Raw genomic sequence first — 114418 nt, forward strand, 5'->3', positions numbered from 1 at the left:
GAAGTATTCCTTTAGGAATCGGTTCTTATGAGGAAGAGCTGGATGAGCCTTATCACGAAAGTAAGCCAACATAACGTAAAAATTCATGTAGATTATTTGCTGTCTTAATTATGCCGGTGACGCCCGTTCAACTCTAGGACCGCCATCATGGCGAGGAAAAACGTCACGTAGAACTTTTCCTGCGTAACGTGCGATATCGCCGCCGTAATCTTGTGCCCGTAGTCCGTATAATCTGTGTCCGTTTCCCCGCGCATAGCCTGTAGCGAACGATGGCGCTTGAGACTTTCCGAAACATGGCGCTGCGCACCGCCCATTCCGCCGCGGTCGCGCTATGGCAATGCCCGCTACTCCTTCTGATCCGCCTCGAACACCGCCATCAGTTCATCTGTCGCCTGCTGCACGTTCTGGATCAATTGTTTCTCGTCGCGGTAGATCGCATGCGTCTCCCGCAGGTTACGCTCGTCATGTTCGCGGAACAGTGTTATGGAACGGGCGGCTTCCGCCGGCGCCACCCCCAGGGCCGTCAGCGACTCCTCGGCCATCTTCAGGCTGGAATAGAACGTGTCGCGCACCAAGAAATCCACCGCCCGGTCCATCAGCAGGTAGGCCGCGCGCCGGTTGCGCGCCCGCGCCATGATCTTTAATCCGGGAAAACTGCGCCTGGCCACTTCGACGACGCGCAGCACGTCCTGCATGTTGTCCAGCGCGACGATCAGCAGCTTTGCCTGGGCCGCCCCGGCGGCACGCAGCAGGTCGGCGCGGGTGGGGTCGCCAAAATACACCTTGCTGCCGAAGCGCCGCAGGACATCGACCTGGCCCGGATCACGCTCCAGCGCGGTGAAGCCTATCCCGTGCATGCGCAGCACGCGGGCGACGATCTGGCCGACACGCCCGAAGCCGCAGATGATCACCGGCTCGGACGGCAGGTCGATCAGGTCGTAATCCGGCTCCGGTTCGACCTCCAGCCGGGGGATGACGAACCGCTCGGACAGCGCGAACAGCACCGGCGTTGCCGCCATCGAGACCGCGGCGGACAGCGTCGCCATCGCCGCGCTATCGGTCGCCAGCGCCCCCGCCGCGACGGCCGAACCGAACAGCACGAAGCTGAACTCGCTGGCCTGCGGCAAGGCCAGGCTGAAACGGATCGCGTCGGTCAGGCGCTGCCGGGACACCACCGCCAGGGCGAAACAGATCCCCGTCTTCACCAGCAGCAGCCCCAGCGTCGTCACCGCCAGCAGACCGGGATGAGCCACCGCCAGACGCAGATCCGCCGACATGCCGACCGAGATGAAGAAGAAACCCAGCAGCAACCCCTCGAACGGCGCGATGTCCGCCTCCAGCTCGTGCCGGTATTCCGACTGCGACAGCAACACACCCGCCATGAACGCGCCCAGCGACATCGAAAGTCCGGCGAGACTGGCGATGTATGCCGAACCCGCGACGATCAGCAGCGCGACGGTGGTGAACACCTCGGTGGTGCGGGCGCCGCCGACGATGCGGATCAGCGGCGGGATGGCGAAGCGGCCGCCGACCAGGATCACCGCAACCGCCACCGCGGCCCGCGCCACGTCATGCCATGGCACGTGATCCGGCAGCACCCGTTGCGCCAGCAGCGGAACCAGCGCCACCAGCGGGATGAACGCCATATCCTGAAACAGCAGCACCGCGAACCCATCGCGTCCCGCTCGGCTTTGCAGCAGTTCCGCTTCGGCGAACAGCGGCAGCACGATGGCGGTGGAGGACATCGCCAGCCCGGTACCCAGTACGGCGGCCCCGGCCCAGGGGATGCCCGTCGCATAAGCCAGCACCGCCAGCGCCGCCGCGGACAGGATCAACTGGCCGGTCCCCAGGCCGAACACCGCGTGCCGCATCACCCATAGCCGCCGTGGCCGCAGCTCCAGCCCGATCAGGAACAGCAGCATGACGACACCAAGCGAGGCCACGCCGGCGATCTGATCCACGCCGGTGACCAGTCGCAGACCGGATGGCCCGATGATCCCGCCGGCCAGCAGATAACCCAGCACGCTGCCCAACCCGGCGCGCCGGGTAAGCGGCACCGCGATTGTGGCGGCGGCCAGCAGCGCGACCAGGGTGGGAAGCATCGGCGGTCAGACCATCATCGGTGGAGGTTGTATCACGTCAGGTGTCCGATCATGGTCTAATTTCCTGGGTCAGAAGTTCGCCATAGTGGGCGAACCCCCGACCCCGGCCACTAGCTCTTTGTTTTGAGTGGCCTGCTTATCCCCTCCGTCCGTCATAAGGTATGACGAACTTCGGGGGCAGGACACTCGCTTTCTGTCTAATCGCATGATTCAGGCCTTCTGATTGGCGTCAGGCGACCGTGCTCTAATACCCGCGCGCGATGTCGAAGCGATTGGGCAGTGGCCGGCCGTCGCGCCAGGCCCGCAGGTTATCCAGGAAGATGTCCAGACTACGCGGGTTGTACGTCGCTGGGTCATCGGCCGAGGTATGTGGGCTGATGATCAGGTTCGGCGTCGTCCATAGCCGATGGCCTGATGGAATCGGCTCCGGCGTAAAGACGTCCAGCACGGCGCCGGACAGCCGGCCGGTCTCCAGCAGGTCGCACAGCGCGTCCTGGTCTAGCAGTCCGCCGCGGCCGACGTTCAGCAGGCCCGCACCCTCCGGTAGCAGCCCCAGCCGCCGCCGGTCCATCAGGTTCCGCGTAGCGTCGGTCAGCGGTGTCGCGAGCACCAGGAATTCGGTCTCCGCCAGCACGTCATCCAGCGCGTCGACGCCGAGCACCTGGCGGCAATCCGGCCGCGGGGCGGGATTGGCGCGGATGCCGGTCACGACCATACCGAACCGGGCGGCCTGCGCCGCAACCGCGCCACCGAGCGTGCCGAGCCCGACGACGGTAACCGCGCGGCCGGCCAGCACGCCGCCCCAAATTTCGCGCCAGACGCCGGCGCGCTGGTTGCTGACCATGCGCGGGATGCGGTTGGCCAGCATCAGCAGTGCCATGATACCAAACTCGCCGGACTTAACCGCGTGGGCGCCGCGATTGTTCATCAGCACGGCGCCCGGCGGCAGCCAGGTGAACGGCGCCAGCCTGTCAAGCCCGGCGCTGGTGACGAACACCAGCCTCAGGTGCGATGCGGCGCACGGGAAGCGGGCCAGGACGGTGCCGGTGTCGGTGACCAATGCCTCGGCGTCTTTCATCGCTTCAGTAAATTCGGCCGCCGTTGTGCCAATGGTGACGGCATGGCCCGAGCCGATATCGGGTGCGCGCGCCGCCGCGGCCTTCCACATGGCGTGGGAGAAGGCGAACAGGGTTTCGCTGTCGGGGTTCTGCAGATGGATGCGCATGGTCGGCAGCGTGCCATGCGGCGCTGACGATGGACAGACCGGTTGAACCTTTCGATAGGGCAATCGGGTGAAGTAGATCGAAGACACGGGATGGCGCATCTGCCGCTGTGTCATCACCGGGCTGGGCCCGGTGACCCACGACCTTGGCCTGGTTTGGCACCGCAAGTCGTGGGTGGCGAACCTCTCGATCAAAGATGCTGTCTGTGCGACGGCTATCGGATCTCTCCGTCCCTGATCAATCCGACACCCAATGCTTCTAGCGCTAGGTGTTTGCCGGCTGCGCACCCTCGCTCCGCTGTTCCGTGGCGCTTCCATCGTGCAGGTTCAGCGCGGTGTTGACCAACGACAGGTGGGAAAACGCCTGAGGAAAGTTGCCGACCTGACGGCGGGCCCTTGGATCATACTCCTCGGCCAGAAGCCCGACATCGTTTCGCAGCGCCAGCAGCCGTTCGAACAACGCCTCGGCCTCGTTATCGCGACCCTGCTGCGCATAGTTGTCGGCGAGCCAGAACGAGCACGGCAGAAACGCTCCTTCGCCCGGCGGCAGTCCGTCGGCGCCAGCCTGCGTGCGGTATCGCAGCATGAAACCCCCTGCGTCGAGTTCACGCTCGATTGCCGCAATCGTGCCGCGCACCCGCGCATCGTCGTGCGGCAGAAAGCCGACGATCGGGATCAGCAACAGACTGGCATCCAATTCGTCGCTGCCGTAGCTCTGAGAGAAACTGTTCTTGCCGGCGTTGAAGCCCTTGGCGCAGACGTCATCGTGGATCGCGCCACGGACCTCGCGCCAACGTTCGACCGGTCCTGGCAGCCCATACTGCTCGATGTCCTGCACCGCGCGGTCCAAGGCGACCCACGCCATGACCTTCGAATGCACAAAATGCCGCCTGCCGCCCCGTACCTCCCATATGCCGTCGTCCGGCTGCTGCCAGATGGCTTCCAGGTGCTCGATCAGATTCACCTGCAGCGCCCAGGCGGAGGGCGGGACGTCCAATCCGCCGGCACGTGCCTGGTGCAACGCGTCCATTACCTCGCCATAGATGTCGAGCTGCAGTTGCTCGGAGGCGGCGTTGCCGATCCGTACCGGCTTGGCGCCCTGGTAGCCGGGCAGCCAACCTGCCTCCCATTCCATCAGGTGCCGCTCGCCGCCGACGCCATACATGATCTGTAGTTCGTCGGCGCTGCCGGCCACGCTGCGATGCAGCCAGTCCCGCCAGGCCTGAGCTTCGGTGTAGTAGCCGCCGCCCATCAAGGCGATCAAGGTCAAGGTCGCGTCGCGAAGCCAGCAGAAGCGGTAGTCCCAGTTGCGCGGACCGCCAAGTTGCTCCGGCAGCGATGTCGTCGGTGCGGCGACGATTCCGCCAGTCGGTTCATACGAAAGTGCCTTGAGCACGATCAGCGAACGAAGCACGGCGGCCTTCCAGCGCCCGCTGTATTGGCAGCGTGCCGCCCAGGCGAGCCACTGCTCCTCGGTCGCGGCCAGCGCCGCATCGCCGTCGAAACGAGTCGGTGGCGGCAAATGTGATGGTCCATGGCTCAGCACGAATGTGACACTTTGTCCGACGTCCAGTTCGAACTTCGCCACGGTCGCCATCTCGTGCCCCTGCATTAAGACCGGCCCGCGAACCGTCACCAGGTCCGGACCCACGACCGCGAGAATCCCCTGGCGATTCTCCTCACGCGTCACCCAGGGCGTGGAGGCGCCGAAATCGAAGCGGAGTTTCAGGTGCATGCGCATAGCCACCCGGCCGCTGCGGCCCTCGACGCGGCGGATCACGTGAGAACCCTCCATCCCCAGCGGCATGGCGTCGATCAATGCCACCTCGCCGTCAGGTGTGGTGAACACCGTTTCCAGGATCAGGGTCGAGCCTCGGTAGGACCGCCGTACCTGCGGTTCGGGATGTTGCGGCGTGATCAGCCAGCTTCCGTGCCGGGAATCACCGAGCAGGGCGGCGAAACAGGCCGGGCCGTCGAAGCGCGGCAGGCAGAGCCAGTCGATCGCGCCATCCTTTCCGACCAAGGCGGCGGTCCGGCAGTCGCCGATCAGCGCGTAATCCTCGATCGGCAGCGGCGTGTCGCGGATCACGAAATCTAGCTCAGGCATGCAGGTCAGTTCCTTTTCGGTATGGCCGGGTGGTTGGCGTGCGCTTCTACAGGGTTCAGCGATCAGTCGCCCGGGGCGAAACCACGATACAGCGTCATTCCGCCATCAACAAACGGTGTTGCACCCGTAACGTCGATGGCAGAGTCAGACGCAAGCGAAACCGCAGCCTGCGCGCTATCGTTAGGTCTGCCAATACGCTCGTATGCCAGCCGGCTCATGGGGCTGCCACCGGACTAAATGGCGATGGCCGTTCAACCCCTAGCCAGGTCCAGCGCGACCACGCTGCCGATGGCGGAGTTTTATCCGGGGACGAGCGGAGGCTAGTCGGCAAGACATGATAATAGGGGCGCGTGCGGGAGGCGGTTGCTGTTAAGCTGTGCCACGGCGGTTGAATTGTTGGATCCGGAACGATCGCTCATCGCAAGTTGCATGCTTGCGGTCAGCAATGACCGCAACTTTTGCAAGACACCAGACACTTGGATTGCTCAATGTGGTTTGGCGTCATGCACAGCCGACGTCTTCGCGCCCCTTTTTTCGGCGCCTCCGCACAGCCGGCAGGCTTTTTGAGCATCTGTCCCACATGGTCAAAACATCCGCCGCGACTAGATAATTTGACTAGTCCGCCAGGTGCGGGCAGGGTGATGAAAGGACGCGCGGCCAGACCTGCGGATTCACGCGACCATCATCCTTGGAAATCTGGTCGAGGCAGCTTGGCTGTCAGCAGATCGATACCTCAGACCTGCACGAGATCCTGACGATTAGCGAACGTCAGAAGTAAAGCGCTGAGGTCTAATGGCAGTATTCAATGGAGTCCTTCAATGCACGTCGTCATGATTGCCGCAACTGCAGCACTTGGCGGGCTGTTGTTCGGCTACGATACCGGCGTCATCTCCGGAGCACTGCTGTTCCTGCGTGAGGCGTTCCACCTTTCCAGCCTGATGTTGGGCGTGGTGACCAGTATCGCGCTGGCCGGCGCCGCCGGCGGCGCGGCCATCGCGGGACGGCTGGCGGATCGCTTCGGGCGGCGCCCAACCTTGCTGGCGACCGCCGGCGTATTCGTCGTCGGCGCGATCGTGTCGGCTTTGGCGGCCAGCCTCATGCAGCTTCTCGCCGGCCGCCTGCTGGTCGGCCTTGGCATCGGTGGCGCCTCCATGCTGACCCCGCTCTACCTCGCGGAGATCGCTCCCGCGCGTGAACGCGGCGCGTTGGTGTCCTTCAATCAGCTTGCCGTCACCTTGGGCATCCTGGTTTCCTACCTGATCGGCTATGGTTTTGCCGCCAGCGGCGCATGGCGATGGATGCTGGGTCTGGGCGCTGTGCCCGGCGTGATCCTCATTGCGGGGATGCTGATCCTGCCGGAGACACCACGGTGGCTCGCGGGTCACGGGCATGCCGATCGGGCGCGTGCCGCGCTGCGTCGGCTGCGTGGCCGCAGCGCCGACATTGAAGCCGAGGTGAAGCAACTGCGGGCCGACCTCCGAAGCGATGTGCAAACCTTGCCGCAAAGCCGGCTTGGCCATGCGGCGGCACGGCTGCCGCTGATCGTCGGGATTGGCCTAGCAGTCTTTCAGCAGGTGACCGGCATCAATACAGTCATCTACTTCGCACCGGTGATTTTCCAGGCCTCCGGTCTATCCTCCGCTTCCGCGGCGATCCTTGCGACCGCCGGCATAGGCGTGGTGAACGTGGTCATGACGCTGGTGGCGATCTGGCTGGTCGACCGCCTCGGCCGGCGGGCTCTGCTTCTGACCGGCCTCGCCGGCATGGGCTTGAGCCTCTGCCTACTGGCGCTGGGCTTCCTGCTTGGCAGCGGCTCCGTACTCGGATGGCTGACAGCGGCAAGCCTGGCAGCCTATGTCGGATTTTTCGCGATCGGGTTAGGGCCGGTTTTCTGGCTGTTGATCTCGGAGATTTTTCCGTTGGCGATCCGGGCTCGCGGCATGTCGGCGGCGACCATCGCGAACTGGCTCGCCAACCTTGTCGTGGCGTTGACCTTTCTTGATCTCGTGGACCTGCTGGGGCGTCCAGGTGTGTTCTTCCTTTATGCCGCTCTGACCTTCGGCGCCCTGCTGTTCGCGCGCGCCCTGGTGCCGGAAACCAAGGGTCTCAGCCTGGAGGCTGTCGAGGCGCTTTGGCTTGAACGTGCGAGCCAAAAAGGACGGCCGCTCGGTCCTGCCAAACTCCTCGAACAGAGGTAGCACCTGTCGGCGTATCGGCGGCTGATGCTACGGGGTCTTTCGGCGCATTGGGGGCTCCACCGTTTTCCTGTTCTCGCACCGTCCTCAGCCGCGCGGCGCATTGCGCCCGACCAGCGCCCTGACAGACGCCTCGACCGCGCCTAGGTCGTTCGGCATCACGGTGAAACGTTCTTCCCGCTGAAACAGGTCGGCCATGCGCGGCGGCAGGGCAGGGCGGTGGCCAATCGCGCGCTCCATCGCGTCGGGGAACTTGGCCGGATGCGCGGTCGCCATGGCGACGGTCGGCACGCCGCCGCCGATCGGCGATGCGCGCGCGGCGGCAATGCCGATCGCGCTGTGCGGGTCGGCCAGGTAACCGCCCGCGGCATGCAGGCGGCGGATTTCCGCCTCGGTGCCCGCATCGTCCAACCGGAAACCGTGGAACCGGGCGCGCGCCCGGTGCCAGACCGCATCGGCGATGCGCATCCGTCCGGTTGCGCGGAACCCCAGCATCGTCTGGTGCGTCGCCTCGGGATCACGGTCCAGCAGCTCGAACAGAATCCGTTCGAAGTTGGAGCTCACCTGGATGTCCATGCTCGGCGACAGGGACGGCTCGACCGGCAGGATCGACATGTCGTTGGACTGAAGGAAACGGGTCAGGATGTCATTGCGGTTCGACCCGATCGTCAGCCGAGGCACCGGCAGGCCCATGCGGCAGGCCGCCCAGGCGGCGAAGACATTGCCGAAATTGCCGGTGGGTACGCTGAACGCAACCTCCCGGTCCGGCGCGCCCAGCGCCAGCGCGGCGGCGGCGTAATACGGGATCTGGGCCGCGATGCGTGCCCAGTTGATGGAATTGACCGCCGAGAGCCGAACCTGTTGCCGAAACCCGGTATCGGCGAACATCGCCTTCACCAGGTCCTGGCAGTCGTCGAAGTTGCCCTCGACCGCGATGTTGCCGACGTTGGCGGCAGGCACCGTGGTCATCTGCCGCCGCTGCACCAGGCTGGTGCGGCCATGCGGATGCAGGATCATGATATCGACGCGATCGCGGCCGGCACAGGCCTCAATCGCGGCGGACCCGGTATCGCCGGAGGTCGCGCCGACGATGGTCACCCGCGTATCGCGCTGCGTCAGCACATGATCGAACAGGCGGGACAGGACCTGCATCGCCAAGTCCTTGAACGCCAGCGTCGGGCCGTGGAACAGTTCCTGCGCGAACAGGTTGGTTTCAAGCTGCACCAGCGGCACGATCGTCGGATGATTGAAGCCTGCATAGGCGTCGCGACAGATCGTCTCCAGCACCGCGAACGGGATGGCGGCGCCGATGAACGGCTGCATGATGCGCGCCGCCAGCGCGTGGTACGGCAGGCCGCGCATCGCCCGCCACTCGGACGGGCTGAAATGCGGCCAGGTCTCCGGCATGAACAAGCCGCCATCCTCGGCCAGGCCGGCGAGCAGCACATCAGCGAAATCGCGGGCGGGCGCCCGCCCGCGGGTGGATATGTAGCGCATGCGGGTCTTCTACGCGGTTGGATGCGGTTCGGGGAGAGGAGAATGTTGGGTGGATTTCCAGCGATTTCCCGACGAAGGAAAGCAGGAGCACGCGGCGACAAATCCTGCCGATCGGGGATTGGGCTTTGACACCGAGATCAAGGCCGTTGCCGCTGGACCCTGACACGCGACATTTCATGCACCGCGTTTTGCCGGCGCGCCAGACACAATAGTCGCTTTGGTCCGGGAAGACCTGTTTGTTGGTAGTCGTTTGGCTTACAGGTCGACTTCCCGCTCAACTCGGAATTCCACTTGGCGCAAAATCGAGGAATGTGCAGCGCTGCGGTTGCTTTTCGAACTGCTACTCCCCGGCAGGTGCCCTTTTGCGAAGGCCTCGGTGTGCGCCATTTCATTCCGTTCGCGTTTCTCGTTTTGGCTAGGGGGTCCGGGGAGCAGCGGAGCCGAAAATGCAGTTCAGACCGATTTGCTCCATAAGGGTCTAGACTTCGAGAACGATGCCGTTCCGGAAGCCCGAATCGACCCTAATGGCATGGAGAAAACATCCCGTGCCAGTGTGCCGATGAGGTATACCTCAATAGAGCTATGACCGCTTGGGGTGGACAGCGGACATACGCCCCGTAGGGAGCGGGCGCGGATTTACGCGGACGATCTACGACATGGACGAGCCGTGCAGGCTATGGCGGACATCCCGGTCCTTAAGGCCACCAGCCACCCAATCTTTGGCCTTTTTCAGCAGCCTGCTACAGCGTAACGGCCGTCAGACGGTCCCGCAGACGCGGAACGAGGAAATCGACGAACGCGCGCAGCTTGAGCGGCAAACGTTTTTGCTCGTCGTAGACCAGATGCACCGGACGGGGGGTGGGCTCGTAGGCTTCGAGCAGTAGCTGCAGCAGGTCGTCGCGCACATAGTCGGCAACCTGGTAGGACATGGTCCTGACCACCCCCACGCCTGCCAGGCCCGCATCGATCGCCGCGTCGATGGTGCTGACGCTGAGACGTGATCTGAGAGGTACGGCGAGCTCGTTCCCGTCCGACCAGTAGCGCCAGGTGGTGGGGGACGACACGCTCTCGAACGAGATTACATCGTGGCCGGCAAGATCCTGCGGAACGGCTGGCGCCGCGTGCGAAGCGAGATACACCGGGCTTGCGCACGTCACCCGGCGGACGGCGCCCAGCCGGGTCGCGATCAGGCTGCTGTCGGGCAGATCGCCGATCCGCAGGGCGACGTCGACCTGATCGTCGAGGAAGTGGGTCACTCGGTCGGTCAGCATCAGCTCGACGGACACCTCGGGGAACACCGTGAGGAAGGCGGTGACGACGGGCAGGACGTGCAGCCGGCCGAACATCGTTGGGGCGGTGACGACAAGGTCGCCCTTGGGCTCGGCGTACTCGCCGGCCGCGGAGCGCTCGGCCTCGTTCAGCTGCTCCAGGATAGTCTTGACCGACGTGACGTAGGTCCGGCCGGCGGGCGTCAGCTCCAGGCCTTTGGACGAGCGGATCAGGAGGTCCGCCTTCAAGTGGCTTTCGAGTTCGGACACCTTGCGGCTCACGGTGGCGAGTGGCTGGCCAAGTTTGCGGCTGGCCTTGGAGAGGCTGCCGCACTCCACCGCCGTGAGCATCACCTGCATCGCGTCCAGACGATCCATGGGCCTACCAGAATGTGGAACGACACCTTCCTACCTTAGCTACTTCCCGCAAAAATTGGAAACCACAAGACAGAGCGCTCGCGAGCCGCCGCAGATCGCAGCGCTCATCTTCAGTTCAAGACGTGTCCAAATCTGCCGTCATCCGCCTCGTCCGACGACCGCGTTGCGGCGTCTTAACTCTACGGGGCCTGAGCCTTTCCACTGAATGGGAGGCTGCTTCCCGAACTCGACTGCTGCCCGGTCTGTCCGGAAGGGCCGACAACATCCTCGTCAAACAAGGCGGCCTGGGCCGCAAGATCAAGGAGATCAGGTGATGACCGTCCACTTCGAGACCGTCGACGTCAACGGCCTGAAGGTGTTCTACCGTTCCGCCGGCGACCCGAGCGCGCCGGTCGTGCTGCTGTTGCACGGCTTCCCCAGCGCCAGCCATATGTTCCGCGACCTGATTCCGGAGCTGGCCGGTAAGTACCACGTCGTCGCCCCGGACTTGCCAGGCTTCGGCATGACTGAGCAACCCGCCCGCGACGTCTTCGCCTACACCTTCGACAATATCACCAAAGTGGTCAGCCGCTTCACCGAAGTGCTGGGCCTGAAACAGTTCACCATCTACGTATTCGACTACGGCGCCCCGATCGGCTTCCGTCTGGCGCTGGCTCATCCTGACCGCATCAGCGCGATCGTCTCTCAGAACGGCAACACCTACCTGGAAGGCGTGTCCGAGGCCTTCGCTCCTGTCCAGGCCTACTGGAATGAGCCGACCCAGGCCAACCGTGACGCCCTGCGCGGCTTCCTGGCCCCGCAGACAACGCTGTTTCAATACACTCATGGCGTAAGCGACCCGGCGCTAGTGTCGCCCGACGGCCGCAACCTCGACGACTTCTACCTGGCTCGCCCAGGCAACGACGAGATCCAGCTAGACCTGCTCGGCGACTACAAGACCAACGTCGCCCTCTACGGCGACATACAGGCCTATCTGCGCGACAAGCGACCGCCGGTGCTAGCCATCTGGGGCAAGAACGACCCGTTCTTCCTCCCGCCGGGCGCCGAAGCCTTCAAGCGGGACGTCCCGGATGCCGAGATCCGCTTCGTCGATACTGGCCACTTCGCCCTGGAAACCCACGCCCACGAGATCGGTGCAGGCATGCGCGACTTTCTCGCCAAGCATCTGGGCTGACTCCCGGCTCTAGCCGCCCGCCCCACCATCAGGAGACTGCCTTGTCCAGAACTGAGAACGTCGACGTATTGATCCTGGGCAGCGGTCAGGGTGGCAAGCTGCTCGCCTGGCACCTTGCCAGAAAGGGCAGGAAGGTCGCGGTGATCGAGCGTCGCTGGGTAGGCGGTGCTTGCCCGGCCGTCGCGTGCATGCCGTCCAAGAACGAGGTTTGGAGCGCGCGGATCGCCCATGTCGTCCAGACCGCAGCCCCGTTCGGCACGACCGTCGAGGGGGTGCGGACGGACATGCGGAAAGTGCTCGTTCGCAAACAGGCGATGGTCGAGCGCGAAATCGCGGTGCACCTTGCGGCCTACGAGGAGAGCGGGGCGGAGCTGATTATGGGCACCGGTCGCTTCACCGGGTCCAGGACGATCGAGGTCGCCCTGAACGACGGCGGCACGCGAACGCTGTCCGGGGCGGAGGTCGTCATCGACGTCGGTACGCATGCTGCGATGCCGGACATACCGGGACTGATCGACGCCCGCCCACTCACTCACATCGAGGCGCTGGAGCTTGACCGTTTGCCGGCGCACCTCCTCGTGCTCGGTGGCGGGTATGTCGGGATCGAGATGGCCCAAGCGTTTCGTCGTTTCGGCAGCCGGGTGACGATTGTCGAGCCGGGCCCGCACCTGATGAGCCGTGAGGACGCCGATGTCGCGGAGGAGATCCTCGGCTTGCTGACCGACGAGGGTGTGGAGATCCTGACCGGCGCCAAGCCGGTCAAAGTGGCAGGACTGTCCGGCGACACGGTGTTCCTCACGGTGCGAACCGCAAACGGCGAGGAGACGATCAGGGGAAGCGACCTGCTCGTCGCGACCGGCCGGGTGGCCAACACCGCCGGGATCGGGATGGAGCTGACCGGGGTCGCGCTCGACCCACGCGGCTTCATACGAGTGAACAAACGTCTTGAAACGGACGCACCCGGCATCTGGGCCATCGGCGAGTGCGCGGGCAGCCCCCAATTCACCCATGTTTCGGTCGACGACTTCCGGATCGTCCGGGACAACATGGCCGGCGGGGACCGCAGGACCTGCGACCGGCTAATTCCTTACGTTATGTTCACCGAGCCGCCTCTCGCCCGCATCGGCTTGTCCGAAGGCGAGGCGAGGCGAAAGGATATCCCGGTCCATGTCGCCAACCTGCCGATGAAACGCGTCCTGCGCACGGAAGCGACGGACGAAACGCAGGGTTGGATGAAGGCCGTGGTCGGGGCGGACGACGACCGGGTGCTGGGCTTTACGATGATCGGGGCGGAGGCCGGCGATGTCATGGCGGCCGTCCAGGTCGCGATGATCGCTGGCCTCCCCTACACGAAGCTGCGTGACGCGGTCATTTCCCACCTCACCTATGCGGAAGGGCTCGGGCTGCTGTTTGCCGGCATGCCCGAGCGGTCGGCCTAGGCATGTCATGCTCTCTGACGCGCCAGCGGTCGCACGACGGCCCGGCACGGCGACGGCAGGCAACCCATCGAGCGTGGGTGCACCCGAATGGAGCCGCATCCCGACGCCGGTCGATCTCTCCCGGAATTCTGGAAGCATCATCGTGAACTTCATCGTCGACATTCTAAGCAGGTTCGGCCTGCTCAGGCGGGACCTCGACTATCACCTGCTTCGCGTCGCGATGGTGATCATCTTCGCATGGTTCGGCTGGGACAAATGGCACGTGGAGGAAATCCAGCAACTCGTCCCGCTGATCAACCACGGCCCGCTGATCTTCTGGACGATACCGGTCCTGGGCGTCCGGGGCACCTCGATCCTGCTCGGCGCGTCCGAGTGGACGTTCGGGCTGCTGATGTTCCTGGGGTTCTGGGACAAGAGGCTTGGTATCCTGGGAGCTCTCGGCTCCATCGCCACCTTCACCGCGACGGTCACGATCTTCCCGTTCGCTCCTGGTGGCTGGGACGAGGCGGCAGGGGGGTTCCCATCCATGTCGATCACGAGCGCCTTCCTGCTAAAGGATCTCGTCCTGCTGGCGGTCTCCTTCTACCTGCTCAAGCAGGATGCCTCGCGATTGGTCGCGGCTCGTACACTCCGATGAACCAAGTCGCGAAAAGCTTTCAGGCGAAACGCCCCGCACGCCGCGATCCGCACACGCGACGTCCTCGCCAAGCATCTGCGCTGACCCCTGCCGCAGCAGCACGCCCTTTTCGGCGCCGGGCTATACCTGCGTTTCGAGGCTGCTAAGCGCAACCTTTCATGAACGAGGCCGACCATGACCGCCAACCCAACAGACGTCATCCGCGACTTCTACGACAAGCTTGCCGCCGGCGACGCCCCTGGCGCCCTGGGCCTGATGGCTCCCGACATCCAGTGGACCACCATGTGGCACTACAAGGTCGAAGGCCGCAGTCCCGGTGCTGTCGCGGAAGGGCTGTTCAAGCCCTTGGTGGCGGAGTGGACCAGCTTTTCGCTCGTGCCCACCGAGTTCATCACCGAAGGCGAGACCGTGGTGTCGCTTGGTGATTTCAAAGGCGTCCACCGCGTTACCGGCAAGACCTCAGAAGCACCCTACGCCCACGTCTGGACCGTCAGCTACGGCAAAATCAACACTTTCCGCCAGTATATCGACACGCTGGCGGTCGCCCAGGCCCGCGTCTGATGAACCGTGTGGCCATCGTCACCGGCGCGAGCCGCGGCATCGGACGTGCGACCGCCATCCGCCTGGCCCGCGACTTCAGCGCCGTGGCGCTGGTGGCGCGGACACAGGAAATCCTGATCGAGACAGCTGATGCGGTTAGGGCGGCAGGAATGCCGACCCGAGCATGCGGAGAATATGCATGAGCCGTCCCCCGCTTCCCCCCTTCACCGAAGAGACCGCAATCCAGAAGGTGCGGGCCGCGGAGGACGCCTGGAATACGCGTGATCCGGCGCGGGTGGTCCTGGCCTACACGCCCGACAGCTACTGGCGAAACCGAGTCGAGTTCCCGAACGGCCGCGAGAAGATCCAGGCTTTCCTCACCCGCAAGTGGGCCCGGGAACTGGACTACCGGCTGATCAAGGAGCTCTGGACTTCTGCCGGGGATCGCATCGCGGTGCGGTTCGCCTACGAATACCGCGACGACAGCGGACACTGGTTCCGCGCCTACGGCAACGAGAACTGGCGCTTCGACGCCGACGGCCTCATGGCCGCGCGCTTTGCCAGCATCAACGAACATCCCATCGCCGAGGCCGAACGGCATTTCCGCTGGCCCCTGGGTCGCCGCCCCGACGACCACCCAGGCCTCAGCGACCTCGGCCTCTGACGCCTCGCTCGCTCATGCACCGGCGATTTCCATCGGGGTCGAAAGGTAAGCTGCCATGACTAAGCTGGTCTTCATCCAAGCCACCCTTCGCGGCGAGCAGTCCAAATCGATCCAGGCCGCCCAAACGTATCAGGGCGTGCTTGAGCAGGCCAAGCGGGCTGCGGTGGACCTCGCCCAGACGCACGCATGCGTCTGACGTTACCGGAAGGAGCAAGACAATGAACCCTCGTACGGTCGGGGCCGCGATCCTTGGCGCGGCGCTTGCGGGCTCCGCGGCGGCGGCAACCCCCATCTCCTCGACCACGGCGACGACCACGTATCACCGCACCCAGGTCGCCGGCGTCGGGATCTTTTATCGGGAGGCGGGCCCCAAGGACGCGCCCACCATCGTGCTGCTGCACGGGTTCCCCTCGTCTTCGCGGGGATACAACATGCTGATCCCTCTGCTAGCAACGCGCTATCACATCGTCGCACCGGATTTCCCAGGTTTCGGCCAGAGCGATGCGCCGTCGCCGGCAGTGTACAGTTACACCTTCGATCATCTCGCCGGTACAATCAACGCGCTGCTCGAGCAACTCAAGATCACCCGCTACACGCTCTACCTGTTCGATTACGGGGCGCCGATCGGTTACCGCATCATCTTGGCTCATCCTGAGCGATTGCACGCGCTGATCGTCCAGAACGGTAACGCCTACAAAGAGGGGCTTGGACCGAAATGGGCGAAGATTGCGCAGTTCTGGGCCGATCCGAAGGGGCATCCAGAGGTCGTCGACGGCTTTCTTTCCTATGAGGCGACAAAGCAACGACACTTAGCCGGCACCTCTCATCCGGAGGCTTACGACCCGGATAGCTGGACCGACGAATTCGCCCATCTCTCGCAACCCGGTCAGCGCGAAATCCAAGCGGCTTTACTCTACGACTACCGCACGAACGTCGCATCCTATCCGGCCTGGCAGGCGTGGCTTCGCGAACACAAGCCGCCGACGCTGGTCGCGTGGGGCGCGAACGATCCGTCCTTCATCGCGGCGGGTGCGATGGCCTTCCGCGCCGACCTGCCGGACGCGGAGATTCATCTGCTGGACGCCGGCCACTTCGCGCTGGAGGAGAAGAACGACGAGATTGCCCACCTCATCCTCGATTTCATGGCGCGCCATCCGGGCTAGGCGTCGAGGTCACACTGACTATTCCGAAAGCGCGGCACGGCGAAGTCGAGGAAGAGTTGCACTTTCATAGGCACCCGACGATCTGCCCGCCCTTTCAGGAGGCGAACGCAATGTTCCATACCCACCGAGCTGACCCCAATCGCAAGACGGAAATACGACGGTGAGCGGCGCGGTCGCGCAGCGGCGGACGGCCCACCCCAACGGCCGGCGGCTGCACCCCTGGTCGGTCAGGGTCATGCACTGGACCAACGCCGTGGCGATGCTCGTCATGATCACCTCTGGCTGGGGCATCTACGACGACGCCGTGATCATACGCGGGCTGCATTTCTCCAAAGGCTTGCGCCTCGGCGACTGGGCCGCGTGGAGCCTGAACTGGCACTTCGCCGGCATGTGGCTCCTGGCGATCAACGGCCTGTGCTACCTGATCTACGGCGTGCTGACCGGCCGGCTGCGCGAGCGGCTCCTGCCGATCCGCTTGCACGACGTAATCCAAACCGTGCGTGACACGCTTCGGCTCAAGATCGAGCACAACGACCTCACGACCTACAATGCGGTCCAGAAGATACTCTACATCGTCGTGATCCTGGCCGGCGTCTCCCAAGTCGTGACCGGCCTGGCGATCTGGAAACCAATCCAGTTCTCGCGCCTGGTCTCGTTGCTGGGCGGCTTTCAGTGGGCACGGTTCATCCACTTTGCCGGCATGTCGGTGATCGTCGGCTTCCTGGTCGTCCACGTACTACTGGCGTTGCTGGTGCCGCAAACGTTGTGGGCCATGCTGACCGGTGGCCCACGCGTGGGGCCATCCGGTCATGGCGCGCCGGAGGGGATGCGATGAACTCCCGTTTCCGGCCCCGCAAGCGGCCCGATCCCGCGGTCCTGGATAATCACCGTCCGTTGCTGCGATCGCTGGAGCGGCGCGGACTGATCCGCGGCGGCCTCTCGCTCGGCGCCCTCACCATGCTGACCGGGTGCGACGTGACGCGGCCCGCATCCGTTGAAGCCGCCTTGCTGGCGATCTCCAGGTTGAACGACGGCGCGCAGGCGTGGCTGTTCGATCCGAACAAGCTTGCGCCCACCTACCCGGCGTCGATGGTGCTGAAGCCGCCCAAGTTTAATGCCTACTACGACGTGACGGACGTGAAGCCGGTCAACGGAACGGACTGGCGTCTCGATCTGTCCGGCCTGATCGCCGACAAGCGGCCCTGGACGTTGCCACAGATCAACGCCTTGCCGCAGCGCACGGAGATCATCAAGCATATCTGTGTGGAGGGGTGGGACTACATCGGCCAATGGACGGGCGTACCGCTGCGCACCTTCCTCGAACGGGTGGGGGCGGACCTGCACGCCAAGTATGTCGCGTTCAAGACGGCCGACGACTACCCGAGCAGCATCGACATGGCTACCGCCCTCCATCCGCAGACGCTGCTAGCGACCCGGTATGCGGACGACACGCTAGCGGACCCGTTCGGCTACCCGCTGCGACTGCGGATGTCGACCAAGCTTGGCTACAAGAACCCGAAATGGATCACTGCGATCGAGGTGACCAACACCTATCCGGGCGGCTACTGGGAAAAGCTCGGCTTTCCCTGGTTCGCCGGCGTATGAAACCGCCCATTGGCGCCGGGAACGGTGCCCCGCTACGGCGGCGGAGGGCGGGCGGGCACCGCTTGGTCGCCGCGTCCGCGCTTCTCCTGCTTGCGGCACGCACGGCGTCCGCGCAGAGCCCGACCCCGGGCGGAATGCCCCCACCCCCCGGCATGAGCATGGCCGCGTCGGCGGCGATGCGCTTTCCCCAGCCCGTTCGTGTCGGCGACCTGCTGCGGCGCGACGTGATCCAGCCGGTCGAAAGCCAGAACTTCCTGGGCACGCTGCAACAGATTGTCCGCGATCCCGACGGCACCCTCGCCGCGGTCATCAACCTGGGCGGCTTCCTGGGCTTCGGGTCGCGGCCGGTGTCCGTGCCTGTGGACGCCCTGGTACTGCTGGGCCAGGTGGTCGAAGTCGACGCCTTCACCCCGGCTCAGCTAAGGCAGCTGCCGACCTTCTCGCCCGGGATCGCCGCGCCGCTGTCCCCCGACGCGGTCATCAAAGTCGGCCTTGCCAAACCCTCCCACTGAGCATCGCTGACGGCCTGTACGGCCTTGAAGGGGGCGAGCCGGATGGTGATGATGTGTCCCCCAGGCGGTCGCGGAACTGCACTCTGGCGGTCCGGCCTGTTGCTGACGGGAGGTGCCGTGATCGGCGCCATGATCGGCGAGTGGACGGCCCGCAACCTGATCCCGCACGAGGCTCGGGTGCTGCACAACGCGGTCGCTTCCGCGGTGTTCACGGTCGTGGGAACGACCTACGCCGTTCTCCTTGCCCCCGTCGCCATGCTGGCGCTCGAGGGCTACAACAAGCCGGAAGCCGTCACCGGTCACGAAGCGTCGCTGGGGGAGGAGGTGTTCCAGCTGCTGTTCGGGTTGAGCGGTTGAGCGGACCCAGGCCGGCGGAGATGCAGCAGGATGTCCGGTGTGTTGGTGCTGCTGGTGGTCGTGGCCCTGAGCAACCCCTTCGAAGGGAACTCGCCATTTCCGACCACCATTCCAGCGCGTGCTCATACCAACCGACAAATGAGCTGACTCGTACGTGATTTCCGCCGGCTCGGGGCGTCGTGGTGGTTTGGTCCAGCTTGATGACGGGTGGAACAGCCATGACGATACAGATCACGCGACGGGAGCACGATGCCGGCGCACTGCGCTGGCAGGCTGGCCGCACAACCGAGGCGCCGGTGGCGCGGCGACTTCTGGCGCTGGCGCTGGTGCTGGAAGGTCATAACCGGACGGATGCCGCGAACACCTGCGGGATGGACCGGCAGACGCTGCGCGACTGGGTAATCCGCTATAACGAGCACGGCATTGCGGGTCTATCAGACCGTCCGCATGGCGGCGGGGCGGCGGCGAAACTGTCTGTCGAGGAGACGGCGCAACTGGCGATCTGGGTTGGCAAAAAGCCGACTGTTGCTGAAGATGGCGTCGTGCGTTGGCGGTTGTGCGACCTGCGGGAGCGGATCCTGGCGCGCTTCTTTGTCCTGATGGATGAGCGCAGCGTCGGGCGGATTCTGTCGGCATTGGGGTTCAGCCACATCTCGGTTCGGCCGCGTCATCCCAAGGCGGATGCCGAAGCGCAGCAGGCGCATAAAAAAACTTTGCCGAACTGGTCGCGGCTGCCATTCCGCCGGCCGCGCACGGCAAGCCGATCGAGCTTTGGTGGCAGGACGAAGCCCGCGTTGGTCAACAAGGCAGCCTGACCCGCATCTGGGCGGAACGCGGCAGCCGCCCCACAGCACCGCGGGATCAGCGTTACCACTGGGCCTACCTGTTCGGCGCGGTCTGCCCGGCGCGGGGCGTCGGGGCTGGGCTCGTGCTGCCGCACGCCAACGTCCACGCGATGAACCTGCACCTGCAGGAAATCAGCACCCAGGTCGCCGAAGGTGCGTTCGCCGTGCTGACGCTGGACGGCGCCGGATGGCACCAGACGGGCGACCGCTTGGAGGTGCCCGAGAATATCGGGCTGTTGCACCTGCCGCCCTACTCGCCGGAGTTGAACCCCGTCGAGAACGTCTGGGAATTCCTGCGACAGAACGACCTCAGCAACCGCGTCTACGCAACCTCTGAAGCGATCATCGACGCATGCTGCGTGGCTTGGAACAAACTCATCGCCGCACCAGAGCGTATCCGATCAATCGCCACACGGGACTGGGCAAAAACGGTCACCTCATGAGTCGTTTGGTATCATGGAGATGACGGGCTAGCAGAGCCGCTCTCCACCCTCGCCAGGACACACCTGTTCGAACAGCCGCGACGCTGCCGGTTCCGTGCTTTGCCAATGGATTGCCACTTCCTCCCAAGCGGCGCTCGACAGGCCGGGCACGAAGGTCCGGAAAAGGTCGGAAGCGGCGGCCGCGCTCGGCTGAAATGCATTTTTGGTTCCGCTGCTACCGAACCCCCGGCTACCACTCTTGAGGCAAGCGGCGATGCAATCATTCGCGCTGGTCTGCGATCTCATTCCATTTCGGCACGCGTCGCGCTGATGCTTGCGGGCGCTGTCATCCTTTACGGCTACGGCCTTAGCCTCAACCTTGCGCCGCTAGACTGGGGACGCCTGATCGGTGCGTACGTGGCGACCTTTTTTGTCGTCGGGCAGATCATCAACCTCGTGGCTTTCGGAACTGCGCCGACATTGCGAATTATTGTCGGCGGCCTGTTTATTCTGACGGGTGGCGCGATCATTACCTTATGGCAGCACTAGCGCCCCTTGTCGGATGCCGAGCGGGTAATGCTGCGAGGCAAGGCGTGACACGATTGGCTGACTGATATTGCAGAGTCTGACCATCTCGGCGCCAGACTTGCGGCCGGACACGACGCCTGGGGCGAAGCAGTCGACGAAGCTGGAATCCGGTGAAGACGGGACACCCTAGCCGAGCAGCGCCCGCGCTCCGTCCCACAGGCGCCGGACGGCTTCGGCCGCCGGCTCCGCCCGCGCCATGGCGGCAGACTGTCCAGCCCAGACCTGCATCCGCTGCAAATCCCCGGCTGTCTGGCCGGCGGCGCGCATGACGCCGGTCAGGCCGCGCTGCACGGGGTAGGGGGCGGGTGCCGGCGCGTCCGGCGCGCTGGCCGCATGCCCATAGTCTGTCGCAATGGCGCGGGCAGCGCGGCCGCTGAAGGCTCGGCTGACCAGCGTGTCCTCCGGTGCCGTCCGACCGATTGCCTCGGCCCAGACGGGATGGATCGCCGCCTCCGGGCAGCGCAGGAAGCCGGTGCCGATCTGCGCCGCGCTGGCGCCCAGCAACAGGGCCGCCGCCACGCCACGGGCATCGCCGATGCCGCCGGTGGCGACCACAGGGACCCGCACGGCATCCGTCACCGCCGGCAGCAGGGCGAACAACCCCACTTGGCGGCGTTCGGCTTCGGCAGGGTCAAAACTGCCGCGATGACCGCCGGCCTCCGCGCCTTGCGCCACCACCACGTCGGCGCCCGCGGCTTCCGCCGCACGGGCTTCGGCAAGCGTGGTGACGGTGGCGAACCAGGCGATGCCCTGGACTTTCATGCGGACGACGAAATCAGGCGGGAACAGGCCCATGATGGACGACACGATGGGCGGCCCCGCCGCCAGAATGGCATCGCACTGGGCGGCGAAGTCCAGTGGGGCCAGGTCGGCGGCATCGGCCGGAACCGGCGGTCCCCAGCGGCCGAGGAAGTCGCGCAGGCGCGCCTCGTGCGCCGCGTCGCGCGACGGTGCCGGGTCGGGGATCCAGAGGTTCATCTGAAAGGCGCCATTGCTGCCGTCGCGGACTGTTTCGGCCCAGGCGCGGATTTCGTCCGGTTGCATCAGCAGCGCACCGCAGGCACCCAGCCCGCCAGCGTTCGCGACAGCGATGGAGAGGGATGGCGGGCAGGCGCCTGCCATCGGTGCCAGCAGAATCGGCAGGCGCAGTCCAAATCGCTGACAGAAGGCGTTGGCGCGGTTCATTGGCATGGCTCACTCCCGGTAGTGGTATCTTGACGATCAACAGGCCAAGGCCGCGTTCGGCGGCTTTTATCCGCTGCCACAAGCTCTCGAAGGTCTCCGGCCCGCGGCGAGAGGCTACCACCGCGTTGGCTTTGCCGACATGGCCGCAACCCTGCGTTGCCTTGCCTGAGGCCGTCGTTCAGCCTGACCGACTTGGCCGCATCCTAACCCCGTTCCGTCGCCTTCACCTGCTGCCAGCCGGCTTCCATTTGCCCCAGCGATAGTTCCGCCAAGGCTTGGCCTTGCGCCTCGAGGATCTGCTCCATCGCAGTAAATCTTCGGCTGAACTTGTCATTCGCGTGGCGCAGGCAAGCCTCCGGGTCGAGCTTCAGTTTGCGGGCCAGATTGGCCAGCACGAACAGCATGTCGCCAACCTCATCGGTCAGCCTTGCCGGATCGGCGTCCGGCAGTTCGGCGCGAAGTTCCTGAACCTCCTCGTCCAGCTTGAGCAGCACCTGGCCGGCATCGTTCCAGTCAAAGCCGACAGCGGCGGCGCGGCTGGTCAGCTTCACGGCACGGGTCAAGGCGGGCAGGACGGCCGGCACCCCGGCCAGCGTGGCAGACTGCCGCCGAGCGGCCCGTTCGGCCGACTTTTGGGCCTCCCACGCCGCCGGCCGGCCGGCGGCGTCCCGATCCGCTGCCTCACTGAATACATGAGGATGACGGCGTATCATCTTGTCACTGATGCACCTAGCCACGGTGGCGAAGTCGAACAGGTCGGCTTCTTCCGCCATGCGGGCGTGGTAGACAACCTGGAACAGCAGGTCGCCGAGTTCATCGGATAGTGTCGCGAAGTCGCGTTCGGCGATGGCGTCCGCGACCTCATAGGCTTCCTCGATCGTGTAGGGCGCGATGGTGGCAAACGTCTGGGTCTTGTCCCATGGGCAGCCGGTGTCGGGGTCGCGCAATGCGGCCATGATGTCGAGCAGACGGCGGAGTTCGGCTTCGGCCGAGGCGGCGGGATTGGACATGACTGGCGGATAGTGAAGCAATCCGTTCGGCGCAAGTCCCCGTGGCAGCCATGTGTTCGGCGCTCTGTCCCGAAATATAGTACTTTAAAGTAACAATTATGCATAACAGCCGACCTCGGCTTTATAGGTTGTGATATAGTATATGTGACCATTATTTAGGGCGACTTATAATTGTAAATTAACAAAAACATTATTGCAAATTAATGTTATTTGTGCTCACGCCAACGTGAGCTATTTGATAATGACCTCAAGGTCACGCAGCTGAAAGAATGCCCACAAGGCTGGACGAAACCCGCTCTCGCGTGGAGAATGCCGCTATGGGCGGCGGTGATGCCAATGCTTGATCTACGACGTATCCAAGACACTTGAGCAGATCGATCAACATGGTGTTGAGGCAGGCCCAAATACTGATCCCAGCCGCAAAAGGCTTGGTTGCCGGGCGATACGCGTTCGTCATGCAGCCAGAGGTCGGCATCCACGCATTTCCAGGCATAGACTCAAACTTGGATTTCGGGCCGATCGCCGACATGATGGGCAGACACCCTTGGCCGTCATTCGGCGCGATGCAAAGCATCCCAAGCCACCATAATGCCGCATAATGCATATTATGTTAACTCCTATATCGGCCCTTGCGGGTTTCCTCAAGTTCATGGCAACCGCATGGCTGCTTCCATTCGCGGGCTCCGCATGATCGACCGCTTTCTGATCGCCGCCATTGTCGACCGACTGATCTACGCCGATGACGCCACCTTCAGCGTCGACGACGCGCGCCAGTTGCTGGACGCGCTGCCGCGCCAGCGCTCGCCCTGGATCCAGCTTGGCATCGCCGGCAAGATGTCTGGCGGATCCTCCCGCGGCTTCGCCGCCGGCGTCGGCGATGTCGAGATCAAGTCCGACAAGGACCGCCAGTTCCAGTACAACAGCGCGGATGGCGCCTATACGCGCGCCGGACAATGGAAACTAATGCTGGTCAGCAAGCGCAGCCGCCAATTCGTTGAAATCGAGCAGGTCATGGCCGATGCCACCGACGAAGGCCGTGGCGCCCTGATCTGCTACGAGGCGGATGGCACGCCGATCCGTATGGACATCCGCTTTAACCGGTCATACCGCCTGTTCTGGTCGCCGGTCGTCTTCGTAATACCAGGCTGGAAGCCGTGGAAGACGCCGAGCTAGTGGTCCGATCCTGACGCTTGGTTTCCAAGCGTTAGGTGAATCGGCCTACGAAATCAGAGCCTAGTGGATAAATTCAACGGACCTATCCGTTGGATTTATCCACGAGAGCGTGTCTTGCTCAGGCTGACGCGGCCTCACCTAAAGCCGCTCCGCGTCCTTTATCGATATCCGGAAGCGGTTCCGGGGATTCCAGTCAACCTGGAAGTGTGCTCTGACGTCATACCAAATTCACTCCGACCCGCTGTATCGCAGTCTGCCAGCGCGTGCATGATCCATCCCGGAGGTTCAGCCGATGGTCAGCACCATTCCGTCATAGCCCGGATCGACGCCCGGCGGCAGGTTCGCCTGCATCCAGGCCCAGTCCATCTCGGTGCCCATATGCGTCAGTACGGTGCGGCGCGGTTTCAATCGTGCGACCCAGCTCAACACCGTGGTCAGGTCAGCATGCGTCGAATGCGGTCCCTGACGCAGGAAACAGCCCACCACCCAGGTTTCGACGCCGTTCAACGCGGCGAAAGCAGCGTCATCCAACTGCACGACATCAGTTGAGTAGCCGAAGCCGCCGATCCGCAGGCCCAGGGTCTCGACCCGGCCATGTTGCTGCTTGAACAGGCGGATCGTCAGGCCGGCGGTCTCGATCGTGTCGGTCGGCTCGACCGGATTTGCAACAAGAACAGGACGATAGAACCACGGCGGATCCCAGGGTCTGAAGGCATAGCCAAAGCGGCGGATGATCTCGTCCAGCGTCGGCTGTGTCGCAAAGGCCGCGAGAGGGCGGTTGGCGATCCGATTGAGGATGCGCACATCGTCGATGCCGGTTATGTGGTCCGCATGCGCGTGAGTAAACAGGATCGCATCGGCACCCGGCACCTGGCGGTCGAGTAGCTGAAGCCTCATGTCGGGCGAAGTATCGACCAAAAGCCGTTGATGATCATCGCTCTCGACCACGATTGATGAACGGGTGCGCCGGTTGCGCGGTTCGGCCGGGTCGCAGGCGCCCCAGTCGCCGCTACCGTCGGCACCGCCGATCATCGGCACGCCGGCGGACCCGCCGGTCCCCAGCAAGGTCACCTTCATGGCAGCGTCTGGCGTACTGACGTCTGGCGTGCTGACGTTTGGGCGGAAGACGCCTTTCGGAACAGGCGGCGGAAATTACCGGTCGTCAGGCTGGCCAACGCCTCTGGCGTCAGGCCACGCAGCTCGGCCAGTACGCGCGCGGTATGCGCGACCCAGGCCGGCTCGTTGCGCTTGCCGCGGAACGGGACGGGGGCGAGGTAGGGCGCATCCGTCTCCACCAGCAGCCGGTCGGCCGGCACGTCGCGGGCGATCTCACGTAGTTCCGCCGAACGGGGAAAGGTCAGAATGCCGGAGAAACTGACGTATCCGCCCATCTCCACCGCGGCTTCGGCCAACTGGCGGGAGGAACTGAAACAATGCAGCAGGAAATCGAACCCTCCTTCCCTGTCCCGCTCCTGCCGCAGGATCAAGGCAATGTCGTCGTCGGCATCGCGCGCGTGAATCGTCAAGGGCACGCCGGCCAGGCGGGCGCCGCGGATGTGGGCGCGGAAGTTCTCCGCCTGAATGTCGCGCGGGGCCTTGTCGTAGAAGTAGTCCAGGCCAGACTCGCCGATGCCGATGACCCGCGGATGCCGAACCATGTCGGCCAAGGTTTGCGGGGTCGGGATCGGCGCTTCGGCGGCATGGTGCGGATGAACGCCGATGGTGCACCAAAGGTTCGGGTGCGTCTCGGTCATCGGCGGCAGGCACCGAGACTGGTCAAGCGTGGTGCCGATCGTCACCATCTCCTGCACGCCGGCGGCGGCGGCGCGGGCGAACACCTCGGGCAGTTCGGCGGGCGTGTAGTAATCCAGGTGGCAATGCGAATCGATCAGCATCAGGCAGCCGGCTCCACATACCGAGGAAACACGCCTTGCGGCGGCGGCAAGGTAATTTCGTCCGCCAGCGGGGTCGTCAGCGCGGCGAAATCGCGGGCGTCCGGTGGCACGCCGAGCTGGTCCAGCATTCGCGCCATGCTGCCGGGCATGACCGGCTGAAGCAATGTCGCCACCACCCGCAGCGTGTCCGCCAGCACCCGCAGCACGGCACCCATGCGGGTCTTGTCGGTCTTGTTAAGCGCCCACGGCGCCTGACGGTCGATATAGCCGTTGGCGGCGCGGATCACCTTCCAGATTTCCTCCAGCCCCTCATGGAAAGTCTGGCGGTCCATGTTGGCGCGCACCAGGTCCGGCAGCGCATCAGCCGCCGTCAGCAGGCCAGTATCGTCCTCGGTCCACGGGCCACGCGCGGGCAATACGCCGCCGCGGTTGCGGGCGATCAGGGACAGCAAGCGCTGCGACAGGTTGCCGAGGTCGTTCGCCAGATCGACATTGATCCGGCTGATGATCGCGGCATGGCTGAGCGAGCCATCAGCGCCGAACGGCTTCTCCCGCAACAGGAAATAACGCAACTGATCCAGACCGAAGATCTCCGCCAGCTTGCGCGGCTCGACGACGTTTCCCAGCGACTTCGACATCTTTTCGCCGTCCATCAGCCACCAGCCATTGGAGGATACGCGTCGCGGCAAGGACAAACCGGCGGCCATCAGGAACGCCGGCCAATACACGGCGTGAAAACGGATGATGTCCTTGCCGACGAAGTGCACGTCCGCCGGCCAGTACCGCCACAGCGGCCCGGTTTCGTCCGGAAATCCGCAGGCGGTGAGGTAGTTGTTCAGCGCGTCCAGCCAGACATACATCACGTGACCCGGCGCATCCGGCACCGGGATGCCCCAGTTGAACGTCGTCCGGCTGATCGACAAGTCGCGCAAGCCGCCCTTGACGAAGCTGATGACTTCGCTGCGGCGCGACGACGGTGCGATGAACTCCGGCTGGTTGTTGTAAAGTTTCAGCAGCCGATCCTGAAATGCGGACAGGCGAAAGAAGTAGGATGGTTCCCGGACCCACTCCACCGGCGCGCCGCTAGGCGCGACGAACGATCCGTCCGGTCGCCTCGTCAGTTCCGACTCATCGTGAAAGGCTTCATCGCGAACCGCATACCAGCCTTCGTAGTGACCAAGGTAGATGTCGCCCGAGGCTTCGATCCGCTTCCATAGTTCAGCGGTGGAAGCCTTGTGCCGCGGCTCCGTGGTGCGGATGTAGTCATCGTACGACACACCCATGGCGTCGGCCATCGCCTTGAAGTCGGCGGAAATCTGATCGGTAAAGGTCTGCGGATCAACGCCGGCATCATGCGCTGCCTTCTCTACTTTTTGGCCATGCTCGTCCGTGCCGGTCAGAAAGCGAACATCATACCCATCCAGCCGCTTGAAGCGTGCCATCACGTCAGCGGCAATGGAGGTGTAGGCGTGCCCGATATGCGGCGCGCCATTGACATAATAGATCGGGGTCGTGGCATAAAACTTCGTTTTCATGCTAATTCTCGGGTGGGTTCGCTGAGCATGCCGATTCCGGCCACGATCGCCTGGCGCTTGTCCAGGGCGAAGCGCTCGGTTTCGTCCTGCAGCCGCGTCAGCCCGTGCCACAGGTCGCCCCAGGCATCAAGCGGGCGCAACGCCACCAGCCGCTGTTGTTCGGGATCTGCCCTGCCCCGCACGCTTTCCCGCACCGCCGCGGCCAATCCGGCGCGCATCAGATCCATGAACGTCGAGAACCCGGTTTCGCTGCGTCCCAGCGCATCGGCGATTTCGTAGCCGCGGGCGACCGGGATGGCGGGAACCTCGGCCAGCAGCTTGTCCACCATGCCCGCGATCGCCAGCCCCTCCTCCTCGGCCAGCATGATCGCTCGGCCTGGCGAGCCTTCGGCGAGGCTGACCAGCCGGCCGCGCTCGTCCGCGTTGAGGTCAGGCAGGTATTGGGTCATCAGTTGGCCCATCGGCTGATCCGCCAGGGCCGAAAGCCGCAGGCGGCGGCAGCGGCTGCGGATGGTTGGCAGCAGACGGCCGGCGGCGGCACAGACCAGCAGCAGGATGGCGCGCGGCGGCGGTTCCTCCAGCACTTTCAGCAGGGCGTTGGCGGAAGCCTGGTTCAGGTCCTCCGCACCATCGATAATGACCACCCGCCAGCCGCCCTCGGCTGGTGTCAGCGACATGAAGCCGTTGATCCGGCGAACATCGTCCACCGCGATCTGGGTTTTCATGCGACGCGTCTTCTCGTTCACGACGCGCTCGACCGTCAGCAGATCGGCATGGGAACCGGCCGCCACACGACGGAACACCGGGTTGGCGGGATCGAGGGCCAGCGAGTCCGCAGTGGGCGTGCCGGCGAGTAGGCGGCGGCCAAAGCGGTAGGCCAGGGTGGCCTTGCCGACGCCCTCGGGTCCAGTGATCAGCCAGGCGTGATGCATCCGGCCGGCGCGGACTGCGTCCAGCAGGGTCGCCTCGGCGGCTTCGTGGCCAAGCAAGATGGAATTGGCGCGCGGTTCGGGAGCGGGCATCGAAAGGTTATAGCGAAGGTTTTCCACGCGCGTCATGCTGGCCATCGCTCGTCGGGATCTTGTTGCATCCGCCAATCTATCTAAGCACGATTCCAGAGGTTGCTGGGTGTCTCTTGCCTCAGATCGTCTGGAGCCGATCAGCTAATCCCGGCATTTACGTAAACGGGCCGCTCGGGATAGAGCAGGTGGCAGGCGTAGACCGGTGGATGGCTGCAAGGTCGCGCGATAGTGTGCGACATGAGGAGAGAACAATGCCGCAATCGTCGGTCTGTCGAACCGACCACTCACGGTCGGGGCTTTGCGCGTGTCCATGCTGTCACCCACTTGGGCGGCGCGACGTCTCGCGACGTGGCTTCATGGCGGGATCGGTGGCATCCGTGATCGCCTTCGATGCCTTCAGTCATCCGGTGCGGGCGCAGACCGCCTTGACGCCAGATGCGGCACTGGCGGAGCTGATGAACGGGAACGCCCGCTTCGTCGCCGGAAAGCTTGTTTCGTTTCAGGAAGACCTGGCCATCCTGAAGCAGAACACCATCGCCAAGCAGGAACCGTTCGCGGCGGTTCTGTCCTGCGCGGATTCCCGCGTGCCGGTTGAACTGCTGTTCGACCAGAGCATTGGCCACGTCTTTGTCGCCCGCGTCGCCGGCAACTTCTGCACGCCCGAGATTGTCGCCAGCCTGGAATATGGTGTCGTTTCTCTGGGGGTCGCGGTGATCGTTGTGCTCGGCCACTCGGGTTGTGGTGCGGTGAAGGCAACGATCGCGGCCAAGCCCGCTCCCGGCCAGATCAGTGCCCTGTATGCGCCGATCCGCCCCGCGGTGGAGCGCGCCGGATCCAACCTTGATGCGGCCATCAAAGCCAATGCTCAGATACAGGCCGATCTGCTGCGCACCGCGTCGCCAGTGATCGCCGAACGGATGACAGCCGGAAGATTGAAGGTGGTTTCCGGGTTTTATGAGTTGGCAAGTGGGCGAGTATCGTTGCTGACGTAGTCCCGATGCCCTCACTCCTCTAGGTCCGTTCAGACTGGAAGCTGGCGTTTGACGGTCGACTGTCAGCGACTTCGCACGTTCAGGCATCAACTATTCTCGGTGCTATCGCGTCATGCGCCGCGGTGAATTTAGCTTTCCAACATCCTTTTCCAGGTAAGTGGGCGTCACCGCCCCGATTGGCGAATAGCAACAAGCGCACGACCCCCTCGGTCTCACGCTCCGGCCTTACGATCGCGACGGCCGACAGCGACCGGGGCGGTAGATGGCATGCACACCAAGCCGTTGCGAATTCACGCAGGCCTCCGCCAGTCCGGAAACAGCATGACGCCGAAAATCGAGAAGATTGCGTCACAGGCGCCGTCGGATATGTCCAGTGCCTGTCCGTCCATTACGCGCGCGGCGCAGCCGGGATAGGCCATCAAGCGTGTGGACAGCCGGGCAAGCATATCGAGCGACAGGTCCCGTTGCGAGCACCCGCGCTCCCGTCTCGGCGGCCAACAGGTTCAGCGTTCCTGTGCCAGCCGCAACATCCAGGACCCGCCAGCATGGCTTGGTCTCCTGCGGAAGTTGGCTCGGGTCCGAAAAGGCGCATCCGTCGCGGACGTTGAGCCGGCAATTGATCGCCACGGGACAATGACCCATAAGCTAGACGTCGGTCCTGCGCCAACTGAGCCCGCTCAGGCTCGTGCGACGACCAAGCAATAATGAGAGTTCAACGAGCTTTTACCTGACGAGGCTTTTTCTCATCGTGGTCCGGCTCCGGCGTCATCTTTAGCACGATCTGAAGCAATGCGGCGCGGGAGGACATATCCAACCGTCGATAAGCGCGCAGAAGCGCTTCCTCATCGCCCGCCAGAAGTCCCAGGCTGCCCTGATCTTCCTCGAGATACTCATCGGGTACCGGTGCGTCAGGATCCAGTCCAACCAGGTAAGACACTGATGTCGACAGAACCTCTGCCAACGTGATCAGACGCTTGCCACGTGGCGGCGGCAGATTACCATCGAGCATGCCGTGAATGAAACCCGCAGGAAGCCGAGCTAAACGGGCGAGATCGTCAGGGCTCAGGTCGAGACGATCCAGCCGTCCTTGGACCCGGTCAGCAAATTCGACAATACCGTTCAATCTCACATGCCTTCTTCTTTGCCAAACCGCCATTCCCGACATGCTGCGCTACGCCTGGAGCATGCTAGAAGCCGAAATGCAGCAACGGTTTCGGCCAACGCGCCCCCACTCGCATATAAGGGCCATGCACCTGCGACCAAGGTTGCCAATGATCCTCCACGCAGTTTGGCGCATCGTGCATAGGGCAGTCGCTGGGTCCGGCGCCGGCCGCGCCGTTGCCGCGTCCCGATCGATCTTCTGCTCCCGGCCCATGTTTCTTGCCTTCGCGCCTGCGGCGGACCCGGCAACAGCCCAGCCGAGCGTTAATCGGCCTGAGCGGGATGGCCCAGCCGCTCCGCGACCACAGCGGCCCACGGACTCGGGACAGGCGTAGGGTTAACGACGATCGGGATGATGATGCACGACTTGCAGGACGATCACTCAACCTGCGTCAGAGTGTCCAGCTTGATTGACCCGTTCTGGTCGGTGAACGCCAGGGACTGCCCTTGGCTAGCCTGCTGCGCCACGCCGCTGATATGGTGATCGCCACTGTCGTAGGTCGTCAGCTTGCCGCCTTGCTCGATCAGCAGGCGACGCTTCTCCGGAAAGAACGCGTAACGCATCTCGTTCTGCGATCCGCTGGTGGACGGCTGTCCAAGATCCTCGGGCCACCACCTCTCGCCACCAGAAATTGGCTTCATTGGTTCCATGGGCTTCATTGGTTCCATGGACTTCATTGGTTCCACGGGCTTCATTGGTTCCATGCCTTCTCCTCCAGAGGCGGTGGCGGCAATCTGCTTTGCGGCACAGCCGGAAACAGTCGCGCTCCAGTCCTCCGTTACCGCTTCGGTGTTCCACAGGCGATCAAGCGGCTAATCCTGCGTCACCACGCCCACAACGCGCTCCATCGGCGCCAGCCTGCCAATAGCTACCTTCGGATGATAACACATGTCAGGTCAACGGGCACTCACGAGGACGATACTGAGCTGAGACGGCACGAATGCTGCCAACCACAAGGTTTCACCGCGACGTCAAAAGCTGGGCGACATCAGAATCTGGTCAACGCGTGCTTGATCGGATGGATTGAGGCGCATGCCTCCTATCAAGCCAATCCTGACAGGCCGCAAACAACATTCAATATTTAGATATAGCATAAGAACCATATCTGTCATTCGTGGGAGCGGCATTTCGATTTTTTACCAGAACATTATTAGTTTCAAACTTGCCAAAAAAAATCTGGCAGTCCCGCAGGGATTTTGAAATAATCCAACAGCCCGGCAATCAGTCGTTGCTGGATGGGCTTATAAAATAGGCGCGAAAGCATGATGAAAAACATCTCAATAACAAATCGGGTCATCGCCTGGGCGTTTGTCGGCCTTTGCGGATTGGCCCCGCTCTCGATTGCCGTCGCGGCGCCAGTCCAGTGGACACTTAGCAATGGGGCTTTCGCGCAAGGCGGCACGTTCAGCGGCAGCTTTACCTATAATGCAGACCTCTCGGCTGGCGGCACGCTGACCAACTGGAGCATCGCAGTCACCCCCAGCACCGGGTTTGGCGCGTTCACCTACACACCATCCGACTCGACCTGGTCCGTCGGCGGCACGTGCTGCAACGGATCCGAGATATTCGACTTTACCTCAAACGCAAGCGGTGCCGCCAAGCGATATTTCTTTCTTCCCTTCGACTCCAATCTGACCGACGCGGGTGGGACATCCCAGGCAATTGTCAACAATCCAGGCAACAGCTCGGAAGTCACCAACAGCTTTGCGAATGATCGAGACGTTTCAGCCGGTTTCGCAACGACTGTAACGAGGGTACCGGAACCGGCTACACTGTCGCTGCTATCTCTGCCGCTTCTGCTGCTAGGGATGATTGTCCGTCGTCATCGCCTGGCGTTGGCCCTGAGCCATCGAAGCCAGCAGATCCGTCCGGGACAGCCTCGAAGGTAGCCAGCGCCCGCGATCGGCTTTTTCACGATCCCGCATTTGGCGGCGCGGCACTCGTCACGTAGATCCTGTCCACCCTGTGCTGCGGGCGCTTGAGTCGCGCATTGCAAAACGTGCGTTCTTCCCGATCGATTCGCAGCCATTTCGGCTTCCACCCGAGCATCGACCGCGGGAACGCCGCATTCAGACCGGGCGCAGACCTCATCAACCGCATCCTCGCCCGGCAATGCGCGTGCACGCGTGCCGGCCCGCCGCCGCCCTCAGCGCACTCGGCCGATGCGGCGATCGTGATCGCTCATGTGGCCGCAGTGGCACCTGTCTTGCTCCGTCTTCCGCATTGATCGAATATACATGACATCAGGGAGAGTTCGGATGGCCGAGCAAGGACTTATGGCACGGCGCTCAGTGGCCGATATCATGCAAAGCGGCGAGGCCGAAAGCCAGCGGATGTCGAAGACGCTGGGGCCGTTCAGCATCACCGCGATGGGCATCGGCGCGATCATCGGCGCCGGCATCTTCGTGCTGACCGGCACCGCGGCGGCGCATTATGCCGGCCCCGCCATCATGCTGTCCTTCGTGCTGGGTGGCATCGCCTGTGCCTTCGTCGGCCTGTGCTATGCCGAACTGGCGGCGATGCTGCCGGTCTGCGGCAGCAGCTATACCTACACGTATGCAACGCTGGGTGAGATCTTCGCCTGGATCATCGGCTGGGACCTGATCCTGGAATACGCCATGGGCGCCGCCACCGTCGCGGTCGGCTGGTCCGGCTACATCACCAGCCTGCTGGCCAACTTCGGCATTGTCATTCCGCCCGAACTTGCGACCGCGCCCGGCACGCCAATCCACCTGCCGAACGGCGGCGCCGCGACCGGGATCATCAATCTGCCGGCGGTCTTTATCGTCGCCGTCCTCACCATCCTGCTCATCCTCGGCACCAAGGATTCAGCTCGGCTCAACAACATCATGGTGGCGGTCAAGCTGACCGTTGTGGTGGCCTTCATTGGCCTGGGCGCCGCCTATGTGAACCCGGCGCACTGGCACCCGTTCCTGCCGCCCAACAAGGGCGCGTTCGGCGAATTCGGCGTCAGCGGCATCCTGCGCGGCTCCGCCGTGGTGTTCTTCGCCTTCATCGGCTTTGATGCCGTCTCCACCGCCGCGCAGGAGGCGAAGCAGCCGCAACGCGACATGCCCATCGGCATCCTGGGCTCGCTGGTCATCTGCACCGTGCTGTATATCGCCGTCGCCGCCGTGCTGACCGGGTTGGTTCCCTACGACCAGCTAAACGTGGCGGACCCGATCGCCAAGGGCGTGGACGTGATCGGCATTACCTGGTTCTCGGTGCTGATCAAGATCGGCGCGCTGACCGGACTGACCACCGTGATCCTGGTGTTGCTCTATGGCCAGACCCGGATCTTCTACATGATGGCGCACGACGGGCTGCTGCCGGGACTGTTCTCCCGCATCCATCCGCGGCTACGTACGCCCTGGCTTAGCCAGATGCTGATCGGCGTCGTCGTCGCCATCGTCGCCGCGCTGGTGCCGATCGCCATCCTGGGCGAACTGGTCAGCATCGGCACGCTGTTCGCGTTCGTGCTGGTCTGCGGCGCGGTGATCTACCTGCGGCGCACCAATGCCGGTACCCCTCGCCCGTTTCGTGTTCCGGCCGTGCCATGGGTGCCGATCCTGGGCATCCTGTTCTGCCTGCTGCTGATGGCCGGGCTGCCGCCGGTGACCTGGCTGCGGCTGGCGGTCTGGCTGGTGATCGGGCTGGTGATCTATTTCTCCTATGGCCGGTCGCACTCGACGCTGCGGCGTTCGGGCGTGCCGGAGCACGTATCGTGATGCCGCGGCCGGATACCGCCAGCCCAACGAGCGCTTGCCAATGCAGGCGCGCTATCCCGCCCGGGCTGCGGCACATGACCGAGCGCCTGGAAGCCTGCATGCAGCGATGATTTCGAACCCCCGCATGGTCCACCGCCTGGTCCGGAACGTCGTCCGGCGGCCTCGCCCAGGTGCACCACCCTACCCGGCTCCACAGGCCCGTCTCGTGTCTGGTCGTCGATTGATCGCAAGGCCATGACGCGAAAACCTCCCACGCCCGATCATGGCATCATGGCGCGGAAGTCCGTCGCCGAGGTCGTGCGCGGCGGTGAGGGCGAAGACCAGCCGATGGCGAAGACGCTGGGGCCGTTCAGCATCACCGCGATCGGCATCGGCGCGATCATCGGCGCCGGCATCTTCGTGCTGACCGGCACCGCGGCCGCGCGATATGCCGGTCCGGCGATCATGCTGTCCTTCGTGTTCGGTGGCATCGTCTGCGGCTTCGTCGGCCTGTGCTACGCCGAACTGGCGGCAATGCTGCCGGTCAGCGGCAGCACCTATACCTATACCTACGTAACCCTGGGCGAGGTGTTCGCCTGGATCATCGGCTGGGACCTGATCCTGGAATATGCCATGGGCGGGGCAACCGTCGCCGTCGGCTGGTCGGGTTACGCGACAAGCCTGCTGCACACGGCCGGATTCGACATTCCGCCGGCGCTGGCAACCGCGCCGGGTGGCACGATCCATCTTCCGGGCGGCGGCACCGCGACCGGGATTGCCAACCTGCCCGCCGCCTTTATCGTCGCGATCCTTACCATCCTGCTGATCCTTGGCACGAAACAATCCACTCGCCTGAACAACATCATGGTCGCGGTCAAGCTGGTGGTCGTGCTCGGCTTCATCATCCTGGGCGCGGCCTATGTGACCCCGGCGCACTGGCATCCGTTCATCCCGGCCAATGCCGGCACGTTCGGCGATTTCGGCCTGAGCGGCATCCTGCGCGGCTCCGCCGTCGTCTTCTACGCCTATCTCGGCTTCGATGCCGTCTCCACCGCCGCGCAGGAGGCGCGAAAGCCGCAACGCGACATGCCGATCGGCATCATCGCCTCCCTGGTCATCTGCACGATCCTATACATCGCGGTTGCCGCGGTGCTGACCGGGCTGGTCCCGTACAGCCAATTGAACGTGGCGGACCCGATCGCCAAGGGGATGGATGTGATCGGCATTACCTGGGCTTCGGTCATGGTCAAGCTCGGCGCCCTGATCGGCCTGACGACGGTCATCCTGGTCGCCCTGTATGGCCAAGGCCGGGTGCTGTACAACATCGCCCATGACGGCCTGCTGCCCAAGCTGTTCGCCCGCATTCATCCGACGCTGCGGACACCTTGGCTCAGCCAGATGCTGATCGGCCTGCTGGTCAGCCTTGTCGCGGCGTTGACGCCAATCACCGTGCTGAGTGAACTGGTCAGCATCGGCACCCTGGTCGCCTTCATCCTGGTCTGCGGCTCGGTGATCTATCTGCGGCGGAGCGAAGCCGAGGCCTTCCGCCCGTTTCGCGTGCCGGGCGTGCCTTACGTGCCGGTTCTAGGCATCCTGTCCTGCCTGCTGATGATGGCGGGGCTGCCGCTGGTTACCTGGCTGCGGCTGGCGGTCTGGATGGTGATCGGAGTTGCGATCTACTTTTTCTATGGCCGGTCGCACTCGACGCTGCGTCAGCCCACCCATGGGACGTGACGTCGGGACATGATGCGCAGGCCGAGTGACGCCATCCCGAGCCTGCCTGTCCGGTGCGGACATGGCCAGCCATGGCGCGGGAACTGAGCGCAGTACAGCACCAAGCGGCGCCGGGTTTCTTTGAACCGGCAAAGCGAAAGCTTGTCCGGCACAGGACGCCTTGACGGTGGACCACCGCCCCGGACCCTGGCGCTCATGGTGGTGCAATGTCTGCGCGCGCTGCTAAAACGCGATTGGTTTAGGTTGACCCACGAATCGCGTTTTAATTTTTTGTTTGATCGCGTGATTCACGTCTTCTGACTGGGTCAGCCTCAGACGATCACGCTTCTAGGCCCGGCGGCGGCGGTTATTGCTGAATGCGCCATTGTCCTGACCATGTCCAACGTGCTTATCTCGCGCCATGGCAGGAACATTGCCGGAACGATTTGCCGCCTGGTTCGCTGCCCAAGGCTGGTCTCCGCGACCTCACCAGTTGGCCATGCTGCGGGCCGCCGACGCCGGCGACAGTGTCCTGCTGATCGCGCCCACCGGCGGCGGCAAAACACTCGCCGGCTTCCTGCCCAGCCTGCTCGACCTCGCGGCGGCTCCGCGTCCCGGCCTGCACACGCTGTATATCAGTCCGCTGAAGGCATTGGCGACCGACATCGCCCGCAACCTGACCCGGCCGGTGCAGGACATGCGCCTACCCATTACCATCGAGGCCCGCACCGGCGACACGCCGTCCAACCGGCGCGCGCGGCAACGGGCCGAACCGCCCAACATCTTGCTGACCACGCCGGAGAGCCTGGCGGTGCTGGTCTCGTCGCCCGAGGCGCCGGTGTTCTTCCGCACCCTGTCCTGCATCGTGATGGACGAGGTGCATGCCATGGCCGGCACCAAACGCGGCGACCAGCTTGCGCTGTGCGTCGCCCGCCTGCGCGGCCTCGCCCCCACTGCCCGCCGCGTCGGACTGTCCGCCACCGTGGCGCATCCGGATGCCATCCAGGCCTACACCGGCGCCGATCGGCGTATCGAGGTCGCCGACGGCGCGCCGCCTGAACTGACCATGACCTTGCCGGCCGGCCGGCTGTCCTGGTCCGGTCACATGGGCCTGGAAGCGGCGCCGCAGGTAATGGCGCGCATCCGTGCCGCCGGCATGACCATCGTCTTCGTCAACACCCGCGCGCAAGCCGAGCTGATGTTCCAGGCGCTGTGGCGGCTGAACGATCCGACCCTGCCGATCGCCCTGCATCACGGCTCGCTGGAGGTCGCGCAGCGCCGCAAGGTGGAAGCGGCGATGGCGGCGGGCAGCCTGCGCGCGGTGGTGGCGACGTCCTCGCTGGATCTGGGTATCGACTGGGGCGGCGTCGACCAGGTGATCCAGGTCGGTGCGCCCAAGGGCGTTTCCCGCCTGCTGCAGCGGGTTGGACGCGCCAACCACCGGATGGACGAGGCCTCGCTGGCCACCCTGGTGCCGGCCAACCGGTTCGAGGTGCTGGAATGCGAGGCCGCCATCCTGGGTGTCGCGGCGCGCGAACTCGATGGCGACCCGCCGCGCCCCGGCGGCCTGGACGTGCTGGCGCAGCATCTCCTCGGCCTGGCGTGCAGCGCGCCGTTCCTGCCGGACGAGGTGTTCGCCGAAGTGACCACCGCCGCACCCTATGCGATGCTGCCGCGCGCCGACTTCGACGACGTGCTGGGCTTCGTCGAGCACGGCGGCTACGCCCTGGCCGCCTATGAGCAATGGAAGAAGCTGTTCCGCGACAGCGAGGGCCGTATGCACGTGCGCAACGCCCGCACCGCCGCCGCGTACCGGATGAACATCGGCACCATCGTCGAGGCACCGGTGATGAAGGTTCGGCTGGTCGGCCGCCGCCGCTTCGGCCCGGTGCTGGGTGAGATCGAGGAATATTTCGTCAACATGCTCCGCCCTGGCGACACCTTCATGTTCGCTGGCCGGCTGCTGCGCTTCCTGCGGCTGCACGAGAACGCCGTGGAATGCGCCGAGGGCGGCGACGGCGAGCCGATGGTCCCCGCCTACGCCGGCGGTCGCCTGCCGCTGACCACCAACCTCGCCCACCGGGTGCGCGGCATGTTGCAGGACCCATCAAGCTGGGTCCTGTTTCCCGACCAGGTGCGCGACTGGCTGCGGCTGCAGCGCGGCGTCTCCCGCCTGCCCGGCCAGGGCGATCTGCTGATTGAGACATTCCCGCGCGCCGACCGCTGGTACCTGGTGGCCTATTGCTTTGAAGGCCGCAACGCCCACCAGACCCTTGGCATGTTGGTAACGAAACGGATGGAGCGGGCGGGTTACGCGCCGCTGGGCTTCGTCGCCACCGACTATGTGCTGGGGGTGTGGTCGGCCAACCGGCCCCGCGACGTCGCCGCGCTGTTCGAGCAGGACATGCTGGGCGACGACCTGGAAGCGTGGATGGCGGAAAGCTCCATGCTGAAACGGACATTTCGCAATGTCGCGGTGATCGCCGGGCTGATCCAGCGCAACCAGCCAGGCGCCGACAAGACGCGTCGGCAGGTGACGGTGAACAGCGACCTGATCTATGACGTGCTGCGCCGCCACCAGCCGGACCACATCCTGCTGCGGGCGACGCGCGCCGACGCCGCTGCCGGTCTGACCGATGTCGGCCGCATCGCCGGGATGCTGGCGCGGGTAAAGGGGCATATCGTGCACATGGTGCTGTCGCGGGTCTCGCCGCTGGCGGTGCCGGTGCTGCTGGACATTGGGCGGGAAAGCGTGCGGACGCAAACCAATGAGGACGCCCTGCTGGCTGACGCCGAAGCGATCATCGCCGAGGCGACCGGCGAGGCCGAACCCCCTTATGTGCCGGCGGTGCATCGAGCGAACATGGCGCGCCGCTCGACCGGGGCGCTGGCGGTGAAGCTGCCGCAGGCCGAGTCGCGCCCAGACGCATCAAGACGGGATGGATCGAGACCAGATGGCCCAAGACTGGGTGGATCAGGACTGGTTGGCGCGCAACGGGATGGCGCGCCACGGGGAAGGTCACGGCAAGGCGCGCCACGTCGTGACCGGCGGCAGCCGGATCTGCTGCCGTGATCGCGGCGCCAGTGCATATCGTCGATGAGCGGCTGATGCTCGATCCGATGGGCGCGCTGTTTTGGCCGGCCGAGGGGCTGCTGGCGGTATCAGACCTGCATCTGGAGAAAGGCTCGTCGTTCGCCAGACGCGGCATGTTGCTGCCGCCGTGGGATACCCACGCGACGCTTGACCGGCTGACCCTGCTGCTGCGGCGCTGGTCTCCGCGCGTCGTGGTGGCGCTGGGGGATTCGTTTCATGACGCGCAGGGCTCGACACGGCTGCCGGCGACCGAGTTGAACCGGCTGAACGCGATGACGATGGCGCATCGGTTTATCTGGGTTCAAGGCAACCACGATCCGGCGCCGCCAAGCGGCATCGGCGGCGAATGGATGGAAAGTTTCCTCGCGGGGCCAATCGTGTTTCGCCACCAGGCGATGGCAGCGCCGGCGGCGGGGGAGGTCGTCGGGCATCACCATCCGAAGGCTTGTGTGCGGGCCCGCGCCGGCATGGTCAGCCGGCCCTGTTTCATGACGGACGAGCGACGGCTGATGATGCCGGCGTTCGGCGCCTATACTGGGGGACTGGATGTGCGAGACCCGGCTATCGTCCGGCTGTTCCCGCGCGGCGGACGGGCGTTTCTGCTCGGCCAGGACCGCCTGTTCAGTTTCGCGATCGGACGCGGACGCGCGGTGGGAGCGAGGTGAGGTCAGCCTGGCGGCATTGCGTCCCGCGTGTTCAGGCAGCAACGCAGGAAAAAGCCTTTCGCCCGCCCCTTCTGCGTACTGTCCTGCGCCGAAGTTCGTCGTATTATGTGGCGGACATAGCAGGCCGCTGAAGACAAAGCGCTCATGTTCTGGATCGGAGGTTCGCCGACAATGGCGAACTCCTGACTAGGACAATAGGCGCATTTCCGACCAGAACGTTGCGAAACGCCTGGAACATCGTTGGCGTTAAAAACAAGTGCCGAAGATCCGCCGATCTTGCTGCCGCCGCTCAAGAGGAACTGGCGACATACCCTTTAATCGGCGGCCTGTTTGAAGTCTTGCGCTTCCTGTTCCTGTTGCAGTGGGTTTGCAGGATTTGCCTTAAGCGGTTCCACCAGGGAGATCATCACACTCCAGAACGTCTGTAGGCGCCGCACGTGGACACTACTCGCGAGCAAGGCCAGCATGACCTGGAACAGTTCTGGTGTCGCGAACGCATGATCCTTGGAGGCCATGACATCAGGCCATGCCTTTTCCAGCACCATGTAACGGGTAGCCGTTTCCGCGCCCATTGCCTGAATGTCGAAAATCGTTCTGATGCCAATGCTATGAAGATTGGCCGCCACGCGGGCACCAAAGACAATGATCAACTGCGCCTGGGCAATCCAGTCCAGGATGGTCAACAGGCCGTAAGGGGTTTCGACGTAGAGCAGGACGGGATTGGCTGTTGCCAGGTTTTGAACATCATGAACGCCGGCCTCCATCAGCCTGAATTTTATCAGCATATCGATGCCGTCTACCATATCGGTCGGTAACACGAATCGGCGGTCATAAGCGGCAGGCTCAATTCGCTTCAGGTTGCGGACCCTTAGATGTTCGATCAACCAGGTAATCCCGAAAGTCGGAAAATAGCCAAGCAGGAATGCCATCGGCACGAAAGCCGGATCCGGGGCCACGCTAAAGGTCCAATGCCTTACGATAGCGACAATGAAGCACCCCTCGATCAGGCTGACAGACGCAACCAGAAACGATGTCGGGCTGAGTTCATAACTTCGCACACGGCCGATGAGATATTGCAACGTGAAAAGGTATGCACCGAGAAATCCCGCTGTCATCGCGGCACCGGTATTCCATTGATAAATCGTCAGTTCAGGTGACGGCGAATCAAATGATATCCGATGCATGCCACTCAAGATAAAATTTGGCGAGTCCCAGAAAACGCGATCCGCGGCAAGAAAAAGCGGGGAGATGAACCCGACGGCGGTTAACGCCGAATACATGGCTGCCGGAACAATGAAGCTGGCTAAGGACTCCCGTGTCGGAATGATTTCCGGTGCTTTTGGCGCGCCCGGTTGCGTGGCTTCCTGCTCAATCCGCGGCGCCAACTCGTACTTGATGCGGGCAACCTCGAACGACGGCAACATCTTTTTGGACGCGTTGCGCGCCATCCAGGCTTCCAGGGCTATGAGAACCCGGCTCCTATGTCGACGCAACCTGTCCCTACTGAGCAAAACGGCGAGTGGAACCATGCCGGCAAGTAAAAATGCTGATGCACCAAGAACGGCGGTTTTGACCACAGCATCTATCCTCCCGCTTGTAGTTGCAGCCAGCAAACCACCGAGTGCCGTCGGCGGAGGAGCGAGCTGTAGCCTTGGTTGAGGCTACACCGGGATGTCCGGCTCGACTGTGATGTAGATCACATGATCGGGTGAACCGCGACTGACGAGGAGGCGGAACGTCGGACATCAAGCTTCTGTCAAGCAGTTGGCTGCGGATATTCCCGCCGCGGGCCATGAAGTCTGAATGCCAGAGATGACCGGCAACCAATGTTATTCTCCGTTGCCATGCGCCGGCTGCTTCAGCCAGCTAGCACGCGCGGTCTGCGCCGCCGGCCCTGCCGCTCCTCGAGACGCTGGATTACCACGAAGAAGCACGGCACGAACAACACCGCCAGGCAGGTTGAGGCCAGCATTCCGGTGGAGACCGTGATGCCGATCGACTTGCGCGCGTTGGCGCCCGCGCCGGTCGCCAGCACCAGCGGCACGACGCCCAAAATGAAGGCGAAGGACGTCATCAGAATCGGGCGGAAGCGGGCGCGCGACGCCTCGATCGCCGCCTGCAGGATATCCAGGCCCTCAAGGACGTGGCGTTCGCGGGCAACCTCCACGATCAGGATGGCATTCTTGGCGGCCAGCGCGATCAGCAGCATCAGGCCGATCTGGGTATAAAGGTTGTTGCCCACACCCAGTAGGCTCAGCGTCACAACCGGACCCAGCAGCGCCAGCGGCACGGCCAGGATTACCGAGATCGGGGCCAGCCAGCTTTCGTACTGACCCGCCAGCACCAGATAGACCAGCAGCATGGCCAGGCCGAAGACATAGTCGATCTGCTGGCCGACGGCTTTCTCCTGGTACGACATCGCCGTCCATTCATAGCCGCTGCCGGAGGTCAGGTCGTGATCGGCGATCTGCTGCATCAGCGCAAGCGCCTCGCCCGAACTGAAGCCTGGCGCCGGCGTGCCGAGAATGGTGGCGGAGGGATACAGGTTGTAGAGCTGGATCAACGCTGGCCCAGTGGCCGGCGCGACCCGCACGATGGTGCCCAGCGGGATCATCGTGCCGCCGTTGGTCCGCACCGGCAGCGCCTCGATGTCGGCCGGACGCAGGCGGTATCTCGGATCGGCCTGGGCATAGACCTGAAAGGTCAGGCCGAAGCGGTTGATCTGCCCGACGAAGCTGGAGCCGACATAGGTCGCCAATGTCTGGAACACTTGGCTGGTGGACACCTGCAGGGTCTCGGCCTTGGCGCGATCCACCGCGATGGCCAGTTGCGGCACCTCGGCACGGAACGAGGTGTTCAGCCGAGCCAGCGCGGTCTGCTCGCCCGCGTCGTGAACGATGGTGCGGGTCAGCGCCTGCAACTTGGAAAAGTCGTTGCTGCCGTCGCGCAGCTCCACCTGCATGGAGAAGCCGCCGGAGTTGCCGATCCCCTGGATCGCCGGCGGCACGATCACCAGGCAGGTGGCATCCTGGATCGGCGCGACGGCGGCGTTGATCGCCTGGTATATTCCGGCCAGGCCCTCAGCCGCCGTCTTTCGCTGGCTCCAGTCCTTCAGCGTGACATAGGCGATGCCGGCATTGGACAGGCTGGCGCTGTTGTCGAGCACGGATGTGCCGGCGATGCCGATGACATCCTGCACGCCCGGCACGGCGGACACCGCCTTGCGCACGTTATCCAGAACCGCCTGGGTGCGCCCCAGCGCGGCGCTGTCGGGAAGCTGGACGGCAACGATGAAATAACCCTGGTCCTCCAGCGGCAGGAACCCGGTCGGCAGCCGAACCAGGCCGACGATGCCGCCGGCCATCAGCAGCAGCGCCAGGACGCACATCGCCGCGGCGTGGCGGGTCATGCGGCCGATCAGCCCGACGTAACGCCGTTCCAGCGCCGCATATCCCCGGTTGAAGCCCTGATAGAACCAGTTTCGCTTGCGGGTTGGATCATGTGGCCGCAGCCACAGCGCGCACTGCGTCGGCTTCAAGGTGGCGGCATTGATCGCGCTGATCAGCGCCGTCGCCGCGATCACCAGGGCGAACTGCGCATACAGCCGTCCGGTCAGACCCGGCAGGAAGGCAGCGGGAATGAACACCGACATCAGCACCAGGGTGATGCCAATGATCGGTCCGAGCAGTTCGCCCATCGCCTTGACCGCGGCGTCGTGGCCACTGAGCCCGGCCTCCACATAGTGCGCGGCGCCCTCGACGACGACGATGGCGTCATCGACGACGATGCCGATCGCCAGCACGATGGCGAACAGGCTGGACAGGTTGATGGTGAAGCCCAGGGCCGCCATCGCAGCGAATGCGCCGATGATCGTCACCGGCACCGTCGTCGCCGGCACCAGGGTGGCGCGGATGTCCTGCAGGAACACCAGGATGACGATCAGCACCAGTACACCAGCCTCGATCAGTGTGGCGTAGACCTCGTTGATCGAGGCGCTGACGAAGCGCGTGGTGTCGAATGGGATGTCGTAGACAATGCCGGACGGAAATGCCGCCGACAGCGACTTCATCCTGGCCTGAACCTCGTTTTCCACATCCAGCGCGTTGGCGCCCGGCGTCTGAAAGATCGCCATGCCGGCGGCCGGCCTGCCGTTCAGGGTGAACATCTGGCCGTAGCTCTGCGCACCGAGTTCGACCCGGCCGATGTCGCGCACCCGGGTGATGGCGCCGTTGTCGCCGGTCTTGACGATGACGTCCCCAAACTGCTCGGCATCGTTCAACCGGCCGGACACCAGCAGGCTCAACTGGAACGCCTGACCGGCCGGCGCCGGCGGTGCGCCGACCTGTCCGGCGGCGACCTGGGTGCTTTGCTGCTGCAACGCGTTGGTGACGTCCTGCGTGGTCAGGCCGCGTGCCTGCATCAAGGCGGGATCCAGCCAGATCCGCATGGCATACTGCCCGGCGCCGAAGACCGTGACGTTGCCGACGCCGGGCAGGCGGGCGATCTCCTGCTGCAGCTTGATGGCGGCGTAGTTGCTGAGATACAGGCTGTCGTACTTGCCATTGGGCGCGGTCAACGTGACGATCCCCAGGATCGAGGTCGATTTCTGCTGCACGTTGACGCCCTGCGCCTGCACCGGCTGCGGCAATGCGGCCATGGCGCTGGCGACCCGGTTCTGCACCAGCACCTGGGCGAAGTTCAGGTCGGTGCCGATGCTGAACGTCACCGTCAGCGCGTAGGTGCCGTCGGAGGTGCTGGTCGACTGCATGTACAGCATGCCGGGTACGCCGTTGACCTGCTGCTCGATCGGCAGGGCGACGGCGTTCATGGTGTCGAGCGCGCTGGCGCCGGGATAGCGGGTGGTGACCTGGACGGTCGGCGGCACGACGTTGGGATACTGCGCGATCGGCAGGGTGAACAGCGAGACGCCGCCGATCAGCACGAACAGGATGGCCAGCACGTTGGCCAGCACCGGCCGCTCGATGAAGAATTTCGCGATCATCGCGCCGCGCCAGGGGATGCGCCGAGGGATGGTTCGGGGGATGCGCCGGGGGATGGTTCGGGCGATGAGTCCGCGGATGCCGTGCGGGCGGTGCTGTCCGTTGCCACCTTCTGCCCCGGCACGGCGCGCTGCAGGCCGTCGATGACCACGCGGTCGGCCGGCGCAAGGCCATGCTCGATCACTCGCATCGTCCCATCAAGCGGTCCTATCGAGACCCCGCGCTGCGCCACCACATCATCGCCGCCGACCACCAGCACGTAGCTGCCGCCCTGATCGCGGCCGAGCGCGGTATCCGGCACCAGCAGGGCATCGACGTTCTGTTCCAGCGGGACGCGGACGCGGACATAGTTGCCGGGCAGCAGCGCGCGATCGGCGTTCTTCAGGACGCCGCGAACGGCGAGTGTACCGGTGGCCGGGTTCACCGTTGGGGCGGCATAGTCAAGGTGGCCGGCGTGCGGGAAGCCGGTTTCGGTCTGCAACCCGACCTCCAGCGGCACCCGCCCAAGATCCTCTCGCCGCAGGCCGCGGCGCGCCATCTCGACACGGATGCCCTGCAGGTCCTGTTCGCTGATGTTGAAGGTGACGTAGATCGGCTGGATCTGCACGATGGTGGCAAGCTGGGTCGGCTGCGTGCCAACCAGTTCGCCCACCGACACCAGATGCGCCGAAACCAGGCCATCGAACGGCGCCAGGACACGGGTGTAGGAGAAGGTGATCGCCGCTAGCTGGGTATTCGCCTGCGCCTGCGACAGGCTCGCCTGCATGTTGTCGCGCTGCGCCCGTGCGTCATCCAGCGACTGCACCGAGGCCACTGCATTCTTCTGCAATGAAAGCTGGCGGTTGTAGTTGGCCTCGGCGTCCACCAGTTGCGCTCGTGCGCCTGCCTCGGCTGCCTGCGCCTGCTGCAGCTTGGTCTGATACGGCGGCGGCTCGATGGTGAACAGCACGTCGCCGGTCTTCACGGCCGAACCGTCGGTGTAGCTGATCGCCTGCAAGGTGCCCTGGATGCGGGCGAACAGGTCCACCGAATTCAACGCAGCGGCATTGCCGGTGGCTTCCAGGTAGCGGGTGATCTGCTTGGCGGTCGGGGTGGCGACGGTGACCTTGGGCGCTGGCGGGACAACGAAGCTGTTCTGCCGCTTGCAGCCCGCAAGGCCAGGAATGATCACGGCCGCGAGAATGAGACACGTTCGGCGCATCCTCGGCCGCCCCCATCGACCACCTTGCTTGATTGCTTCCTAGCTGGCCTGAACGAAAGCATAACCGGCGGCGCGACTATTGCGCAACTGCCGCCGTTACGGGATTTTCATGGAAATAAGGGAGCTGACGAGCAACGGAACCCAGGCCATCGTAAATTGTGCAGGCCAAGCCAAGCGAGGCTCGCGAGAGGGAGGTCCAGGTCGCGTTGCGGGCAAGGATATCGATCTTGCCTGTCTCGAGCATGGGCAGGCGGTTCAGGAGCCAGGCTGATGGCGTGATATTTTTTTTGGAGCGGGCGGGAACATATCGTGTCCTCGCACGTTCATGCGGGATGAACACGAACCCGAAAAATCCTCCTGACGACGACGTGCCCTCCAACACCGTCAAGCAGCCGGACAACTGGACAACCGGCGACGAGACGATGACAGGCGCCCAGGCTTCCTACCTCAAGACCCTGTGCGAAGAGGCGAACGAGCCTTTCGATGGGTCGCTGACCAAGGCCGAGGCATCCAAGCGCATCGATGCATTGCAGGCCAGAACAGGGCGCGGCCGAACCCACTGATTGGTCTGGACCTTCCGGTGCATCAGGGCAACTCGGCGACCGGCGCGGCTGCCCCAAAGCGAGTGCTCGGCCGTAGTTATGAACGCCAGATAGCAGGTTGATCCAACCTGTTGGCGATCGAACATGGTTAAGCCAGAGGTGCGTAACGCATTCGCAGATTTTTCCCCAGGGGCCTCGGCTAGGCCATGGTCCCGCAAGACTGGTATCCAGTCATACGGCGGCGCTTTGTCTTGAAGACAGCGCCAATTAAGCCGCGGGTGTCGGTTGATATCGCCTTGTAGCGGCGCGTTTGGACTGCACAGGGATCGACGTCCGGGATCAAGCTTGAATTCAAGGGGAAAACAATGGAATTTGAACAGATCACCTATGAGATCCGCGGCACGACTGCGATCCTGACGCTGAACCGCCCGGAACGGCGCAACGCGCTGAACGCCAAGCTGCTGCGCGAACTGCACGCGGCTCTGCTGGAGGCGGACGAACACAACGCCGTGCATTGCGTCGTGTTGCGCGGCGCCGGCCCGCATTTCTGCGCCGGCGCCGACCTGAACGAGTACGCCGGCGGCCGCGGTCCCGACTATCGCGCTCGCGCGGAAATCGACGACGACATCTGGCGGCTGGAGCAAGGCCAGCGAATGCGAGTGCAGATCTTCGACATGCACAAGCCGGTCATTGCCCAGGTGCACGGCACCTGCATCGGCATCGGCACCGAACTCGCCTGGTTCTGCGACCTGGTGATCGTCGCCGACGACGCGCGGATCGGCTTTCCGCCGGTGCGAGACCTGGGCACGCCGCCTGGCTCGATGTGGCTGTATCATTGTGGCCCACAATGGGCAAAGCGGCTGCTGCTGACCGGTGACAGCCTGACCGGCAAGGATGCCGTGGACATCGGGCTGGCACTGAAGTCCTACCCGGCGGATCAGCTCGCGACCGAGGTGATGCGTCTGGCCGACCGAATGGGCCTGGTCGATCCGCACCTGCTGTCGGCCAACAAGCGGATCGTCAACCTGGGACTGGAACTGATGGGCGCCCGCACGATCCAGCGCATCGGCGCCGAAATCGACGCGAGGGGGCATCTGGCCCCAAAGGCGCGGGCGTTCCGGGAGACGATGCGCGAGCACGGGGTGAAGCACGCATTCCAGCAGCGCGACGCGGCTTTCGGCAGCGGCTACGCGTCGGTGCATGGGCCTGACCCGGATTGATGACCGGCCGGAGAACGGCGGGCCTGTGCGCCCGGTTCATGCCGGTCAGGGGCGAGCCGCATCGGCATCAGGGTAACCATCCTGTTCATGACCGGCCTGCTCCGGACATGACAGGATCGATGCGGGGTCCCCGGTCAGGCCGGCCATGACGGGAGAACATAGCCAGAGTTATGAACCCTGGGAGAGCGGCGGTCGCATGGACGGCGACGGAACCGTGCCTACCTTCAAGTCATGACAATATCACCTCCCGCTATTCTCTGGTTTCGCAACGATTTGCGCGTAACGGACCAGGCCGCCCTGCACGCCGCGATGGAAACCGGCTGCCCGGTGCTGCCCGTGTTCATCCTGGATGACGCGGCCGCCGGCCCCTGGGCGCCAGGTGGTGCATCCCGCTGGTGGCTGCACCACAGTCTGGCTTCCCTGCGAACGTCATTGGCAGAACGTGGCACCGGCCTGGTGTTGCGCCGCGGCGACAGCGTCGCGATCATCACTGAGCTTGCGCGGCGGGCCGGCGCGCGGGAAGTTTTTACCGGCGGCTCGTATGAACCCTGGGCGCGCCGCCTGGACCGGATGGTGGCGGATGCCCTGGGGCAGCAGTCGGTCCGGCTCCACCGGATGCGCACCACCATGCTGTTCCATCCGGACTCGGTCCGCACCCGGACCGGCGGCGCGTACAATGTCTACACGCCATTTTCCAAGGCCTGTCTGGCGCTGGGCGGCCCCAAGCCGCCGCTGCCCGCACCGTCCGTCATTCCGGGGGCCGATCTCACTCAACCGTACATGGCTTCGGACAGCCTCGACAACTGGCGCCTGCTGCCGACCCGGCCGGATTGGGCCGGCGGTCTGCGCGAGACCTGGACCGCGGGCGAGGCCGGTGCCGCCGATCGTGTCGGTGATTTCCTGCAGCGCGGCCTGACCGGATATGCCGGCCGCCGCAACCAGCCCGGCGAGGTTGGTACCTCGATGCTGTCGCCGCATCTGCATTTTGGCGAGATCTCGCCGGCCAGCCTATGGCACGCGGCGTACCGCCACGCCGCCGGCAACGGCCGTGACACCTTCATCCGTGAGCTGTTGTGGCGGGAATTCTCTATTCATCTGCTGTGGCAGCACCCGACATTGCCCGAAGACCCGCTGCGCCCGAAGTTCGCGGCGATGCCCTGGCGCGACGATCCGGCCGCCCTGCGTGCCTGGCAGCGTGGCCAGACCGGGCTGCCGATCATCGACGCCGGGATGCGCCAGATCTGGCAGACCGGCTGGATGCACAACCGCGTGCGGATGATCGTCGCCAGCTTTCTAATCAAGCACCTGATGATCGCGTGGCAGACCGGCCAGGCGTGGTTCTGGGACACGCTGGTGGACGCCGACCTGGCCAGCAACGCCGCGAGCTGGCAATGGGTCGCCGGCTCCGGCGCTGATGCGGCACCCTATTTCCGCATCTTCAACCCGGTGCTGCAGGGTCGCAAATTCGACGCCGACGGGGATTATGTCCGTCGCTTCGTGCCGGAGCTCCGTGGCCTTGACACCCGGCATATCCATGCGCCGTGGGAGGCACCGCCCGCGGTTCTGGCGCAGGCCGGGGTCGTGTTGGGAACCACCTATCCGTTGCCGATCATCGACTTGGCGGCCGGCCGGGCGCGCGCCTTGCAGGCTTATGCGGGAATCCGTTCGGCGGCTTGATCATCTGGTCGCAACCAGTTGCCTGGCTGTTGCCTGACCGCCGCCCTATCTTCTTGAAGAATTCATGACACGCTTCATCATCCCTGCCGGTGTCAAGATCCGCGTCGTGGGCGATGTCCACGGCGATGCCGCCGCCTTCCGCTACGCGCTGGCGACAGATCGCTATGTAGTTCAGCTTGGCGACCTGGTGGATCATGGCCCGGACAGTGCCAGCACCCTGCGGATGATGTTCGACCGGGTCGAGCAGGAACTTGGGCTTTTTCTGTTGGGCAACCACGACCTGAAGCTGGCGCGGGCACTGGCCGGCGAGGGCGTTCGGGTAGAGCCGGTGGTGCAGGCAACGATCAACCAGCTCGACGACGGCCTGAAGGACCGGGCGCGCCGGCTGATCGCCGAGGCCCCCGTCTGGCTGCGGCATCAATCGGCGATCTTCGTTCACGGCGGGTTTCATACCGCGATGCTTGATCTGCCGTCGCCGCCACATGGGCTCGATCGGCCGCATGGCCCGCTGGCGCGGGCCCTGTACGGCGAGCCGACAGGGCGGATGCAATCGGACGGCTACCCGGAGCGCAGCCTGCGCTGGGTCGACCGGATTCCCGCCGGCGTGACAGTCTACTGTGGTCACGACCGGCGCAGCAACGATGGGCGGCCCTACGTCCGGCACGGCACGCTCGGCGGCACGGCGATTTTTCTGGACACCGGCGCCGGCAAGGGCGGGCATCTGTCCTGGATCGACCTGCCCTGACCGCCCGGTGGTAAATGGCCGATGTGGTGGCCGGCATGATCAGATGCAATTGGCCGGCTTTGCAGCATCCATGAGCCAATGCAACCAGCGGTTTATCTCGGCCTAGGGCTGTCATGGCGGCCGCAAGCTCTGATTAACTGGGACCTTCCGCCTCCCGCAGCCGGTGCTACGCTGTTGCCGGTGACCGATCCGATTCTCATGTTCATGATCATCGATGCCGCCGCGTTGCTGGTGCTCTGCATCCTGACGGCTGTGGTGCCGAACCCGGTCGCCGGCCTTGCCGCCACTGGCCTGAGCGGTCTTGGCATGCTGCTCTGCCTGCCACCGCTGCTGTCGCGTGCGGCGGCGACCATGTTGACGCTTCCGGTCGGTCCGCCGGGTCTGTCGCTGCATCTCACTCTCGACCCGGTCTCGGTCTTCTTCCTGCTGATCATATTCGCCTGCGGCACCGCCGTGGCGGCTTTCGCCGAGGCCGGAGATGCCGTTGCCGCAACAAAGCTGACCCAGGCCATCCTGCTTTGCCTGGCGGGCCTGTCGCTGGCCGTGCTGGCGTCGGACGCTGTTACCCTGTCTATCGGCCTCAGTCTCGCCGGGGCCGGCCTGTGGCGCATGGAGAGCAAGACCGGGCCTGTCCGGTTGGCCCCACCGGGGGGCCCAGCCTTGGCCATCGCCCCGTTGGCCGCCGTGTTCTTGCTGCTGGCCGCAGTTTGTCTGCTGGCGCCGGCCGGCTTTGCGCCGCGCTTCGACGCAATACGCGCGGCACCGATCGAACCGGGCAAGGCGACTGCCGCGGCCGCGCTGGCGCTGGCGGCGAGCCTGGGCCTGCTCACGCACCGGCGTGTGCCTCATCACTGGGCGCTGGAGGCGCTGATGGCCGGCGCCGTCATGCCTTGCGCGATCTACCTGCTGATCCGTCTGGCACTCGATCTGCCGGGTTCGGCGGCGCAGCCGTGGTGGGGGTTCGTGCTGCTGCTGGCCGGTGGCGCGATGTCGGTCGCGTATGGCTGGCAGGCGGTTCGGCAGCCGGACCTGAACGGTTCGGTCGGCTGCCTGACCCGGCGCCAGATGGGGCTCGCGGTTGTCGGCCTGGGCCTGACCCAGATCGCCCGCGCCAGCGACCTGCCGGATGCCGCATCCTTCGGGCTGGCGGCGGTCCTGCTGCTGACGCTCGGCAATGCTGCGGCGGGTACCTTGGCCGTGCTGGCCGCGCATGCCCTGGAAGCCGGCGCGGCGACGGTCCGGCTGGCGCGCCTGGGCGGTCTGGTCCAGACCATGCCGATCGCCTCCGCCGCGCTGGCTTCGGCACTGCTGGCCCAGTCGGCGCTGCCCCTGGCGGCCGGCTTCGCCAGCCTGTGGCTGCTGTTGCAGTCCATCCTGGCGGCGCCGCGCACCGGCGGCCTGATCTGCCAGCTTCCCCTGGCGCTGACCGCCGCCGCCGTGGCGCTGTCGGCCGCGCTTGCCACGGCGGCCGCGGTACGGCTTGTCGGCATTGTCGTGCTCAGCCGGCCGCGCAGCGTGCGTGGATCGGCAGCCAAGGATGTCGGATTCAGCCTGCGCCCGATCCTGCTGACACTGAGCGCGGTCTCGCTTCTGATCGGCGTCCTGCCGGGCCTGGCGCTGAGGTTGCTGGCGGATCCGATGATCCGCACCCTGACCGGTACCGGCCTGGGCGCCCGCGCCGGGCTGCTGACGCTGTCCGCCTCGGCCGAGTCCCCCGGCTATGCGCCGCTGCCAGTGCTTGCCATGCTGGGGCTGGCGACGGGCGTGGTCATCCTGATCGTCCGCCGATTTCGCAAGCAGACGCGGATCGCCGCGGTCTGGAGTGATGGCATCGCGCCCTCCCCCACCCTGCCCTTCGGCGATCCCGTGGCGCAGTCCGTCGGCACCGGCTTTCTGCCAACGGTGCCGAACATATGGCCGCAACTGCCGCCGATGTCGTTCCTGCCGCCGCCCCGCCTGTCGCGCGCGGTGATGGCCGTCAAGGGCCTTGGCTTATGGGCCATCCTGCTGGCTTTCGGCGTCCTGCTCCTGGTGCTGTCGCTGCTCGACGCCAGCGGCCCATGGCGGGTGCCTTCGGAGTTGCCTTGGAGATTGCCAGGGGCATGAGCATCGTTGTTTCGCTGTTCGCCCAGATTGTCCATCTCGTGCTGGTGCTGCTGGCGGCGCCGTTTGTCGCAGGCGTCATGGGCTGGCTCGACGCACGTTTCGCTGGCCGCTCCGGGCCACCGGTCCTGCTGCCGTGGCGGGATCTGGTTCGGCTGTCGCGCAAGACCATGGCAATTCCGGAGAGCGCGTCGCCGGTATTGTCCTGGGCGCCGTCCGTCAACCTGGGTGCCACGGTTTGCGCCGCGGCGCTAATCCCATCCTTCACCCTGGGAATGACCTTGGCGCCATTGGCCGACGGCCTGGTCATCGCGGCCCTGCTGAGCCTCGCCCGCGTCGCCCGCTGCCTCGGCGCCCTCGACACCGGTTCGGCCGCATCCGGAATGGCGGCGCAGCACGCCGGGGCGCTGGCGACCCTGACCGAGCCGGCGCTGCTGCTGTTCGTCTTCGGCCTGGCGTTGATGGGCGACGGCTTCAACCTGGATTTGATCATCGGTCAGCAGCGCGAGGGCCTGCTGCTGCCCGCCGCCGCCTCAGCGGTCGCCCTGGCCTGCCTGTTGGCACTGGTGTTCGCCGATGCCAGCGATGCGGCGGACGACCTGGAGCTGGATATCAGCGGGATCAACCTGGCGGTCTCGCGGTTCAGTATATGGCTGCGGCGGGTGATCTGGATCGACCTGATCGGCGGCCTGTTTCTGCCGATCGGGATGGCTGGAACCACGGGCGGTCCGCGCGAGTGGGCAGTCGGGCTAGTCTGCTGGGCCGTGAAGCTCGCCCTCGCCGTTCTTTGCCTGTCCAGCATCCGCACCCTGCTGGGTCAGGTCGCGCGGCGCGACTTGGCGGATCTGGCGGGGATCGCGGCAGTGCTGGCATTGCTGGCCATCATCATCGTACTGGTCAGCGCGGGGACGGCGTGACCGCGATCGCTCAGGGCGGCGGCGGGCTGGCGCTGGTGATGTGCTTTGCCCTGCTCGGCACGCGGCAGGTGGGTGCCGCGACGATCCTGTTGGTTGTCCAGTCCGCCGCTGTCGCCGCCGCGGCACTGGCGCAGCACCAGGCGCTGGTGGCGGCGGCGGTGGTGGTCGATGTGGTCGGCGCGTCGTGGTTTCTCCGCCGCAGCGTGTCGGCGGCTCACGCTTCGAATGAAAGACATCGCGGCGGCATCAGCGCGCACCTTGCGGCCGAGGTGCCTGACCCGTGGCCCGCCGCCATCGTCGCGGCGGAAAGAACCGGCGGAGGCGCAGCGGAATGGGCTGTTTATCCACCCGAAAACCAGGCCGTCGCGCCGCCAGTCGGGGGCGCGAAATCCGGCATCCTGATTGGCACCGCGCTGGCCATGCTGTGCCAGTCCTGCGGCCCGCTCGCCCTGCCGCTGGCGGTCGTGCTGCTGTCGATCCTGCTCGCGGCCACCAGGCGACATCGTCTAATGCGGCTGACGGCGCTGGTCTGCCTGCAGAACGGCCTGACGCTCGCCGTGTGCCTGACAGTGCGTGCCCCACTTCCGGCACTGGCCTGCTTCATCCTGCCCTTGCCGTTCGCCCTGGGACTGGCATTGGGCGATATCGTTCATCGCGACGCAGCCGTTCGCGGCTGGATCAGAAAACGGCTCGGATGGGTTCACCTCGCCGTATCGCTTGGGCTGTTCACCGCCAGCCTTATCATCCCGCTCAATCCGTTGGGCGCGGTCTTCGCGCCGCTGATCGGAACCTGGGGCGTCGCCGAGGCTTGGGCCGAGCGGAAGCGCCGCGGCCAGACAGTGGTCAACCGCGCCGCTGCGCTGTGGAAACTCGGGTTCATGCTGCTGGCGGTTGGCTCGCCGCAGCCGGTGGTTGCGTGGCTATGTATCGTCGTGGCAATAGCGGCGGCGATTTTTCCGACTGTCCGCCGCCGTTGGGATGCGATGCTGCTGGCATCCTGCGGCGCCGGCCTGGCGCTGTTTGGCCTGCTGACAGTCCCGGCCGGCCTGGTTTCCGTGTCCTGCACGGCGCTGTTCGTCGGCTATGCCTGCGTCGCGGCGGTCGTTCCCGACCTTGGCGTGGTGATTGTCATCCTGATCCTGCGGCTGGCGACACAGACCCATCTGCCGCCCATCGCCGGTGGCATCCTGATCAGCGTCGCGGTCGTGGCACTGCTGCTCTGCTCGGTCCTGTTGACGGAGCGGAGCGGACGGCACCGCGTGACCTTGCTGCAGCTTGCCCAGGTCAGCATCGCCGGCATGACCCTGGGTGTCGATCTGCCGCAGGCTCGGTTTGCCGTGCTGGTCCTGCTGATCCTGCTGATCCTGACCCGCGCGGCCACCCGGATCGCCGCCGGAACATACGACGAGCCGGCCACGTCCGTCGCCATCGCCGGTCTTGGCGGGATTCCGCCGTTCGGCGTGTTTCCCGGGTTGGTCCTCATCCTGCTGGCGATCGGCAGCCACGCGCCGCGGCTTCTGCTGCCCATCGGGCTGGGTCTGGCCGCCACGATCACCGCCAGCCGTCCGCCCGGCGTTCCGTCATGGACCCGCGCCACCGCGCTGTCGCCCGCCTGGGTGCCGCTCGCGCTGGCCTTGCTGTTCGGTTTTTTCGCGCCCGACCCGCTGGTCCGATGGCTGCACACCGCGATCGCCGGCATACCATGACTGCTCGCCGGATCATCAGCGCGGCCGAGACCGCGGTCTGCCACCCTTGGGTTCGGCACATCCTTCCACCGGCGGAATGGGCAGCGATGGCTGCTGCCTTGACAAGCGACAGCCTGGTCCTGCTCGCGCTCTGGGCGGACACGATCCAGGTGCATGCCCTGCTGCTAGACGAGGCCACGCTGACAGCGCTTCCCGTCTCGACGCCGGTCGAGGCCGGCCGCTACCCCGCCCTTTCGCCCAGCATCCCGCACGCCGCCTGGTTTGAACGGATGATCCATGACCTCTGGGGCCGCATCGCCGAGGGCGGGCGTGACCAACGTCCCTGGCTGGATCACGCAACTTGGCCGCTGTCGAGTCCCCTGGCGGTGCGCCCGGATCCGCCACATCCGCCTTACGATCCTCCCGATCCGCCGTTATCTGGCCATGATCCCCTCATGCAGCTTCCGCTTGGACCGATCTGGGGCCGCATCGAGGAGGCGGCGCAACTCCGCCTGACCCTGAGCGGAAAAGCTGTCGTCGCCGCCGAGAGCCGGCTGGGGTTCAGCCACAAGGGCACGCTGACGCTGGTGCGCGGCAAGCCGCCCCGGACCGCCGCCCGCTTCGCCGCACGACTGTCAGGCGATTGCACCGTGGCGCACGCGGTCGCCTTCGCCGCGGCCACCGAAGCCGCGCTGGAGGTCGCCGCGCCGCCCCGCGCGGTTGCGCTGCGCATTGTCATGCTGGAAATCGAGCGCATCGCCGGCCATCTCGACAACCTGACAGAGGTCGCTCGTCTGGCGGCGTGCCAGCCGGTGCGGACGCGGTGCGGCTATCTGCGCGAACGCCTGCTGCAGACCTCCGCCAGTGCCTTCGGTCATCGCCTGATGATGGACTGCGTCGTGCCGGGTGGACTTGCGATGGATATCGCGGAGGGCGGTCCGCAGGTAATCCTGCGCGTCCTGGGCGACATCTCGTCGCAGCTTGCGGCGGTTCGCCACCTGCATCATGGCACCGCCCTATCCGCCCGTCTGACCGGTGTTGGACGGGCCGGACATATGCGTGTCACCGCCCTGGGTGCCGGCGGCGTTGTCGGACGCGCCTCTGGCCGGCGGTTCGATGCCCGCGCGATGACCGGCGGCTACCACAGCCTGGCGCCGCGCGGCGTGGTGCGGCAGGACGGTGATGCCGCCGCGCGCCAGCACCTGCGGATCAGCGAGATCGACGAAAGCCTGCGGCTGATCAGTGCCGCGTTGGATCAGTTGCCGCCTGGCCCATTGACGGTCGCTCTGCCGCAGGCCAGCGGCGAGGGCATCGGCTGCGCCGAATCGGTTCGCGGCGACATCTGGCACTGGCTGCGGCTGGATCACGGCCAGATCGCAGGGTTCTTTCCGCGCGACCCCGGCTGGGCGCTGTGGCCGCTGGCGGAGCAGGTGCTGCAACATGGGCTGGCGGACGATGCGGATCTGATCCGCGCCTCGTTCGCCTTGCCGGTGTCGGGGATGGATCTGTGATGGTCACGCGGTTTGGATTGCCGGGAACGAACTTCAGGGCTGGTGCGAAGGCCGAGCCACCGGCCGCCGCCGATGCGGAAACGATCGCCTCGCTCTCGACCCGGTTGGACGCCGCCGCTCAGGTCCGCCTGGGGCGCAGCCTGGCGATCCGGCATGTGAATACCGGAAGCTGCAACGGCTGCGAGCTTGAGCTGCGTGCGCTGACCAACGTGGTGTACGAACTGGAACGGTTCGGACTGCGCTTCGTGGACAGCCCGCGGCATGCCGATGTATTGCTGGTGACCGGGCCGCTGACCCGCACGCTGCGGGCGACGCTGGAGCAGGCGCGACTTGCGGCGCCCGATCCGAAATGGATTGTCGCCGTGGGTGATTGTGCTGTGGACGGCGGAGTCTTCAAGGGAAGTTATGCGGTTCTGGGTGGCGCGGGGCTGGCGGTCCCGGTCGATCTGACCATCGGCGGCTGTCCACCGTCGCCGGCGCGCATCCTGGCCGGGCTTAGGTCGTTGCTGGAGGCCAATGCAGCGCGGAAAGGATGAAGCTGAGCCTGAACCGATACCAGCCTCCGTCGGGAGTATCATTGGCAAAGTTTCTTCAGAAGCGCTGGCTTAACCGATCAGGGCAAGCCTTCCGAAACCTGCACTGGCCGACCGGGGCCGGCCACTGGTCCAGCTACCACCTGCCGCGCCATCACGACGTCCAGTGCGGCGGCTGCCAGACCCAACGGTCCGACGTGAGGGACCACCACCCGGGCATCCACAAGTTGCCGTGTCCCTGCGCGGGAACCCATTGTCCCCCCGCCCAGGTGTAGCCGCTGCCGGTCCAATCCCAATGTCCGGGCTGCCATAACAAGGGATCAGCGGTGACCGGCGGCTTCGGCATCGTCTCCGGGATTAAGGCGGGCACCGGCGGATAGGGATTGGTGGCCTCGGGCGCCGGGCTAGTCGCGCAGCCGGCCAACAGGCCGACAGCCAGCAGCGTCGCCAGGATCAGCCTGCAGCTCATGCTTTCATCGTCCCCGCCACCTCATTCAGGCACCAGGACCGAGACCACCGCCTGCGCGGCGATGCCTTCGCCGCGGCCGGTAAAGCCCAACCTCTCGGTGGTCGTGGCCTTCACCGAGACGCGGCCGGCGTCGACACCCAGCAGGGATGCGATCCGCCGGATCATCAGCGGAGCGTGCGGGGTTATCCTCGGCCGTTCGCAGATCAGCGTCACATCCGCATTCACCAGCCGTCCGCCGCGCGCGGCGACTCGTTCAGCGGCATGGATTAGGAACCGTGCGCTGTCGGCATCCTTCCAGGCCGCCTCGGCGGGCGGGAAATGTCGGCCAATATCGCCCTCGGCCAGCGCGCCGTAGATCGCATCGCACAACGCATGGATGCCAACATCGGCGTCGGAGTGGCCAGCCAGCCCCTTCTCATGCGGCACCCGCACACCGCACAGCAACAGCGGCCGCCCAGCCTCCAGCACGTGCACATCGAAGCCGGTGCCGACCCGGGGAACCAAGGACGCCGCCATGATGCGCTCCAACCGCGGGAAATCCTCGGGATAAGTCAGCTTGATGTTGTCATCTGAACCGGGGACCACTTCCACCGTCTGGCCGGCGGCTTCCAGCAGGGACGCATCGTCGGTCGCCCCAACCAGCCCGGCGCGATGCGCGGCGAGCAAGGCGCTAAAGCGGAACGCCTGCGGCGTCTGCGCGCGGAACAGACCCGTCCGAGGTATCGTGCCGGTGATCACCCCACGCTCGACCCGCTTCAACGTGTCGGCCACCGGGGCACCCGGAATGGCGCCCGGCGATTCCGCCAGGGCCGCGAGCAGGGTGGGAATTGTTCCGGCCGGGATGACCGGACGTGCCGCATCGTGCACCAGAACAATATCCGGTCCATGCGGCGCGAGCGCTTCCAGCCCGGCACGGACGCTGTCCTGACGCGTCTCTCCCCCAGCCACGCTCGCCTGGCACCCGGCGAGACCCGCCAGGACCGCATCGATGGCGGCGGCATCCCCAACCGGCTGCAGCACGGATACATGCGCGGCCAACGCCTCGGCCGCATGACGGATGACGGGCTTGCCGGCAAGCGGCAGAAACTGCTTTGGCGTCGCCGCGCCGAAACGGCTTCCGGACCCGGCGGCGACGAGGATGGCGGCAAGCTGCATGGCACGGAGCAATGCCGCCCCAGGCGGCGCTCGTCAATGACCACTTGTCCAGCTCTTGCGGGTTGCGCCCTCGCAATGCGCTATGTTGCTGATCCAGGTGCTCGCTGATTTTGGCGCCGCGTCGCCCTGACGGCGGCGCGATCTCAGGAAATCGCGGCACAGCGAAGGGTAAGCCGCCGAAACGCTTGCCATCCCGGCGTAATAACGGGTTCAATACAATCAGACCCGCCCATGCCGACAGCCGTGAGACGCCCAAACCCAAGGATTGGCCCATGATCCTGCCGCCGCCACCTGATAGCACGTTGCAGACCATGCTACGGCGCATCGGCGCGCTGCGTCCCCGCCTGTCCTGTTCCGACACTGACCTGCTGGAAGCCTATTGGCGGCTGCATCCGCGCTTTCATTTCGTCAAGACCGTTCCCGCCGATGCCGCGCTGCTGGACATCGGCGCTGGCTCCGGCGGCCTCGCGCGATGGAAGCGATGGCTGCAGCCGTTCCGCGACGACATCGTCTTCTACGGCGTCGACCGCGCCCGTGGCACGGACGCCCATCTGTATCGCCGGTGGGAGTGCGTGAACCTGGACGCGGCCCTGCCGGATTTTCCCGATGTGACGTTCGACGCATTCATGCTCAGCCATGTCATCGAGCATCTGGGTGATCCGGCCCGCATGATCACCTGGATCGCGTCCCGCATTCGCCCCGGCGGCCGGGTCTATATTGAATGGCCAAACGAGAATGCCGCCCGTCAACCGCGCCGCGAGGCCTTTCTGCGGCACGATATCGACATCATGATCACGAATTTCTTCGACGACGCGACGCATCTTCGCATGATCCCGCCAGACGAAGTGCTCGGGCCGCTGACCCGGTCAGGCTTTCGGATCATTGGATCAGGCACGGTCGACCTCGGTCTGCCTGGCGAGGAGATGCTCGCCCGCGGCCTCGCCAATGGCGATGCGTTTGCTCGCCTTGCCGGCTACTGGTCGATGTCAGGCTGGTCGAACTGGGTCGTGGCGGCTTGGCCCCGGGACGATGATCCAAGCAACGGGGACGCCGCCGCCGGAGACGCCTGACGGCCTACGGTCCCGGCGCCTGGTATCGCACCTTGCGCACCCGCAACCGCCGCATCTCGATAAATTGCCAAAACAGCAGGATCGGCACACCCACGACAATGTCGCGCGCGCGCCGGACCAGGGAAACGCCTAGCGACAGCTCCGGCGGCACGCCGAAGATCGCGCCCAGACCAGCATAGCCGGCTTCCTGCACGCCGGCGTTCACCGGCACCAGGAAGGCGACGGCGGCGGCGGCGGCCAGCAGCGCCTCGATCGCCAGGGCGTCATCGAAGTCAAGCGGCACCCCCAGCGCGTGATAGCCGATCCAGCCGGCGCCACCGGTGCCGATCCAGCCGATCAGATGCACAAAAAAGCAAACCGCCAACTTTCCGGTATGACCGTAGATCAACGCGAGTTCCGCCTGCAGCACCTCCATCCGTTCGCGCGCGTCGGTAAACCAGTTGCCGGCGATACGCTGTCCAATACGGGCGAACACTGGCGCGGCACCCTTTTGTACCCAGATGAACGCGAAGCAGGCCAGGACGGCGAGGCCGATCCCGACCTCCACCGGCACCGCCAGTCCGGAGCGGGGTGCGCGCGCCAGCAGGATACCCAGCCCGATGGCGGCGAACGCGATTTGCGCCAGGAACTCCGCCGTGACATCGATGACGGTGGAGGCGGTGGCGGTGTGCCACTCCACGCCGTGCAAGGTCACCGCGCGGGCGCCGAACACGAATCCGCCAACCTGCGAGAACGGCAGGCAGTTGGCCGAGGCGTCGCGCACCATGCGGCCCCAGACCAGCACCCAGGGGCGGCGCATCGTGCGGGCCGGGGTAATCACGTCCCAGGCCGTGCCGAGGATGACGAACAGAAAAAGCTGCCAGCCGACGATCAGCCCGAACTGCGGCCAGCCGATCCGGCTCACGGACGAGACGACATTGCCAAAGCCATAGTACGACACCAGCAGCAGGGCGCCTGTTACCCCGATCAGGGCGAGCAGGTAGGAGAGACGTTTCATGGCTCCGGGTTCTGCCCCCCCAACCGGGCCGGGGCAAGCAGGCGTGGGACGAAGTACGCTGCGAAGTTATTTGAAGGCCGATTGTTGACGTGGCTTAGTGGAAACGCAAGTGAGTGTCTGCTGCGCGATCGTCCGCCGTCCGGTCGAGCCCGCGGGCGCGGGGCCGTTTATCCTGGCGCACCACCACCTCTTACAGTCCGCGTTTTGCAGACATCAAGCACGGAAAAGAGGACATTATCAGCACCAGCACTGGGTGACGCTATGGGTTGACTTTGTGTCGTCCATCCTCCTCTCCCTGCGATCTACGTGATCATCAAAGACCGATGACGACTGCCTCACCACGCCAAGGCGACTGTCCCTGCTCGCGAGCAGGCAACGCGACCGGCCGAGCGAGACTGGTGCGTCACCCTTCCGCGCCGCGGGTCAGGAGGGCAACACGAGCGAGTTCCGACAATGCGTCAGATGAACAAGACCAAACGCATGATCGCGATGGCCGGACTGCTGGAAGGCCTGGGGCCGGCCGGCATTCCCGCGTTTGCGCAGACGAGCGCTCCGCGACCGCCGGCAACGCAGGGAGGCGTGATGGATCATGGCATGCCCGCTTGTCAGGCGGAATGATGATAAACCTCACATTCAGGAAGCCAATCTGGTAATTGGCTGGCTACGCGCACCTAATTGCAATAAAATCGTCCGCGCAGGTACCGGGAAGCGCTCAACATGAAAACCGCGATCACCATCGGAACAGACGCCGAGCTGGTGGTTGAGACTTGCCGATACCGGCGAGAAAAGCACCGCACGCAGACGAACTTGATTGAAGCCGCCTTGCGGCAGCAGGTTTGCAAACCGCCACGAAAACACGTCATTCGCACGTTGCCCAGCGTGCAGCCCACCGAGAGTCGTCCAATCCATGCCGCTTGATACACTTGCTCCGTCTGGCGTAGCCAAGACCCGAACCGGTATTGCCGGGTTCGACGAGATCACGCTGGGCGGCCTGCCCACCGGCCGGCCCTCCCTGATCTGTGGCGCGGCGGGATGTGGCAAGACCCTGTTCGCCGTCACGTTCCTGGTCAACGGAGCGAACCTGTTCAATGAACCGGGCGTCTTCATGAGTTTCGAGGAACGTGCCGACGATCTGGTGGCCAACTTTGTGTCACTCGGCTACGACCTCGAAGGTCTGACGGGGACCGGCAAACTCATCATCGATCACGTGCGTGTCGAGCGGAGCGAAATCGAGGAGACCGGAGAGTACGATCTTGAAGGGCTGTTCGTGCGGCTCGGCTTCGCCGTGGACACGATCGGCGCGAAGCGGGTGGTGCTCGACACCATCGAATCGCTGTTCTCGGGCTTTACCGACCCGTCCGTGTTGCGGGCCGAGCTGCGCCGGCTGTTCGGCTGGATCAAGGATCGCGGGCTGACCGCGATCGTCACCGGTGAGCGTGGCGAAGGGCACTTCACCCGTTTTGGCCTGGAGGAATATGTCTCCGACTGCGTCGTCCTGCTCGACAACCGCGTCGAGGACCAGATCACGACGCGTCGGCTCCGGGTCGTGAAGTATCGCGGTTCGGCGCATGGCACGAACGAATATCCGTTCCTGATCGATGTCCAGGGCATCAGCGTGCTGCCGGTGACCTCATCCGGGCTCACTCGCCCGGTCACCAGCGACATCGTCTCCAGCGGCATTTCCGGTTTGGACGCCATGCTGCGCAACGGCGGCTTCTATCGTGGTTCAAGCATCCTGCTGTCAGGCGTCGCCGGCACTGGCAAAACCACGATCGGCAGCCATTTTGTCGATGCAGCCTGCGCGCGCGGCGAGCGCTGCATGTTCTTTGTGTTCGAAGAAGGAGCCCAGGAGATATGTAGAAACGCGCTTTCGGTCGGTATCGATCTGCAAAAGCGAGTCGATAGCGGATTGCTACGCTTCGAAGCGGCGCGCCCAAGCCTGTATGGTTTGGAGATGCATCTGGCGCGCATGCACCGTGACGTTGCACAATTCGCGCCCTCGGTGGTCGTCGTCGATCCAATTTCGGCCTTCCGCGGTCCGAGCTCGGAGGTTCATGCAACCCTGCTGCGGATGGTGGACCTGCTCAAGAATCTTGGCATCACATCGCTCTTCACCAGCCTGCGTAGCAGCGGTTCGCTGCTCGAGGGCACCGACCAGGGGCTGTCCTCGTTGATGGACTCCTGGATCAAGCTCATGGACGTGGAGGAGAATGGTGAGCGCAATCGCATCCTCTACATTATCAAGTCGCGTGGAACGAGCCACTCGAACCAAGTCCGTGAATACCGCATGACCGACGCCGGGATCGAACTGATCGACGCCTACATTGGCCCGGAGGGTGTATTGACCGGCACCGCACGCCTGACGCAGGAAGCCCGCGAGCAGGCGGCGAGCGAGCACCGACGGCAGGAGATCGAGCGACGCAGGCGCGACTTCGCCCGACGTCGCGACGCTGTCGAACGCCAGATCGCCGAATTGCGGGCCGTCCTCGAGATCGAGGAGGAGGAGGCTCAGACGCGTCTTACCGAGGAGAACGCGCACGAGGCAGCGCTGGCTAGTGATCGTCAGGTGATCGCCGTCCGCCGGGGGGCCGCGGAGTGAGTCTTGATCCGCAAGTGCCCGAGCCGGCTTCGGATGCCGATGCGGATCCGGGCACTTACCATCTGCGGCTTTACGTGGCGGGACAGACAACGAAGTCCCTGGCCGCCGCGGCCAACCTCAAGCGCGTCTGCGAGAATCACCTGGCCGGGCGTTACGAGATCGAGGTGATCGATCTGCTCGAAAATCCCAGGCTAGCCGCCGGCGACCAAATTCTGGCAATTCCAACTCTTGTACGCCGATTGCCGGCGCCACTGAAGCGCATCATCGGCGACCTCTCGAACACGGAGAAGGTGTTGGTGGGGTTGGATATCCGGCCCCAAGCCAAATCGACATGAGCAAAGACAAGGAAGCAGAAGCCGCAAACGCCTATCGACTGCGACTTTTCGTGGCCGGAAGCACACCTCGCTCGCGTCGCGCGATCGAGAACCTGAAGCAGGTCTGCGACCAGCACCTTGTCGGCCAGGTCGATCTGGAAGTCATTGACATCTATCAGCAGCCTGAACTCGCCGAGAAACATCAGGTCGTCGCCGTGCCGACCTTGGTCAAGCTGTTGCCTTTGCCGGTCCGGCGGATCATCGGCGACCTGTCGGAGCAGGAACGGGTTCTGCGGGGACTGGAACTCACGCCACTGCCGCTGTCGATCCGTCATGAATCCTGACGCGGCGCCGGGCGGCAACGCACACCTGATTGGCCGTATTCGGGAACTGGAAGCCAGGCTGGAGGAGAGCGAGGATACCCTGGAAGCCATCCGGCGCGGCGACATCGATGCGCTGGTGGTCAGCGGACCAGCACAGGAGCACCGGATCTACACGCTGGAGAATGCCGATCGTCCCTATCGCGTGCTGATCGAGCAGATGCAGGAGGGTGCCGTCACCATCGGCGAGGACGGCACGGTGCTCTACTGCAACAGACGGCTCGCCGCCATGCTAGGCGTTCCGCAGGAACGGATCATCGGTCAAAGCTTGCAGCGGTTCCTGCTGCCGGGCGATATCGCCCGCTTTACGTCTCTGCTAACCGAGGCGAGACGAGCCGGAGCACGGAGCGAGCTGACGCTGCGCACCGCCGAAGCAAGGGACATTCCCGTGTATCTCTCGCTCAACCTGCTGCTGGACGGCGATACGGCGCTGCTGTGCGGAGTTCTGACCGATCTGACCGAACAAAACCTCCATCTCCGGGAGCTGGCGGAAGCCAACGATCGCCTGCTACGGGAGAGTGCCGAACGTGAGCAGGTCGAGGATGCGCTGCGCCAGGCGCAGAAGATGGAGGCGGTGGGCCAGCTCACTGGCGGACTGGCGCACGACTTCAACAACTTGCTGACCGGCATCACTGGCAGCCTGGAATTGCTGCAGGCCCGCGTGGCGCAAGGTCGGCTGGGAGAGATGGACCGCTACATCACCGCGGCGCAGGGTGCGGCAAGCCGCGCTGCGTCGCTGACACATCGGTTGCTGGCGTTTTCACGCCGCCAGACGCTCGACCCCGTGCCGACGAACCCGAACCGCCTGATCACCGGCATGGAAGACCTGATTCGACGAACCGCCGGACCGGCGATCTTCGTCGAGACAGTGCTGGCGGTCGGGCTCTGGACGACGCTATGCGACCCTAACCAGCTTGAGAACGCGGTGTTGAACCTCTCGATCAATGCCCGGGATGCCATGCCGGACGGCGGCAAGCTGACAATCGAAACCGCGAACGTGTGGCTGGACGAGCGAGCGGCGCATGAGCGGGACATGGCGGCAGGCCAGTATATCGTGGTCTGTGTGACAGACACGGGCACAGGCATGCCGCCGGATGTGGTCGGCCGTGCCTTCGACCCGTTTTTCACGACGAAGCCGATCGGTATGGGCACCGGCCTCGGCTTGTCGATGATCTATGGTTTCGCGCGGCAGTCCGGCGGACAGGCGCGCATCTACAGCGAACCAGGGCAAGGCACCACGGTTCGCGTCTTCCTGCCGCGGCATGCGGCGGCGGAGACGAGCCAGAACCCTCCCGAGCCGCAGGCGTTGCCTGAACGAGCCGAGGCCAACGAAACCGTGCTGGTCGTCGATGACGAGCCGACCGTGCGCATGCTGGTCGCGGAGGTGCTGGAGGAACTGGGTTATGCCACGATCGAGGCTGCCGATGGCCCCTCTGGACTGCAGATTGTCCTATCGGAGGCCAGGATCGATCTGCTGATCACCGACGTCGGCTTGCCGGGAGGTCTGAACGGCCGTCAGCTCGCCGACGCGGCCCGCCATCGCCGGCCGGACCTGAAAATTCTTTTTATCACCGGCTACGCCGACAACGCCGCGGTTGGAAAAGGCGTTCTCGAGCGCGGCATGCAGGTGATGACCAAGCCGTTCGCCATGACCGCATTGGCCGCCAAGATACGCTCGATGCTGGAGGCGGGTTGATCCCCGCCGCCATCGGCTGTTGATCCAGAGGTCGTGCTGGCGGCCCGATCGGCCTGCGAGACCTCAAGCCGGTTAAAGCGCGGTGTAGCCGCCGTCCGCGATGACCAGCGATCCGGTGACGAAGCTCGACGCGGGCGACGCCAGGAACGCGATTACCTCGGCGATCTCGACCGGCTGTGCGACCCGGCCGATCGGGTGGGCGCTGGCGTAGCTGGCCAGCGTCGCTCGGCTGTCCTCGACGATGCCTTCCAGGATGTCGGTTTCGACCACCCCCGCGGCAACGGCATTGGCGCGCACACCACGGCCGCCGTACTCAACGGCAATCACCTTGGTAAGCTGGGCGATAGCGCCCTTGGAGGCGGCGTAGGCGGCCTGATCCTTCATGGCTACCGCGCTCACGATCGAAGCGACGCTGACAATCGTGCCGCCGCCGCGCTCGACCATGACGCGCAGCGCCTCGCGCGCATGCAGGAAGTTGCCGCGGGCGTTCACGGTCATGATGCCATCCCAATCGGCGACGCTCGTTTCGACGAGCGGCTTGTTCATGGTCCGCCCGGCGTTGTTGACGAGGATGTCGAGGCTGCCAAAGCGTTCAAGCGCCAACGCTATGGTGCGTTGCGCGGTGTCCTCCTCCGAAATATCGCCGGTGACCGTGGCGACGTCGTCCGTCGCCAGGTCGCACACCGCCTGGCTCAGGTCGCTCGCCACCACCCTGGCGCCGCGCGCGCGGAGGATGCCGACTGTCTCGCGGCCAATCCCCCGCGCGGCACCCGTCACGATCGCGACTTTGCCCGCCAAGCTCCAGCTTTCCGGATATGTCATGGTGTCTGCCTCACGCCTGTGCCGGAAAGTCGGTGCCGCGGGTCACGTCCTCCCAGCGGTCCATCTCCTCGATCACCGCATCCACCTTCTCGCGGACACGGCGGAGCGCGTCCGAGCCGAGGAGCAGGTGTAGCGGCGGCGTTTCCGAGTCGACCGCGGCCAGAATGGCGGCGGCGCCGCGCGCCGGGTCGCCGATCTGCTTGCCCGCGATCTCGTCGAGATGGGCGAGCGCGCGGCCAACTGTTCCGGCGTAGGCATCGCCCACGCCCGTGCTCCTGCGGATCGAGTGGTCGGACAGGAAATTGGTGCGGAAGTCGCCCGGCGCCACGGCTGTTACCTTGATGCCAAGCGGTCCGACCTCCTGCGACAGGCTCTGCGACAAGCCTTCCATGGCGGACTTGGCGGCGGCGTAGGCGCCGGAACTGGCCATCGGCGCACGGCCGGCGATTGAGGTGACGTTGATGATGTGGCCGCGTCCCTGCGCGCGCAGCCGCGGCAAGGCGGCGCGGATCAGCCGGAACGGGCCGAAAACGTTGACCTCGAACAGGTGCGCGACTTCGGCGTCCGTCGCCTCCTCGATGGCGCCGAGCAGACCGTAACCGGCGTTGTTGACGAGGACGTCGATCTGGCCACCCAGTTCAAATGCTCGCGCCACGGCGGTTTCGACCGCTGCCTTGTCGGCGACATCGAGTTGCAGGACGTGCAAGTTGCCCGTGCCTGCATTCAGGTCAGCCGCGTCAGCGCGTACGGTGCCGATGACGGTGTCGCCGCGGTCAAGCGCGGCCTGGGCCAAAGCCTGCCCGAGGCCGCTCGAAATGCCGGTGATAAGCCAGGTTTTCATAACACTCTCCTTGATCGGAGGCATATGTCGGACTGGCTGATGGATGCGGAATGCCTTACCTGCTAACAGCGCTTGTAAGCTGGGCTACACAATGCTTTCTGCCGCCATGCTCTCTACCAGCGACTTCGGCCAGCTTCGTGCGTTCATCGCTGTCGGCGAGGAACTCAGCTTCAGCCGTGCCGCGGCCGTCCTGAGCGTCTCTCCGTCGGCGCTCAGCCAGATGGTGCGCGGGTTCGAGACGCGTGTCGGCCTGCGCCTGCTCAACCGCACGACTCGCAGCGTGTCCCTGACAGAAGCCGGCGAGGTCTTGTTGCGGCGTCTGCGTCCGGCCGTCTTCGACCTGGGTGCGGCCGTGGAGCAGGCCAGCCAATCCCGCGGGCGGCCTGCCGGGCGCGTGCGTGTCCACGCCTTCCGGGTCGCGGCGAAGCTGTTCCTGACGCCAATGCTCAGATCGTTCAACGACGCCTACCCCGATATCGTGCTCGACATCACCCTGGATGACGCCGTGGTAGACATGGTGAAGAGCGGTTACGACGTCGCCATCCGCGTGGGCGAGGTCATCGAGCGCGACATGATCGCGGTGCGCCTTGGTCCCGATCTCCGCCAGGTCGTTGTCGCCTCGCCCGACTACCTGGCGCGCCATGGCGCGCCGAGCGATCCAGGCGGCCTCAAGCACCATCGCTGTATCCGCTGGCACTGGCCCGGCCAGGCGACGCCCTACGACTGGGAGTTCTGGGATGGCAAACGCTGGTTCGGCGTGGCGGTTGACGGACCGCTGATCGTCAACAGTCGCGACCTGGAAAGCCAGGCGGCCCTGGCCGGTGTCGGTCTTGCGTTCGTGGTGGAGGAGATGGTTGCCCCACTGATCGCCGAGGGACGACTAGTGCCGCTCATGCAGCAATGGTCGGCTCCGTTCCCAGGCTTCTTCCTGTGCTATCCGGAACAGCGACAGATGGTCCCCGCGTTGCGGGCATTTATCGACCAGGTTCGACAAGCCGCCGCTGTCGGTTCCCTTACCTGAACTTTACGATTGCCATACCCATAGGTCTCATACAGACCATGAGGCTGAAGGTTGTCTCTGGATTGACGGATTTCCCCGCGCCACCCGCTTCGTCTATGCAGGCGCCGCAGGACGGAGAACATCCAACATGACGACATTGGTCACCGGCGCGACTGGCTTCGTCGGCTCCGCCGTCGCGCGGGTGCTCGCGGCGCGCGGGCACACGCTGCGCCTGCTGACCCGCCCCAACAGCGATCGCCGGAACCTGGCCGGGCTGGAAGCCGAGGTGGTGACCGGCGACCTGACCGACCCCGCCTCGCTGGCGCGGGCCGCATCCGGCTGCCGCTACGTCGTGCATGTCGCCGCGGATTACCGCGTCTGGGTGCCCGACCCGGACGCCATGATGCGCGCCAACGTCGATGGCGCGGTGGCGATGGTGCGCGCCGCGGCGCGGGCGGGGGCGGAGCGGATTATCCACTGCAGCTCGGTCGCCGCCCTTGGCCAGATCGGCGACGGCACCCCGGCCGACGAAAACACGCCCACCAACGAGGCTGATTTCGTCGGCGTCTACAAGCAATCGAAATACCAGGCCGAACGCGCGGTGCTGGATCTGGCGCGCGCGGAGTCGCTGCCGGTCGTCGTCGTCAACCCCGCCGCCCCGGTCGGTCCACGCGACATCAAGCCAACGCCCACCGGCAAGATGATCCTGGACGCCGCCGCCGGTCGGGTGCCCGCCTATATCGATACCGGCCTGAACGTCGTGCATGTCGATGACGTAGCCGAGGGTCACGCACTCGCGCTGGAAAAGGGTCGGATCGGTGACCGCTACGTGCTGGGTGGCGAGAACATGCTGCTGAAGGACATCCTGGCGCTGGTGGCGGATGTCACCCACCGCCGCCCACCGTCCCTCCGCCTGCCGGAAGCCGTGGTCTGGCCCGCCGCGTTCCTCATGGAGAAATTCGCCGGGGTGACCGGCATCGCGCCGCTGATGACCCGCGACCACCTGAAGATGGCCCGCAAGAAGATGTTCTATTCCTCCGCGAAGGCGACCAGCGAGCTGGGATACAGCGCCCGTCCGCCGCGCATTGCGATCGAGGACGCGGTCGCCTGGTTCCGCGCCAACGGCATGCTGACGAAATGACCATCCTGGCGATTCTCTCGCTGCTGATTTGGCTCTATCTGCTGTTCGGCCATGGCCGCTTCTGGCAGTCCGGACCGATCCTGCCGATGCTGCATCCATCCACTGCGCCGCCGGTCGCGGTAATCGTGCCGGCGCGGGACGAGGCGCCACTGATCGCCGCGAGCCTGCGATCGCTGCTGGCGCAGGATTACGCCGGCCCGTTCCGGGTGATCCTGGTCGATGACGGCAGCACCGACGGCACCGGCGAAATCGCCCGCATGCTTAACGACCCGCGCCTGTCCGTGCTGTCCGGCGCCGCCCCGCCGCCTGGATGGAGCGGCAAGCTCTGGGCCGTCCAGCAGGGGGTCACCGAAGCCGGTCCGGCCGAGTTGCTGCTGCTGACGGACGCCGATATCGTGCACGAGCCCGCGCACCTGCGGGCCCTGGTCGCGCAGGCCGAGCGTTTCGAGCTTGATATGGTATCTGAGATGGTGCGTCTGGCATGCGATAGCCCGGCCGAACGGGCGCTGGTGCCAGCCTTCGTGTTTTTCTTCCAGTTGCTCTACCCGTTTGCCTGGGTAAACAACGGCTCACGCGCGACAGCGGCCGCGGCGGGGGGAACCATCCTGGTCCGCCAGCGTGCCATGCAGCGGATCGGTGGGATTGACAGCGTGAAAACCGCGTTGATTGATGACGTGGCACTGGCCGCCGCGATCAAGAAGGGCGGCCGGATCTGGCTGGGACATGCGGCCCTGGCACGCTCGGTGCGGCCCTACCCACGGGTGGTCGACATCTGGCGCATGGTGACGCGCACCGCCTATGTGCAGTTGCGCTATTCGCCGTTGCTGCTGATCGGCACCACGCTGGCGATGGCGATGATCTGGATCGTGCCGCCAGTGGTGGCGCTGACCGCGCACGGCGTGGCGTTCTGGTGCGGCATGGCGACCTGGATCATGCTGGCGATGTCATACCTGCCGACCTTGCGCCGCTTCGGGCGGTCGGCCCTCTGGGCGCCGCTCCTGCCACTGGTGGCGGCATTCTACACCGCCGCGACGATCGGGTCCGCGGTCAACCACTACGCCGGCCGCGGCGTCGCCTGGAAAGGCCGAGCCTATCAGGGGGGCGGGGCATGAACGATCTCGGCCAAGGCATTGTGGCGGACGTGGAGACATGGTCCGGCAAGGATCGCGGCGACGAGAATTTTCCCGTTGGCTCCCTGCTGATCCAGCGCAAATACCGCCAGCCGATGCATTGCTTCTACAGCTTCGCGCGCAACGCCGACGATATCGCCGACTCGCCCTGCCTTGCGGCCGCCGACAAGGTTGCCAGGCTGACACTTATGGAAGACGTGCTGCTGGGCCGCCGTGACAGCGGCTCGCGCAGCGCGACGGCGCTTCGCACCAGCCTGGCGGAGACCGGGGTGTCGCCGATCCACGCAGCCGAGTTGCTGGTCGCGTTCCGCCGTGACGCGACCACCTTGCGCTACCAGACAATCGACGAGCTATACGACTACTGCCGTTACTCCGCGGTTCCGGTTGGTCGGTACGTGCTCGACCTGCATGGTGAAAGCCATGATTGCTATGCGCCGTCGGACGCGTTGTGCACGTCTTTACAGATCCTTAACCATTTGCAGGATGGTGCCCGCGATCTGGCGGAGCTGGATCGATGCTACCTGCCGCAAGCGCTGCTGAACCAGTTCGGTGGCTCCGTCGAGGATCTGCGGCGGCCGGTGGAAACCCCTGGACTGCGCCGCGTCCGCTTGACGTTGCTGGAGCAGACCGACCGGCTGAACCAGACGGCCACGCACCTGCCGGGGACAGTCCGCAACATCAGACTGAGACTTGAAACGGCGGTGATCCTCGGCTTGGCCGAAAGACTGGCGCGGCGGCTGACGAACAATGACCCGCTCGCGACCCGGGTGAAGCTGAAGAAGACCGATGCCGCGTTCAGCGTTCTGGGGTCGGTGTTCAGGCGATGACCGCCACGCCGCTTGGTGTCGCGCCGGCCGATCTCGCGGCGGTCGAGACGGTTGTCCGCGGCGCCGGAACATCGTTCTACCATGGCATGCGGGTGCTGCCGCCCGATCGGCGCCACGCGATGTACGCGATCTACGCGTTCTGCCGCATCGTGGATGACATTGCCGATGAGGCTGGCGCCTTGCCGGACAAGATACGCGCGCTGGCAGCGTGGCGCGGACGCATTGCCGGATTATACCAAGGCCGGTCGGAGGATGCGGTCACCCGCGTGCTTGTCCCATCCGTGGCCCGCTTCCAGCTTCGCGCCGACGACTTCATTGCGGTCATCGACGGCATGCAGATGGATGCCGAAACGGATATCGTTGCACCGCCAATGGCGGTGCTGGACCTGTATTGCGACCGGGTCGCCTCGGCGGTCGGCCGGCTTTCGGTTCGGGCCTTTGGCGATACCTCGCCGGCGGCGGACGAGGTCGCGCATGCCCTCGGCCGAGCGTTGCAGTTGACAAATATCTTGCGAGATATCTACGAGGATGCGGCGAGAGGACGGTTGTATCTACCGGCCGAGTATCTGGCGGATGCCGGTGTGCCGGTCGAGCCCGCAGCGGCCTTGACCGCGCCTGGCCTTCCCATCGTCTGTGCGCGTCTTGCGACGCTTGCCCACACCTATTTCCATGGCGCAGCGCAGGCCATGCATCAGTGCGACCGGACGGCGATGAAACCCGCTCGGCTGATGGGTGCGACATACGATGCATTGCTGTCGGCGCTGGAAAGACGCGGTTGGCAACGACTGGACGAGCGGGTCAGCCTGCCGAAATGGCAAAAGCTGTGGCTGGCCTGTCGCTACTGGATATTTTAACCCTTCAGTCATGAACTCGAACCTGAATTTAACTTGATTTGGCAAGGTTTTCGCGTGTATTTTGTTACTAGTCGTTCAGGGCGTTTCTGTTGCCCCGGCTGTTAACTTCTTTACCACTTTCACATTCGGAGCGGACGCTCGTGAACACCTTTAGCAAACGCCTGATCGCCGTGCTGGCCATGCTTGTGCCGGCTGCCGCGCTGCTTTCGTCGCCGGTGCTGGCCGCCAGCTCGACCAGACACAGGGCTCATCATATGTCGGTTCACAATACCAGTTCACACCGGACCTCGTCTTCGCATCACAGAAGGGCAATGTCGGCGTCTGGCTAAACCACGGACGCTTCTGTCATGCAAGGTTCGTCTCGACTTTGCCGGGACGGTGTCTTCATGGCGGTGACGATGTTTTTCTGTGCTGGCCAGACGCGTCGATATGGATGCTAGTAACAGCCGCCGAAAGTCTTGACTCTCCGGGCGATGCACGCCCGCCATGCCGACGGAACCCGGCATCCGCCCTTTTCCTCAACACATGAAGATCGTGGATGGCCGGCCCTCCTTAAGTCTTCTTTTGGCTGAACTTGCTTATCGGGCCGACCTTCGGGACAAAAGGTCGAGAGCTGTCTTAAGGGAAATAAGAATTCCAATGCGCTTGATCTGGCATCTGCCTCGACGACGGGCTGATGCTAGCCGTGAACAAGGCGCTTGTCGCTTCTCTGGGCTTGCAAGGTGCGGCGGCATGACAACCGGCTACTGCGCGTCCGGCTTTGCTTGCGCCGCGGCACCCGGCGGCGGCTTGTCCTGAGCCGGATGCTGGTCAGACACCGTCTCCGGCCGGACCGGCGGGCTTTTCGCGATCGCCCCGGTCATCGGAATGAAGAACACGCCGATATCCCGGCGGGAGTGGATCTTGCCCTCGGCGTCCTTTGTATAGACATACAGCACCTGCCCCCGCTTGAATGGCTGACCGATGGGGATGATCATCCGCCCGCCTGGCTTGAGCTGCTTGAACAGATCGGGCGGCGCGAAGGTCGCGGCGCAGGTCACGATGATGATGTCGAACCCGCCCTTCACCTCCGGCCAGCCGTAGTATCCGTCGCCGACCTTCGTATGGACGTTATCGTAGCCGAGGGGGGCGAAGATGCGGCTGACCGCCTTGCCCAAAGGCTCGATGATCTCGATCGAGTAGGCGGTCTTGACGATGCGCGACAGCAGGCTGCTCTGGAAGCCGCTGCCGGTGCCCACCTCCAGCGTGATCTGACCCGGCGCGGGCTTGCAGACCTGCGTCATGTAAGCCTGGCCCAGATAGTCCGACAGGGCGGAACCGTAGCCCAACGGCCAGGGCTTTGGCGGGTCTTCATAGGCATCGCCGGGGGTGGCCCGGTGTTCGGGATATTCATAGTGGAAATACTCCCGCGGCACCGCCTCGAACGCCGCCAGCACCGCCGGATCGGCGGCACTGAAATGCTCCTTCAGGTAGGCCTGGATCAGCTTCAGCGCGGCAGGCTTGCGCTGCTGGATCGCGTCGAACTGCGCGTCGGTCAGGCTGACCGGCCGACCCGATGCATGCATTGCCTGTTCATACACAGCCTTCGTCCAGACCGGTGCCGCTCTGCCGGCCATTGGGGCCAGGACCGACGCGGTGGCAGTGGAGATTACTCCCCGGCGGGTGATGATGCGGGAATTTGGTGCCAAGCGGAGTGCTTCCTGATCGCGGGAAATGTAGCAACGGCCATGCCATACAGGATCGCCGAACACAACAGAACCCAGGTAAATCCGGCCTCGCGCGCGATCAGGTTCGCCAGCGGCGTTGCCACAACGGAAAATGCGCCGTTCAGCCCCCAGGCCCAGGGCAGAAATCCGCCCGTTCCGGTTCGGCTCAGCCCCAGCGGGAACGGCAGACCAAGTGCCAGGGAGACCGGCGCGATGATGACCAGCAGCAGGCCGGCGCGCGCGAGATAAGGCCAGCCCAGCGTGGCGAGGATCACCGGCTCCAGCAACAAGGCCGCGATCAGGCACCAGCCGACGACGACGCCGGCTGTCAGCGCGATGCCGCGGTGAGGGTTCGCCGCGAATCGGCCGGTCATCAGGCTGCCAAGGCCGGAGAACACCAGCATCCCGGTCAGCACCAGGGCAAAGCCGCTGGTCCGGTCGGTCAGCCAGAAGCTGGCCTTCTCGATCAGGTAGATCTCGATGAACAGGAAGCCCAGGGCCAGGACGGGAAAGTAGATCACCGAACGCAGCAGACCCGCCTGAGGCGCGCGCACCCGGCCGGGCGCGGCCAGCGGTACCAGCAACACCAGGACGGCGATGATCACCGCCTGGGCCAGCACTGCGAGATTGACCAGCGCCCCTACCTCGGCCTGTGGCAGGATCTCCAGACGCTTGAGGATCGTGCCGATCCGGTCCAGCCGCAGCACCGCATAGAAGAAAGGCTTCTCCAACGTGATCGGCGCCAGGTTGAACTGGTCACGCGATGGCGACGGCCGACCGGTCAGAACGGCTTCTGCCTCATCGGCGATGGCATCGTCCGGACCACCCGACTCAACCTCCCCCTTGTCGAACAAAACGGCAGGCAAGTCGTTGTAAATGCCGGATCGTGCGGCGGAAATATCTATGCCCGGATACCAGGACATGTCGAACGACCGGTCGTCGGCGAATTTTCGCGCGGCGGCGATGCGCGCCGCGCTCCAACCATCACGGGAAACAAGAATGCGGACATTCCAGGCGGAGCGGTAAACCACGACATGCTGGGCCGGGTTGTCGATGCCAGCCGACAGCAACGCGGCGCGGACCGTCGCCAGCATCCGCAGCGCGTAGACCGGAAAGTCTCGGATCGAGACCGGAATCGAAACCATGCCGCCGGGTGCCAGGGCATGCAGGTAGCCGGCGATCGCCTGTTGTGTGAAGGCGCTGGCGTTGACCTCGGCCGCATCCAGGAAATCAGCCGACAGGTCGACAATGTCCCAGGCGCCGCCGCGGGCAGTGGTGAGCGGGCTGGCATTGGTGATCCGGACACCCGGCGCCGCGGCGAACGGCGGCGCCGGGCCTAGGCCGTTGCGCAGCGCTGCGAACAGCACCGGCTCGGGTTCCAGCACCTGAACCCTGCTGGCGTCCAGCCGCAGCACCTCGGCGATGCGGAAGCCGCCGGAAGCGCCAACCAACAGGGTGCGGGCCTGAGGGATCAGGAGATATGGCAGCGCGTCAAGCGCCGCGCCGGCATAGCCGGTATCCAGCGTGCCGTCTGGCTTGCCGCCGTGCCTGCGCTTTTGCGGCAATGCCGCGATCCGGTTGCCGTCCCGGTACAGGCCATAGGTGCGCGGCGGTCCGTCGATGCCGAGCATGCCGGCATTGTTGGAGATATCGGTGTCCACCCGTTCCGTAAAGTCATCCAACAGGGCATAGTCGCCACGCGGCGAAGTCACCTGCGCGACGATTTTTGCATCCGGCGTGTGAAGTGGCGCGTAGATCGACTTGAAATCATTGTACGCCGCCTGATTGTCGAGCAGCAGAATTGCCTCGGCTGCACAGAGTGTGAGAACCGCGGCGGCAACCGCCCTGCCCCGGCCGGAGCCGCCGGTGAAGACCGCGCTGAGCGCCAGCGGCAGCAGCAACAGCGGCACCAGGTCGAAGGCGTGAACGACATACATGGCCGTTAGCACGGATGCGGCGCCGGTGCCAGCACCGGTCAGGTCGAAACCATAGACCAGACCAATGCGATCGGCGTTGCGCACGAAGCTCAGGCTGATGAACAGGCCGGCCAGGAAGAAGAATGGCAGCAGCGCAACATAATAGCCGGCGATGTTCCAAAGCTGGGGTTGCCAAGTAGCAGGATTCTGCAATTGCAGTGGGTTAAATGGATTAGTGGTGGTGAAGTGGTAGCCGGCCGCCGCGCTGACCACCAGCAGGGCCGGCAACGCCGCCATCAGCCGGCGACTGTTGCGGGCGAAGGCGTCCCGCCACAGCGCCAGGACCACGCCACTCAGGGCAAAGCCGACCATGACGATGGAGATGACCCAGTAGCCATATTCCGACCACTTCGCGACGGCGAAGTAGCGGGTCAACGCGGTTTCATAGCCGACCGCGGCCAGCGAGACGAGGAACAGCGCGATCAGGTTCACGGCCAGACCCGCCGGCGCAGGAAACTGTCGACCAGGTGGTTGAACCGTCCTGGCTCATCAATGAACAGGGCATGACCCACGTCTCGGAACACGACCATCTCGGTGCCCGGACGATTTCGCACCAAGTTTTCCCCCTGAGGCACCCAGCGCGGGCGGACGACATACAAGAGCGGAACCTTGGTCGCGTATACGGCCTCCCTCCAGTACGAGCGTGGAACCGGATAGGCCAACAGGGATCGACTGGCGGCTTCCGGCGTGCGCAGGCAGGCCGCCGTGAGACGATTCAGATAGGCAGCGGGCTCGACACGGCGGAACATGGCGCTGACGAACCTGTGCATGGCCTCCTCGCGAGACAGCGGGGGCCCGACATGCGGCGGCACCGGATGATACAGCGGCGGTGGCTCCTCGCCCACCGAGTTGTCCACCAGGATCAGTCCGGCGAGCAGCCTGTCACCCCGTACATGGATCGAGGCCAGCGTGTCCAGCACGCCCAGCGACCAGGCGATGACGACGACCGGCACAGGATCGATGTGATTGATCAGTTCGGCGATATCCCGGCCGCGGCGCACCGGTTCATAGCCCTCGGCTGGGACAGCGGAAGAACCCTGGCCGCGGGGATCGAAGGCGACGACATGGTAGCGGCGCGCGAAGACATTGATCTGCGCCGCCCAGATCCATGCCGGCATGGTCCAGCCAGGAACAAACACCAGTGTGTGCCTGTTGGTTGATCCGGCTTCCAGATAATGCAGCCGGACACCATCGCTGGAGAGAAAGAACCGATCCCGCGCCTGGGATCGCGCCGGGTTAACGAAGGACAGCAGGCCGAGCAGCAGAATCAGTGTCAGGAACAGCGTGCGGGTCATTGGCACCAGTTGACCAACCGGGTCGGGCCGGTCAACTGTTTCATGCGGTCAGGGTTTTCGCCGCTCGGTGCGGACGGTGGTGCGTGCCAACGGCAGCCGCCGGACTGGCGCTGATCATGACCCCGGCTTTGTCATACCAGACTCTGTGATCGTGCCTACAGCAGCAGGTAAGCGGCAAGTGCAATCAACGCCCAGATAGGCAGCGAGATCAGCAGGGCCAGGACGATGCCGCGAGATGGGTTGGCGCGGTGATCGTCGTCGAGCAGAGGCGCGCCATCATCTACCTGGCCCGGAGCCTCCGCCGCCTGCACCACCTGTGTCGGATTCCGGCTGGGCGACACGTCCGTCACGTGCGCATCGGCTGCCATAAACGACATCACCACCTGCCCTATGGCCATGCAACTTCAATGCATCTCCCTATATCGACTTCATCTGAAAACCGGTGCAAATCCACATCGTTCAGATGTTCACAAATCCGTGAACCGGAGGGAGGTAATGGGTTCCGGATGTCTGGATCGACGGTCTCTGCCTCAGGCCACGCCGGTCGAGCCGAAACCGCCCATGCCACGTTCCGACGGCGCGGAGAACGCCTCGACGATGCGGAACTCTGGCCGGACGATCGGCACGAAGACCATTTGCGCGAAGCGCTCGCCCGGCTTGATGACGACGGGTTCTTCCCCTGCCGGACTCCTGTTCCATGCGCTGACCAAGATAGGACCGGTGTAGTCGGCATCGATCAGGCCAACCAGATTTCCCAGCACGAGACCTTTCCGATGGCCCAGGCCCGACCGTGGCAGGACCAGCGCGGCAATTGTGGGGTCCCGCAGATGCACGGCAAAACCGGCCGAGATCAGGCAGGGCGGCATGCCGGGGAGGAGTTCCCGAGGCACGTCGATACACGCATGAAGGTCAATGGCGGCTGCCATGGCGGTTTGGTATCGCGGCAGGCCCCAGTCGCGTAGCCGTTCATCCAGCACTTTTAGCTCGACCCCAGGATTTTGCATCAGCCGCTCCTTCAAGCCCTGCCGTGAAAGCTGCCTGTAACAAAGCCGGCCAGTTTCCTCCAGGGCAGCGTGCGTCGCATGTCGGACAGATGATCACGAGCGGCGTGAACATCTTGACCGGCGACGCCGCGATCGTTCACTTTCGCTGGAACCCGAGCGGGATCAGGTTATGTTACAGATAGAATGTCAGTGAGTTACAATCTTTTTCGTACCTTGAATCTCAGGACGTCATCGAACCTTCATCGAATTGCAATCCCTTTGTCATCACTCCTGCCTAGGGTCCGCCGCGCGATGGCGCGTTGCCTCGGAGGAGAATTCAGGATGAAATTCGCTCTTACCGCCCTGGTCGTTGGCGCGGTCTGCTTTGCCGTTCCGATCAGGATGGCTCAGGCTCAGCAGATCACCGGTGCGGGCTCGACATTCGCCGCACCGATTTATGCCAAATGGGGTGACGCGTCGAGCGGAGCGACCGGCATCAAGCTCAATTACCAGGCGATCGGCTCGGGTGCGGGCATTAACCAGATCAACAACCGTACGGTCGATTTCGGCGCCTCCGATATGCCGGTGGCCGCGGATCAGCTAAGTGCGCACAAGTTGATGCAGTTCCCCACCGTGATCGGCGGCGTCGACATCATCGTCAATCTACCTGGGGTGAAGCCGAACGAGCTGAAGCTTACCGGAGCGGTCATCGCCGACATCTACCTGGGCAAGGTCACTAAATGGAACGATAATGCCATCGCCGCGCTTAATCCAGGGATGAAGCTGCCGAGCCTAGCCATCGCGTCGGTGCACCGGGCTGACGGATCCGGCACGACCTTTGTGTTCACTGACTACTTGGGCATGCAAAGTCCCGAGTGGAAGAGCAAGGTTGGCTCGTCCACCAGCGTAAGCTGGCCAGTTGGTGCCGGAGCCAAGGGTAGCGACGGCGTGGCCGGCACGGTCCGTCAGATCCCGGGCGGGATCGGCTACGACGAGAGCGCCTATGTGGAACAGAATCACCTGACGACCGTGCTGCTGCGCAACCAGTCCGGCAAGTTCGTTGCCCCGACGATGGCGGCGTTCGAGGCCACGGCCGCAAGCGCCGACTGGTCGAAGGTGCAAAACTTTGCCATCGACCTGAATGACCAAGCGGGTGAAGCGAGCTGGCCGATTGAATCCGCCACTTTCGTCCTGCTGCCGACCGATGCGAAGGAGGTAAGCCAAAGTGTCGCCGTAAAGAAGTTCTTCAACTGGGGCTTCAGCAATGGCAGCGGCCTCGCCAAGAACCTGCTTTACGTTCCGCTGCCTGCCAGCGTGCAGACCGCGATCCGAGCGGCATGGCAGAAGGACGTCCCCGGCGGCATGTGACGGCAGCGGCCTTGATCGGCGGACCTGGCTGACGGCCAGCTCGTCGATCCTTTCATGAACAAGGATCTCAACATCGTGCAACGATCGGTTGCGCTTCGATCCACCAGTGTGACCCGACGAGCCACCCGGCTTGGCGATCCTCTTTTTGAAGCCGTGACGCGTGCGTCCGGCATACTGGTTCTGCTGCTTCTGGGCAGCCTGATCGTGTCGCTGTTCATCGGCGGCCTGCCGGCATTCCGCCGCTTCGGCGCCGGCTTTCTGTTTTCCGCCAGGTGGGATCCGGTGCATGAGGTTTTCGGTGCCGGCGTCTCGGTCTATGGCACGCTGCTGACGTCGTTGCTGGCGCTGGTCCTGGCGACACCGCTGGCTTTCGGCATCGCCTTCTTTCTGACGGAACTGGCGCCTTCGTGGCTGCGCCGTCCGGTCGGCACGGCGGTTGAACTGCTCGCCGCCGTGCCCTCGATCATCTACGGCATGTGGGGCTTCTTCGTGATCGTGCCGATCATGTCGCAGTATATCGAGCCGCCGCTGATCAACCTGTTCGATGGCATTCCGGTTCTGCAGGACATTTTCGCCGGTCCGCCATTCGGCACCGGCATCTTCACCGCCGCCCTGATCCTGGCGGTGATGGTGATCCCGTTTATCGCCGCCACCATGCGTGACGTGTTCGAGACCGTGCCGCCGGTGTACAAAGAATCCGCCTACGGCGTAGGTTGCACCACGTGGGAGGTGATGCGATCCATCGTGTTGCCCTACACGCGCGTCTCGGTGGTCGGCGGCATCATGCTGGGCCTCGGCCGCGCCTTGGGTGAGACCATGGCAGTGACCTTTGTCATCGGCAACGCCAACCGCATCTCTCCCAGCCTGTTCTCCTCCGGCAACACGATTGCCTCACTGGTTGCCCTGGAGTTCCCGGAGAGCCCGACCGGCAGCCTGAAGCTTGCCTCGCTGCTGGCGTTGGGGTTCATCCTGTTTGTCATCTCGTTCATTGTGCTGGCAATTTCGCGCACGCTGCTGCGGCCGCGGTTGAAGGCGTGACATGAGCGCTAGCACACGCATCGATGACAGCATGTCTCGCGGCATCCCTGGCGCCGTCAAGGACCCGAAGGTTGCGCGGGCACTTGGCATCCGGCGGCACCGGACCAACAGCCTGATCAAGGCGGCTTGTGTCGCCGCCACGATCGTCGGGTTGCTGCTGCTCGCCTCGATCCTGTTCACGTTGATCTGGCGCGGCGCCCTGGGTCTCTCGCTCAGCGTCTTCACCAGTTCGACCAAGCCTCCCGGCTCTGGCGGCGGCCTGCTCAATGCCATCGTCGGCAGCCTGATCCAGACCGCGATCGGCACGCTGATCGGCACGCCGCTTGGCCTTCTGGTCGGCACCTACCTCTCGGAATACGGCCATGGGTCACTGCTGGCCAACACGGTGCGCTTCGTCTCCGACGTGCTGCTGTCGGCCCCGTCCATCCTAATCGGCCTGTTTATCTACCAGCTTCTGGTGGAACCGTTCGGCGGCTTTTCGGGCATCGCCGGCTGTCTCGCCTTGGCGGTGATCGTCATACCCATCGTCGTGCGCACCACCGAGGATATGCTCGGGCTGATCCCGCCGGCATTGCGTGAGGCGACCATCGGCCTTGGCGCGCCAAAGTGGAAAATGATCGTGTTTATCTGCTATCGTGCGGCGCAACAGGGAATTGCCACCGGTATTCTGCTGGCGGTCGCGCGCATCGCCGGAGAGACCGCGCCGCTGCTCTTCACCAGCCTGGGCAACCTTAACTGGTCGACCAGCCTCGGTCAGCCGATGGCCAGCCTGCCGGTGACGATCTACCAGTATGCCGGGTCGGCGTTCGAGGACTGGGTGCAACTTGCCTGGGTCGGCGCGCTGCTGATCACCGTCGGCGTGCTGGCTATCAATATCGCGGCCCGTGTGCTGCTTCACCGGAGCAACTAGCATGGACGATGACGTGAACATGAGGGCTACGGAGACTTCGGGTCAGGCGCCGTCCGCACGCTTCGGCGGGCTCCAGGCGCACCCCACCACAAGGATCAACCCGGCGCGGATCGCCATCCGCAACCTGGACTTCTTCTACGGCGACAACCGTGCGCTGAAGGGGATCAACCTGGATCTGCCGGAGCGTCAGGTCACCAGCATGATCGGCCCATCGGGCTGCGGCAAGTCGACCCTGCTGCGGGTGCTGAACCGGATGTACGACCTGTATCCCGGTCAGCGCGCGAGCGGAGAGGTGATGATGGACGACGTCAACATCATCGACCCCAGAATGGACCTGAACGCCCTGCGCGCCCGCATCGGCATGGTGTTCCAGAAGCCGACCCCGTTCCCGATGACGATCTTCGAAAACATCGCCTTCGGCGTGAAGCTGCACGAGCGGCTGTCGAAGCCGGCAATGGATGAACGGGTGGAGTGGTCACTGACCCGCGCGGCACTTTGGGGCGAGGCGAAGGATCGTCTGCACAGCTCCGCCATGGGCCTGTCAGGCGGCCAGCAGCAGCGCCTGTGCATCGCCCGCACCATCGCGGTGCGGCCGGATGTCATCCTGCTGGACGAACCAACCAGCGCGCTGGACCCGATCAGCACATTGAAGATCGAGGAACTGATCGACGAACTCAAGCACGATTTCACCATCGCGATCGTCACCCACAACATGCAGCAGGCCGCTCGCTGCGCCGATCAGGTCGCGTTCTTCTACCTGGGCGAGATGGTCGAGTGCGCGCCGGCGGTGGAAATTTTTACCGCGCCAAAGCAGAAGCGTACGCAGGAATATGTCACCGGCCGATTCGGCTAGGAAAGGACGCCCCGGATGTCCGACACGGAACATGTGGTCAAGAGCTACGGCAACGAGCTGAAGCGGCTGCGCGACATGCTGACCGAGATGGGCGGCATTGTCGAAAACCAGGTTGCGATGGCGGCCGAGGCGATCATGAACCGCGACGCCGTGGCCGCTACTGCGGTGGTGGAGGTCGACCCCAAGGTCGATGCGCTGGAACGCGACATCGAGCAGTTCGTCATACGCATGCTGGCCCTGCGCCAGCCGATGGCGGGCGACCTGCGGCGGATCGTCGCCGGGCTGAAGATCACCGGTGACCTGGAACGGATCGGCGATTACGCCGCCAACGTGGCCAAGCGCAGCATCGTGCTGGGGCAGTACACCCTGCCCTACTCGCTGGCCGGACTGGCGCACATGGCGCACATGGTGCAGGACCAGTTGAAGTCGATCATTGACGCCATGAGCACCGACGACACCGACAAGGCCATCGAGGTATGGCGGTCGGACCGCGTGGTTGACGATATCTACAATGCATTGTTCCGCGAGCTGATCACCTACATGATGGAAGATCCCCGCAACATCACGCCCTGCACGCATCTGCTGTTCATCGCCAAGAACCTCGAACGGATTGGCGACCACGCCACCAATGTCGCGGAAACGGTCTACTACTCGGTGGTGGGTGAGGTGCTGCCCGATACGCGTCCGAAAGGCGACACCTCGGCCTATGCTGTCGTTCGCGCGAAAGAATGATGCTTGATCGGGTAAGCCTGAACAATGTAGCGCGCCGCCGGTGCGCTTGAGCAAACCGGAGGGGATGATGCTTGACGGTGTATCCAGCCTGCCCAAGCCGCTTGTCCTTGTCGTCGAGGATGAGGCGCCGCTGCTGACAATGCTGCGCTACAACCTGGAAAAACAGGGTTTTCGGGTCGAGGAGGCCGGTGACGGGCAGGAAGCGCTGACGCGGATCGCGGAAACTCAGCCGGACCTGGTGCTGCTGGACTGGATGCTGCCGGTGCTGTCGGGGATCGAGGTCTGCCGGCAGATCCGCAGGCGGGCCGCGACGCGGGACCTGCCGGTAATCATGGTCACCGCGCGCACCGACGACCAGGACGCGGTGCGCGGCTTGAATACCGGCGCGGACGACTACATCACCAAGCCGTTCAAGATCGAGGCGCTGCTGGCGCGGATGCGTGCGTTGCTGCGGCGCTCGAACGCCGTTCCGGTCAAGGGGCTGCTCGGCTTTCATGATATCAAGATGGATCTGGCGTCGTACCGGGTTACCCGCAATGGCCGCCGCGTGCATGTCGGGCCGACCGAGTTCCGACTGCTGGAATTCTTCATGCAGCATCCGCGGCGCGTGTTCTCCCGTGAGGAACTGCTGGACGCTGTCTGGGGCCCCGATATCCATGTCGAGCCCCGAACGGTGGATGTGCATATCCGCCGATTGCGCAAGTCGATCAACGGCGAGAACGAGATGGACGTGGTGCGGACAGTGCGGACCGCGGGTTACGCGCTGGACACCGAGCCGCTGTAGTCCAGGCCGTATTCGCTCGTCTTCTGGGCGATGCCCTGTTCAGTCAGGATAGACTTCTTATGTGTGCCGGTGCGTCGTCCGTCCCCTGCGGATTTGCTGATGTGGGCGTTGCAACGTCGTCAAAATCGGGAACCGGGAGCAAACAATGGATGCTGATGCCAAGAAGATCGCCCTGCGCATGATCCCCTATGGGATCTACGTGCTGACCGCCAACGACGGAAAGGGCAATATCGGCGCTGCCACCGTGAACTGGGTGACGCAGGGGTCGTTCGAGCCGCCGCTGGTCGTGGTTGGCGTAAAGGCTGACTCCGGCGCCCACACCGTGGTCAAGGGCACCGGCAAGTTCGCCTTGAACATGCTCGGCAAGGAGCAGAAGGCGATTGCCTTTACCTTCTCCAAACCGGCCATGCTGGAAGACGGCAAGCTGTCCGGCCAGTCTTTTCATCCTGGCACCAGCGGCACGCCGATTTTGGATGCCGCCATCGCGGCAGTGGAATGTTCGGTCAAAGAGGTCCTCGAACTCGGCGATCACCATATCGTGGTGGGTGAGGTGACCGAAGCGTATGTGACCAAGGCTCCGGCGGGTCAGGCGGATGCGGCGATCCTGGAGATGAAGGACCTTGGGGACAACGTCTATTACGGCGGCTGATAAGGGCTACCCGCGGGTGCGTCGCCGAAAGTAGTGACCGGTCGGCGCGCCTTCGTCATGAAGTTGCGCCCGTGGTCACGCACGAACGCCGGCCAGTACCTGCGATGGTTGGCATCAGACCGCCCCCGCAGACGGTATGATCCATCTTCGCAAGCCTTCTCAATGTGCTGTCGTCTTCCGGTAAAGCGCCTCAGCGGCGTCGGGACCGGCCAGCATCTCGACCAGCCGGACCTTGCGTAGCGCGGTGAGCGCATCCGACTTCTCGACGACATCCGCGGCGTCCGCCAGAAGACGGTCGTAGCTGGCCGGACTGCCGAGCTTTCGCGCTGCCGTTTCCAATGCGCGCAGATCACGGGCGCAGATTTCCAGCCGGCGTTGATCCGCCCCGTCCATCAAATTCGTTGCATTGGCAAGCGGCGTCACCAGCCCTTCATGGATGCCGCCCTGCAAACGTTCCTTGCAAGCCTTGTCCAGCGTCTGGCGGATGGCCCTCAGGCGGGGCCGTTGCGCGGCGGCAGCCGGGTCCTCATCAATGTCCCGCAGCAGAGCCATTGTCCGACGTACCTGCTCCACCGCCCCCGCCAGGCCATCGCGGCCGATCTCCTCGGATAAACCTGATTCGCTCTCCATGTGGGTCAACGCGTCGTCGGTCCCACGCGCCATGGCCTGGTTCAGCGTGATCGTGTCGGTCCGGCTGTGGTTGCCGCACACAAAGCGCCGCAGCAGGCCAACAGCCTGGGGGGATCGCAGCAGGATCAGCCGAACCACAATGGCGCAACCAAGGGGCGACTCGCTGGCAATGTTGCCCATGATATCTTCGACGGCAGTCTCTTCGGCTTCGAGCGCTCCCACGTCCCAGTCCCGCGACAGCGCGTGCAGCCGGTGGGCACGACGAAGCACGGCGGCAATGGCCTGCGCCAGGGGCGGATAGGCTTCAGTTGTCAGACCGGTGGAGGACCAGCCAGCCGGGCATGGCGCCTCCGCCAGAATAGCCGCGGCACGAGGCCATAACGTCTGGCCGACCTGGGTGATTACCTGCTTTGCTTCGGTATCGTGGCCGGAAATAGCCTTCTCGATCAGGAGCGCCTCTTGTCCCAGCCCGTCTCGAACCAGCTTCGCGAGCGTTCCCAGGACACTGCGCGGGACACAAGGTGCTTCCGGCTTCCAACGGGCCGGCAGCACGACAACCGGATCGATAGGAATGAAAAGCAGCCGGCCGAAACGCAGCGGGCGAGCCGGCTTCAGCGATGCCAGGCGTCCACGCAGCGGATCGAGCAGTGCCTGGTTGACAGTCGGATCGGCGACGCCATCCAGGATGGCGGTGATGCGCCGGATCTTCGCATCGTCGGCTTCCGGCAGTTCCCGACGCAACGCGCGAACGGCCTGTTGAGCCGGTGGGCCAGAGCCGTTTGCCATCAGTCGCGAGCTCCTGGAAGGGCGGGTTCAGTAGGAAAGCGCACGAAAGTGCTCGTTGCGGGCAATCAGTTGATGAACCACCTCGCCAGTACGCCAATCCTCATTGAGCGGGATCAACCGGCGGAACTGGAGGGCGTTGGTCAGGCTTGGAACATCGCTGCACCACTCGTTCACCTCCTTGGGAAGCACCGGCAGCAGCCCGACGATCTCGACCAAGGCCGCACGCCGGGTTGCATGATCCTGAGCATGGGTCCAGATCTGGCAGATCTGCTCCCATCCATCGAGCAACCAGTCAGGCCGTCCGGTGAGCTGGATGATCCTGGTCGGATCAGCCGCCCAGCGTCGCAGCATGTCCACCATGTCCGTCATCAATGCCTGCGCGGCGGTCAACAGCGTTCCGGCCAGGGACAGTGTCAGATCAGCCAGCGTGCAGATCGCGTGGCCGTAGGCCGCCAGTTCATCCTCGGGATGGGCGCCGCTCCATTCCGCCACACCCAATCGGGTCTGTTGCAGGAGAGTAATCAGACGCAGAATCCTGGCGTTCGTATCGGTCGTGCCAAAGCCGATCGCGGTCATCACCTCCGCCAGGTCTTCTAGAGCAGTGGCCATCCAGGTTGTCGAACGTCCGACACGCGGTGCTACCCATTCAACAGACAGGCGCGCCTGACTCGCCGCATCGGGCGCATTGGGACCCGCGGTCGTGAATGGGGGTGCCTTAGCCTGGGCGATTTGCTCCACCAGCTTCATCAGAAGTCGGTAGTTCGTGACCACCCGATCTTTCTTGTCGAGATTGGTTGCTGCCAGCCCGGCCTCCATCGCCTCTTCCCCAGCCAAGCCTTCGGCCGCGAGCGCCCTGGCCACCCCGCGGATCGCCGCCGGCGTGACGGAGACAAGCGATGCGATCCGCTCGTTGAACACCTTGTCGTGCAGGGTGGGCCGGCACAGCGAGGATGCGCTCGACCAGGACATGATGTACACCCCGCGTCCGCCCGACGGGTTGGGGGTAACGAGTTCGATGCCGCCGCGCTCGGTTGGCCGAGCACGGGTGCCGCAGAGAAGCGGCGTGGTGAAGGGCACCGCAACGCCGCGTTCCAGGAACGTGGCCGGGTGGTACTGTTTGACACCCCGCACATCGGTTTCTCGTACGGATCTACTCATGCGCGCATCAACCGGCTGGTTGGCGGTGTTGAACGATCGGCGGCTGGACGATTGTATGGGTCAGCAAACTTGTATTCGATCGAGCAATCCTCCCAGCGATGGTCGGTTTAGATGCAAGGCCAGCCGATCACGAGCGTTCCGTCGATGGAGACGCTCGTTGGTGAAGACAGGCCAAGGTCCAAATCAGTTATTGGCACGAATCGCCTGATCAAGAAACGAATGTTCCTCATGCAGCGAAATCCTTTACCAAGCCTTAACGAGCGGCAAGAAAGCGCTATGTCAGCGACGGGCAGCTTGGCGATCAACGGCTGCCATACCAACCGGTGGAAGCCGTGCCACATCGGCGGCGCCACCTCATCATGCCGACGCGGGTCCGCATGACAGATGAGGCCGTTGCGCCGACCGAAAACGTTTAGGCCGGTTGTATCAGTGCATCGAAATCGATCTTGGTTGGCATCGAAGATTTATTGCGGATGTCGTCCTATACTTCACCGGTTGTTAAGATTTACGCACCAGAGTAACTCGTCCAGTGGGGTTTCAAGGCCAAAAGAGGCCTCTACCAGGTTATTAGATCGGTGAACGAGAACGCGAGTTCCGACGTCAAGGCGAAGCGGCAGATCCTGATTGGCTTGTCTGGCGGCTTATCGGCACTTGCCGACCGGATGCGGTCGCAACATGCCATCGCGACGAAAATCACCACACTGGCGGCGCGTGCCGAAGCGATCGCGCAAAGGTCCTGGGATCTGAACAAATTGAACAGCCAGGATCTACAACGTACGATGGATGGATTTGTCGGCGAAATCAAAACTTTCGCGAAACAGGCCATCGATGCCGCAGTACGGGCTGGAAGCGAAGCGTTGCTCGGCAAGGAAGTGGCCGAGGCGATCGCGGCACATTCCGCAGAGATTGCCAGATTGACCCGTGAGATCGATAGCCTCCCCGACGCGGCAGCGGTCCGGGCTATCCTTCAGCCGCTGTCCGTCACCCTGAACACCTTGCCCGCGCGACTGAAGGCGAACACCGCCATGTTGAAGGATGTCGATGCCATCGGAGCGTTGGCCACCGGCCTGGCGGAGCGTGGCGACGCCCTGGCGGCCGGCGGCACGGCGGGTAACCGGGTCGCGGTGGAACTATCGCGCGACCTGCGGCAGTTCGCCGAGGAAGCGACAACGTTTTCCCTGAAGATGGCAAGCGAGGCAGCCCTAGCGGTCAAGGCGATCAGCGATATGGCGCAACGTACACTGGGTCTGTCACAAGGCAACCCGGTTTCGGATCAGGCGCCCTCCGCCACTGACAGGCTGATGACCCTCGCGCGTACGGGACCCCAGGCGGGACAAGTTTGGGCCACGTCTGTGTCTCGCACCTCGCGCAGTTCACCAGTTCAGGGCACGCCGCCCGGCGTAAAGTGGTAGACGTCGTTCCTAAAATGGATTGAAATGCCTGGGAAGCCTGGTCCGCCCGATGCGTTTCATGGGCTGACAAAGCGACTCAGCGGATCGTCTTTACAATCGTCAAGCTCTCTGTCCAGTAGCACCGCCAGCTCCGCCTCATGCTCATAGGCCGGCATCAGACGATCCAGTACGGCATCCCGACGAGCGGCTGGATGAAAGTATATTTCGTTGTCCCCCTCGGGCAGTTCGGCCAGCAGCCGGCGGATGCGGTCGCCGGTCATGTGGCCGCTCCAGGCCAGGCCAAAGCAGTGGTCGTTGGTGGCGATCCCCGCGGCACACGCCTGATGACGCAAGATGCTGGTCCAGCGATAGAGCAGTCTGTCGCCCAGTGTGGCGGGGCTTCCGCAACGCGCCATCACCGCGGGCGGTTCGGCGGGGATACGGATGCGCGGCAGGCCGTGGTCCTGACCAATGCGCAGCATCATTGCGCCGACCGTCGGATGCAAGTGCATGTGCTTATGCGCGTTGGCATGATCCAGCGTCAGGCCAGTCGCGGCGAAGGCGGCGAACTGGGCGCGGATTTCGGCCTCAAGCTGCCGCCGGATACCGGGGCGAACAAAGTACTTGATGCCGAGACCAAGCTGATTGGAGGAAAATCGACCCGCGGTGTCAACCAGGTCCGGGATGGCGGTCGGCGGCAGCACGGCAGGACCCTCGATCACCACGAGGTGCAGGCCAACCCGCAGCCCTGGATTGGCATGGGCGATACGGACGGCGTCGGCGGCCGCTGGGGCGGCAACCATCAGGCTGGCGGCTTGCAGGATGCCATCCCGGTGGGCCCGTTCAACAGCTTCATTGACAGATTCGGTCAGCCCGAAGTCGTCGGCGGAGAACGTGACTGCCCTCACGCGGTCCTGCCGACGCGTATACGACAAGGTGCTGCATGGATGTGCATGCTACGCCGGCCGCGGGGTCCGGCCGGCTTTTTCAGGCGGCCTTGTGTCGCTCCCGCAAGAACTGGAAAAACTCGACCCCTTCTCGCAGCCGGCGCTTCATCATCTGCGGACTGCGTACCATCTCGTTGACGATGGAGGCGATCTTCGGCGCGCGGAAATAGAACCGCCGGTAGAACGTCTCCACATTGTCGAAGATCTCGGTGTGCGACAGATGCGGGTAGTGCAGCGGGGCGATCTGCACGCCACTGTCATCCACCAGTTCGGCGTGATCGGCGTCAAGCCAGCCGTTCTCGACCGCCTGCTTGTAAAGGAACGTGCCGGGATAGGGCGCGGCGAGGGACACCTGTATGGTGTGCGGGTTGATGTCAGTGGCGAAGCGGATGGTTTCCTCAATGGTTTCCTTCGTCTCGCCAGGCAGGCCAAGAATGAAGGTACCATGAATCTTGATGCCGAGTTCATGGCAGTCTGTGGTGAACTTGCGGGCGACCTCGATCCGCATGCCCTTCTTGATGTTGTGCAGGATTTGCTGGTTGCCGCTTTCGTAGCCGACCAACAGCAGCCGCAGGCCGTTGTCCTTCAACACATTCAAGGTTTCGCGCGGCACATTCGCCTTGGCATTGCATGACCAGGTAACGCCCAGCTTTCCCAGCTCGCGCGCGATCGCCTCGGCGCGCGGCAGGTTGTCGGTGAAGGTGTCATCGTCGAAGAAGAATTCACGCACCTGCGGAAAAAGCTGCTTTGCCTGGCGAATTTCCTCGGCGACATGCCCTGGGGAACGCACCCGGTAACGATGCCCGCCGACGGTCTGCGGCCACAGGCAGAACGTGCAATGCGATTTGCAGCCGCGGCCGGTATAGAGCGACACGTACGGGTGCAGCAGGTAGCCGATGAAATAGTCCTCAATGCGCAGATCGCGCTTGTAGACTTCGGTGACGAAGGGAAGCTGGTCCATATCCTCCAGGGTCGCGCGATCCTTGTTATGGATGATGACGCCTGCCTTGTTGCGGTAGGAGATCCCGTCTACCCCGCCCCAATCGCGACCCTCGGCGATTTCCCGGCACGTGAAGTCAAACTCGTTGCGGGCGACGAAGTCGATCACGCTGCCTTGCGCCAGGCTTTCGGCCGGCTGCACCGCGACCTTGGCGCCGACGAAGCCGATTTTCAGCGATGGGTTAACCTGTTTCAACGCCTCGGCCACCTTGACGTCGGAGGCAAAGGACGGGGTGGAGGTGTGCATGACGCACAACTCGTAATCGCGCGCCTGACTTGCGACAGTTTCCAGGCTGATGCCCGCGGGCGGCGCATCAATCAGCCTGCTGCCGGGCACCAGGGCTGCGGGCTGTGCCAGCCAGGTGGGAAACCAGAACGATTTGATTTCCCGCTTGGCCTGGTAGCGGGCGCCAGCGCCGCCATCGAACCCGTCAAACGAAGGCGGGTGCAGAAACAGGGTCTTCATCATCGCGTGTCTACTTCCTCGATCGGGCGGACCGACAGGGTGGATTGAGCAACGGGCGGCGGCGTATCCGCCAACAGATCATGGCCACGCCAGTCAACCCGGCGCCCGCCATAGCTGGCCACCAGCACGGCCAGAGACAAGACATCTCGCACCGGCAGAAGCCAGACCGGGCAGGAGAACGCAAGGGCTGGCGTGTCATACAGGCCGCGCCGGCCCGCCAGTGCGCTGTCGATCCGCAGGGCGACCAGCGCCCGCAGCAGCCAGGCAAGGCAGAACAACGCCAGTGACCAGACCGATCCGGCGAGCAGCATTGCCAGCAGCGCCCAGAACAGCGGGTATTGCAGGACCGAGATCGGATAGCCAATCGGTTCCAAGGTCCGAATGGTGCGCGCCCAGCGCAACTCGTGCCGGAACAGCGCGCCGAGCCGAACCTCCGGCACGCTGGTCAGCGGCACGGTATCGGCAAGCACGACATCAAGGCCGAGGCTACCGATCCGCTGGCCCAGCACGTTGTCATCGGCCAGATGGTTTACCAGTGCGTGCAGCCCGCCGATCCGGATCAGATCGTCCCGTCGCAGGCACATCGTCGCACCCAGGCAGTCCCGCCGCCCCATCGCTCGGGACAGTAACGCGCCTGGAAGAAAACCCTGCGTGATCTGCATGGCGCCGAGCGCGGCGGTCAGGTTGGGCAGGACTGGAAAGCCTCGATACAAGGTCGTGACAAGGCCGACGCCCGGTCGTGCAAGTGCCTCGATCAGCCTTTCCAGGTAATCTGGCCCGACATGAACGTCGGAATCCGCGATCACCAGGATGTCATGCCGCGCGGTCGGAAACATGTTGATCAGATTGCCGACCTTGAGGTTTGAACCATGCCGGGTCGGGTCGACCACCAGAGTGATGTCGCGATCGGGAAACCGCACACGCAGGCGTGCAACCACCCCAACTGCCGAGTCGGCCTGATCCTGCACGCCGAACACGATCTGAAAATCCGGATAACATTGCCGACAAAAGGTGGCCAATGCCGCCTCCAATGCAGGCTCATCGCCATAAAGCGGTTTCAGCACGGTCACCGGAGGACGACGGGATGGCGCCTTCTTGGTCCGGGCAGCGAACGACGCGACCAGCCGCGACCCAACCAACGCCTGAACCAAGCCGACACAGGTCAGCACCGCACAGATGCCAGCCAGCACGCCTATCACGCGCTTGATGCGCCTTCAGACAAATCGGAGCCCTTGTGGTGCAGGTTTCTGATCAAGACTGCGGCGTTGCCTCGTGTTAGATTGATGGAACCCACAACCGTTGCACCAAGATGTTATAGCGGCTGGCGAACGAGCCAGGCCATTTCGTCGCCTGAGCACGTAGGCGGCTTGTCGGCAGACGACCGACAACGATCCGCAGGTCCCTCTCCGGCCATGCTGGCGGCGCGTCCGCCATGATGGCGTTCGCCTTGGAAACCACGGGCTGCCGGGTCAGCCCAGTCATCATGACGTCAAGCCTTTACTGATACCGAGCGCGGCGCCTGAATGCCGACCGCGGCCAGTGCCGCCGCGACAATATCCTTGATCGCCAGACCGGCCGCGGCCAATTGTTTCGGCTGCGAGTCGTGGTCGATGAACGCATCCGGCAGAACCATCGGTCTGATCTTCAGGCCGCCTTCCAGCAGGCCCTTCCAGGCCAGATGCTGCATCACCTGTGCGCTGAAGCCGCCAATCGCACCCTCCTCTATTGTAAGCAGTACTTCATGGTGGCGGGCAAGTTGTTCAACCAGCGCCGTGTCGATCGGCTTGGCGAAGCGGGCGTCGGCCACGGTGGTCGGATAACCGCGGGCGGCGAGTTCATCCGCCGCCTTCAACGCATCACCCAGCCGGGTGCCCAGCGACAGGATGGCGATGTTGGTGCCTTCCCGCATCACCCGCCCCTTGCCGAATGCCCATACCTCGCCGGCGGTTGGCAGCGCCACGCCCGTGCCTTCGCCACGTGGATAGCGGAAGGCGCTCGGCCGGTCGTTGATGGCGGCGGCGGTGGCGACGACATGCACCAGTTCCGCCTCATCGGACGGCGCCATGATCACCATGTTCGGCAGGCAGCCGAGGTAGGCCAGATCGAAACTGCCGGCGTGGGTCGCTCCGTCGGCACCCACCACGCCAGCGCGATCCATGGCGAAGCGCACCGGCAGCGATTGCAGCGCCACGTCGTGCACGATCTGGTCGTAGGCACGTTGCAGGAAGGTCGAATAGATGGCGCAGAACGGCTTCATTCCCTCGGTTGCCAGGCCGGCGGCGAAGGTGACCGCATGCTGTTCGGCGATGCCGACATCAAAGCTGCGGTTCGGGAAAAGTTTCGCGAACTTGTCCAGGCCGGTGCCCGACGGCATCGCGGCGGTGATGGCCACCACGGTCGGATCGCGCGTGGCTTCCTGGATCAGCGCATCAGCGAACACCTTGGTGTAGCCGGGTGGGCCTGGCGGGGCCTTCGCCTGCTCGCCCGTGATGACGTTGAACTTCGACACGCCGTGGTACTTGTCAGCCGACTTTTCCGCCGGCGCATAGCCTTTGCCCTTCACGGTGATGGCATGGACCAGAATCGGGCCGGCTTCCTCGGCTTCACGCACATTGCGCAGCACCGGCAGCAGATGGTCGATGTTATGGCCGTCGATCGGGCCGACATAGTAGAAGCCCATCTCCTCGAACAGCGTGCCGCCGGTCAGGATGCCACGGGCATATTCTTCCGCCCGGCGGGCCGTGCGTTCAAGGCCGCGCGGGAAGCGCTTGACCATCTTGGCGCCGAGTTCGCGCAGCGACAGGAAGCTGCGCGAGGACATCAGACGCGACAGATAGGCGCTCATGGCCCCGACCGGCGGGGCGATCGACATGTCGTTGTCGTTCAGGATGACAATCAGCCGCGACCGCAGGGCGCCGGCGTTATTCATCGCCTCATAGGCCATGCCAGCGCTCATGGCTCCATCACCGATGACGCAGATCACGTTGCGCTGATCCGGCCGCAATCCCAGACATTCGCGTTCCGCCTCGGTGGCGGACTGGTAGCGGGCGTCCTTCAGGTCACGCGCCACCGCCATGCCTAGGCCGGCGGAGATCGAGGTGGAGGAATGCGCGGCGCCGAACGGGTCGTATTGGCTTTCCGATCGCTTGGTGAAGCCTGACAGCCCGCCACCCTGGCGCAAGGTGCGGATGCGGTCGCGCCGCCCGGTCAGGATTTTGTGCGGGTAGGCTTGATGGCCGACATCCCACAGCAGCCGGTCGGTGGGCGTATCAAAGACAGCGTGGATCGCGACGGTCAGTTCCACCACACCCAGCGAGGCGCCCAGATGGCCGCCGGTGACCGAGACCGCGTCCACCGTCTCCGCGCGCAGTTCATCGGCGAGTTGACGGAGTTGTTCAGGGGAGAAATTGCGCAGATCGTCCGGATAGCGAACCCGGTCGAGCAGCGGTGTCATGACGGGACTCATCTCAACTCCTGTTCTCGCTCAGCTTCGCCGAGCCACCACGAAAGCGGCGAGGGTACGAAGGTTGGCCGCACGCTCGCCGAACTCCTGCAGATGATCGGCAGCCTGTCGCGCCATCATGTCCGCATGCGCGCGCGCCATGTCCATGCCAAGCACCGCCACCATTGTCGCCTTGCCGGCAGCCTGATCCTTGCCGGTGGTCTTGCCGATGTCCGCGACACTGCCTTCGACATCCAGCAGGTCGTCCGCGATCTGGAAGGCCGCCCCAAGATCGCGTCCGTAGGCCGCCAGCAAGTGCCGTTGGTGCTGGGACGCCTTGCCCAGTATCGCGCCGGCTTCCGCACTATATTGTATCAGCCGGCCGGTTTTGAGCGCCTGCAGCCGCGTGACGGTCGGGGCGCTTAAAACCTCGTTTTCCGTTACCATGTCGATCATCTGGCCCCCCGCCATGCCTTTCGCGCCAGAGGCAGCCCCCAGAGCGGCGACCAGTTCGCAACGCGCGAGCGGGTCGGAATGGGTTGCGGCCTCGGCTAGCACCTCAAACGCTCGGGTCTGCAAGGCGTCGCCGGCAAGGATCGCCGTCGCCTCATCAAAAGCCACGTGTGTGCTCGGTTTGCCACGCCGAAGGTCGTCGTTGTCCATCGCCGGCAAGTCGTCATGCACCAGGGAATAGGCGTGCAGCATTTCAACTGATGCGGCGACCCGGGCGGCAGCGGTTTCCGCGACCGAGAACATCGCGGCGCTCTCCATCACCAGAAAGGCACGCAGGCGTTTGCCACCACCCAAGGTCGCATAACGCATCGCTTCGGCCAGACGGCCCTCGATCCCCTCGATCCGCGGCAGCAGACCATCGAGCGCCTGCTCTACCAGCTCGGCGATACGGGTCATCGCCGTTGTCAGATCGGTATCCGTCAAGCTTTCAGTTCCCGTGGGCTTCACTCTCAGCCTCGTGACCCAGCGACTCCTTCGAAGCGGAGCCAGTGCTTCCTCGATTATCATGTCGTGTTCCATCGCACATGCCCATCAAGGCGCGATCACGGCAAATGTTGCATAAGTACCACTGGCTACACGATGAGATAATGGTGCCGGCGCGGCTTTCAGGCCGTGTTTGGACGGACCCGCGCGGGCAACGCACATTTGCCGCACCAGCAAAAAAACCACGCGGCGTTGCGGCAGGATAGGTTAGCTGCCATATGCCGCCCGTTCAGTCGGGTATCACATCGGAGTTTAGGCCGGATGATTCGTGTCGTTCTCGCTCAGCCCAGGGGTTTCTGCGCCGGTGTGGAGCGGGCGATCGAGATCGTCGAGCGCGCGCTGAAGAAATACGGGCCGCCGATCTACGTGCGCCACGAGATCGTGCACAATCGGCACGTGGTGGAGGATCTGCGCACCCGTGGCGCGGTGTTCGTCGATGAACTGGACGAAATTCCGGCCGGCTCGATGACGGTGTTTTCCGCGCATGGGGTGGCCAAGCGTGTCGAGCAGGCGGCCGCCGAACGCGGACTGCCGGTGATCGATGCAACCTGTCCGCTGGTCGCCAAGGTGCACAACGAAGGCCGCCGTTACGCCCGTCAGGATCGCGAGATTGTGCTGGTCGGGCATGCCGGCCATGCGGAGGTGGAAGGCACCATAGGTCAGGTCCCGGCCAAGGTCCACCTGGTGCAGACGGTGGATGATGTGGCGCTGCTGGATGTGAAGGACCCGGACAAGCTGGCCTATATCACCCAGACGACGCTATCGGTCGATGATACCCGCGGCATCATCTCCGCCCTGAACGAGCGGTTCCCGACCATCGTTGGGCCGGACGTGCGCGATATCTGCTATGCGACGCAGAACCGCCAGCAGGCGGTGCGCGACCTGGCGCACGCGGTCGATATCATCCTTGTCGTGGGGTCGCGGAATTCCTCCAACTCCAACCGGTTATGTGAAATCGGCGTGGAACTGGGCAAGCCTTCCTACCTTATAGATGACGCCGGGGCGCTGCGGCCTGAGTGGTTTGAGGGGATCACTTCGGTTGGTGTCACCGCCGGGGCGTCCGCGCCGGAGACGCTGGTGCAAGGGGTGCTAGAGGGCTTGCGCCAGTTCGGCGACATTGAAATCTCCACCCAGCACGGGGTGGCCGAGGATGTCCGATTCCGCTTTCCCGCGGAACTCGCGGACGCATAATTCGTGGGCGCGTATTTCATAGGCGCATACGTCATGGGCGCAGAAGGAAGCAGCACAGCATGTCCGTTCCATTGAACCAGGCTCTGCGAGTCGGGGCCTATGTCGTGAAACAGCATCTGATCGGTCGCAAGCGCTACCCGCTGGTGCTGATGCTGGAGCCGCTGTTCCGCTGTAACCTGGCCTGTGCCGGGTGCGGCAAGATCGACTACCCGGCCGAGATCCTGAACCAGCGCCTCTCGGTTGCCGAATGCATGGAAGCGGTCGAGGAATGCGATGCACCGGTCGTGGTCATCGCCGGTGGCGAACCGCTGCTGCACAGGGAGATCGACCAGATCGTGCAGGGCGCCATCGCGCGCAAGAAATTCGTCATTGTCTGCACCAATGCGCTGCTGCTCGAAAAGAAGATGGACCTGTTCAAGCCGAGCAAGTGGTTCTCCTGGTCGGTACATCTGGATGGCGGGAAGACCGAGCATGACATCTCGGTCTGCCAGACTGGCGTTTATGACCGGGCTGTCGCCGCGATCGCGGAATCGAAGCGGCGCGGGTTTCGCACCATCATCAACGCCACGCTGTTCAACAACGCGGAGCCGGAGAAGGTCGCGGCATTCTTTGACGACGTGATGGCAATGGGCGTCGACGGAATTTCGGTGTCACCCGGCTATGCGTATGAGCGGGCGCCGGATCAGCAGCACTTCCTGAACCGGGCGAAGACGAAGGAACTGTTTCGCGGTATCTTCCGCCGTCAGGGTCAAGGCACGTCAAAGAAGAAATGGGCGTTCAACCAGTCGTCCATGTTCCTGGATTTTCTCGCAGGCAACCAGACATTCCATTGCACGCCGTGGGGCAATCCGACGCGCACCTATTTCGGCTGGCAACGCCCCTGCTATCTGCTGGGCGAGGGCTACACCAAGACGTTCAAGGAATTGATGGAGACCACGGACTGGGATCGCTATGGCACCGGCAATTACGAAAAATGTGCCGATTGCATGGTACATTCCGGATACGAAGCCAGCGCCGTGGCGGAAACCGTCCGCAAGCCGTGGCGCGCTGCCGCCCAGGTGATGCGGGGGATCCGCACCGACGGGCCGATGGCGCCGGACGTCTCATTGGATCAGCAGCGACCAGCGGAATACGTCTTCGGCCGACATGTGGAGCAGGCCCTGAAGCGTATCCGCGCCGAAAAGAAACCGATCGACAAAGTTGCCGATGCCGCTGATTGAAAGGCCGGCCGGACTGTCACACAGGAAAGGCAGCCTGTTTAGGGTTAGCATCCGACCTGCTCAGGTTAGCACTGACTTGAGCAGGGCCGGCCCCTAATGTCCTGCCCCCGAAGTTCGTCATATCTTATGACGGACGGAGGGGATAAGCAGGCCACTGAAAATAAAGACTTGGTAGCCGGTATCAGGAGTTCGCCCATTATGGCGAACTCCTGACGCAGGACATTAGTCGACCTGTGGTTCGCCAAGGCTGTCGATCTGGATCGTCCGGCTATCGCCATCCGGCACCAGCATGATGCTCCGCCCGCGCAGCAAGCGGTCATCCACCGTCACGATGTCGAACATCACCTGGATCGGCTTGTTGCCGGCAGCAACGTCTGCCACCGGCAGCTTTCCTTCTACACCTGAACACAAGGCATGCACGGCCGGATAGCGACGGTCGCGGTTCAGCATTGTCTGCACATCCAGCCGCGGCCGCCAGATCGGTAGTTTGTTGCGCTGTCCACCAGCGGTGACCCGCAGCGACTTGACCATTTCGGCGGTCAGACACCATCCGTCCACCTCAAGCTGCAGACCTTCCGCATGCCGCCGAAGCGCAAACGTCAGGCACAATTGCGTCGGCGGTCCCGCTTCAGCAGCGCATGACCCGAGACGCATTGTGCTTGCGGGGAGTGGGCTTCCAAGCCGGCGTGACGCGGCTTGCCAAACTGGTTTCTTCCGCGTCTTCTTCTGGAGCCAGAAAAGGTAACTTGGCGACTGATCCCTTGGCTGGAGCGACCCAAAATGTTGATTCTGGGCCGCGGGCCAATTCGCGCGCAGCCGATCAAGTGTTGCATGGCTGACGCCAGTCTGGTCGAGATAGGTCCCGACGGTGTTCAGTCCAGTCGGATCGAGGCCGCCCGGCAAGGCCGAAGCCACGCCAAACCCGGCAGCCTCGGCCATTGCTTCGAACGTCTCGCCGACAAACAGGTGCTTGTCCTCGCGCTCGACCAAGACATCGAGGTCGCCGCTGTTCACGATGTTGCAATGAACCTCCGCCAGCCAGTTCGCCATGCGGCTGATATCCGCCCGCGGCACCGTGCCATGGCTGAGCCATTCCCCCAGGATCATCGCCAGCGTCGCCGTCAGGGCCGCATGGAAGCGCAAGTTCGGTTCCATGAAGAAGGCTCGGCCTCCGGGCTTCAGAAGCCGCTGCACCTGTGCCAGGAAATCCGGGACATCCGTGATGTGATGCACGACGGCGGTGCCAAAGCAGGTATCGAAGGCGTCGGGCCGGAAACAGGCTTGCTTGCCGCCATAGGTGGCGAACGTCAGGCTGTTGGCGCGCAGATCGGCGAAGCGGGCCAGCCGCGCGCGGCATAAGCCGAGCATTTTTGTCGATATATCGGTGAGTATGACATTGGAGGCCGCGGTCTCCCGCAGCACGGCCATGGTGAAGCCACCCGTGCCGCAACCGATTTCCACCGCATCGCCAAGGCTCATTGGCCACAACGGCCCGGCCGACGCCTTGATGATACGATAAAGATGCGCTGAATTCTTCTCCGTTATGGCGTAGAATTGATCATAGTCAATATGATCAAGGTCAGTGGATGCGGACCCGGCCACGAAGTCGATGATACCTTCGCGCACCGGCACGGACGCGTGGCATTGTCGACATGCGATCCTCCCAATGGCGCCAAGGCTCAGGGGTCCGCCGCAGACCGGACACTGCAACAGGTCCAGGCCGGGGACTTCTGGCGTCGACATCAGGCTGCGGTCTGGCTGTCCCGGCAGCGCATGGTCGCAAACGTCAGCCATTCTAAAACGTCCTGTTTTAACGTGATCATCGTGCTTACACGTGCATGACCGCTCATTTCCAGCGCAACCGAGATCATGAAGCTGTTGAGCGTTGGTAGTTTGTTGATCAGTCAGCGGGCGGATCGGCGGACTGAGGCCCCCGGATTAACCGGTAAGGCCGTTACGTCTTCCAGTAAGGTCCTGATGCTATACTCGTTATCAAGATGCTAGCCATATCGTAATCAAATTGACGGGCGACGATCTGGTTAAATTCGCGAAATTTATTTCTTCCCCACATCATGACGTTTGATGTACAAGATTTCTTGAGAGAACCCCCGCCTATATGCGGAGCGAATGGGATCCAGAAACTCAGCATTTTCCGTCGACTATACTTGCAATGCAAATCAGGATAAATGTTTCTTTGTCTATAGCAATTTTCTGATGTCGTTCTGAGATCAGGTGATTCGAGCTCATGCTCATCGGAGAGTGTAGATGGACGATCTGCTTACGCCCGTAAGCCGGATGCTGGCCAATGGCCCGGCCGAGGCGTATGCCGAACTCGCGACCGGGGTGCTTGTGGTGGATGCAGGCGGCCTCGTCATCTTCGCCAACGCCAGTGCCAGCGCCTTTCTCACCCCTTTGCACCCGATTGGCCTTGGACTTGGCGCGCTGTTCGGCTTGTCCGGTGCGTCAGGTGGTGGCGACCTTGCCCGGGCGGTGGAGGCCGGGATCGCCAGCGAACCGATCCGCATTGGCCTGTCGGATGGTCGCATACTCGACGGCCGCAGCCGTCCGTTGGCCGACGGCGGTACGGTCGTCACGCTTTTCGACGTTACCCTATATGTACAGGATGCCGAGCGGGCGGCCTCGGACTCACTGACCGGGTTGGCCAATCGCGCCAGCCTGCACACTCGCCTGGGTGAACTCCTCGCCCAGGCCCGGCTTGGCAACAGCTCGGTGGCGGTCGTCTATCTGGACCTCGACAGGTTCAAATCAGTCAATGACACGCTCGGCCATTCAGTGGGTGACGCGTTGCTGATCAAGGTCGCGGAACGTATTCGGGCCGCGGCGCGTGCCGATGACATGATCGCCCGCCTGGGTGGCGACGAGTTCGCCATCCTGCAAGCCAACGCGGTTCAGCCGCAAGCGGCCGAGGCCCTGGCGGCCCGTCTGGTCGACCTGATCAGCCGCACGTACATCGCGGCAGGCCATATGCTCACGATCGGCGCCAGTGTCGGCGTGGCCATCGCACCAAGCGATGGCGATGACGCCGAAACGTTGCTGAAGCATGCGGACCTGGCATTGTATCGGGCAAAGGCCGATGGGCGGGGGGTGTTCCGCTTCTTCCAGGACAGCATGGATGTCGAGGTGCAGGCGCGGCGCCTGCTCGAGATGGATCTGCGCAGGGCGCTGGCGCTGAAAGAGCTGGAGTTGTTCTATCAGCCGCAGATCGATCTGGAGTCCGACATGCTGGTCGGGTTCGAGGCGTTGATCCGCTGGCGCAGCCCGGCACGCGGTCTTGTTTCGCCAGCATTGTTCATTACCCTTGCCGAGGAGATCGGGCTGATCGCCGCGATCGGGGAATGGGTGCTCAGAACCGCCTGCAGGGAAGCTGCCTCCTGGCCGCGGCCGGTTTCCATCGCCGTGAACATCTCTCCGATTCAATTTCGTGGCGGCAAACTGGTGCAGACGGTGAAATCGGCGCTCGCGGCCTCGAAGCTCGATCCGTCGCGCCTTGAGGTAGAGATCACGGAAGGCGCGTTGCTGGACAACACCGATACGGTTCTGCAGGTGCTGCACGAGCTGAAGGCGCTGGGCATCCGGATCTCCATGGACGATTTTGGCACCGGATATTCGTCGCTGAGCTATCTCCAGAAGTTTCCGTTCGACAAGATCAAGATCGATCAGTCGTTCGTGCGAGGTGCCGACCACAGCGCCGGCTCTGGCGCCATCGTGCGCGCCGTGGCAGCCCTTGGCGCGAGCCTGGGCATGACGACAACCGCCGAAGGTGTTGAAACAAAGGAACAGCTTGACCGCGTGCGGGCCGAGGGCTGCACGTCGGTACAGGGTTATTTGACTGGCCGTCCAATACCGGCCGCGGATGCAGCCGCCCTGATGAGGCTACCTGTTTCGCTGACCGACACTGCCGGAGAAGGCTTATGACCGAGACGATACACAGGCTGGTCTATTACAGTCGCAATCGTGCTTCCAGTTCGCCTGAAGACCTGGCCGCGGCCATTCAACGCATTCTGGCGGCAAGCCGTCGCAACAACGCGCGCGTCGGTGTCACCGGCGCCCTGATGTTCAATGCAGGCTGCTTCGCGCAAGTGCTGGAAGGTCCACAGGCCGCGGTGGCACATACGTTCGAGCGTATCCAGCAGGACGAGCAGCACGGGGAAGTCTCGGTACTATCCTTCGCCCCGGCCGCCGGGCGGGCTTTTGAGCGGTGGTCGATGGGGTTCGTCGGTGATCGTGCCGCGGAGGCCGTGCGCTATGCCGCCGTTGCCAACGAGAGCGGCTACGATCCTTCGCGCATGACGGGTGACGCTCTGTTCGAGACCTTGCATCGGCTGGTGCTTGAGGAGGAAAGCGGCGTGCCCCAGGATCGTCACATCGGGTGAAGCATCGTTTTCCGGATGTTCCTGTTGGTCTGGCAGGCGGGCATTCTGAACCCCGAGATTCGTATGAACCCGAACCGCAATCGGTGACACCACGCTGACCCAGGCGGGCTGCCGGGGGCCGTGCCCGACCAGATCAGCTTCTGCAAGTCGATAACCCCGCCCACGACCAATACAGCTTCCGGCGGCTCGCCGGGAACACCCATGCGCTGCTCGCGACCATTGGCGTCACCCAGGCAACGATCATCGGCCGCCCGACGAGCGGCATCCTGGCGATCCGCTACCGGCCTAGATGTCCCGATGCCGTCGAGCCGCTCGTTCTGGTCGATCCAGGTGGCTGAGGACCGGAAGGCGAAAGGCGTGCCGTGGCAGAGCGTCGACCCGTGGAACCAGCAGGGATTACGGACCACTGCTACCCGTCCTCGTCGGCAGTGCTCCGCCGGGCGTGCCTTGTGGCAGTCCGCGCACCCGGCGTAGACTGCAATGACAACGAACGTCAGCCGCCCAGGCAGAGCTGATTCAGGGAAGGAGACAACCGTGCGTATCACCCGCCGAACCGTCCTGCGCCGCGCCGCGGCACTGCCCGTCGGTGTCGCCGTGGCGCCCGCGATCATCGGCAAGGCTCGCGCCGCCGGCATGACCATGAAGCTGTCGTCGTCCCAGGCAAACGACCCTCGCTACGCCAACGGACGCGTCTACTACGACAACCTGCTGAAGGCGCTGACGGCGAACGGGCTCGACGGCCGGATCACCGTGCAGTTCTTTCCCGACAACCAGCTCGGCCAGGAAATTGACGTCATCAACTCGGTCAAGCTCGGCGTCATCGACATGATGGTGTCGGGCACCTCGATCGCGGCCAACCTGGTGCCGCTGGTCGGCGTCTATGACCTCGGCTACCTGTTCCAGAGCTATCCGCAGCAGACCGCCGCGCTTGATGCCGGCGCCGCCAAGCCGGTGGAGGCCGCGCTGCTGAAGGGTGCCAATATCCACCTGATCAGTTGGGCCTACAATTTCGGCGCGCGCAGCGTGCTGGCGAAGAAGCCGGTGAACGGGCCCGCCGACCTCGCCGGACTGAAGATCCGCACATTGCCTAATCCCATCATCACCGAGTGCCTGCGGCTGATGGGCGCCGCCGCCACGCCGTTGGCGTTCGGCGAAATCTACACCGCGCTGCAGGCCGGCGTGCTGGACGGGCTGGAGCACGACCCGCCGACCATCGTCGCCAGCAAGTTCTACGAGACCACGAAATTCTACTCGCTGACCGAGCACATCTACTCACCCCTGGTCACCTATTTCAGCGATGCGACCTTCCGCCGGATGGACCCGAAGCTGCGCGAGGGCTTTATCGACGCGGCGGGAAAAGCCGCGATCGATACCCGCGCGCATGGTCTGGCGGTGGAAAAGGATGCGCTGGCGTTCCTGCAGGGCAAAGGCGTCACTGTCATCAACTGCGACCGGGAGGCGTTCCGCCAGCGTGTGCTGCCGCAGACCGCGGCGTTCGTGAAGGCGCACCCGGATGCCAAGCCGATCGTCGACACCATCCGCGGTACCACGGCCTGAAACCAAATGACGGGCTTCGACCGGGTCATAGTCAGGCCGCTGCTGAAAGTCGTTGATACCGTTGCCGCGCTGCTGCTGGCGGCCGATCTGCTGGTGGTCGCCGGTTCCGTGCTGTCTCGCACGATGCTGGATGCGCCGCTGGAATGGGCGGACGACGTGGCGCGCGGTCTGATGGTGGCGCTGAGTTTCTTCGGCGCCGCCGGGGCGCTGGCACGCGGGGAGAACGTCGGGGTCGCATTCTTCGTCGGCAAGCTAGCGCCGCGCGGCCGCCGGTTGACCGACGCGCTTGGGGCGGTGCTGGTAGTGGTGGTGACTGCCTGCATCGCACTGGACGCGCTGGAACTCGGGCAATTCACCATGGGGCAGACCACCGGCTCCGGCTTGCCACTGGAATTGACGTTCTATCCGATGGGCGTCGGCGCGGTGTGCATGGCGCTGTTCGCGCTGTTCCAGGTGTTGCGTCATGCGGTGGTGGACACCGTTATTTCCGTCGTGGTCCTGGCGCTGGTGGCGGCGGTCTGGTTCGCCTCGAGCGCCCTGGCGCCGGACAGTATGCCGGGTGCCGGCCCGCTGATGCTGGCGGGCTTCGTCGTCTGCCTGGTCGGCGGCGTGCCGATCGGCTTCGCCCTGGCGCTGTCGGCGCTGATCTACATCTGGGTCGAGGGCACCCTGCCCGGTGTCATCTTCGCCCAGCAGATGGCCCGCGGCATCGACAATTTCGTTCTGCTAGCAATCCCGTTCTTCATCCTGGTCGGCTACCTGATGGAGGCGAACGGCATGTCCGTCCGCCTGATTGAGCTGCTGGAGCGGTTGGTCGGGCGCATGCGCGGCGGGCTGAACGTCGTCATGGTGCTGGCGATGGTCATTTTTTCAGGTATCTCCGGCTCGAAGATGGCGGATGTGGCGGCGGTGGGGTCGGTGCTGATCCCGGCGGCGCGGCGGTCGCGGCAGAACCCGGGCGGCGCGGTGGCGCTGCTCGCGGCCTCGGCGGTGATGGCGGAGACCATTCCGCCCTGCATCAACCTGATCATCCTGGGTTTTGTCGCCAACCTGTCGATCGGCGGGCTGTTCATGGCCGGTCTGCTGCCGGCCGGACTGATGGCAGTAGCGCTGGTCACAGTCGCCGTGCTGTTCGGCGGTCGAACGGCGGCGGTGGGGACGGAGGCGCGGACGCCATTGGCGAAGCTGTGGGGTGGGGCGGCGGTGACACTCGGCCTGATCGCCATCATCTTTGGCGGGTTTCGATCCGGCTTCGCCACGGCGACTGAAATCTCCGCCTTCGCCGCGCTGTATGCGCTGGTCGTCGGCGGGGTGGTGTTCCGGGAACTTGGCTTTCGTGCCGCGTTGGGCAGTTTCGTCAATGCGGCGACGCGGTCTGGCCTGGTGCTGTTCATCGTCGCCGCCGCTCAGTCGCTGGCGTTCATGCTGACCTTGCAGCAGGTGCCGCACATGTTGGCCGAGGCGATGATCCGGCTGTCCGGCAGCAGCGGCACCTGGGTATTCCTGCTGCTGTCGATCGCCATCCTGATCGTCATGGGCTCGGTGCTGGAGGGCGCGGCGGCGCTGATCATTTTCGGCCCGCTACTGGTGCCGGTGGCGGCACAGCTCGGCATCAGCGGGTTGCACTACGGCGTGGTGCTGGTGATCGCCATGGGGATCGGGCTGTTCGCGCCGCCTCTGGGCTTGGGGCTGTACGGCGCCTGCCTGATCGGCGGCGTGCCGATCGAGGTCACGGTCAAGCCGATGCTGGGGTATCTGGGGTTGCTGCTGGCGTGCCTGCTGGTGATCGCGTTCGTGCCGGGGATCACGCTATGGCTGCCGCATGCGCTGGGGTACTGAGGTGGGCGTAATACCAGCGGCCCGAAAGGCTGACTGATATACGCGCGGGGCTGGTGGGGCGGCCGTGCGCGAAATCAATAAGATACCGACGGCCGTTGACCGGCTATCAGTCAACATCAAGGGCTGTTGGTATGGCTTATACCAAACGACTCATGAGGTGACCGTTTTTGCCCAGTCCCGTGTGGCGATTGATCGGATACGCTCTGGTGCGGCGATGAGTTTGTTCCAAGCCACGCAGCATGCGTCGATGATCGCTTCAGAGGTTGCGTAGACGCGGTTGCTGAGGTCGTTCTGTCGCAGGAATTCCCAGACGTTCTCGACGGGGTTCAACTCCGGCGAGTAGGGCGGCAGGTGCAACAGCCCGATATTCTCGGGCACCTCCAAGCGGTCGCCCGTCTGGTGCCATCCGGCGCCGTCCAGCGTCAGCACGGCGAATGCACCTTCGGCGACCTGGGTGCTGATTTCCTGCAGGTGCAGGTTCATCGTAAGCGTCGCGTTCGGCCCACCTGGCGCTGACGGCTGAAAATGTGATGGGTTTGTCTCATGGAGACGAACGCGAACCCAGCCGCGATGCCTGCGGCGCCAAAGAGCGCTCATACGAGCAGTCATAAGAGCGCTCGCACGCCGCCGGTCGAGTTGATTACCCGCGGTGAGCGGCGCCGACGCTGGACGGTTGAGCAGAAGCAGACGATCGCGGCGCAGAGCCTGGCGCCTGGTGCGTCACCGACCGAGGTGGCGCGTCAGCACGGCATCGGCACCGGTCAACTTTATAGCTGGCGACAGGCCTTGCTGGCGGCGCAGCCGAGTGTCGCGGCGCCGATGCTTGGACGCTTTGCCCGGGTTGAAGTGGCGGCTGGCAGGACAATGCCGCACGTCGAAGGCAGCATGATCCCGGCGCCGACGCCACCCCCTACATCGGCCCAACCGGCCGGTCTGATCGAGATCGTTCTGCCGAACGGCACGACGTTGCGTGTGGACGCGCAAGTCGATCCCCGTGCCTTGCGACGCGTGCTGTCGGCGCTGCGCGGATGATCAGCTTGCCATTGGGTGCGCGGGTGTGGCTGGCCTGCGGGCACACCGATATGCGCAAAGGGATGGATGGCTTGGCGATGCTGGCCCAGCAGGTGCTGGCGGAGGACCCGTTCAGCGGCGCCTTGTTCGCCTTCCGCGGCAAGCGCGGTAGTCTGGTCAAGCTGCTTTGGTATGACGGTCAGGGCCTGTGCCTGTTCAGCAAACGGCTGGAGAAGGGCCACTTCGTGTGGCCGGTGACGACCACTGGGCGGGTGTCGCTGACGGCTGCACAGGTGTCGATGCTGCTGGAAGGGATTGACTGGCGGATGCCGCAGCGGGTGCGCCGCCCGGAACTGGCAGGCTGAGCGCGGCGGCTCACGCAGGATTCATTGGCGCCGCTTTGCGCCGATACTCCAGCCTCCGAGCGTGTTCACCGCTCCCACCGCTCTACCCGGCGATCCGGCGACGTTGCAGCTGATCCTGCGCGCCGCGCTGGCCGAGATCGAGCGGCTGCAACTGCTAATCGCCGGCCTGCAACGCAATCGGTTTGGCCGCCGGTCCGAGCAGTTGGACGACGAGACATTGCAGCATGGACTGGAAGACCTGGAGCAATCCCTGGCCGAGCAGGCAGCCGGGTTGGAAGCGGCGATACCGCCGCCAGCGGTGGCGGCGTCGGATGCCGAACCAGTGGCGCGTCCGATAAAGCCGCCGCAGCGCAACCGCGGCGCGTTGCCGGCACATCTGCCGCGGGTTGAGGTCGTTATCGATGTCGAAGACAAGGCGTGTCCCTGCTGCGGCGGCACGCTGCATCCGATCGGTGAGGATCGGGCGGAGATGCTGGATTACGTTCCTGCCCAATTGCGGGTGCGGGTGATCCGCCGTCCGCGCTATGGCTGCCGGGCCTGCGAGCAAGCCGTCGTGCAGGCGCCCGCCCCGGAGCGGCCGATCGATGGTGGCATGGCCACCGAGGCGCTGCTGGCGCATGTGCTGGTCAACAAATATGCCGATCATCTGCCGCTGTATCGCCAGTCGCAGATCTTCGCCCGTCAGGGTGTGACGCTGGATCGTTCGACGTTATGCAACTGGGTGGGCCGGGCCTGCTGGTGGCTGGCCCCGCTGCACGAACTGATGCTGAGCACGGTACTGTCGTCGCCCAAAGTGTTTGCCGATGATACCACTTTGCCGGTGCTCGACCCCGGCCGGGGACGCACCAAGACCGGACGGTTATGGTGCTATGCCGTCGACAATCGCTCCTGGCAGGGGCCGGGCCATTCCGCCGCGGCTTACGTCTACAGCGAAGACCGCAAGGCGGATCATCCGGCGGTGCATCTAAAGGGATTCCGTGGTCTGCTCCAGGTCGATGGTTATGCCGGGTTCGGCCGCCTGGTCACGGCGATCCCGGACGGCGCAACCCAACTGGCTTTCTGTTGGGCTCATACACGCCGAAAGTTTTACGACATCCATATCGCTACCAAATCACCGCTCGCCGAAGAGGCACTGCGGCAGATTGCGGCTCTTTATGCGATCGAGGCCAACATTCGCGGCCAGTCCGCCGACGAACGCCGCCAGGCACGGCAACAGCACAGCCGCCCGCTTGTTGCGGCCATGTACATCTGGCTGAACGAGCAACTTGGCCGCATATCGGGTCGCTCCGCCCTGGCACAGGCGATCCGTTATGCGCTCAACCATTGGGGCGGGTTAATTCTGTTCCTCGACGACGGCCGCATCGAGTTGGATACCAACACGGTCGAGCGCGCCATGCGTCCGGTTGCCCTCGGACGCAAGAATGCGTTGTTCGCCGGAGCCGATAGCGGTGGGCGGCATTGGGCCATCGTCGCCACGTTGATCCAGACGGCGAAGCTGAATGACGTCGATCCCATGGCGTGGTTGACCGATATGCTCGAACGCATCGTGTCAGGCCGCACCAAGCAGAACCAACTACGCAGCCTGCTGCCGTGGATTTGGAAGAATCCTGATCCAGTTGGTGTCAACACGGGATAGCATCAAAACACCAGTGGAGTTGGCACGACGCTTACGGTTCATCGCGTGGACGTTGGCGTGCGGCAGCACGAGCCCAGCCCCGACGCCCCGCGCCGGGCAGACCGCGCCGAACAGGTAGGCCCAGTGGTAACGCTGATCCCGCGGTGCTGTGGGGCGGCTGCCGCGTTCCGCCCAGATGCGGGTCAGGCTGCCTTGTTGACCAACGCGGGCTTCGTCCTGCCACCAAAGCTCGATCGGCTTGCCGTGCGCGGCCGGCGGAATGGCAGCCGCGACCAGTTCGGCAAAGTTTTTTTATGCGCCTGCTGCGCTTCGGCATCCGCCTTGGGATGACGCGGCCGAACCGAGATGTGGCTGAACCCCAATGCCGACAGAATCCGCCCGACGCTGCGCTCATCCATCAGGACAAAGAAGCGCGCCAGGATCCGCTCCCGCAGGTCGCACAACCGCCAACGCACGACGCCATCTTCAGCAACAGTCGGCTTTTTGCCAACCCAGATCGCCAGTTGCGCCGTCTCCTCGACAGACAGTTTCGCCGCCGCCCCGCCGCCATGCGGACGGTCTGATAGACCCGCAATGCCGTGCTCGTTATAGCGGATTACCCAGTCGCGCAGCGTCTGCCGGTCCATCCCGCAGGTGTTCGCGGCATCCGTCCGGTTATGACCTTCCAGCACCAGCGCCAGCGCCAGAAGTCGCCGCGCCACCGGCGCCTCGGTTGTGCGGCCAGCCTGCCAGCGCAGTGCGCCGGCATCGTGCTCCCGTCGCGTGATCTGTATCGTCATGGCTGTTCCACCCGTCATCAAGCTGGACCAAACCACCACGACGCCCCGAGCCGGCGGAAATCACGTACGAGTCAGCTCATTTGTCGGTTGGTATTAGGCACAACAAAACACCTCTGGCGAAAGCTTCAGGGTGTCCACCAAGGCGGGTCAATCCGAGCATTTTTCATCAGGTGGGCTTATCATTCCCGTGGCGAGCGGATGGTTTGGACTGGGGCAGCGCCTCGCGAGAGGCGCTCAGATACGTTCCTAAGGTTGCATCAAGCCTTTCGTGCAGCAGCCGATCGAATGCCTCGTGGCCCCGTCCGGCCTGCGCGTGCTGCAAGGCGTCGATGTAGGTGGCTCTGTCCTGTGGTTGCACGGCGACGGGCGGATAGCCGCCGCGGATAAGGATCAGATTCATTAGAAGTCGGGCCGTGCGACCGTTACCGTCGTTAAACGGATGAATATCCACAAGCTGGCGATGCGCCGTGAACGCGGTTTCCGGCGTTGCGGCAGCGCTACCGAGCCAACGTGAAAAATTACCCATCAGCGCTGGCACCTCGGCCGGCGACGGAAAACCATGACGGCCGACGTCCGTCAACACGTAGCGGCCCTGATCGGCATAGCGTCCGGCAATCTCGGGGTCCGAGCGGAGCATTACCAGACGATGCAGGTTGCGCACGTCCATTTCCGTAAATGGGTCAGTCTGTCGCGCCAGCTCGCGCACATAACCTAGGGCCGCGAAGTGATCGATGGCTTCAAGATGATCCTTGAGCGCCTTGCCACCGACAGTAATGCCCTGTTCGACAACCAATGTCGTCTCAACCGCTGTAAGCGTGTTCCCCTCGATCGCGTTGGACGTATAGGTAAGCTCTAGGTCTTGGCTGTGTTCGAAGTTGCTGAGACCTCCGGGCGCACGAACGCGCAATCGGTCAAGCTCGGCCTTCTTCTCCGCGATACTTTGAAGCAGCTGTTCCACGTCTCTCCCGTCAAAATCTGCCATGATTTTGCAGATGTTTTCAGCAGCAGAAGGTCAAGTCTTTTAATGGTTAATTCGTGCTGCGAACTTCCTACGTTTCGTAATGCCACCGGTTTCAGGCCCCCATTGTGCCTGACACGCTGCCGCACGTCTCCTACTCATTCCTGCCCGCACCTTTCGCTACCGTCAGCACGGCTGCCCTCAATTCCGCACCTGCTGCCACGCCTGTTCGGCTGCGGGCGGCAGCTTGTCCATGTGCTTCAGGAACAAGGCGAGCGTCCAAATCTGCTCGCTGCTCAGCGTTGCTTTCCAGGCTGGCATGCCGCTCCAACGAATGCCGTTCTCCAGCTTCCACACCGTCCAACCTTCGGGATCGTCCTCAACGCCATCCGACGCCAGTTGCGGAGGAGTCGGATATTCGCCCTTGGCCACCGGCGAGGCAGACTCGTCACCCTTGGCAGTGCCATGGCAGATCGCGCAGTGCTGACCGTAAAGCCCGATCCCGGCAATGAGATTAGCGTCGGTCAGCGGCACCGGGTTCGGGCCTGCCGGCGCATTCTTCGCGAGGGTCGCGCGCAGGGAGGTTCTCGCCGCCCACGCCTCCAATGGCAACGGCTTGCCGTTCGCCGCGGCCGGAACAGTCCCGGTGACCAGGACAATGTAGGCGCAAGCGGCGGTGACCACGATCACCGCCACGACGCCCAGGACGAAGCCTTTGAACATAAAACCTCCCACCGCATGCGGGCCCGAGCCCCGAGATGGCTGCCGCATCGGCCGTGATCGTTGAGCCGCGCCCTCGATATGTTTAACGCATCTCGTTGGCAAGACAGTATGCTGGCTGCCGCCGAGATCGTACCTCGGCTCGCACTCCTTTGACTCCCTCCAAGGACCCCATGTTCCAGCACGTCGAACCCTACGCCGGCGATCCGATCCTGACCCTGAACGAGACGTTCCAGGCCGATCCCCGGCCGCACAAGGTCAACCTGTCGATCGGCATCTACCTGGATCAGGACGGCCGAGTGCCGGCACTGGACGCGGTGCATCAGGCTGAACAGCAGATGGCCGCGACGAAGACCGCCCGCCCCTATCTGCCGATGGAAGGATCCTCGGCTTTTCGCCGCGCCGTGCAGGACCTGCTGTTCGGTGCCACGCATCCCGCGGTGACAGGCAACCGCGTGGCGACCATCCAGACCATCGGCTCCAACGGCGCGCTGAAAATCGGCGCCGAGTTCCTCCACCGTTGGTTTCCCGCAAGCTCGATCTGGGTCAGCGACCCGACCTGGGACAATCACCGTGCGGTATTCGAAGGGGCCAGTGTCCCGGTCGAGACCTATCCGTACTACGACCCAGACAACGGTGGCGTGCGGTTTGATGCCATGCGGCGCACCCTCGGCGCACTGCCGGCGCAAGGCATCGTGCTGCTGCACGCCTGCTGCCATAACCCGACAGGCGCGGATCTCACACAAGCGCAATGGACTGAACTGGCGCCCATCCTGCGGGACCGCGCGCTGATCCCGTTTCTCGATCTCGCGTATCAGGGTTTCGCCGACGGCATCGAGGCGGATGCCTTCGCCGTTCGCCTGCTGGCGGACCTGGGCCTCGGCTTCGTCGTCACCAACTCCTTCTCCAAGAGCATGAGTCTTTATGGTGAACGAGCCGGCGCACTCAGCATTGTCTGTGGCGTCAATGAGGAAGCCGATCGGGTGCTGGGACAGATGAAATCGACGGTGCGGCAGAACTATTCCAGCCCACCCGTGCATGCCGGCCAGATCGTCACGCGGCTGCTCACCGATCCGGTCCTGCGTACAGCGTGGGAACACGACCTCGGCCAGATGCGCGACCGGATGACGGCGATGCGGATTGCCTTGCACGCCGCTCTGACCCGGCGCGTGCAACACGCCGACTTCGGCTACCTGCTGCGCCAGCGCGGCATGTTCAGCTACACCGGCCTGACCGCTCGGCAGGTCGACCACCTGCGCGAGGAGCATGCAATTTATCTGCTGCGCTCCGGCCGCCTGTGCATTACCGGTTTGAACGATACCAATATCGAAGCGGTGGCCGAAGCGATCGCCGCGGTGACGCGGACGGCGTGAGGTCGCAGCCCTACTGTGACCCGGCCCACTCCCGCCACAGCATGATCAATGCCGCCATCAGGGCCGGACCGAGGAACAGGCCGAGCAGCCCCCAGGTCTCGACGCCGCCCAGAATGCCGAGCAGGACCCAGAGGAATGGAAGGCGCGTGGCATTGCCGATCAGCGTGGGGCGGATGAAATGGTCGGCCACGAACGTCACCACCAGCCCGGTGACGCCAATGATGATGGCGGACATCACTGAACCCTGGGTCAGCAGGATCAGCGCCGCGATTCCAAACACCAGCGCCGCACCGAATGGCAGCATCGCGGCAATGGCGGTGAACAGGCCGAGCAGGGTCGGGTGCGGCACGCCAGTCAGCAGGTAGGCGATGCCAAGGATGAAGCCTTCACCCAGGCCGACCAATACCAGGCCGTCGACGGTTCCGTGCACCGAGGCGATCATCTGCCGCCCGATCCGCTCACCGGCCGGTCCGAACGCGCGGGAACTGGCGTGCAGCATCTGCGCGCTAAGGCTTTCGCCCTCCTTGAACAGGAAGAACAGCGTTAGCACGGTAAAGCCGAACAGCACGACGCGGTGCAGGATTTCCGCGCCATATTCACGGCCGTTCGACACGAACTTAGATTCGCGCGCCTTTTGCAGCAGGGCAGAGGCGGAGTCGGGGCTTGCCAGGTTCTGCTGCCACCAGGTCGTCGCCTGCTGGCTGCCAACCGGCAGGTGACCGAGCCACTCCGGCGGCGGAATGCCTTCGGTGCGGGCCTTGTCGACGGTTTCAAATACGCCGTGCGCTTCTTTCCCGGCCTGATAAGCGACCAGCACCAGGGGAATGATGAAGATCATCGCGACCGCGGCGGTGAACAGACTGGGAAGCAGGATATTGTGCTTGCCAGGGGGCCAACGGCGGATGGCGCGGGTATACAGCGGCCAGACGGCGATAGCCAGGATAGGAGCCCAGATCAGCGCCGGCAGATAGCTGTGCAGCGTCCACAGCCCCAGCAGGGTCAGCAACAGGACAAGCACGGCCTTGGCAGCCTGCTGCGGGTACGACGCACCGTGCGCGGCGAGGGCGTCGGCAGGTCGGTTGTTTGAAGACTGGCTCATTTCGGGCGCCCAGGAAACTGTGGCGGCCAGGGTCCATCGCGCCGTAACGGCGGTGCCAGCAACCGTTGCGTCATCACGATGGCGCCGACGAGCACGAGCGCGAAGGCCAGAATCCAGCGACCGACCGGGGCGGAATACTCGGAATACGGACGCCATACCAGGATTAGGAAGAGCACCGTGACAACCATCATAGCCCATGTGCTGCGTTGGCCTCGTTGAGCAGCCAGAATGGCCAGGACAACGAACATGACGTAAAGCGCGATGGCCAATGCCCGCACGACGCCGAAAACCTGGAAACCAAGGTTGAATATCAGTTGATGGAACATGGCGTCGATCGTGGCGATCGCACTCAGACAGACATCCAGGAAGCGGTCCGGGCCGATCCCGTAAATCGCGGCAGCCAGGACTAAGCCACCAATCCAGATCATCAGAATGCTTTCTCGCCGCACGATTTGGACTTTCGCTGGATGTTGGGCTACCCGCAGGCTCGACCCAGGGGCTGGAAGTCGCTTTTACGCCAATGCGGCGCGCGCTGCACCCCCAGCATCGAGGGGCTTTTACCAGGCACCTGCGCTTGTGGCAGGATGGCGGACTGACCCTAAGCCGAAGGGTCAGCGTCGTCGTCTCCGGCTACCTGGCCTGATCCCGACTGCCAACCCAGCCGGCTGCCAGGTTGACGGTGCCGGTGGGCACCGCGCCCGAGCAACTCGGTGCCATCACACGCCAACTCCTGGACGAAGGCCCCAGCCGCAGCGGGTGCGGTCGCACTCCTCGGCATCCTTGACCAAGCGGGCATCGATGGAGCGGGTAAGCTAACATAGGGGTTGACGACGGCCGCAGCGGACCAATCCGCCTCAACCGCCACGATGA

At 64.3% G+C, this 114418-nt stretch carries 102 protein-coding genes and 2 pseudogenes (2 of these 104 running past the window's edge); 60 read left to right on the plus strand and 44 right to left on the minus strand.

What is annotated here, in order from left to right:
- On the plus strand, positions 1-74 hold the 3' end of the coding sequence (locus ACQY4S_RS02065) for a hypothetical protein (protein ID WP_428483518.1). Its footprint begins 649 nt before the window's first position; 74 of the gene's 723 nt are visible here — the last part of the coding sequence; the start codon falls outside the window, past its left edge; its stop codon occupies positions 72-74.
- A gap of 270 nt (positions 75-344) precedes the next feature.
- On the opposite strand, the gene ACQY4S_RS02070 is transcribed toward ACQY4S_RS02065, so the two are convergent.
- The 4 genes from ACQY4S_RS02070 to ACQY4S_RS02085 form a co-directional block, all read right to left on the minus strand.
- Positions 345-2102 (minus strand): monovalent cation:proton antiporter-2 (CPA2) family protein, encoded by a 1758-nt coding sequence (locus ACQY4S_RS02070; protein WP_428483519.1) that lies wholly within the window; start codon positions 2100-2102, stop codon positions 345-347.
- A 244-nt stretch (positions 2103-2346) separates the two neighbouring features.
- On the minus strand, positions 2347-3426 hold the full coding sequence (locus ACQY4S_RS02075) for a D-2-hydroxyacid dehydrogenase (protein WP_428483520.1): 1080 nt from the start codon (positions 3424-3426) through the stop codon (positions 2347-2349).
- Between the two features lie 163 nt (positions 3427-3589).
- A complete protein-coding gene (locus tag ACQY4S_RS02080) occupies positions 3590-5431 on the minus strand; it encodes a glycoside hydrolase family 15 protein (RefSeq protein WP_428483521.1) in 1842 nt (613 codons plus the stop codon).
- A gap of 62 nt (positions 5432-5493) precedes the next feature.
- Positions 5494-5649, minus strand: coding sequence for an SDR family oxidoreductase (locus tag ACQY4S_RS02085; RefSeq protein ID WP_428483522.1), 156 nt, complete (start codon positions 5647-5649; stop codon positions 5494-5496).
- A gap of 600 nt (positions 5650-6249) precedes the next feature.
- On the opposite strand from ACQY4S_RS02085, the gene ACQY4S_RS02090 reads away from it, so the two are divergent.
- Positions 6250-7629: a sugar porter family MFS transporter gene (locus ACQY4S_RS02090; RefSeq protein WP_428483523.1), complete on the plus strand. Its 1380-nt coding sequence runs from the start codon at positions 6250-6252 to the stop codon at positions 7627-7629.
- An 84-nt stretch (positions 7630-7713) separates the two neighbouring features.
- Here the strand turns inward: ACQY4S_RS02090 and thrC are convergent, their stop codons facing one another.
- Positions 7714-9123, minus strand: coding sequence for a threonine synthase (gene thrC, locus ACQY4S_RS02095; protein WP_428483524.1), 1410 nt, complete (start codon positions 9121-9123; stop codon positions 7714-7716).
- A 740-nt stretch (positions 9124-9863) separates the two neighbouring features.
- Positions 9864-10769, minus strand: a complete 906-nt coding sequence (locus ACQY4S_RS02100; RefSeq protein ID WP_428483525.1) for a LysR family transcriptional regulator — start codon at positions 10767-10769, stop codon at positions 9864-9866.
- A 313-nt stretch (positions 10770-11082) separates the two neighbouring features.
- On the opposite strand from ACQY4S_RS02100, the gene ACQY4S_RS02105 reads away from it, so the two are divergent.
- The 14 genes from ACQY4S_RS02105 (at position 11083) to ACQY4S_RS02170 (ending at position 20676) form a co-directional block, all read left to right on the plus strand.
- Complete coding sequence (locus ACQY4S_RS02105) at positions 11083-11943, plus strand: alpha/beta fold hydrolase (RefSeq protein WP_428483526.1); 861 nt, start codon at positions 11083-11085, stop codon at positions 11941-11943.
- Between the two features lie 41 nt (positions 11944-11984).
- Entirely contained in the window at positions 11985-13382 is a 1398-nt protein-coding gene (locus ACQY4S_RS02110) for an FAD-dependent oxidoreductase (protein WP_428483527.1), read from the plus strand.
- Positions 13383-13524: 142 nt separating this feature from the next.
- Complete coding sequence (locus ACQY4S_RS02115) at positions 13525-14019, plus strand: YkgB family protein (protein ID WP_428483528.1); 495 nt, start codon at positions 13525-13527, stop codon at positions 14017-14019.
- 174 nt (positions 14020-14193) lie between these two features.
- Positions 14194-14580: a nuclear transport factor 2 family protein gene (locus ACQY4S_RS02120; protein WP_428483530.1), complete on the plus strand. Its 387-nt coding sequence runs from the start codon at positions 14194-14196 to the stop codon at positions 14578-14580.
- Positions 14580-14762: an SDR family NAD(P)-dependent oxidoreductase gene (locus ACQY4S_RS02125; RefSeq protein ID WP_428483531.1), complete on the plus strand. Its 183-nt coding sequence runs from the start codon at positions 14580-14582 to the stop codon at positions 14760-14762. The genes ACQY4S_RS02120 and ACQY4S_RS02125 overlap by 1 nt, the downstream gene beginning before the upstream one ends.
- The gene (locus ACQY4S_RS02130; RefSeq protein WP_428483532.1) at positions 14759-15223 is read left to right on the plus strand and encodes a DUF1348 family protein; all 465 of its coding nucleotides are present in this window, start codon (positions 14759-14761) and stop codon (positions 15221-15223) included. Before ACQY4S_RS02125 ends, ACQY4S_RS02130 begins: the two co-directional genes overlap by 4 nt.
- Before the next feature lie 55 nt (positions 15224-15278).
- Positions 15279-15419: a hypothetical protein gene (locus tag ACQY4S_RS02135; protein ID WP_428483533.1), complete on the plus strand. Its 141-nt coding sequence runs from the start codon at positions 15279-15281 to the stop codon at positions 15417-15419.
- Positions 15420-15441: 22 nt separating this feature from the next.
- Positions 15442-16386, plus strand: a complete 945-nt coding sequence (locus tag ACQY4S_RS02140; protein WP_428483534.1) for an alpha/beta fold hydrolase — start codon at positions 15442-15444, stop codon at positions 16384-16386.
- Between the two features lie 160 nt (positions 16387-16546).
- Complete coding sequence (locus ACQY4S_RS02145; protein ID WP_428483535.1) at positions 16547-17221, plus strand: cytochrome b/b6 domain-containing protein; 675 nt, start codon at positions 16547-16549, stop codon at positions 17219-17221.
- Positions 17218-17991: a molybdopterin-dependent oxidoreductase gene (locus tag ACQY4S_RS02150; protein WP_428483536.1), complete on the plus strand. Its 774-nt coding sequence runs from the start codon at positions 17218-17220 to the stop codon at positions 17989-17991. The genes ACQY4S_RS02145 and ACQY4S_RS02150 overlap by 4 nt, the downstream gene beginning before the upstream one ends.
- A gap of 158 nt (positions 17992-18149) precedes the next feature.
- Entirely contained in the window at positions 18150-18503 is a 354-nt protein-coding gene (locus ACQY4S_RS02155; protein WP_428483537.1) for a hypothetical protein, read from the plus strand.
- A gap of 117 nt (positions 18504-18620) precedes the next feature.
- Positions 18621-18860, plus strand: a complete 240-nt coding sequence (locus tag ACQY4S_RS02160; protein ID WP_428483538.1) for a hypothetical protein — start codon at positions 18621-18623, stop codon at positions 18858-18860.
- Between the two features lie 218 nt (positions 18861-19078).
- A protein-coding gene (locus ACQY4S_RS02165; protein WP_428483117.1) for an IS630 family transposase occupies positions 19079-20148 on the plus strand; the annotation gives its coding sequence in 2 pieces (ribosomal slippage) (positions 19079-19565 and positions 19565-20148; 1071 coding nt in all).
- A gap of 105 nt (positions 20149-20253) precedes the next feature.
- Positions 20254-20676 carry a hypothetical protein gene (locus ACQY4S_RS02170; protein ID WP_428483539.1) on the plus strand — a complete coding sequence of 141 codons (423 nt, stop codon included), beginning with the start codon at positions 20254-20256 and terminating at the stop codon, positions 20674-20676.
- A gap of 165 nt (positions 20677-20841) precedes the next feature.
- Here ACQY4S_RS02170 and ACQY4S_RS02175 read toward each other — a convergent pair whose 3' ends face one another.
- The 3 genes from ACQY4S_RS02175 to ACQY4S_RS02185 form a co-directional block, all read right to left on the minus strand.
- Positions 20842-21906 (minus strand): NAD(P)H-dependent flavin oxidoreductase, encoded by a 1065-nt coding sequence (locus ACQY4S_RS02175; protein WP_428483540.1) that lies wholly within the window; start codon positions 21904-21906, stop codon positions 20842-20844.
- 197 nt (positions 21907-22103) lie between these two features.
- A complete protein-coding gene (gene mazG, locus ACQY4S_RS02180) occupies positions 22104-22910 on the minus strand; it encodes a nucleoside triphosphate pyrophosphohydrolase (protein ID WP_428483541.1) in 807 nt (268 codons plus the stop codon).
- A gap of 253 nt (positions 22911-23163) precedes the next feature.
- The gene (locus tag ACQY4S_RS02185) at positions 23164-23514 is read right to left on the minus strand and encodes a hypothetical protein (protein WP_428483542.1); all 351 of its coding nucleotides are present in this window, start codon (positions 23512-23514) and stop codon (positions 23164-23166) included.
- A gap of 56 nt (positions 23515-23570) precedes the next feature.
- Between ACQY4S_RS02185 and ACQY4S_RS02190 the strand changes: the two genes are divergently transcribed.
- Positions 23571-24083 carry a hypothetical protein gene (locus ACQY4S_RS02190; RefSeq protein ID WP_428483543.1) on the plus strand — a complete coding sequence of 171 codons (513 nt, stop codon included), beginning with the start codon at positions 23571-23573 and terminating at the stop codon, positions 24081-24083.
- A 285-nt stretch (positions 24084-24368) separates the two neighbouring features.
- Here ACQY4S_RS02190 and ACQY4S_RS02195 read toward each other — a convergent pair whose 3' ends face one another.
- From ACQY4S_RS02195 to ACQY4S_RS02210, 4 genes are read right to left on the minus strand one after another with little or no spacing between them, the layout of a single operon-like run.
- Positions 24369-25160, minus strand: coding sequence for an MBL fold metallo-hydrolase (locus tag ACQY4S_RS02195; RefSeq protein ID WP_428483544.1), 792 nt, complete (start codon positions 25158-25160; stop codon positions 24369-24371).
- The gene (locus ACQY4S_RS02200) at positions 25157-25978 is read right to left on the minus strand and encodes a TatD family hydrolase (protein WP_428483545.1); all 822 of its coding nucleotides are present in this window, start codon (positions 25976-25978) and stop codon (positions 25157-25159) included. The genes ACQY4S_RS02195 and ACQY4S_RS02200 overlap by 4 nt, the downstream gene beginning before the upstream one ends.
- A complete protein-coding gene (gene metG / locus ACQY4S_RS02205; RefSeq protein ID WP_428483546.1) occupies positions 25978-27513 on the minus strand; it encodes a methionine--tRNA ligase in 1536 nt (511 codons plus the stop codon). The genes ACQY4S_RS02200 and metG overlap by 1 nt, the downstream gene beginning before the upstream one ends.
- Positions 27510-28535 (minus strand): DNA polymerase III subunit delta', encoded by a 1026-nt coding sequence (locus ACQY4S_RS02210; protein ID WP_428483547.1) that lies wholly within the window; start codon positions 28533-28535, stop codon positions 27510-27512. Before ACQY4S_RS02210 ends, metG begins: the two co-directional genes overlap by 4 nt.
- A gap of 377 nt (positions 28536-28912) precedes the next feature.
- On the opposite strand from ACQY4S_RS02210, the gene ACQY4S_RS02215 reads away from it, so the two are divergent.
- Positions 28913-29527, plus strand: coding sequence for a carbonic anhydrase (locus ACQY4S_RS02215; protein WP_428483548.1), 615 nt, complete (start codon positions 28913-28915; stop codon positions 29525-29527).
- A 712-nt stretch (positions 29528-30239) separates the two neighbouring features.
- On the opposite strand, the gene ACQY4S_RS02220 is transcribed toward ACQY4S_RS02215, so the two are convergent.
- Together ACQY4S_RS02220 and ACQY4S_RS02225 are read right to left on the minus strand one after the other, a co-directional pair.
- Complete coding sequence (locus ACQY4S_RS02220; protein ID WP_428483549.1) at positions 30240-30650, minus strand: hypothetical protein; 411 nt, start codon at positions 30648-30650, stop codon at positions 30240-30242.
- 416 nt (positions 30651-31066) lie between these two features.
- Positions 31067-31330: a hypothetical protein gene (locus ACQY4S_RS02225; protein WP_428483550.1), complete on the minus strand. Its 264-nt coding sequence runs from the start codon at positions 31328-31330 to the stop codon at positions 31067-31069.
- Positions 31331-31951: 621 nt separating this feature from the next.
- Between ACQY4S_RS02225 and ACQY4S_RS02230 the strand changes: the two genes are divergently transcribed.
- The 5 genes from ACQY4S_RS02230 (at position 31952) to pdeM (ending at position 39868) form a co-directional block, all read left to right on the plus strand.
- Entirely contained in the window at positions 31952-32578 is a 627-nt protein-coding gene (locus ACQY4S_RS02230; protein ID WP_428483552.1) for a hypothetical protein, read from the plus strand.
- 387 nt (positions 32579-32965) lie between these two features.
- Positions 32966-34417, plus strand: a complete 1452-nt coding sequence (locus tag ACQY4S_RS02235; protein ID WP_428483553.1) for an amino acid permease — start codon at positions 32966-32968, stop codon at positions 34415-34417.
- 234 nt (positions 34418-34651) lie between these two features.
- On the plus strand, positions 34652-36130 hold the full coding sequence (locus tag ACQY4S_RS02240; protein ID WP_428483554.1) for an amino acid permease: 1479 nt from the start codon (positions 34652-34654) through the stop codon (positions 36128-36130).
- Positions 36131-36530: 400 nt separating this feature from the next.
- Positions 36531-39182 (plus strand): ligase-associated DNA damage response DEXH box helicase, encoded by a 2652-nt coding sequence (locus tag ACQY4S_RS02245; RefSeq protein ID WP_428483555.1) that lies wholly within the window; start codon positions 36531-36533, stop codon positions 39180-39182.
- On the plus strand, positions 39179-39868 hold the full coding sequence (gene pdeM, locus ACQY4S_RS02250; protein ID WP_428483556.1) for a ligase-associated DNA damage response endonuclease PdeM: 690 nt from the start codon (positions 39179-39181) through the stop codon (positions 39866-39868). The genes ACQY4S_RS02245 and pdeM overlap by 4 nt, the downstream gene beginning before the upstream one ends.
- Before the next feature lie 314 nt (positions 39869-40182).
- On the opposite strand, the gene ACQY4S_RS02255 is transcribed toward pdeM, so the two are convergent.
- From ACQY4S_RS02255 to ACQY4S_RS02265, 3 genes are all read right to left on the minus strand, one after another.
- Positions 40183-41316, minus strand: coding sequence for a hypothetical protein (locus ACQY4S_RS02255; RefSeq protein WP_428483557.1), 1134 nt, complete (start codon positions 41314-41316; stop codon positions 40183-40185).
- A gap of 410 nt (positions 41317-41726) precedes the next feature.
- A complete protein-coding gene (locus ACQY4S_RS02260) occupies positions 41727-44870 on the minus strand; it encodes an efflux RND transporter permease subunit (RefSeq protein ID WP_428483558.1) in 3144 nt (1047 codons plus the stop codon).
- Positions 44867-46039, minus strand: coding sequence for an efflux RND transporter periplasmic adaptor subunit (locus ACQY4S_RS02265; RefSeq protein WP_428483559.1), 1173 nt, complete (start codon positions 46037-46039; stop codon positions 44867-44869). The genes ACQY4S_RS02260 and ACQY4S_RS02265 overlap by 4 nt, the downstream gene beginning before the upstream one ends.
- Positions 46040-46401: 362 nt before the next feature.
- Between ACQY4S_RS02265 and ACQY4S_RS02270 the strand changes: the two genes are divergently transcribed.
- From ACQY4S_RS02270 to ACQY4S_RS02310, 9 genes are all read left to right on the plus strand, one after another.
- Entirely contained in the window at positions 46402-46632 is a 231-nt protein-coding gene (locus ACQY4S_RS02270; protein WP_428483560.1) for a DUF3072 domain-containing protein, read from the plus strand.
- A gap of 344 nt (positions 46633-46976) precedes the next feature.
- Positions 46977-47831, plus strand: a complete 855-nt coding sequence (locus ACQY4S_RS02275) for a crotonase/enoyl-CoA hydratase family protein (RefSeq protein WP_428483561.1) — start codon at positions 46977-46979, stop codon at positions 47829-47831.
- Positions 47832-48062: 231 nt separating this feature from the next.
- Positions 48063-49508 (plus strand): cryptochrome/photolyase family protein, encoded by a 1446-nt coding sequence (locus ACQY4S_RS02280; RefSeq protein WP_428483562.1) that lies wholly within the window; start codon positions 48063-48065, stop codon positions 49506-49508.
- Positions 49509-49572: 64 nt separating this feature from the next.
- Positions 49573-50253 carry a metallophosphoesterase gene (locus tag ACQY4S_RS02285; protein ID WP_428483563.1) on the plus strand — a complete coding sequence of 227 codons (681 nt, stop codon included), beginning with the start codon at positions 49573-49575 and terminating at the stop codon, positions 50251-50253.
- A 180-nt stretch (positions 50254-50433) separates the two neighbouring features.
- Positions 50434-52359, plus strand: a complete 1926-nt coding sequence (locus tag ACQY4S_RS02290) for a proton-conducting transporter membrane subunit (RefSeq protein WP_428483564.1) — start codon at positions 50434-50436, stop codon at positions 52357-52359.
- A complete protein-coding gene (locus tag ACQY4S_RS02295) occupies positions 52356-53273 on the plus strand; it encodes an NADH-quinone oxidoreductase subunit H (protein WP_428483565.1) in 918 nt (305 codons plus the stop codon). Before ACQY4S_RS02290 ends, ACQY4S_RS02295 begins: the two co-directional genes overlap by 4 nt.
- Complete coding sequence (locus ACQY4S_RS02300; protein WP_428483566.1) at positions 53270-54979, plus strand: hypothetical protein; 1710 nt, start codon at positions 53270-53272, stop codon at positions 54977-54979. The genes ACQY4S_RS02295 and ACQY4S_RS02300 overlap by 4 nt, the downstream gene beginning before the upstream one ends.
- Before the next feature lie 86 nt (positions 54980-55065).
- Positions 55066-56469, plus strand: coding sequence for a nickel-dependent hydrogenase large subunit (locus ACQY4S_RS02305; protein WP_428483567.1), 1404 nt, complete (start codon positions 55066-55068; stop codon positions 56467-56469).
- On the plus strand, positions 56469-57005 hold the full coding sequence (locus tag ACQY4S_RS02310) for an NADH-quinone oxidoreductase subunit B family protein (RefSeq protein WP_428483569.1): 537 nt from the start codon (positions 56469-56471) through the stop codon (positions 57003-57005). The genes ACQY4S_RS02305 and ACQY4S_RS02310 overlap by 1 nt, the downstream gene beginning before the upstream one ends.
- Positions 57006-57156: 151 nt before the next feature.
- On the opposite strand, the gene ACQY4S_RS02315 is transcribed toward ACQY4S_RS02310, so the two are convergent.
- The gene (locus ACQY4S_RS02315; protein ID WP_428483570.1) at positions 57157-57471 is read right to left on the minus strand and encodes a hypothetical protein; all 315 of its coding nucleotides are present in this window, start codon (positions 57469-57471) and stop codon (positions 57157-57159) included.
- 21 nt (positions 57472-57492) lie between these two features.
- The gene (locus ACQY4S_RS02320) at positions 57493-58626 is read right to left on the minus strand and encodes a bifunctional 2-C-methyl-D-erythritol 4-phosphate cytidylyltransferase/2-C-methyl-D-erythritol 2,4-cyclodiphosphate synthase (RefSeq protein ID WP_428483571.1); all 1134 of its coding nucleotides are present in this window, start codon (positions 58624-58626) and stop codon (positions 57493-57495) included.
- 272 nt (positions 58627-58898) lie between these two features.
- Here ACQY4S_RS02320 and ACQY4S_RS02325 point away from each other — a divergent pair, with 272 nt between their 5' ends.
- Positions 58899-59696, plus strand: coding sequence for a class I SAM-dependent methyltransferase (locus tag ACQY4S_RS02325; protein WP_428483573.1), 798 nt, complete (start codon positions 58899-58901; stop codon positions 59694-59696).
- Positions 59697-59700: 4 nt separating this feature from the next.
- Here the strand turns inward: ACQY4S_RS02325 and ACQY4S_RS02330 are convergent, their stop codons facing one another.
- Both ACQY4S_RS02330 and ACQY4S_RS02335 read right to left on the minus strand, forming a co-directional pair.
- Entirely contained in the window at positions 59701-60693 is a 993-nt protein-coding gene (locus tag ACQY4S_RS02330) for a lysylphosphatidylglycerol synthase domain-containing protein (protein ID WP_428483574.1), read from the minus strand.
- Between the two features lie 633 nt (positions 60694-61326).
- Positions 61327-61602, minus strand: coding sequence for a hypothetical protein (locus ACQY4S_RS02335; protein WP_428483575.1), 276 nt, complete (start codon positions 61600-61602; stop codon positions 61327-61329).
- Between ACQY4S_RS02335 and kaiC the strand changes: the two genes are divergently transcribed.
- The 4 genes from kaiC to ACQY4S_RS02355 are packed head-to-tail and all read left to right on the plus strand — an operon-like array spanning position 61601 to position 65682.
- Entirely contained in the window at positions 61601-63292 is a 1692-nt protein-coding gene (gene kaiC / locus ACQY4S_RS02340; RefSeq protein WP_428483576.1) for a circadian clock protein KaiC, read from the plus strand. The genes ACQY4S_RS02335 and kaiC overlap by 2 nt on opposite strands.
- A complete protein-coding gene (locus tag ACQY4S_RS02345; RefSeq protein ID WP_428483577.1) occupies positions 63289-63627 on the plus strand; it encodes a circadian clock KaiB family protein in 339 nt (112 codons plus the stop codon). Before kaiC ends, ACQY4S_RS02345 begins: the two co-directional genes overlap by 4 nt.
- Positions 63624-63950: a circadian clock KaiB family protein gene (locus ACQY4S_RS02350; RefSeq protein WP_428483579.1), complete on the plus strand. Its 327-nt coding sequence runs from the start codon at positions 63624-63626 to the stop codon at positions 63948-63950. The genes ACQY4S_RS02345 and ACQY4S_RS02350 overlap by 4 nt, the downstream gene beginning before the upstream one ends.
- Complete coding sequence (locus tag ACQY4S_RS02355; RefSeq protein ID WP_428483580.1) at positions 63940-65682, plus strand: ATP-binding protein; 1743 nt, start codon at positions 63940-63942, stop codon at positions 65680-65682. The genes ACQY4S_RS02350 and ACQY4S_RS02355 overlap by 11 nt, the downstream gene beginning before the upstream one ends.
- A 72-nt stretch (positions 65683-65754) precedes the next feature.
- On the opposite strand, the gene ACQY4S_RS02360 is transcribed toward ACQY4S_RS02355, so the two are convergent.
- Both ACQY4S_RS02360 and ACQY4S_RS02365 read right to left on the minus strand, forming a co-directional pair.
- Positions 65755-66480, minus strand: coding sequence for an SDR family NAD(P)-dependent oxidoreductase (locus ACQY4S_RS02360; RefSeq protein ID WP_428483581.1), 726 nt, complete (start codon positions 66478-66480; stop codon positions 65755-65757).
- Positions 66481-66514: 34 nt separating this feature from the next.
- Complete coding sequence (locus ACQY4S_RS02365; RefSeq protein WP_428483582.1) at positions 66515-67345, minus strand: oxidoreductase; 831 nt, start codon at positions 67343-67345, stop codon at positions 66515-66517.
- 106 nt (positions 67346-67451) lie between these two features.
- On the opposite strand from ACQY4S_RS02365, the gene ACQY4S_RS02370 reads away from it, so the two are divergent.
- The 5 genes from ACQY4S_RS02370 (at position 67452) to hpnD (ending at position 72297) form a co-directional block, all read left to right on the plus strand.
- Positions 67452-68366 carry a LysR family transcriptional regulator gene (locus ACQY4S_RS02370; protein WP_428483583.1) on the plus strand — a complete coding sequence of 305 codons (915 nt, stop codon included), beginning with the start codon at positions 67452-67454 and terminating at the stop codon, positions 68364-68366.
- Between the two features lie 127 nt (positions 68367-68493).
- A complete protein-coding gene (gene hpnA / locus ACQY4S_RS02375; RefSeq protein ID WP_428483584.1) occupies positions 68494-69486 on the plus strand; it encodes a hopanoid-associated sugar epimerase in 993 nt (330 codons plus the stop codon).
- Positions 69483-70598, plus strand: a complete 1116-nt coding sequence (locus tag ACQY4S_RS02380; protein ID WP_428483585.1) for a glycosyltransferase — start codon at positions 69483-69485, stop codon at positions 70596-70598. The genes hpnA and ACQY4S_RS02380 overlap by 4 nt, the downstream gene beginning before the upstream one ends.
- A complete protein-coding gene (gene hpnC / locus ACQY4S_RS02385) occupies positions 70595-71443 on the plus strand; it encodes a squalene synthase HpnC (RefSeq protein ID WP_428483586.1) in 849 nt (282 codons plus the stop codon). Before ACQY4S_RS02380 ends, hpnC begins: the two co-directional genes overlap by 4 nt.
- On the plus strand, positions 71440-72297 hold the full coding sequence (hpnD, locus tag ACQY4S_RS02390; RefSeq protein ID WP_428483587.1) for a presqualene diphosphate synthase HpnD: 858 nt from the start codon (positions 71440-71442) through the stop codon (positions 72295-72297). The genes hpnC and hpnD overlap by 4 nt, the downstream gene beginning before the upstream one ends.
- Positions 72298-73040: 743 nt before the next feature.
- Here the strand turns inward: hpnD and ACQY4S_RS02395 are convergent.
- From ACQY4S_RS02395 to dut, 5 genes are all read right to left on the minus strand, one after another.
- Positions 73041-73985, minus strand: a complete 945-nt coding sequence (locus tag ACQY4S_RS02395; RefSeq protein ID WP_428483588.1) for a protein-L-isoaspartate O-methyltransferase family protein — start codon at positions 73983-73985, stop codon at positions 73041-73043.
- Positions 73946-76411, minus strand: coding sequence for a hypothetical protein (locus ACQY4S_RS02400; RefSeq protein WP_428483590.1), 2466 nt, complete (start codon positions 76409-76411; stop codon positions 73946-73948). Before ACQY4S_RS02400 ends, ACQY4S_RS02395 begins: the two co-directional genes overlap by 40 nt.
- A complete protein-coding gene (locus tag ACQY4S_RS02405) occupies positions 76408-77274 on the minus strand; it encodes an alpha/beta fold hydrolase (RefSeq protein ID WP_428483591.1) in 867 nt (288 codons plus the stop codon). The genes ACQY4S_RS02400 and ACQY4S_RS02405 overlap by 4 nt, the downstream gene beginning before the upstream one ends.
- 155 nt (positions 77275-77429) lie before the next feature.
- Positions 77430-77672: a hypothetical protein gene (locus tag ACQY4S_RS02410; RefSeq protein ID WP_428483593.1), complete on the minus strand. Its 243-nt coding sequence runs from the start codon at positions 77670-77672 to the stop codon at positions 77430-77432.
- Positions 77673-77804: 132 nt separating this feature from the next.
- Entirely contained in the window at positions 77805-78278 is a 474-nt protein-coding gene (gene dut, locus ACQY4S_RS02415) for a dUTP diphosphatase (protein WP_428483594.1), read from the minus strand.
- A 291-nt stretch (positions 78279-78569) separates the two neighbouring features.
- Between dut and pstS the strand changes: the two genes are divergently transcribed.
- From pstS to ACQY4S_RS02450, 7 genes are all read left to right on the plus strand, one after another.
- Entirely contained in the window at positions 78570-79625 is a 1056-nt protein-coding gene (gene pstS, locus ACQY4S_RS02420) for a phosphate ABC transporter substrate-binding protein PstS (protein WP_428483595.1), read from the plus strand.
- A 54-nt stretch (positions 79626-79679) separates the two neighbouring features.
- Positions 79680-80663: a phosphate ABC transporter permease subunit PstC gene (pstC, locus tag ACQY4S_RS02425; protein ID WP_428483596.1), complete on the plus strand. Its 984-nt coding sequence runs from the start codon at positions 79680-79682 to the stop codon at positions 80661-80663.
- A gap of 1 nt (position 80664) precedes the next feature.
- Positions 80665-81573: a phosphate ABC transporter permease PstA gene (gene pstA, locus ACQY4S_RS02430; protein ID WP_428483597.1), complete on the plus strand. Its 909-nt coding sequence runs from the start codon at positions 80665-80667 to the stop codon at positions 81571-81573.
- 1 nt (position 81574) lies between these two features.
- Positions 81575-82426 carry a phosphate ABC transporter ATP-binding protein PstB gene (pstB, locus tag ACQY4S_RS02435; RefSeq protein ID WP_428483598.1) on the plus strand — a complete coding sequence of 284 codons (852 nt, stop codon included), beginning with the start codon at positions 81575-81577 and terminating at the stop codon, positions 82424-82426.
- Between the two features lie 15 nt (positions 82427-82441).
- Entirely contained in the window at positions 82442-83158 is a 717-nt protein-coding gene (gene phoU / locus ACQY4S_RS02440; RefSeq protein ID WP_428483600.1) for a phosphate signaling complex protein PhoU, read from the plus strand.
- Between the two features lie 67 nt (positions 83159-83225).
- Positions 83226-83942 (plus strand): phosphate regulon transcriptional regulator PhoB, encoded by a 717-nt coding sequence (phoB, locus tag ACQY4S_RS02445; protein ID WP_428483725.1) that lies wholly within the window; start codon positions 83226-83228, stop codon positions 83940-83942.
- Between the two features lie 145 nt (positions 83943-84087).
- Positions 84088-84591: a flavin reductase family protein gene (locus tag ACQY4S_RS02450; protein WP_428483601.1), complete on the plus strand. Its 504-nt coding sequence runs from the start codon at positions 84088-84090 to the stop codon at positions 84589-84591.
- 159 nt (positions 84592-84750) lie between these two features.
- Here the strand turns inward: ACQY4S_RS02450 and ACQY4S_RS02455 are convergent, their stop codons facing one another.
- Positions 84751-86007 carry a hypothetical protein gene (locus ACQY4S_RS02455; protein WP_428483602.1) on the minus strand — a complete coding sequence of 419 codons (1257 nt, stop codon included), beginning with the start codon at positions 86005-86007 and terminating at the stop codon, positions 84751-84753.
- A gap of 27 nt (positions 86008-86034) precedes the next feature.
- Complete coding sequence (locus ACQY4S_RS02460) at positions 86035-87165, minus strand: hypothetical protein (protein ID WP_428483603.1); 1131 nt, start codon at positions 87163-87165, stop codon at positions 86035-86037.
- A gap of 575 nt (positions 87166-87740) precedes the next feature.
- On the opposite strand from ACQY4S_RS02460, the gene ACQY4S_RS02465 reads away from it, so the two are divergent.
- The gene (locus ACQY4S_RS02465; protein WP_428483604.1) at positions 87741-88577 is read left to right on the plus strand and encodes a hypothetical protein; all 837 of its coding nucleotides are present in this window, start codon (positions 87741-87743) and stop codon (positions 88575-88577) included.
- 56 nt (positions 88578-88633) lie between these two features.
- On the opposite strand, the gene hpnK is transcribed toward ACQY4S_RS02465, so the two are convergent.
- From hpnK to ACQY4S_RS02490, 5 genes are all read right to left on the minus strand, one after another.
- Positions 88634-89464: a hopanoid biosynthesis-associated protein HpnK gene (hpnK, locus tag ACQY4S_RS02470; protein WP_428483605.1), complete on the minus strand. Its 831-nt coding sequence runs from the start codon at positions 89462-89464 to the stop codon at positions 88634-88636.
- Positions 89465-89543: 79 nt separating this feature from the next.
- The gene (gene hpnJ, locus ACQY4S_RS02475) at positions 89544-90971 is read right to left on the minus strand and encodes a hopanoid biosynthesis associated radical SAM protein HpnJ (RefSeq protein WP_428483606.1); all 1428 of its coding nucleotides are present in this window, start codon (positions 90969-90971) and stop codon (positions 89544-89546) included.
- Entirely contained in the window at positions 90968-92167 is a 1200-nt protein-coding gene (hpnI, locus tag ACQY4S_RS02480) for a bacteriohopanetetrol glucosamine biosynthesis glycosyltransferase HpnI (RefSeq protein ID WP_428483607.1), read from the minus strand. The genes hpnJ and hpnI overlap by 4 nt, the downstream gene beginning before the upstream one ends.
- A 290-nt stretch (positions 92168-92457) precedes the next feature.
- Positions 92458-94422, minus strand: coding sequence for a 1-deoxy-D-xylulose-5-phosphate synthase (dxs, locus tag ACQY4S_RS02485; protein WP_428483609.1), 1965 nt, complete (start codon positions 94420-94422; stop codon positions 92458-92460).
- Positions 94423-94452: 30 nt separating this feature from the next.
- Entirely contained in the window at positions 94453-95319 is an 867-nt protein-coding gene (locus tag ACQY4S_RS02490; protein WP_428483726.1) for a polyprenyl synthetase family protein, read from the minus strand.
- Between the two features lie 348 nt (positions 95320-95667).
- On the opposite strand from ACQY4S_RS02490, the gene ispH reads away from it, so the two are divergent.
- Both ispH and hpnH read left to right on the plus strand, forming a co-directional pair.
- Entirely contained in the window at positions 95668-96597 is a 930-nt protein-coding gene (gene ispH, locus ACQY4S_RS02495) for a 4-hydroxy-3-methylbut-2-enyl diphosphate reductase (protein WP_428483610.1), read from the plus strand.
- A 59-nt stretch (positions 96598-96656) separates the two neighbouring features.
- Positions 96657-97817: an adenosyl-hopene transferase HpnH gene (hpnH, locus tag ACQY4S_RS02500; RefSeq protein WP_428483611.1), complete on the plus strand. Its 1161-nt coding sequence runs from the start codon at positions 96657-96659 to the stop codon at positions 97815-97817.
- 222 nt (positions 97818-98039) lie between these two features.
- Here the strand turns inward: hpnH and ACQY4S_RS02505 are convergent, their stop codons facing one another.
- The gene (locus tag ACQY4S_RS02505; RefSeq protein WP_428483613.1) at positions 98040-99611 is read right to left on the minus strand and encodes a methyltransferase; all 1572 of its coding nucleotides are present in this window, start codon (positions 99609-99611) and stop codon (positions 98040-98042) included.
- 471 nt (positions 99612-100082) lie between these two features.
- On the opposite strand from ACQY4S_RS02505, the gene ACQY4S_RS02510 reads away from it, so the two are divergent.
- The 4 genes from ACQY4S_RS02510 (at position 100083) to ACQY4S_RS02525 (ending at position 105607) form a co-directional block, all read left to right on the plus strand.
- Positions 100083-101753, plus strand: a complete 1671-nt coding sequence (locus ACQY4S_RS02510; RefSeq protein ID WP_428483614.1) for a putative bifunctional diguanylate cyclase/phosphodiesterase — start codon at positions 100083-100085, stop codon at positions 101751-101753.
- The gene (locus tag ACQY4S_RS02515; RefSeq protein WP_428483616.1) at positions 101750-102211 is read left to right on the plus strand and encodes a BLUF domain-containing protein; all 462 of its coding nucleotides are present in this window, start codon (positions 101750-101752) and stop codon (positions 102209-102211) included. Before ACQY4S_RS02510 ends, ACQY4S_RS02515 begins: the two co-directional genes overlap by 4 nt.
- Positions 102212-102745: 534 nt before the next feature.
- Positions 102746-103768 carry a TRAP transporter substrate-binding protein gene (locus ACQY4S_RS02520; RefSeq protein ID WP_428483617.1) on the plus strand — a complete coding sequence of 341 codons (1023 nt, stop codon included), beginning with the start codon at positions 102746-102748 and terminating at the stop codon, positions 103766-103768.
- A 6-nt stretch (positions 103769-103774) separates the two neighbouring features.
- Positions 103775-105607 (plus strand): TRAP transporter large permease subunit, encoded by a 1833-nt coding sequence (locus ACQY4S_RS02525; RefSeq protein ID WP_428483618.1) that lies wholly within the window; start codon positions 103775-103777, stop codon positions 105605-105607.
- A 150-nt stretch (positions 105608-105757) separates the two neighbouring features.
- Here the strand turns inward: ACQY4S_RS02525 and ACQY4S_RS02530 are convergent.
- Positions 105758-106090 (minus strand): annotated as a pseudogene (locus tag ACQY4S_RS02530) (transposase); the annotation flags it as partial.
- A 60-nt stretch (positions 106091-106150) separates the two neighbouring features.
- Between ACQY4S_RS02530 and tnpA the strand changes: the two are divergent.
- The 3 genes from tnpA to tnpC all read left to right on the plus strand — a co-directional run bounded on the left by tnpA (position 106151) and on the right by tnpC (position 108619).
- Positions 106151-106639, plus strand: a complete 489-nt coding sequence (gene tnpA / locus ACQY4S_RS02535) for an IS66-like element accessory protein TnpA (RefSeq protein WP_428483619.1) — start codon at positions 106151-106153, stop codon at positions 106637-106639.
- The gene (tnpB, locus tag ACQY4S_RS02540; protein ID WP_428483620.1) at positions 106636-106983 is read left to right on the plus strand and encodes an IS66 family insertion sequence element accessory protein TnpB; all 348 of its coding nucleotides are present in this window, start codon (positions 106636-106638) and stop codon (positions 106981-106983) included. Before tnpA ends, tnpB begins: the two co-directional genes overlap by 4 nt.
- Positions 106984-107044: 61 nt before the next feature.
- Positions 107045-108619, plus strand: a complete 1575-nt coding sequence (tnpC, locus tag ACQY4S_RS02545; RefSeq protein WP_428483621.1) for an IS66 family transposase — start codon at positions 107045-107047, stop codon at positions 108617-108619.
- A 39-nt stretch (positions 108620-108658) separates the two neighbouring features.
- On the opposite strand, the pseudogene ACQY4S_RS02550 reads toward tnpC, so the two are convergent.
- The 3 genes and pseudogenes from ACQY4S_RS02550 to ACQY4S_RS02560 form a co-directional block, all read right to left on the minus strand.
- Positions 108659-109398, minus strand: a pseudogene (locus ACQY4S_RS02550) (IS630 family transposase); the annotation flags it as partial.
- Between the two features lie 166 nt (positions 109399-109564).
- Positions 109565-110380 carry a Fic family protein gene (locus ACQY4S_RS02555; protein ID WP_428483622.1) on the minus strand — a complete coding sequence of 272 codons (816 nt, stop codon included), beginning with the start codon at positions 110378-110380 and terminating at the stop codon, positions 109565-109567.
- Between the two features lie 177 nt (positions 110381-110557).
- The gene (locus ACQY4S_RS02560) at positions 110558-111079 is read right to left on the minus strand and encodes a c-type cytochrome (RefSeq protein ID WP_428483623.1); all 522 of its coding nucleotides are present in this window, start codon (positions 111077-111079) and stop codon (positions 110558-110560) included.
- 170 nt (positions 111080-111249) lie between these two features.
- Here ACQY4S_RS02560 and ACQY4S_RS02565 point away from each other — a divergent pair, with 170 nt between their 5' ends.
- Complete coding sequence (locus tag ACQY4S_RS02565) at positions 111250-112449, plus strand: aromatic amino acid transaminase (protein WP_428483624.1); 1200 nt, start codon at positions 111250-111252, stop codon at positions 112447-112449.
- 10 nt (positions 112450-112459) lie between these two features.
- On the opposite strand, the gene ACQY4S_RS02570 is transcribed toward ACQY4S_RS02565, so the two are convergent.
- The 3 genes from ACQY4S_RS02570 to ACQY4S_RS02580 all read right to left on the minus strand — a co-directional run.
- Positions 112460-113548: an AI-2E family transporter gene (locus ACQY4S_RS02570; RefSeq protein ID WP_428483625.1), complete on the minus strand. Its 1089-nt coding sequence runs from the start codon at positions 113546-113548 to the stop codon at positions 112460-112462.
- Positions 113545-113976 (minus strand): hypothetical protein, encoded by a 432-nt coding sequence (locus ACQY4S_RS02575; RefSeq protein ID WP_428483626.1) that lies wholly within the window; start codon positions 113974-113976, stop codon positions 113545-113547. Before ACQY4S_RS02575 ends, ACQY4S_RS02570 begins: the two co-directional genes overlap by 4 nt.
- A gap of 170 nt (positions 113977-114146) precedes the next feature.
- On the minus strand, positions 114147-114418 hold the 3' portion of the coding sequence (locus ACQY4S_RS02580; protein WP_428483627.1) for a hypothetical protein. It continues 163 nt past the right edge of the window; 272 of the gene's 435 nt are visible here — the last part of the coding sequence; its start codon lies off the right edge, out of view; the stop codon is at positions 114147-114149.

The organism is Rhodopila sp., from assembly GCF_965276935.1.
In the GTDB taxonomy this organism is placed as follows: Bacteria; Pseudomonadota; Alphaproteobacteria; order Acetobacterales; family Acetobacteraceae; genus Rhodopila.

Excerpts from the sequence above, each read along its gene's own strand:
- ACQY4S_RS02070 (WP_428483519.1), bottom strand. The coding sequence starts at position 2,102 with ATGCTTCCCACCCTGGTCGCGCTGCTGGCCGCCGCCACAATCGCGGTG.
- ACQY4S_RS02075 (WP_428483520.1), bottom strand. The coding sequence starts at position 3,426 with ATGCGCCATCCCGTGTCTTCGATCTACTTCACCCGATTGCCCTATCGA.
- ACQY4S_RS02080 (WP_428483521.1), bottom strand. The coding sequence starts at position 5,431 with ATGCCTGAGCTAGATTTCGTGATCCGCGACACGCCGCTGCCGATCGAG.
- ACQY4S_RS02085 (WP_428483522.1), bottom strand. The coding sequence starts at position 5,649 with ATGAGCCGGCTGGCATACGAGCGTATTGGCAGACCTAACGATAGCGCG.
- ACQY4S_RS02090 (WP_428483523.1), top strand. The coding sequence starts at position 6,250 with ATGCACGTCGTCATGATTGCCGCAACTGCAGCACTTGGCGGGCTGTTG.
- thrC (WP_428483524.1), bottom strand. The coding sequence starts at position 9,123 with ATGCGCTACATATCCACCCGCGGGCGGGCGCCCGCCCGCGATTTCGCT.
- ACQY4S_RS02100 (WP_428483525.1), bottom strand. The coding sequence starts at position 10,769 with ATGGATCGTCTGGACGCGATGCAGGTGATGCTCACGGCGGTGGAGTGC.
- ACQY4S_RS02105 (WP_428483526.1), top strand. The coding sequence starts at position 11,083 with ATGACCGTCCACTTCGAGACCGTCGACGTCAACGGCCTGAAGGTGTTC.
- ACQY4S_RS02120 (WP_428483530.1), top strand. The coding sequence starts at position 14,194 with ATGACCGCCAACCCAACAGACGTCATCCGCGACTTCTACGACAAGCTT.
- ACQY4S_RS02125 (WP_428483531.1), top strand. The coding sequence starts at position 14,580 with ATGAACCGTGTGGCCATCGTCACCGGCGCGAGCCGCGGCATCGGACGT.
- ACQY4S_RS02130 (WP_428483532.1), top strand. The coding sequence starts at position 14,759 with ATGAGCCGTCCCCCGCTTCCCCCCTTCACCGAAGAGACCGCAATCCAG.
- ACQY4S_RS02135 (WP_428483533.1), top strand. The coding sequence starts at position 15,279 with ATGACTAAGCTGGTCTTCATCCAAGCCACCCTTCGCGGCGAGCAGTCC.
- ACQY4S_RS02140 (WP_428483534.1), top strand. The coding sequence starts at position 15,442 with ATGAACCCTCGTACGGTCGGGGCCGCGATCCTTGGCGCGGCGCTTGCG.
- ACQY4S_RS02150 (WP_428483536.1), top strand. The coding sequence starts at position 17,218 with ATGAACTCCCGTTTCCGGCCCCGCAAGCGGCCCGATCCCGCGGTCCTG.
- ACQY4S_RS02155 (WP_428483537.1), top strand. The coding sequence starts at position 18,150 with ATGGCCGCGTCGGCGGCGATGCGCTTTCCCCAGCCCGTTCGTGTCGGC.
- ACQY4S_RS02170 (WP_428483539.1), top strand. The coding sequence starts at position 20,254 with ATGGATTGCCACTTCCTCCCAAGCGGCGCTCGACAGGCCGGGCACGAA.
- ACQY4S_RS02175 (WP_428483540.1), bottom strand. The coding sequence starts at position 21,906 with ATGCCAATGAACCGCGCCAACGCCTTCTGTCAGCGATTTGGACTGCGC.
- mazG (WP_428483541.1), bottom strand. The coding sequence starts at position 22,910 with ATGTCCAATCCCGCCGCCTCGGCCGAAGCCGAACTCCGCCGTCTGCTC.
- ACQY4S_RS02185 (WP_428483542.1), bottom strand. The coding sequence starts at position 23,514 with ATGCATTATGCGGCATTATGGTGGCTTGGGATGCTTTGCATCGCGCCG.
- ACQY4S_RS02190 (WP_428483543.1), top strand. The coding sequence starts at position 23,571 with ATGGCTGCTTCCATTCGCGGGCTCCGCATGATCGACCGCTTTCTGATC.
- ACQY4S_RS02195 (WP_428483544.1), bottom strand. The coding sequence starts at position 25,160 with ATGAAGGTGACCTTGCTGGGGACCGGCGGGTCCGCCGGCGTGCCGATG.
- ACQY4S_RS02200 (WP_428483545.1), bottom strand. The coding sequence starts at position 25,978 with ATGCTGATCGATTCGCATTGCCACCTGGATTACTACACGCCCGCCGAA.
- metG (WP_428483546.1), bottom strand. The coding sequence starts at position 27,513 with ATGAAAACGAAGTTTTATGCCACGACCCCGATCTATTATGTCAATGGC.
- ACQY4S_RS02210 (WP_428483547.1), bottom strand. The coding sequence starts at position 28,535 with ATGCCCGCTCCCGAACCGCGCGCCAATTCCATCTTGCTTGGCCACGAA.
- ACQY4S_RS02225 (WP_428483550.1), bottom strand. The coding sequence starts at position 31,330 with ATGAAGCCAATTTCTGGTGGCGAGAGGTGGTGGCCCGAGGATCTTGGA.
- ACQY4S_RS02230 (WP_428483552.1), top strand. The coding sequence starts at position 31,952 with ATGATGAAAAACATCTCAATAACAAATCGGGTCATCGCCTGGGCGTTT.
- ACQY4S_RS02235 (WP_428483553.1), top strand. The coding sequence starts at position 32,966 with ATGGCACGGCGCTCAGTGGCCGATATCATGCAAAGCGGCGAGGCCGAA.
- ACQY4S_RS02240 (WP_428483554.1), top strand. The coding sequence starts at position 34,652 with ATGACGCGAAAACCTCCCACGCCCGATCATGGCATCATGGCGCGGAAG.
- ACQY4S_RS02245 (WP_428483555.1), top strand. The coding sequence starts at position 36,531 with ATGGCAGGAACATTGCCGGAACGATTTGCCGCCTGGTTCGCTGCCCAA.
- ACQY4S_RS02255 (WP_428483557.1), bottom strand. The coding sequence starts at position 41,316 with ATGGCGCGCAACGCGTCCAAAAAGATGTTGCCGTCGTTCGAGGTTGCC.
- ACQY4S_RS02260 (WP_428483558.1), bottom strand. The coding sequence starts at position 44,870 with ATGATCGCGAAATTCTTCATCGAGCGGCCGGTGCTGGCCAACGTGCTG.
- ACQY4S_RS02270 (WP_428483560.1), top strand. The coding sequence starts at position 46,402 with ATGAACACGAACCCGAAAAATCCTCCTGACGACGACGTGCCCTCCAAC.
- ACQY4S_RS02275 (WP_428483561.1), top strand. The coding sequence starts at position 46,977 with ATGGAATTTGAACAGATCACCTATGAGATCCGCGGCACGACTGCGATC.
- ACQY4S_RS02280 (WP_428483562.1), top strand. The coding sequence starts at position 48,063 with ATGACAATATCACCTCCCGCTATTCTCTGGTTTCGCAACGATTTGCGC.
- ACQY4S_RS02285 (WP_428483563.1), top strand. The coding sequence starts at position 49,573 with ATGACACGCTTCATCATCCCTGCCGGTGTCAAGATCCGCGTCGTGGGC.
- ACQY4S_RS02295 (WP_428483565.1), top strand. The coding sequence starts at position 52,356 with ATGAGCATCGTTGTTTCGCTGTTCGCCCAGATTGTCCATCTCGTGCTG.
- ACQY4S_RS02305 (WP_428483567.1), top strand. The coding sequence starts at position 55,066 with ATGGCTGCTGCCTTGACAAGCGACAGCCTGGTCCTGCTCGCGCTCTGG.
- ACQY4S_RS02310 (WP_428483569.1), top strand. The coding sequence starts at position 56,469 with ATGGTCACGCGGTTTGGATTGCCGGGAACGAACTTCAGGGCTGGTGCG.
- ACQY4S_RS02315 (WP_428483570.1), bottom strand. The coding sequence starts at position 57,471 with ATGAGCTGCAGGCTGATCCTGGCGACGCTGCTGGCTGTCGGCCTGTTG.
- ACQY4S_RS02320 (WP_428483571.1), bottom strand. The coding sequence starts at position 58,626 with ATGCAGCTTGCCGCCATCCTCGTCGCCGCCGGGTCCGGAAGCCGTTTC.
- ACQY4S_RS02325 (WP_428483573.1), top strand. The coding sequence starts at position 58,899 with ATGATCCTGCCGCCGCCACCTGATAGCACGTTGCAGACCATGCTACGG.
- ACQY4S_RS02330 (WP_428483574.1), bottom strand. The coding sequence starts at position 60,693 with ATGAAACGTCTCTCCTACCTGCTCGCCCTGATCGGGGTAACAGGCGCC.
- kaiC (WP_428483576.1), top strand. The coding sequence starts at position 61,601 with ATGCCGCTTGATACACTTGCTCCGTCTGGCGTAGCCAAGACCCGAACC.
- ACQY4S_RS02335 (WP_428483575.1), bottom strand. The coding sequence starts at position 61,602 with ATGGATTGGACGACTCTCGGTGGGCTGCACGCTGGGCAACGTGCGAAT.
- ACQY4S_RS02350 (WP_428483579.1), top strand. The coding sequence starts at position 63,624 with ATGAGCAAAGACAAGGAAGCAGAAGCCGCAAACGCCTATCGACTGCGA.
- ACQY4S_RS02355 (WP_428483580.1), top strand. The coding sequence starts at position 63,940 with ATGAATCCTGACGCGGCGCCGGGCGGCAACGCACACCTGATTGGCCGT.
- ACQY4S_RS02365 (WP_428483582.1), bottom strand. The coding sequence starts at position 67,345 with ATGAAAACCTGGCTTATCACCGGCATTTCGAGCGGCCTCGGGCAGGCT.
- ACQY4S_RS02370 (WP_428483583.1), top strand. The coding sequence starts at position 67,452 with ATGCTCTCTACCAGCGACTTCGGCCAGCTTCGTGCGTTCATCGCTGTC.
- hpnA (WP_428483584.1), top strand. The coding sequence starts at position 68,494 with ATGACGACATTGGTCACCGGCGCGACTGGCTTCGTCGGCTCCGCCGTC.
- ACQY4S_RS02380 (WP_428483585.1), top strand. The coding sequence starts at position 69,483 with ATGACCATCCTGGCGATTCTCTCGCTGCTGATTTGGCTCTATCTGCTG.
- hpnC (WP_428483586.1), top strand. The coding sequence starts at position 70,595 with ATGAACGATCTCGGCCAAGGCATTGTGGCGGACGTGGAGACATGGTCC.
- hpnD (WP_428483587.1), top strand. The coding sequence starts at position 71,440 with ATGACCGCCACGCCGCTTGGTGTCGCGCCGGCCGATCTCGCGGCGGTC.
- ACQY4S_RS02405 (WP_428483591.1), bottom strand. The coding sequence starts at position 77,274 with ATGACCCGCACGCTGTTCCTGACACTGATTCTGCTGCTCGGCCTGCTG.
- ACQY4S_RS02410 (WP_428483593.1), bottom strand. The coding sequence starts at position 77,672 with ATGGCCATAGGGCAGGTGGTGATGTCGTTTATGGCAGCCGATGCGCAC.
- dut (WP_428483594.1), bottom strand. The coding sequence starts at position 78,278 with ATGCAAAATCCTGGGGTCGAGCTAAAAGTGCTGGATGAACGGCTACGC.
- pstS (WP_428483595.1), top strand. The coding sequence starts at position 78,570 with ATGGCGCGTTGCCTCGGAGGAGAATTCAGGATGAAATTCGCTCTTACC.
- pstC (WP_428483596.1), top strand. The coding sequence starts at position 79,680 with ATGAACAAGGATCTCAACATCGTGCAACGATCGGTTGCGCTTCGATCC.
- pstA (WP_428483597.1), top strand. The coding sequence starts at position 80,665 with ATGAGCGCTAGCACACGCATCGATGACAGCATGTCTCGCGGCATCCCT.
- pstB (WP_428483598.1), top strand. The coding sequence starts at position 81,575 with ATGGACGATGACGTGAACATGAGGGCTACGGAGACTTCGGGTCAGGCG.
- phoU (WP_428483600.1), top strand. The coding sequence starts at position 82,442 with ATGTCCGACACGGAACATGTGGTCAAGAGCTACGGCAACGAGCTGAAG.
- phoB (WP_428483725.1), top strand. The coding sequence starts at position 83,226 with ATGCTTGACGGTGTATCCAGCCTGCCCAAGCCGCTTGTCCTTGTCGTC.
- ACQY4S_RS02450 (WP_428483601.1), top strand. The coding sequence starts at position 84,088 with ATGGATGCTGATGCCAAGAAGATCGCCCTGCGCATGATCCCCTATGGG.
- ACQY4S_RS02455 (WP_428483602.1), bottom strand. The coding sequence starts at position 86,007 with ATGGCAAACGGCTCTGGCCCACCGGCTCAACAGGCCGTTCGCGCGTTG.
- ACQY4S_RS02460 (WP_428483603.1), bottom strand. The coding sequence starts at position 87,165 with ATGAGTAGATCCGTACGAGAAACCGATGTGCGGGGTGTCAAACAGTAC.
- hpnJ (WP_428483606.1), bottom strand. The coding sequence starts at position 90,971 with ATGATGAAGACCCTGTTTCTGCACCCGCCTTCGTTTGACGGGTTCGAT.
- dxs (WP_428483609.1), bottom strand. The coding sequence starts at position 94,422 with ATGACACCGCTGCTCGACCGGGTTCGCTATCCGGACGATCTGCGCAAT.
- ACQY4S_RS02490 (WP_428483726.1), bottom strand. The coding sequence starts at position 95,319 with ATGACCCGTATCGCCGAGCTGGTAGAGCAGGCGCTCGATGGTCTGCTG.
- ispH (WP_428483610.1), top strand. The coding sequence starts at position 95,668 with ATGATTCGTGTCGTTCTCGCTCAGCCCAGGGGTTTCTGCGCCGGTGTG.
- hpnH (WP_428483611.1), top strand. The coding sequence starts at position 96,657 with ATGTCCGTTCCATTGAACCAGGCTCTGCGAGTCGGGGCCTATGTCGTG.
- ACQY4S_RS02505 (WP_428483613.1), bottom strand. The coding sequence starts at position 99,611 with ATGGCTGACGTTTGCGACCATGCGCTGCCGGGACAGCCAGACCGCAGC.
- ACQY4S_RS02510 (WP_428483614.1), top strand. The coding sequence starts at position 100,083 with ATGGACGATCTGCTTACGCCCGTAAGCCGGATGCTGGCCAATGGCCCG.
- ACQY4S_RS02515 (WP_428483616.1), top strand. The coding sequence starts at position 101,750 with ATGACCGAGACGATACACAGGCTGGTCTATTACAGTCGCAATCGTGCT.
- ACQY4S_RS02525 (WP_428483618.1), top strand. The coding sequence starts at position 103,775 with ATGACGGGCTTCGACCGGGTCATAGTCAGGCCGCTGCTGAAAGTCGTT.
- tnpA (WP_428483619.1), top strand. The coding sequence starts at position 106,151 with ATGGAGACGAACGCGAACCCAGCCGCGATGCCTGCGGCGCCAAAGAGC.
- tnpB (WP_428483620.1), top strand. The coding sequence starts at position 106,636 with ATGATCAGCTTGCCATTGGGTGCGCGGGTGTGGCTGGCCTGCGGGCAC.
- ACQY4S_RS02555 (WP_428483622.1), bottom strand. The coding sequence starts at position 110,380 with ATGGCAGATTTTGACGGGAGAGACGTGGAACAGCTGCTTCAAAGTATC.
- ACQY4S_RS02560 (WP_428483623.1), bottom strand. The coding sequence starts at position 111,079 with ATGTTCAAAGGCTTCGTCCTGGGCGTCGTGGCGGTGATCGTGGTCACC.
- ACQY4S_RS02565 (WP_428483624.1), top strand. The coding sequence starts at position 111,250 with ATGTTCCAGCACGTCGAACCCTACGCCGGCGATCCGATCCTGACCCTG.
- ACQY4S_RS02570 (WP_428483625.1), bottom strand. The coding sequence starts at position 113,548 with ATGAGCCAGTCTTCAAACAACCGACCTGCCGACGCCCTCGCCGCGCAC.
- ACQY4S_RS02575 (WP_428483626.1), bottom strand. The coding sequence starts at position 113,976 with ATGATCTGGATTGGTGGCTTAGTCCTGGCTGCCGCGATTTACGGGATC.